Source organism: Halomonas daqiaonensis (assembly GCF_900109725.1).
Taxonomy (GTDB): domain Bacteria; phylum Pseudomonadota; class Gammaproteobacteria; order Pseudomonadales; family Halomonadaceae; genus Halomonas; species Halomonas daqiaonensis.
Genome location: NZ_FOBC01000007.1, coordinates 1 through 115,343 on the forward strand (window position 1 = coordinate 1; position 115,343 = coordinate 115,343).

Consider the following 115,343-nt stretch of genomic DNA (forward strand, 5'->3'; position numbering starts at 1 on the left):
GTCGGTGTCCACCACCGTGATGTCGTTCTCCTCCCGGGCCAGGTGCTCGGCCAAGGTGCCGCCGACCTGGCCGGCGCCGAGAATGATGATCTTCACGGAAGGTTCTCCTTCTTTTCAGCAGGATCGTCGGCGTTTTCAGGCTCGATCATCAAGCGGTAACCGATCCCGGCCTCGGTCTGCAGCAGTGATTGAGCACCGGAATCGTCACCGAGCTTCTGGCGCAACTTGCTGATCACGATGCGCAGGTAGTGGGTATCCTCAGCGTGGCTCGGGCCCCACACTTCGCGCAATAACTGTGTCTGGGTGACGACCCGGCCGCTGTGGCGGCACAAGCGCTCGAGCACGGCGTACTCCTTGGGTGTCAGGTGAACGGGCATGCCGTCACGACAGACCCGTCGTTCACTGGGGTCGATCACCAGCCCATTGTTGCGGTAGCGCTGGTCTTCCGGGGAGCCTTGGGGAGCCTCGCGAAGTCGCAGCAGAGCCCGGATGCGCGCCAGAAGCTCCCGGATGCCGAAAGGCTTGGTCATGTAATCATTGGCACCATGGTCCAGCGCCCTGACCTTTTCAGCCTCCTGGCCGCGCACCGAGACCACGACGATGGGTACCTGGCTGCGTGCGCGCAGACGGTCGAGCACCGACTGGCCGTCCATGTCGGGTAGGCCCAGGTCCAACAGGACGAGACTGGGTATCTCCTTCAGGGCCAGCTCCAGCCCCTCGTGGCCACTCGCCGCCTCGTAGACCACGAAGCCCTGAGAAACCAGGCTGATGCGCAGGAAGCGACGAATCTGCGGTTCGTCGTCGATGACCAGGATACGCTGGGGTTCAGTCGACATGACGACGAGAATCCTCGGTGGCGTCGGGCAGCGGCAGGCGCATCACGATGCGCGTGCCGATTCCATCCTGGCCAGGCTCGGCAACGATGGTGCCGGCATGGGCGCCGAGCATGCCGCGACAGATGGCCAGACCCAGTCCACTGCCATGGCGGCCACGATCGCCTTCGCCGCCGGTATAGAACATGTCGAAGACCCGCTCGCGCATATGAGGCTCGATGCCTGGGCCTCGGTCGATCACTGCGAGCCATAGCTGGCCCGACTCGACTCCGGCCTCGAGGCGCAGCAACCCGCCTGACGATGAGAAGCGCGCCGCATTCTCGATGACGTTGACCAGTGCCTGCTCGATAAGCGCTGGATGAACGTGCAACAGCGGCAGGTCCTCCGGCCAATCGCGCTGTACGCAGAGCCCCTGCAGGACGGGCCCCAGGCGCCGGAGGGCGCTGGCCACCAGATCCTCCAGCGAAATCCAGTCGCGCTCCAGCTTGAGGCCGCCCTGTCCGAGTCGCGTCATATCCAGCAAGTTCTGGATGTAACGGTCCAGGCGCTCACTTTCACTCAAGATGCCGTCGAGCAGCTCGGTCCGGTCAGCTTCGTTTAGCTGATCGGCCAGGTCGCGCAGGGTGCTGGCAGAACCGATGATCGAGGCCAGGGGGGTTCTCAGATCGTGGGAGACCGATGACAGCAGCGCCGAACGCAGACGCTCGTTCTCCTCGGAAAGCCGCGATGTCTCCAGGTCGGCGACCAGTCGGGTACGCTCCAGCGCCACCGTCAGCATGCGCAGCATGGCATCGATGCGACCCTCCTCGTCCGGCGAGGGTGGGTGCTCCCGTTTGCCCAAGGCAAGACATATCAGCGCCACCAGTCGTTCTTGTTCGACCAGTGGAATGACCTGCCAGTCGGTATCCAATGGCTGTCCGGTTCCCTTGCCGCTGGGGCGGCGGTGAAGGCGGGTCCACGTCACGGCGGTCCTGGCCTCGGCGTCGAGGCGTTGTTCCGCCGGCGCGCTATGCAGCAGTGCCACATCCCCCTTCTCATCGGTGGCATCCAGCATCACCACTGGACAGCCGAGCCAGCGCATCAGTGTTGCCACGCCCACTTCACCGACCCGTTCCCGGTCCGTCGCCACCGCCAGTTCACGGGAGAAGGTGAGCAGCTGGTAGGTCTGTTCGCGGCTCGCACGTAGGGCGAGCAGGCGCTTCCGGGCACTTCCTGCCAGTTGCCCTACCACCACGGCGACCAGCAGGTAGACCACCACGGTGACCAGTTGATCGTCTTCCACCATGACCAGCGAGTAGCGCGGCTCGGTCAGGAAAAAATTGAAACTGACGAACCCCAGCACGGCGGCCAGCATGGCGGCTCGAGTTCCCGCCAGGGCGGCACTGACCAGAACTGCGCCGAGAAACAGCAGGGATAGATTGCCCAGCGCCAGCCAGGACTTCAGGCCTGCCGAAAGAGCCAGCGCCGCCAGGGTCGCGCTCACGGCTATCCCCGTATCACGCCAATGCCAGAGACGTTGACGCGGGCGAGGACGAAAGCGCGGCCGCTGGCGTGCTTCGGCAGCCACCACGAGGTCGAAGGGTCCTCCCAGGCGGGCCAGCCGCTCCGCCAGGGGACGGCGCCAGACTCGCCAACCCGATGGGCGCCCATGGCCGACCAACAGCGTGGCGACCTTTAGTTCACCAGCCAGCGCCAAAAGCTCCCGGGCACGATCCTGTCCCGAAACCACTCGAACATCCCCACCCAGGCGTTGCACCTGGGCAAAATCGCGCTCCAGCATCAGCCGTCTCTGTGGGTCTTCTCTGTCGCTCTCGACATAGGCCGCACACCAGTGTTCACCGTGACCAGACGCCAGGCGATGGGCGGCACGCACCAGAGCGGCATCTTCTGCTCCACCGCTCAGCGCTACCAGCAGCCGAATGGGTGCGGAATGGCTCGATTGACTGGCCGTGTGCGCTTCATGATCCTGCATGGTTTCTTCAAGAGCCTTTTGCATTGTCGCCTATTGCCGCCAGAACATTGGGGTCATGAGAATCAGCACCGTCAGGATCTCCAACCGCCCCATCAGCATGCCGATACACAGCAGCCACTTGGCGGCATCGGGCAGCGCGAAGAAATTGCCGGCGGGGCCGATAGTATCCCCAAGCCCCGGACCGACGTTGGCTACGGCCGTGGCCGCGCCGGAGAGAGCCGTGATGAAGTCTACCCCCATCAAGGCAAGAGCCAGTGCCAGGCCCGCGATGGTCAGGAAAAAGAAGAACGAGAAGGCCACAACCCCTCGAGTAATGTCCTCGGTGAGCGGCTGGTTGTTGTAGCGCGAGGTAAAGATGCCGCTCGTATGAATCAGGAAGCGCAACTGGTTGCGCAGAAGGGTCGCTGCCACCTGGAAGCGGAAAATCTTCATGCCACCGCTCGTAGAACCACTGCAGCCGCCGACGAAGGTCAGGTAGAAAAAGGCCACAAAAGCCAGTGAGCCCCAGGTGCTGTAGTCGTCGGAGGCATAGCCGGTGGTGGTGACGACCGAGATGACGTTGAAGGCGACATGGGTCAGGGCTTCGAAGGGTGGGGTGTCTTGCCAGATCCGCCATGCGGTCAGGACCAGGATTACCACCGCCAGCAGAAGCAGCAACCCTTGCACCTGTTGGTCCCGCCACATAGCCATACGCGTTCCCCGTAACACGCGGATATAGAGCACGAAGGGCAGGGCGCCGCAGAGCATGAAGAGACTGGCCAGCCACAGGATACGAGGAGAGTCGGCATAAGCTCCGAAGGAGGCATCGGAGTTGGCGAAGCCTCCCGTGGCGACTGACGTCATGGCATGCACCACAGCATCGAGCGGGGCCATACCACCTAGCCAATAGGCAAACATCGCCGTGAACGTAAAGCCGCAGTAGATACCGAGCGTTGCCTTGGCAATGCCGCCGGTCCGAGGCATGACCTTGTCGGACCAGTCGGAAGATTCGGTATGGAACAGCCGCATACCGCCGACCTTCAGGAACGGCAGGATGGCGATGCCCATGACGATGATGCCGATGCCGCCAAGCCACTGCATGATGCCTCGCCAGAGCTTGAGGCCGTCGGAGAGTTGGTCGATACCACTCAGCACGGTGGATCCGGTCGTGGTGATGGCCGATACCGACTCGAATACCGCATTGGTGAAGGACAACTGGGGTGCGCCGAGTACCAGCGGCAGGCTGGCGAAGCCGCTGATGGAGACCCAGCTCAGGGTAGTAAGCACGAACATCTGCCGTGTCTTGAGCTCAAGGGGAGTTTGGTGGGTGAGTAGCCAGATCAGCGCCACTGTGCTCAGGACTATGAGAATCGAAAGGCCGAATGCCATGGCATCGGGCTCGTTCTCGATGATCAGGACCAACCAGGGGATGGCCATGAAGATGGCCAGGATCAGCCATAGCACCGACATGACCTTCAGGACCGGTGCCCAGCGGAGCGCATGGACAGTGAGGCGGCGAGTCACGACATGGGGCTTCGACACGGCCCTGATTCTCCCTGGCTGATGTCATCGGGGGTGATGAAACCATGGGAGATAATAAAAAGTCCGTAAAAACTCTCCCCCAGCGGTGAGGTGTTCCCGCCAATCCCGGGGGCGTTCTGTTGCCCTATCCTTACTCCTGCCCTTCTTTGTCTGTCTCCGCAAGTTTGGGGTCCGGATGGGTTTCATCCAGCCAGGTGCCGCAGATGAGACAGTACTTGGCATTCTTCTCATGACGGTCGTGGCCGCAGCCGGGGCAGGCTTCATCCGAGTAGCGCTCCTCGCGGATAGCACGGATCACCTGGGCGGAGAAGACACCGGTGGGCACGGCGATGATCGAGTAACCGGTCAGCATCAGCATGACCGTGATGGCCTGGCCGAGCGGGGTCACCGGCACGATGTCGCCGTAGCCCACGGTGGTCAGGCTGACAATGGCCCAGTAGATTGCCATGGGGATACTGGTGAAGCCGGCCTCGGCGGGCTCGATGAGATACATCACCGAGGCGAAAATGGTCACCAGGATAAAGATGCCGAAGAAGAACAGGAATATCTGATGGAGGCTGCGCTGTAGGGCATCGAGCAGCAGGCGCGATTCGCCGACAAACTGCATCAGACGCAGCACCCGGAAGATGCGCAGGGTGCGCAGCAGGCGAATCACGACCAGCGACTGGCCTCCGGGGATCACCAGAGTGAGCCAGGTGGGCAGGATGGCGACCACGTCGACGATACCGTAGAAGCTGCGCAGGTAGAGCCATGGCTTCTCGAGGCAGTAGAGGCGCACGAACAGTTCGATGGTGAAGGCGATGGTGAAGCCCCATTCTATCCAGTAGAAAAGGCTGCCGTATTCAGCATGGTAGGCGGGCACGCTGTCGAGCATGATCACCAGCACACTGCCCAGGATGGCGACGATCAGGGCAATATCGAAGCCCTTGGCCAGCGGCGTATCGGACTCGAAGATGATCTGGAAGAGCCGGGTGCGCAGGCCCTTGCCGGCGGGCTTGTGGGTGTGGTTCACGGGGGTTCGTCCTTGTGGTGGCCGAGGCCTGTCAGGCCAGATCGACGCCTCCGGGTAGCCGGCGGGCCAGTCGCAGCATTCGGCGGCCGAAGGCCGGAGTCAGCCAGGTCTCGGTGCCCAGGGCCTCGGCGAGGGCCCGGGCGTCGTCGTGCAGTGCCTTGTCATCGAGGGCATCATCGCCCGTTTCGGCCAGGTGCTGGAAGGCCCGGCGCGCTTCACCGCGCCAGGTCTCCTTGCCGGTATCGGCCAGGGCATCCAGTGCCACAGTGGCACGATGCAGCCAGGCCGCGGGGCCGTTGCCCCCAGGCAGTGTCCAGCCACTGCCGAGCAGTGCCCCGCCGCGGGCCGCCTTGCTGGTGTCCGAGGGTCGCAAGGCGATCGTCTCGGCCAGGTCGTCGGCGAGGGCCCAGAGGCGGGCCGGCTCGCCCGCCTTGAGCTCCAGCTCCAACTCGCGGACCGCCACTGCCTGCCCGCCTGCGCGAATCTCGCCCAGGTCCAGGGCCAGCTCGAGGGTCACACCATCCTCCTCCAGCCACCAGGCCTCACGCACGAAATCGGTGGCGAAGCGCGGTACCAGTCTCTCGAGCAGACTCGGGTCATGATCGGTCATGGGGGGCAGGGCGGCCAGCCCCGCGAGGTCGAGCCCCGGGCCCGGTACCTCCCACTCCCACTCGCCGCGGGTCGAAAGGCCGCCACCGCCCTGGCCGCGGGTCTTGAGAGTCTGCAGCAGGCGGTCGCCGGCCCGGCGCAGGCGCAGCGCCATTCTCGCCCCCTCCAGGTCGCCCTCGGGGGTGTCATAGTAGGTATTGCCCAGGCGTGTGAGCGTCGGGGCCAGGCTGGCCAGGCGAGGATGGTGGCGCAGCGCCTCGGGCGCCTCGGCTCCCAGGGCCAGTTTGAGCTCGATCTCGTCTGCCATCGGCGCGCCACCTCGTTTTGATGAACAATGGATGATTTTTTCATGACGGTGACGGTGTCAGTCACTATACTGACGCCGCCATTTTCCAGGTTCACAGATGCTCTATGGTGACATCCAATCCCTTCTCCGCGATGTTCGGTCGCTCGCCATTCCATCCGCTGCTGGCCCATATCGTCAAGGCCAACGAGTGCGCCGACGAGCTGCTGCCCTTCTTCGAGGCCTCCCTCGTCGGTGACTGGGACACCGCCGCCCAGCATCGCGAGACCATCACACGCCTCGAGCACGAGGCCGACGAGCTCAAGACCGACCTGCGTCTCAATCTGCCCAATACCATGTTCCTGCCGGTGTCGCGCTCCGACCTGCTCGACCTGATCAGCGTCCAGGACAAGATTGCCAACAAGGTGCGCGACATCACCGGCATCATGCTCGGTCGCAAGATGCAGATGCCCCAGGAGCTGGCCCAGCCGATGCGCGACTACATGCGCACCTCGGTGGCCTGCGTGGCCCAGGCACGCCATGCCCTGGAGGAGCTCAAGGACCTGCTCGAGTCCGGCTTCGGCCGCAACGTCTCCGACGTCATGCAGAAGCTGATTCGCGAGCTGCATGTACTCGAACAGCAGGCGGACGGCCAGCAGGTGGCCATCCGCCGCCGGCTGTTCGAGCTGGAGGATCGCCTGCCCCCGGTAGACGTGATGTTCCTCTACAAGATCATCGACTGGGTGGGCGAGCTCTCCGACCGCGCCGAGCGCGTCGGCAGCCGCCTGCAGATCATGACGGCCAACTGAACAAAGCGGCCCCGGCGATCCCGGGGCCGCGATTTATTGACCTTCTTCCGACCGCTACAAGGGAACCCTCCCTATGTCGATCATTGCGCAGCACGGTGAGATCTTCATCATCCTCGCCTGTCTCTTCGGCTTCTTCATGGCCTGGGGCGTGGGGGCCAACGACGTGGCCAATGCCATGGGCACCTCGGTGGGCTCACGGGCGATCACCATCAAGCAGGCGATCATCATCGCCGTGATCTTCGAATTCCTCGGTGCCTGGCTGGCCGGTGGCGAGGTCACCAACACCATCCGCAAGGGCATCATCGACCCCGAGTTGCTGCAGGATGACCCTCAATTGCTGGTCTACGGCATGCTCGCGGCGCTGTTGGCGGCGGCGACCTGGCTGCTGATCGCCTCCATGAAGGGATGGCCCGTCTCCACCACCCACTCCATCGTCGGTGCCATCGTCGGCTTCGCAGTGGCGGGCCTTGGCGCGGGCGCCGTGGATTGGCCAAGTGTGGGCACCATCGCCGCCAGTTGGGTGGTCTCGCCGCTACTGGCCGGTACCATCGCCTTCACCCTGTTCAAGTCGGTTCAGCACCTGATATTCGAGGCCCACGACCCCTTCAGCGCGGCCAAGCGCTACGTGCCCATGTACGTCTTCCTGGTCGGCTTTGCGGTGACCATGGTGACCCTCACCAAGGGCCTCAAGCATGTTGGCCTGGATGTCGGTTTCGGTGCCAGCCTGCTGTTATCGATCCTCGCCGGCCTGTTGGTCGCGGGGCTCGGCGTGGCCATGGAGCGTCGCGTCAAGGCCTCGAGCCGACAGTCCGACCAGTTCGGCTTCTCCGGCGTAGAGCGCGTCTTCGGCGTGCTGATGATCTTCACCGCCTGTGCCATGGCCTTTGCCCACGGCTCCAACGACGTGGCCAACGCCGTGGGGCCGCTGGCGGCGGTGATCAGCGTGGTGCAGACCGGTGGCGAGATCGAGGGAGCGGCCCTGGTGCCCTGGTGGGTGCTGGTACTGGGCGGCGGCGGTATCGTCGTCGGCCTGGTTACCTACGGCCACAAGGTGATTGCCACCGTGGGCACCGGCATCACCGAGCTCACCCCGAGCCGTGGTTTCGCCGCCACCCTGGCCGCTGCGGTGACCGTGGTGCTGGCCTCGGGCACCGGCCTGCCGATCTCCACCACGCATACGCTCGTCGGGGCGGTATTGGGCGTCGGCCTGGCCCGCGGCATGGCAGCGCTCAACCTGCGAGTCATCGGCACCATCGCCATGTCGTGGCTGATCACCCTGCCGGCTGGCGCCGCTCTCGCGATCCTGTTCTTCTTCACGTTCAAGGGCATGTTCGGCTAAACGTCAGCGACGAGCAGGGCAGGGGTAACTTCCTGCCCGACGTCCGAAACGGCGGTGCCACGGCAGTGGTGCCGCCGTTTTCGTCGCTCTGATATAGTGACGCTCGACTCCCCTTCGTTCACCTGCTGCCGGAGTGCGGCCTTGGATACTCGTTTCCCCTTCGTGGACTGGTTCCGCAATTCCTCGCCCTATATCAATGCCCACCGCGGGCGCACCTTCGTGATCCTGATCGAGGGCGAGGCCATGGCCAGCGGGCGAGGGGAGCAACTGATCCAGGACCTGGCGCTGCTGCATACCCTGGGCGTGCGGCTGGTGGTGGTGTTCGGCATTCGCCCCCAGGTGCAGCAGGCCCTGGACGAGGCGGGCATCGTGCCTCGTTATCATCAGGGGCGCTGGGTGGCCGACGAGGCGATCATGACCCGGGTCGAGCGTATCGCTGCCGAGCAGCGGCTGTGGTTGGAAGCGCGGCTCTCGCCGGGGCTGCCCAACACGCCGCTGCACGGCATCGAGATGACCGTGGTCTCCGGCAACCTGGTGATGGCCAAGCCGCTGGGCGTGCGTGAAGGCATCGACTTCGACCACAGCGGCGAGGTGCGTCGGGTGCGGGCAGAGGCTATCGAAGGCTTGCTCGACCGCGGTTCGCTGGTGGCGTTGCCGCCGCTGGGCTTCTCGAGTACCGGCGAAGTCTTCGACCTGGACGCCGCCGAGGTGGCCCGTCATGCCGCTACGGCGCTCGGTGCCGACAAGCTGATCCTGCTCGGCGAGGCCAGCGGGTTGTTCGACCGCAGCGGCCAGCTGCAGCGACAGCTGACCCCGGGCGAGGCCGAGCCGCTGCTTCAGCAGGCCGACCCCTACAGCGAGCTGGCCCGGCACCTCGGCGCGGCCTGTGTCGCCGCACGGCATGGCGTGGCCCGCACCCATCTGCTTTCCTGGCACGACCACGACGCCCTGCTCGGCGAACTGTTCACCCGCGACGGCGTGGGTACCATGATCACCGAGCATCGCTATGAGCAGCTGAGAGCGGCGGAGCTCGGCGACATCGGCGGCCTGCTCGAGCTGCTCGAGCCGCTGGAGCAGCGAGGCATGCTGGTGCCGCGCTCCCGGGAGCGGCTGGAGTACGAGATCGACGACTACCTGGTGATCGAGCGTGACGGCATGATCATCGGCTGCGCTGCCCTGCATACCTTCGGCGAAGCCACGATGGGAGAGCTGGCCTGCGTCGCGGTCCATGACGACTATCGTGGAGGGGCACGCGGGGAACTGCTGCTCGCCGAGATCGAGCGCCGGGCCCGCCGGCTGGAACTCTCGGCGTTGTTCGCCCTGACCACCCACACCACCCACTGGTTCTTCGAGCACGGCTTCCGCCTGGCCGACATCGAGACCCTGCCGCCGCTGCGTCGCGACACCTACAGCCACGCGCGCAAGTCCAAGATCCTGGTTAAGACCCTCGCCTAAAAGGCGCGCTGTCGCCTGGAGGCGTCGCCGGGTTTTCTGGCGTCGTCATCCGGAGACTGTGTAATGGGTTGAAAATAAAGTAATCCTTCCAGGATTTCCGAATGGCGTCGCCACGTGGCGACGAAATATCGCCCTGATTCTCTCCCTCAGCGTCTTTTCGCGGGCTTATTCCGGTCCATGTCGCCTTATTGATTCTATAAGAATATGATCTATATGGTGTAATGCGATTTTTGGCACGTCATTGGCAGTAGTCAGAGCGAGCACGTATTTGCTCCAAGCGATGTGTGATTTTCAGGCTGCGATGAGACGGTACCGCCGTCAGGCAAGGATCGGTATCGAGAGGGCAAGGATGCCCTGGCATGGATGCCTCTCCCCCACCAGGGGATCGAATCGTGCAGCATCGCCGTCGGCCTCGGTCGAGGCGGTGGTGCCAGGAACGGAGCAGGGCGGCGCACCACGCGATGGCTCGCCACCCGCATGAGGATGACCAGCCCCTGGTGGCAGATGGCGCCTCATGGCTTCGGGGCCTTCCGGCCCATGGACATTCGGGAGATGGACGGACCAGGCCGTCGATTGAGCGATTGTCCAGACCCTTCAGTTCCCTGCGTATTGGGCCGGCTCTGCCGGCCTTTTTTTTACTTGCGGACCTTATGCTGGGTGCCGATTGGCCACGGGGCGTTCGGCAGAACTCTGGTATCCTTGGAAATGGACGATGGTGGTTACCGTTACCCTTCTGCAAAGAACGCTATCCATGACCTCTGCCGTTACGCGTCGCTGGCGGCCGCGCTCGCTGTTGCAGCTGGTGCTGCTGGCCTTCCTGGTGGTGATGCTGCCGCTGGCCGTGCTGATGATCCAGGCCGGCCAGGCCATCTCCGAGCTGTCACGCCTGGCCGATGACAGTGCCCGCCAGGCCGTGGAAGAGACCCGGCGTGCCCGTTCGCTGGGTGCCCTGGCGCTGGAGATGGAGCGCGCTGCTCGCCAGTATGCCGTGGTCGAGCAGGAGAGCCTGCTGGAGATCTTCGACCAGCGCCTCGAGGAGTTTGGTGATCTGCTGGCCCAGCAGCGCCAGCTTTTGCCCGATGATCCTGACGTGGCGGCGCTGGAGGCGCAGCTCGACCGCCTCGCCGAGTTGCCCGAGCTGCCGATGGAGGCGTTCACCGCCCGGCTCGTCGAATTCCTGACCTTTGCCCAGCACACCGAGGCGATGCGCCGCGCCACCAACCGGCGCATCGACGAGCGCATCGAGGGTATCCGTGCCCGAGCCGAAGCCGTGCAGGTCCGCCTGTGGTGGCAGACCGCGGCATTGGTCTCGGCGAGCCTGGTGCTGATGCTGTTGTTCACTCGCCTGATCATTCACCCGATTCGCCAGCTCGAACGGCGCATCCTGGGGATCGGCAGCGCGGGCGGCGACACGCGACAGACGTCGCGCTCCTTCAAGGGCCCGGCGGAGCTGGTCGCCCTGGACGAGCGGCTGGACTGGCTGGCCTCGCGGCTCGACGAGCTGGAGGCCCAGAAACAGCAGTTCCTGCGCCACATGTCCCACGAGCTCAAGACACCGCTGGCCAGCGTGCGCGAGGGCTCGTCGCTGCTCGCCGACGGCGTGGCCGGCGAGGTCACGCCACGCCAGCGCGAGATCCTCGAGCTGATCGATACCAGCGGTCGCGAACTGCAGCAACTGATCGAGCAGCTGCTCGACTACAACCTGCTCCAGCACAACCGCCAGTTGGACATCGAGCGGCAGGATGTCGCCACCGTGGCCAAGGAGGTGCTGGCCAAGCACCGCCTGGCCCTGGACAGCAAGCAGATGCGGGTCAGCTGCTTCGATGGCCCTCTGGCCTGGGAGCTAGACCGCACCGCCACGGTACGAATTCTTGACAACCTGATCTCCAATGCCGTCGCTTATGGTGAGGACGGCGGCGTGCTGGAGATTCGTGCTCGTCCGCTGCACGACCGGCTGGTCATCGAGGTGGCCAATAGCGGTGAGCCGATCGCCGAGGAGGACAGCGCCCGGCTCTTCGAGGCCTTCTTCCAGGGCCGTGGACGCCGCAAGGGGCCGCTCAAGGGCTCTGGCATCGGCCTCTCGGTGGCCGCCGACTGTGCCCGGCTTCAGCACGGCAGTCTGGAACTCGTCGACGACGCCCGGCTGGCGGTGTGCTTTCGCCTGACCCTGCCGCGGCGGGCGCCGGCACCCGAGCAAGACCTTGATCACGAGCACGACCACCCGACGCTCGCCACGGCGGGCGATCACTCGAGGAATGACACCCCATGACCGCGCGCCCTTGGCTCATGTGCCTTGCCACGGCCTTGCTGGCCGGCTGTCAGTATCTGCCCGAGCAGCTGCAGTTGCCCTCTGGCCCGTCCTCCCAGCAGAGCCCTTCCAATGGCTCGTCGCTGTGCCAAGCCGAGCTGCCCGATTTCGACAACGAGTCTTGCCTGCTCCACGACTGGGTGGCCTTCGGCCTCGCCTCCCAGCGTGGCGATCAAGCTTGGCGGGAGGCCACCCTCACGCGCCTCGAAGGCGAGAGTAACGAACGTCGCCTGGCGCGGGCCGTGTTGCTCGCCTGGGGAAACCGGCTGCAGTGGAACCTTGCCTCGGAGCTCTACAAGGCCGATCTGCATGCGGCACCTGCCGACCTGCAGCCGCTGGTGCGCTATTGGCTCAACGAACTGGAGGGGCGTCGCCGCCGGGCCGGCCAGCTGGCCGAGAGCCGCATCGAGCGTGAGGCCGCCGTGGAGGAGAACGCGGCCCTCACCGAGGAGCTCGAGGCCCTGGCCGAGAAGCTCGAGCAGCTCACCGCCATCGAACAGAGCATCAACCTGCGACAGCAGAATGAATGAACCGGGAGAGACGACATGAAGCAGACCGGACGCCTGCCCAACGCCGGTGAACACGGCGCACACATCCTGCTCGTGGATGACGACGTCAGCCTGTTGAAACTGCTGGGCATGCGGCTCGAGAGCCGCGGTTATCGTGTCACCACCGCGGAGAGCGGCCGCGAGGCGCTCAAGCGGCTGGAAGCCGCACACCCCGACCTGGTGCTGTCGGACCTGCGTATGGACGAGATGGACGGCCTGGCGCTGTTCCAGGAACTCCAGCGCCGGATGCCGGGCCTGCCGGTGATCCTCCTCACCGCCCACGGCTCGATCCCCGATGCCGTTAGCGCCACCCGACAGGGGGTGTTCGGCTTCCTCACCAAGCCGGTGGATCGCGACGAGCTCTTCTCCGCCATCGATGACGCCCTGGCCCAGACCTCCGGCGCCGGCACCCAGGGCGATGACCACTGGCGCGAGGCGATCATTACCCGCAGCCCGGAGATGGAGCGTATCCTCGAGCAGGCCCGCATGGTGGCCGCCGCGGATGTCAGTGTGCTGATTACCGGCGCCTCGGGGTCGGGCAAGGAACTGCTGGCCAGCGCCATCCACCAGGCCAGCCCGCGGGCCGACAAGCCCTTCGTGGCGATCAACTGCGGTGCGCTGCCCGAGCAGTTGCTGGAGAGCGAGCTGTTCGGCCACGCCCGGGGTGCCTTCACCGGGGCGGTGAACGAGCACCGCGGCCTCTTCCAGGCGGCCGACGGCGGCACCCTGTTCCTCGACGAGATCGGCGACATGCCGCTGACGCTGCAGGTCAAGCTGCTGCGCGCCCTGCAGGAGCGCCAGATCCGTCCGCTCGGCTCCACCACCTCTATCCCCATCGACGTGCGTATCATCTCGGCCACTCATCGCGATCTGGACCGTGCCATGCACGAGGGCGAGTTCCGCGAGGACCTCTACTACCGCCTCAACGTGGTGAACCTCAAGCTGCCACCGCTCAAGGATCGCGCCGAGGACGTGCCACTGCTGGCCAAGCACCTGGTCGCCCAGGCCGCCGCCCGGCACAAGCCCTTCGTTAAGGGCTTCTCGCCGGAGGCGCTCAACCTGCTGGCCACCTCGGCCTGGCCCGGCAACGTGCGCCAGCTGGTCAACGTGGTGGAGCAGTGCGTGGCCCTGACCACCTCGCCGATGATCCCGGAGGGGCTAGTGGCCCAGGCCCTGGCCGCCGAGGACAACGCCCTGCCCACCTTCAACGACGCCCGGGCCGCCTTCGAGCGCCGTTATCTGGTCAAGGTGCTCAAGATCACCGAGGGCAACGTCACCCAGGCGGCGCGCATCGCCGGTCGCAACCGCACCGATTTCTACAAGCTGCTGGCCCGCCATGAGTTGGAGCCCAGCGCCTTCAAGCCGGCCACGCGCCAGGCCGAGCACCACTAGTCTCCGGCACGCATTCTCCGGCACACAACGCGAGACCCCCTGCCGAGGCAGGGGGTCGTCAGTGCGTAACGCGAACCTTACGCCTTATTTGGGCAGCTTGGTCCGGCGCAGGTAGGGGAAGACGGTCTCATATTCGCCGAACTTTGCCTTGGCATCCTCGTTGGAGACCGTCGGCGGGATGATCACGTCCTCACCGACGTTCCAGTCGGCCGGCGTGGCCACGCCCTTGCCGTTGGCGGTTTGCAGGGCATCCAGGGCGCGCAGCACCTCGGCGAAGTTGCGGCCCACGTTCATCGGGTAGGTCATGGAGAGCTTGAGCTTCTTGTCCGGGCCGATGATGAACACCGTCCGCACGGTGGCGCTGTCGGCCGGGGTGCGACCGTCCGGCAGATAAGCCTCGGCCGGCAGCATGTCGAACAGCTTGGCGACCTTGAGGTCCTCGTCGGCGATGATCGGGAAACCGACCTCGCAGCTGGCATAGCTGGAGATGTCGTTGATCCACTTCTTATGGTCCTCGACGCCGTCCACCGAAACGCCGATCACCTTGGTGTCGCGCTTCTTCCACGCCTCGTTGAGCTTGGCCACGGCGCTGAACTCGGTGGTGCAGACCGGGGTGAAGTCCTTGGGGTGGGAAAACAGGATCGTCCAGCTGTCGCCGATCCACTCGTGGAAGCGGATCGGGCCCTGGCTGGTATCGGCCTCGAAGTCGGGTACGACGTCATTGATGCGCAGTGACATGGTGCAACTCCCATTCTTTCGGGTGGACGAACCTGCCGGCACGCGTTCCGCCATGCAGGCAGTGAAATTTGAAGATGCCTCCATTGTCGGGCCTGCCGGTTCTCCCGACAACGGCCTGGCACCGTCTTCTTATTTCTTAAAACCGTAAGTTATATGTTGAGGCAGCAATGCTCAGGGAGGGTTAGTCCGGGGGCAGGCCGTCGCACCTGCGCCTGGTTCATTCCTCCCTGCGGTCCAGCACTCGCAGGGCGAGCCGTCCCTCGCCCAGCCGTGCCTCGAGCGCTTGGCCGGGGGCGGTATCTGCCGCCCGGCGCACGACCTGGCCATGCTCGTCCTCGAGAATCGCATAGCCGCGTCCTAGTACCGCCAGCGGGCTAACGGCCTGCAGCTCACGAACCAGTCCGCCCAGCCGCTCGCGATGGCGGGCCAGCTCTCGCGGCATGGCCTGATGGAGCCGTCCGCGGGCTCGCGTGAGCCGCTGTTCGGCCTGCTCCACCAGCCGGCCCGGCGAGCGCAGCGCAAGGCGCTGGCGCAGGTGTTGCTCTCGGCGCCGTTCACCGGCGAGCCTGGCCTGCATGGCCCGCCGCAGGCGTCCCTCCAACTCGGTCAGTTGCTGACGGCGCGCGTCCAGCACCTCGCCTGGATGACGCAGCCGGGCTCGTAGGTGGTCCAGGCGTTGGGCCTCGGTCTCCAGGCGGGCGCGCTGGGCACGGGTGAGCCGCTCGGCCAATCTCTCGAGGCGGTGGAGCCGCTCGCGGCGATCGGGTACCAACTGCTCGGCGGCGGCCGAAGGGGTGGGGGCGCGCAGGTCGGCGGCGAAGTCGGCCAGGGTGACGTCTACCTCATGGCCAACCGCCGACATCACCGGCAGCCGCGAGTGGAAGATCGCTCGAACCAGGTGCTCGTCGTTGAAGGCCCAGAGATCCTCCAGGCTGCCGCCACCCCGGGTGATCAGGATGGCGTCGCGGGCCGGGTCCAGCGCCTGCTGGCGGTTGAGCAGGCCAAGCGCCGAGATCAGCGCTGGGGCGGCCTCGCGCCCCTGCACCGGCACCGGGATCAGCGTCACCTGCACCAGCGGCCAGCGCGCTGCGAGCACCGCCAGCACGTCGCGGATCGCTGCGCCGGTGGGCGAGGTGAGCACCAGCAGGTGGCGCGGTGGATAGGGCAGGGGACGTGCGTTGGCGAAGACGCCCTCGTCGGCGAGCCGGGCCTTGAGGCGCTCGAAGGCCGCCAGCAGTTCGCCTTCGCCTGCCGCCTGCACCGCCTCGACGAGCAACTGATAGTCGCCGCGTGGCTCGAACAGCGACACCTGGCCACGCACCTTGACCCGGTCGCCGTCGTGCAGGGGGGTAGCCACGAAGCGCGCCCGGGTGCGGAACAGGGCGCAGCGCAGCTGAGCCCGGTCGTCCTTGAGGGTGAAGTAGATGTGCCCCGAGCTCGGCCGCGACACGCCGGAGAGCTCGCCCTCCACCCACACCTCGCCGACATCCTGCTCCAGCGCCTGGCGAGCGCGACGGTTGAGCTCGCTGACGGAGAGGGCAGGGGGGGCGACGGTGGTGCCGCTGGCGTTGGGGGGCATGGTGGCAAGGTCTCCGGCCGGTACGCCGCCCAGCCTAGCATGGAACCGGCCCTGCCTGGTTCCTGGTGCCGGTCGCGTCAGGCGCTCAGGCGCCGGCAAGCGCCCAGCAGCACCGGCATCAGCAGGATCAGCACCGTGATGCGAAGCAGGTGGTGCGCGGTGACGAAGGCCGGGTCGATGCCCAGTGAGAGCGCGACCAGGCTCAGCTCGGGCGCCCCGCCCGGCATGTAGGCGAGCAGCGCCGCCGGCAATGACACCCCCGCCCCAGCGTGGATACCCCAAGCGGCGAGGATGGCGATCGCCAGCAGGCCCAGCGCCTGCAGCGCGGCCATCACCAGGGTATGGCCCACCTGGGCCAGCGAGGTCCCCGTGAAGCGCACACCCACCGAGACGCCGATGATCACCTGGGCAAGGGCCAGCAACGTCGGCGGCACCGCGGCGTGGGTGACGCCGGTGAGGTGCAGTGCCGCCGAGGCCAGCGCCGGGCCGAACAACATCGCATTGGGCAGGCGCACGAGGTGTCCCAGCCAGGCGCCCAGCACGCCGGCACCGGCCAGCCAGGCGGCATCTGCCGGGCCAGGCAGCCACAGCCACTGGGCCGGGTCCGTCATGGCGCTGCCCAGGTCGACGTGGCCGATGGCCTGCAGCACCGGCGGAATGGCCACCAGCAGCACCAGGATTCGCACCGCATGGGTCATGCCCACCACCCGCAGGTCGGCGTTCGAGTCCAGCGCCATGCCGGTGACCGCCGAGACGCCCCCGGGCACCCCGGCATAGAGGGCGGTGTCCAGTGAGTGGCCGGCGATCCGCCGCGAGAACCACACCGAGAAAGCCATCATCACCGCGGTGGCCAGCAGCATCATGCTCAGGCTGGCGCCCCACAGCGTGAGGCCGCCGGTCATCTCCGGGGTGAAGGCCGCGCCGAGCATCACGCCGATCACCACCAGCACGCCCTGGCGGCCCCGTCCCGGCGAGCGCAGCCGGGCGCCGGCGAGGCTCGCCACGGTGGTCGCCAGCATGGCACCCAGCAGCCAGGGCAGGGGCAAGTGCAGCGCATAGGCGAGGCCTCCGCCTCCGAGTCCCAGCGCCAGGGTGGGCAGGAAGCGGCCCAGGCCCACCAAGGAGCGTTCCATCGCATCGCGCAAGTCGTGATTCCTCCGATCAAACGCCCCGGTCCCACCTTGGGGGCCGGGGCCAGGGGAGAGAGGGTCGAAAGTTGGCTCAGCTGTCCTCCACGTCCTCCCGAGGCGCGTTGCCGGCCAGTAGCTTCGGTACCAGCCATGGCAGCACCAGCAGTAAGGCAGCGGCTATCCACAGCCCCAGTGAAATACCCGACTGCCAGAGGATGCCGACATCGCCCCCGCTGATCGACAGCGCGCGGCGCAGGTTTTGCTCCATCAAACCACCCAGCACGTAGCCAAGAATCACGGGGGCCAGGGAGAACCCCAGCTTGCGCAGCAGGTAACCGAACACGCCGATGACCAGCATCAGGTAGATGGCAAACAGGTCGGAGTGCAACTGATAGACACCAACGAAGGCCAGGATGGCAATGGCGGGCACCAGGACCCAGCGCGGAATGGTCAGCACGCGAGCAAATACGCCAGCCAGCGGCAGGTTGAGCGCCAGCAGTACAACGTTACCGATGTACAGCGAGGCGATCAGGCCACCGGCCACTTCCGGGCGCTCGGTGAACATCATCGGCCCTGGGGTGATGTTGTAGAGCATCAGCGCGCCGAGTAGGACGGCCGTGGTGCCAGAACCGGGAATGCCTAGCGTCAGCATGGGCACGAAGGAGCCAACTGCAGCCGCGTTATTGGCCGACTCTGGCGCTGCCAAACCGCGCATATCGCCCTTGCCAAAGGTGCCTTCCTTGTCGGAAAGGCGCTTCTCGGTGGTGTAGGAGACCGCGCCGGCCACCGACGCACCGGTGCCGGGCAGCACGCCAATGATAAAACCTAGCAACCCCGAACGGCCGATAGCACCTTTACATGCAAGTACTTCCTTGAGGGTGACGAAGACCCGGCCCAGCGGCGGGAGCTTGCCGTCGTCCTCCGAGCGGTGGGCATGCTCGAGCATCAGCAGAATTTCACTGATGGCAAACAGCCCAATGATCATCACCACGAAGTCGATGCCGTCGTAGAGCTCGGGCAAACCGAAGGTATAGCGCAACACGCCGCTGCCGGAGTCGATGCCTACGGTGGCAATCAGCACGCCGAGCACCGCGCCAATGGCGGTCTTGATCGGGTCCTTGCCCATCATCACCGACATGGAGGAGAACGCGAATATCATGAGCGCAAAAAATTCTGCTGGGCCGAACATCACCGCGACTTCTGCCAGCAGCGGCGCAAAGAGTGTCAGGCCAATAATGGCAATGGTCGCGCCAATGAATGAACTGACGGCCGAAAGGCCTAGAGCGGGGCCTGCGAGCCCTTTCTGTGCCAGCGGGTAGCCATCCAGGGTGGTCATGACAGCGCCGGCATCACCAGGCACGTTGAGCAGGATGCTCGACATGCGCCCGCCGTATTCGGCGCCAGTGTAGACGGCGGCCAGCAGGATCAGCGATGACTCCGCCGGCAAGCCAAGGGTGTAGGCCAACGGCATCAGGATGGCTATGCCGTTGATCGGCCCGATGCCCGGCAGTGCCCCGAAGAGCGTGCCGAGCAGCGCGCCAAGGAAGGCCAGGCCCAGGTTGAGAGGCGTCAGCGCGACGCCGAAGCCGTCGATCAGGAAATCGAACATCTCAGCGATCCTTTAGATGAAGCTGGCGAACAAGTAGCCAGAAGGCAGACTGATGCCGAGGGCGGCGGTAAACAGAAAATAGCCGACAATCGACATGACAACGCCGGTGATCAGTGCCTTACCCCAGGTCGCATCAAACAGTCGCGCTAGAGCGGTTACCACCAGCAGCGATGAGACGATGAACCCCAACTGTCTGAACAAGACGGCATAGACCAACAGCAACACCAGCACCAGTAACAACCGGAGCGCCAGCGCCTTGTGCGGCCAGCTGCCGTTGTCGCCGGGCCTGAGGATCATGGCCAGCGATAGTAAGGTCAGCAGAATCGACAGCCCCAAAGGGAATGCCTTGGGGCCGACGGGCTCATAGCTGAAAGGTATTTCCAGCTGAAGGGCCTGGACGGCGATAAACGCCGCCAGACCGATCAGGGCAATACCCAGTACTCGGTCGGCGGCGATTCTCATTGCGTTAGACCCACTTCTTCGGCCAGCCCTTTGAATTCGCCAACCTGTTCTTTGACGTAGCTGTCGAAGTCGTCACCGAAGCGTGACATCGGGAAGAGACCGCGCGCTTCACGCAGTTCGGCAAAGACAGGGTCTTCTGCCAGTTCCTGCATGCGCTCGATCCAGGCCTGGTAGGCTTCGTCGCTGACGTCCGGACCCATGTAATAGCCGCGCCAGATCGGCCACTGGACGTCGTAGCCCTGCTCGGCCGCGGTGGGGATTTCAGCGTAGGGGCCGTCCATGCGCTCTTCGGAGAGGGCCGCCAGTACGCGGATCTTGCCGCTCCCAAGCTGTGACTTGAGCTCGGAGAGATCGCCGGTGAAGACCTGGATATGGTCGCCGAGCAATGCTGCCAGGGCCTCGCCGCCACCCTCGAAGGCCACGTAACGAAGGTCTCTTGGCGACATGTCCCCGGACTTGGCGATCAATGCCGCCTTCATCCAGTCCTGGCTACCAACCGTTCCACCAGCGCCGAAGGCGATCTCGCCCGGGTTGTCCTTGAGGTCGGCCATCAGCTCATCGAGGTTTTCCCAAGGCGCATCGGCACTGACGACGATAGCGCCATAGTCGACGCCGAGCGCGCCCAACCAGCGAACCTCATCAGCGTCGTACTGGCCAAACTTGCCCAGCGCCAGGTTGACGGCGGCACCGGTGCTGGCGGCAACGATCAGGCCAGGGTCATCGGTGCGTACACCGTTGACATGGTTATAAGCTACCGCGCCAATGCCACCGGGCATGTAGCTGACCATCATTGGCTTGCTGATCAGGCCGGTATCCTGCAGGCCATTGGCAGCCAGTCGGCACGTCAGGTCGTAGCCACCGCCGGGCTTGGCTGGCGCGATGCACTCGGTGGATTCCGGGATTGTCTGAGCGTGAGCCTGACCAATAAACAATGCACTGCCGATGACGGCAAGGCCAGAGGCGCGGCGAAGGGTTGGGTTGATCTTCATGACGAACTCCTGTTCTCTTGTAATGAAGGGCGAGCAAGGGCCTCGCCCGCCATCTCGTGATGGCCAGGGCGATGCTAGGCCCGTCACCTTTCATCAACCTGTCACCTTGCCTGTCACTCCCTGAGACATTGGTCGTATGCGCCTGCTGGTCATCGAGGACGATGTACTGATCGCCCGCTCGCTGGAGCAGGCACTGTCTCCCTTGGGCAATACCGTCGAGGTGTTCACCACCCATGGCGAGGGCGCGGCCGCCCTGCGCCACGACCGCTTCGACCTGGTGCTGCTCGATCTCGGCCTGCCCGACGGGAACGGCCTGAGTCTGTTGTCGGCGCTGCGCGACCGCGGCGACACCACCCCGGTGCTGATCCTCACTGCCCGGGACGCCGTCGACGATCGCGTCAGCGGCCTCGACCACGGCGCCGACGACTACCTCGCCAAGCCGTTCTCGCTCGCCGAGCTGGAGGCCCGGGTGCGGGCCCTGTTGCGGCGTAGCCAGCAGCGCAGTGACAACCGGCTGCGTTACGGGACGCTCGTCTTCGATCCGGCCACCGGCGCGGCGACCCTCGACGACGCTCCGCTGGCGCTGCCGCGCCGCGAGCTGCGCCTGCTCGAGGGGCTGCTGCTGCACGCCGGCAGCATCGCCCCTCGCGAAGCCCTGGAGCGGCGCCTGTTCGGCTTCGACGAGGTGGGCTCCAACGCCCTGGAGGTCTACGTCAGCCGGCTGCGCAAGCGGCTCGTCGGCTCCGGGTTTCAGATTCGCACCTTCCGCGGGCTGGGCTACCGGCTGGAGGACGATGCCGGGTGATCGAGGTCACGGGCTCGCTCAAGCGCCGCCTGGCGGTGTGGCTGCTGGTCACCGTCACCGGCCTCGGCGCACTGCTGATGGTCGAGGCCTGGATGAGCACCCACCGGGCCGCCGAGCGGGCCTACGACAGCCAGCTCGAGGCCGCCGCCCTGACGATCGCCGAGGCCGTGCAGTGGCAACAGGGCGAGCCGCTGGTGGAGGTGCCGGCAGCGGCCCTGCAGATACTGGCCACCCGGCACCAGGAGCGGGTCTTCTACGCCGTGCTCGACGCCGACGGCGAGGCGGTGTCCACTAACCTGCCCTTCGCCATCGAGCCGGCCTGGCGCGAACAGGTGACCAGCGCGCCGATGGCGCTCACCACCCGCCTCGACGGCGCCGCCTGGCGGCTCTACGGCCGCGAGTATGACTCGGCAGGCTGGGTCTCCCAGGAGCCGGTGCAGATCTGGGTAGGGCATACCCGCGGCGGGCGGGTGGCGCTGGCCGATGAGCTCTTCGAGCGCACCCTGACCCGCTTCGTGGCCATGGTGCTGCTGGCCGGCGTGCTGATGGCCCTGGCCCTGCGGGTGGCGCTCGGCCCGATGCGCCGGCTGCGTCGTCAGCTGCGCCACCGAGACGCCGACGACATGCGCCCGCTCGATGCCCGGGTGCCCGAGGAGATGCGTGAGCTGGCCCAGACCCTTGACCACCTGTTCGCCCGCCAGCGCCAGAGTCGCGAGGAGCTGCTGCGCTTCACCGCCGACGCCAGCCACCAGCTCAAGACACCGCTGGCCGGGCTGCAGAGCACCAGCGAGTTGGCGCTGCAGAGCGAGGACCCGGCCGACTGGCAGGCCGCCCTGACGGCGGTGCACGAGGGGGCCGGGCGCACCAGCCGCCTGGCCGGCCAGTTGCTGAGCCTCGCCCGCCTGCGCCACCTAGGCGAGGCCGACGCGGTGGCGCCTTTGGACCTCGCCGCTGTGCTGCGCGAGACCGTGCTGGAGTGGGCCGGGCGCGAGGTGGCGCGCCACCATGACCTTGGGCTGGCTGAGCTGCCCGACGGCCCGCTGTGGGTGTGCGCCGAGGGCTGGGCGATCCGCGAGCTGCTCGGCAACCTGATCGACAACGCCCTGCGCTACACCCCGCCGGGCAGCGTGATCACCCTCGGCGTGGCGGTCCACGGCGACGAGGCGGTGCTCTTCGTCGAGGACGACGGCCCGGGCGTGCCGGCTGATACCCGCGAGCGGCTGCTGCAGCCCTTCGAGCGGGGCGGGCGCCAAGATACCGACGGCTCCGGGCTGGGTCTGGCGATCGTCGACTCTATCGCCCGGGGGCTCGGCGGTCGGCTGACGCTGGGGACTTGCAAGCCTCACGGCCTGGTGGTGAGACTTCACCTGCCCCTGTGCGATCCCAAGGAGACTCCATGACGCGATGGCGAGTCGGTCTGCATCTGGTCCTGCTGGCGATGCTGCTGGCAGGGGCCGCCCCGCTGCACGCGGCGTCGACGCCGCTGGTGGTTGAGGCGGCGCTTGACCGCGAGGTGGTCGCACCGCTGCTCGACGCCTTCCGCGCCGCCCATCCCGACATCGCCCTGGACTTCCGCGACCGCTCGACCCTGGAGGTTGATGCGCGGATCGGCGAGGCCGACCCGGCGCCGGACGTGGTGATCAGCTCGGCGATGCCCTGGCAGATGGCGCGGGTCAACCAAGGCTACGCGCGGCGGCTGGATTCGCCGGCGGCGCGGCGCTGGCCAGCCTGGGCCAAGTGGCGCGACGAGGTGTTCGGCTTCACCTTCGAACCCATCGTCATGGCCTACCGGCTCGATCTCTCGCGCCACATGGCGCCGCCCCAGACCCACGCTGACCTGTACACCCTGCTGACCACCGAGCCGGGCAAGCTCGAGGGCAAGGTCACTGGCTACTCGCCGTTCAAGAGCGGGGTGGGCTACACGCTCTACCAGCAGGACGCCCGCTACACGCCGCGCTTCTGGGACCTGGTGGCCGGCATGGGGCGGGTGAACGCCCAACTCGAGGGCAGTACCCGGGCGATGCTCGAGGGGCTGAGTGAGGGGCGCTACTGGCTCGGCTACAACCTGCTCGGTTCCTACGCTATGCTCTGGGCCCAGCAGCACCCCGAGGTGATCGTGCAGGTACCTCGGGACTACGCGCTGGTAATGATGCGCATGGCCTTCATCCATCGCGACGCGCCGCATCCGGTGGCCGCCGAGGCCTTCGTCAACTTCCTGCTCGGCCGCGAGGGGCAGCGGGTGCTGGCCGGCCAGACCACGCTGTTCAGCGTGCGCCCGGACATCGTCGGGCCCTACACGGCGGCGCGGCTGCGCGATCAGGTGGGCGAGCGGCTCTTCCCGATTCCCCTCAGCGCCTCGCTACTGGCCTTCGTCGATCCCCAGCGCCGCGCCGCCTTCCTGGCGCGCTGGCGCCGCGAGTTCCGCCGCGCTGAGTGACGGGGGCCGGCCACGACTCGCATTGCCGGCCCCCGGTCGTGGTCGCTATAATGGGGGATTAACTTTCCTCCCTCCCACCAGTTCACTGGGTGTCGCCGCAATGCTACGTATGGCCCAAGAAGCGCTTACGTTCGATGACGTATTACTCGTACCCGGGTATTCCGATGTCCTGCCCAACGACGTCAGCCTCAGGACCCGCCTGACCCGCGACCTCTTCCTGAACATCCCGCTCGTCTCCGCCGCCATGGACACCGTCACCGAAGCCCGACTGGCCATCGCTATGGCCCAGGAAGGCGGCATCGGCATCATCCACAAGAGCATGACCATCGCCCACCAGGCCGCCGAGGTGCGCAAGGTCAAGAAGCACGAGAGCGTGATCGTCAAGGACCCCGTCACCGTGGGGCCCGATGCCAAGCTGGCGGACCTGCTGGCGATGGCCTCCGAGCACGGCTTCTCCGGCTTCCCGGTGGTGGAGGGCGAGACCCTGGTGGGCCTGGTGACCCAACGCGACATGCGTTTCCAGCCCAACCATGGCGACAGCGTGGCCGACATCATGACCCCCGGCGAGAAGCTCGTCACCGTGGCGGTGGGCACCGGGCTCGACGTCATCAAGGGCAAGATGCAGGAGCACCGTGTCGAGAAGATGCTGGTGGTGGATGATGACTTCCGCCTGCGCGGCCTGGTCACCTTCCAGGATATCGAGAAGGCCCGCACCTTCCCCTATGCCGCCAAGGATGCCGACGGCCGCCTGCTGGTCGGCGCCGCCGTGGGCACCGGCCCCGAGACACCGGATCGGATCGCCGCGCTGGCCGAGGCCGGCGTGGACGTGGTGGTGGTCGACACCGCTCACGGCCACTCCCGGGGCGTGATCGAGCGGGTGCGCTGGGTGAAGGAGCACTTCCCGCAGGTCCAGGTGGTAGGCGGCAATATCGCCACCGCCGAGGCCGCCCAGGCGCTGGCCGAGGCCGGCGCCGACGCCGTCAAGGTAGGCATCGGCCCCGGCTCCATCTGCACCACCCGCATCGTCGCCGGGGTGGGCGTGCCGCAGATCACCGCCGTCTCCAACGTGGCCGCGGCGCTGGTGCCCTACGACATTCCGCTGATCGCCGATGGCGGTGTGCGCTTCTCCGGCGACCTGGCCAAGGCCGTGGCCGCCGGTGCCAGCACGGTTATGGTCGGCGGACTGCTGGCCGGTACCGAGGAGGCCCCGGGCGAGATCGAGCTCTATCAGGGCCGCACCTACAAGGCCTATCGCGGCATGGGTTCCATGGGCGCCATGTCCCAGACTCAGGGCAGCGCCGACCGCTATTTCCAGGACAAGAGCGAGGGCGCCGAGAAGCTGGTGCCGGAAGGCATCGAGGGTCGCGTGCCCTACAAGGGCATGATGAGCGGCATCGTCCACCAGCTGATGGGCGGCCTGCGTGCCTCCATGGGCTACACCGGCTGCCGCGACATCCAGGAGATGCGCACCAAGCCGCAGTTCGTGCAGATCACCGGGGCCGGTTTCGCCGAGTCACACGTGCACGACGTGCAGATCACCAAGGAAGCCCCCAACTACCGCGCGGGCTAACGCTAGCTTGAAGCCGGAAGCTTGAAGCTGGAAGTGGCCGCGCCGCTTCCAGCTTTCGTGTTTCCGGGCCGTTCGCCTCTCAAAGGAAAGGCCTGATGACAGACATTCACGCCCACAAGATCCTGATCCTCGACTTCGGCTCCCAGTACACCCAGCTCATCGCCCGCCGGGTGCGCGAGATCGGCGTCTACTCCGAGGTTCGCGCCTTCGATATCACCGAGGCCGAGATCCGCGAGTACGCGCCCAACGGCATCATCCTCGCCGGCGGCCCGGAGTCGGTCACCCAGCTGGACTCGCCTCGCGCACCGCAGTGCGTGTTCGAGATGGATCTGCCGGTGCTGGGCATCTGCTACGGCATGCAGACCATGGCCGAACAGCTCGGTGGTGCCGTCGAGGGCTCCCACGTTCACGAGTTCGGCTACGCCCAGATCCGCATCGATGAAGAGACCGCGCTGTTCCGCAATATCTCGGACCACATCGACCACGAGACCGGCAGGAACCTGCTCGACGTCTGGATGAGCCACGGCGACAAGGTTGCCCGGATACCGAGCGAGTTCACCGTTACCGCCTCCACGCCGAGCTGCCCCATCGCCGCCATGGCCTGGGAGGAGAAGCGCTTCTATGGCGTGCAGTTCCACCCCGAGGTGACCCACACCCTGCAGGGCCTGCGTATCCTCGAGCACTTCGTGCTGGAGATCTGTGGCGCCGAGCGCCTCTGGACCCCGGCCCAGATCATCGAGGATCAGATCGCTCGCGTTCGCGAGCAGGTGGGCGACCGACACGTGCTGCTCGGCCTCTCCGGCGGCGTGGACTCCTCGGTGGTGGCGGCCCTGCTGCACAAGGCCATCGGCGACCAGCTGGCCTGCGTGTTCGTCGACAACGGCCTGCTGCGCAAGGCCGAAGGCGAGCAGGTGATGGAGACCTTCGCCCGCCACATGGGCGTGAAGGTGATCCGCGTCAACGCCGAGCCGCTGTTCCTCTCCAAGCTCGAGGGCGAGGCCGACCCCGAGGCCAAGCGCAAGATCATCGGCAACACCTTCATCGAGGTGTTCGACGAGGAAGCCAGCAAGATCGAGGGCGTCGACTTCCTGGCCCAGGGCACCATCTACCCCGACGTGATCGAGTCCGCCGCCGCCAAGACCGGTAAGGCCCACGTGATCAAGTCACACCACAACGTCGGCGGCCTGCCCGAGACCATGAAGCTCACGCTGGTCGAGCCGCTACGTGAATTGTTCAAGGACGAGGTGCGCAAGCTCGGCGTCGAGCTCGGCCTTCCCTACGACATGGTCTACCGCCACCCCTTCCCGGGGCCGGGCCTGGGCGTGCGCATCCTTGGCGAGGTGAAAAAGGAGTACGCCGATATCCTGCGCGAGGCCGATGCCATCTTCATCGAAGAGCTGCACAAGGCCGACTGGTACCACAAGACCAGCCAGGCCTTCGCCGTTTTCCTGCCGGTGCGCTCCGTCGGCGTGGTCGGCGACGCCCGCCGCTACGAGTGGGTGATCGCCCTGCGTGCCGTGGAGACCATCGACTTCATGACCGCCCGCTGGGCGCACCTGCCCTATGAATTGCTGGAGACCGTCTCCAACCGCATCATCAACGAGATCACCGGCGTCTCTCGCGTCACCTACGACGTCAGCAGCAAGCCGCCCGCGACGATCGAGTGGGAGTGATCATTCCGCCGTGCTAGTCTTCAGGAAACCCGCCCGCGTGGCGGGTTTCCTGTCTCCGAGATAAGGAGGGGAATCGCATGGATGCCAGCGAACTGATTCTTTACCAGACCGATGATGGTCGCACCGCCATCCACCTGCGCACCGAAAGCGGCACCGTCTGGCTGACCCAGGCGGAGATTGCCGAGCTATTTGCGACCACCAAGCAGAATGTCAGTACTCATTCTCGTAACATATTGAATGAAAGCGAGTTATCAGAGGCTTCAGTTGTAAAGGAATCCTTTATAACTGCCTCTGATGGAAAGCGCTACCGTGTCAAGTGGTACAGCCTGCCGATGATTCTGGCGATCGGCTATCGCTTGCGCTCGCCTTGCGGCACTCAGTTCCGCCAGTGGGCCACGGCCAACCTCAGCGAATACCTCGTCAAGGGCTTCGTCATGGACGACGAGCGTCTGAAAGAGCCCGGCGGTTGGGACTATTTCGATGAGCTGCTGGCACGCATCCGTGACATACGCGCGTCGGAGAAGCGCTTCTATCAGAAGATACGGGACCTCTTCACTCTGAGCAGTGACTACCGAGCCGATGACCGGGATGCACCGATTTTCTTTGCCGAGGTGCAGAACAAGCTCCTGTATGCCGTTACCGAGCAGACTGCCGCCGAGATCGTCGTCAATCGGGCCGATGCCGGGGCGCCCAACATGGCGCTTACCACCTGGCAGGGGGCGCGGGTGCGCAAGCAGGACGTCACGGTGGCCAAGAATTACCTGACAGCTGACGAGATCGATACCCTGAACCGGTTGGTGGTGATCTTCCTCGAACAGGCGGAGCTGCGTGCCAAGCAACGCAAGGATCTGACACTGGATTACTGGCGTCAGAATGTGGACCGCCTGCTGGAATTCAACGACAGTCCCATTCTCGAGGGAGCAAGGAGTATCAGCGCGGAACAGGCGAGAAGTGTTGCTCATGAACGTTACGAACTGTTCGATACCCAGCGCCGACAGAGTGACGCTGTCGAAGCCGATCTTGAGGACTTGCGGTCGCTGGAAGCCTTGGAACAGCAGGTCAAGCGGGATAAGAAGTGATGAACGGTAGCACCAATCGGCCATCACTGGTCGAGGAAACCTTGCTGACCTGGTTTCATCGTCTAATCGAGGCGTGGCAGTGGGGGACATAGCCTCATTCCCTCTTCAATTGATGTCAGGTTTTAGCCATGGCCCACTGCCCAACGCGCTGGCATCTTTGTGCAGTTGCTCAGCAGTCGTCGTTGCAACCCCTCCAGCAGTGTCAGTTCGGTGCCTTGATGGGCTTCTGCTCCCAAGGTGGTGAAGGTTTTGTCGATGGCCGCCGGCATCCTTTCGGCGACTTCGAGCCCCTGGTACAGGAAGTAGCGTGGCTGGAACCGCATCGAGCGGGCCAGCGTTTCCAGGTGGGAACGCTCGATGCTGCCGGGGCGATCCTCATCGGCGATGCGAAACGCAAAGCGACGCGAGAGGCCGCTGTAAAGCGTCGTGCTCATCAGGTCGTGGAACGGCGCTAACCGTGGCCCGTCGTCGATATAGAGGATGGCGAGGTTCTTGGCTTGGCTGGGCACAGGCTTGACGTACGGAGCCCAAGCCACGCAGCAAGAAGCGAGGAAAGTCCCTCATTTCTCTGATGCCCCATCCTTTGACCAGCGCGGAAAAGACTGCATACGCTTTGGGTATGATCAGCATGCACTGCACACTTCCAGATTGAAGGATATCGTCTATGCGTTTGATTCCCACTATCGCAGGTGCGGCACTCCTTGCCTTTGCGCTTCCGACATTTGCCCAGACGTCAGATGAAAACATTCGTTCTGACCAGAGCCAGGGCGCGATGGATACGGAAGGCCTGCAGCCTGGCACCTACGCCGAAGGCCAGGGAGCGATGGATTCGGAAGATCTTCAGCCTGGTACCTTCTCGGAGGATCGGAGCGCCATGGATTCGGAAGGCCTGCAGCCCGGCACCTACTCGCAGGATCAGGGCGCCATGGATTCGGAAGGCCTGCAGCCTGGTACCTTCTCGGAGAATCAGGGCGCCATTGTGCCGGAGGTTCTGCCGTCTGGCTCGGACGATCTCGGCGACAACCCGGACGGTACGACGTCCCCCGGTGACGGCTCGAGCGCAATGCCCGATCGGAACGGGCGGGAACGCAACGAGTGAAGCGGCATCGGCGGTCAGGCCCTCGGCAAGGCCTCGCCCAACTCGGCCGCCCTCCTGGAGAACTTGCCACATTCTGGAGGCAGTTTTACATGTCGCCAGACAAGGGCTATCGGTGACCTGATGTAACCTGCTGCCCATCGTTGCCGAAGTGAAGGCTCACTCTCATGACACATCCCGACCGCAAGACCTGCCCCTGTGGCAGCGAGTGCAAGTTCAAGGCTTGCTGCGGCCCGGTCTGAGAGCCGGGATTACGTCGACCGGCGGCGGAGAGGGTCGGCAGCATCGGCCGGCGGACTCGCGGATGAAGGCTTGAGGGGTTATCGTCGGAGACATCGATTCTTTCGCTTGCTGCGCGCCGGCGCAGGATGATCATCCCTTCATCCGCCATTCAGGAGGTTTCATGAGCCAGGATAACGAGTACGTTCCGCCGAGAGTGTGGACCTGGGAGAAGGCCAGCGGTGGCACCTTCTCCAGCATCAACCGCCCGATCGCCGGGCCCACCCATGACAAGGAATTGCCGGTTGGCAAGCATCCCTTCCAGCTCTACTCCATGGGTACGCCCAACGGTGTGAAGGCCACGATGATGTTCGAGGAACTGCTGGCACGAGGCCACGAGGGCGCTGAGTACGATGCCTGGCTGATCCGCATCGGCGAGGGCGACCAGTTCGGGAGTGGCTTCGTCGAGATCAATCCCAACTCCAAGATTCCGGCGATGGTCGATCGCAGCACGCCCGAGGCAATCCGGGTGTTCGAGTCGGGCGCGATCCTGCTCTACCTGGCGGAGAAGTTCGGTGAGTTCCTGCCTGATGACCCGGTTGGGCGCACCGAGACACTGAACTGGCTGTTTTGGCAGATGGGCAGCGCGCCCTTCGTCGGTGGCGGCTTCGGTCACTTCTACGCCTACGCACCGGAGAAGCTGGAGTATCCCATCGACCGCTATGCCATGGAGACCAAGCGCCAGCTCGACGTGCTCGATCGCCGCCTGGCCGAGACGCGCTACCTGGCGGGCGATACCTACACCATCGCCGACATCGCCAGCTGGCCCTGGTACGGCCAGCTCGCCCTGGACCGGCTCTACGACGCTGGCGAGTTCCTTCAGGTGGAGAAGTACCAGAACGTGCAGCGCTGGGCCCGCGAGATCGATGCCCGCGAGGCGGTGCAGCGTGGGCGCATGGTCAACCGCACCTTCGGCGAGCCGGAAATGCAGCTCCACGAGCGCCACGACGCCAGCGACTTCGAGCTGCGCACCGAGGACAAGCTGGCGGGCGAGTAAGGGCCACGACTGATAGGCTGCTGCCTGCGAGCCGAAACGCCCGGCCGGTGCCGCGTCGGGGACACGACCCCTCGTTGCGATACGGCCGGATCGATCATTCGACCAACGACAATCGAGGAGAGATTCCGCTATGGGCCATCACGGCAAGTCTGAGGAAGAGCTTCAGAGAGAACGTGAGGTGCGCCATGAGGGGCACCTCGAGACCACCTACAAGACATTCATCAACGAACTGTGCCTACCCGGCGACCTGCGTCAGGACGAGGCCGAGTGCGCCGCCGTGGCAGTGCTGTGTACTCTGGAGAGTCGCATCGAGCCCGAGGAATCGCAGGACATGGAAGCCCAGCTTCCCCAGAAGCTTCGGGAGCTGCTGGCGCATTGCCGACATGGCAAGGAGGAGGCACCGCAGCGGTTCGGAAAGAAGACCTTCCTCGAGCGGATCGCGGCGGATCTCGATGTCTCCGCTGAGGAGGCGGAATCGCTGACGCGCCGGGTCTTCACCACGCTGCGCGACCAGATCAGTGACGGTGAGATCCAGGATGTCGAGGGCCAGCTTCCCCCGGATATTGCCGACCTGTGGCGCGCCCCGCCGGTGTGAGATGGGATAGACCCTCGTTAACCTCCCTTGTATGCCCTGTAAGGTGGCCAGTTCCCTGGCGTTGAGCGAATACGACGATAAGCAGGATCTGGACCTGATGGCGCTTCTCTGCCGGGAAAACACCTGGCGATACAGGAGCTGGAACAGGAACCGGTGCTGGGGCACTCAGCGCCGGTTTCGAACCAAGAATTCCATGGCGGGCCTGGCCAAAGCTCGCCTATGATGCATGCAGGTCCCCTTCCGGAATACGATCATGATCCAGGGCATCGTTATCTGCTTTGCCTTTCTCTTCGCCCAATTGGCTGTACTGCACTATATCGACCTTCGCCTCGCCCCACCGGCAGATTCCGCCACGTCTGCGACGTCCAGCAGTGACCCCGAATCCGATAGTCCTGGGTGATAGTTCTAAGCGATAGTTCTGAGTGTTAGTCCTGGGAGATTCTCCCGAGTGATCGTGGCAGAACAGTGGGCTCAGACGACCCTGCCAGAGCGGCGCTTCAGCTCTTGCAGGCTGAGAATCGCCAGCGTCAGGAGCGTGAGAGGGAGCACGAAGTACAGCATGACCCCGGTGAACCCGGCTAGCGCATCATGTTGGGTTGTCGCCAGGATCAGGTAGAGGGTGTAGGCGATGTAGTAACCCAGCAGCAAGGCCCCCTCCCAACGCTGGATGACGCCACCGGTGAAACAGATCGGCAGGCAGGCCACTGCGACGGCCAGCATCACGGGAATGTCGAAGCTGATCATGGCGGGAGGCACCGTGATGCCGGACGAGGCGATCAGGCTGCTCACCCCCAGCACGCCGAGAATGTTGAACACATTGCTGCCCACCACGTTGCCCACGGCGATATCCCGCTCGCCACGCAGGGCAGCGATCAGCGAGGTCATGACCTCGGGCAGCGAGGTGCCCGCCGCAATGATGGTCAAGCCGATCACCTGCTCGCTGACGCCCAGATAACTGGCGAAGGTTACCGCTCCCTCGACAAGCCAGCGGGAGCCAAGCACCAGCAGGGCCAGGCCTGCCACCACTAGCACCAGGTTGACCACCCAGGCGTTGCTGGCCGGAGGCGTGCTGTCGCTCTCGGCCGTTGTGTCCAGGCGGGAACGGGCATTCTGGTAAAGCAGAAAGGCAATATAGGCGACCAGCCCCGCCGCCAACAGCAAGCCATCCAGGCGGCTGAGCTGTCCGTCCAGCACGAGCAGCAACAGTGCCGCCGAGAGGGCGACCATCAAGGGGATATCGAAACGGATCAGCTGCTGAGCGACCACCAGAGGCGTCACCATGGCCGAAAGCCCCAGGATAAACAGCACGTTGAAGATGTTGCTGCCCACAACGTTACCCATGGCGATACCCGCCTGGTCCGCCAGGGAGGCCTTGATGCTGACCGCCAGCTCTGGCGAGCTGGTGCCGAAGGCCACGACCGTCAGGCCGATGACAAGCGGAGAGATACCGAGGCGGGCCGCCAGCCGTGAAGCGCCGCGAACCAACATTTCAGCGCCTACCAGCAGGAAACAGAGCCCCGCCAGGAACGTGATATAGATCATGCCTTCTTCCCCAGTGGTTTAGTCCCACCGCCTATTATGTGATGGGACTGAAAGCTAGCGTCACCCTGTGTGCCTGATGGCTTCGGAACTCATGGGATTGCCGAGACAACAACCCGCGGCCGTTTCCTCGAGGATCCGACAGGGATACCGCGCTGTGCGGTCAGCCGACCCGCGCCGCCCCCTTACTGCCAAGCCAGGTTTCGAAGGTGTCGGGCAGGAGGGGTTTGGCGAACAGATAGCCCTGCACCTCGTTGCAGCCCAGTTGGCCCAGGTAGGCGAGGGCGGCCTCGCTCTCCACCCCTTCGGCGACGACGCTGTAACCCAGGTCATGGGCCATGCCGATCATCGACGCCACCAGGGTCCGGGTACGTGCATCCTCACCCAGGTGGGTGATGAAGCCCCGGTCGATCTTGACGATATTGGCCGGAAGCTCATGAAGGTAGGAGAGGCTGCTGTAGCCGGTGCCGAAGTCGTCGATGGCGATCAGGATACCCGCTTCGGTCAGGATGTCGAGCTGGGAAACCGCTGCCTGACCCTTGCCGATCAGGGCGCTCTCGGTCACTTCCAGTTCGATGGCGTCGGTGGGTAAGTTAGCTTCGCGGAGCTCAGCGAGCACCCGCTGGGCGAAATCGGCTTCCTCGAGGTTGGTCGCCGACACATTGATCGAGATTCGCAGTTTTCTGCCCTGTCGGTGCCAGAGGGCCGCCTGGCGGATTGCCCGGTGGACCACCCAGGCCGTCAGCGAACGGGCCATGGGAGTGTTCTCGATCAGCGGGATGAATTCCGCAGGAGAAACCTCGCCCAGGACGGGATGTCGCCAGCGCAGCAAGGCCTCGGCGCCTTGGCAGACTCCTGTCTTCACGGAAACGCGTGGCTGGAAGACCAGGTAGAATTCGTCGTCACTCTCCAGGGCCCGGCTCACATCGGAGAGCAGCATGATGCGACGCTGGAAAGAGTCGTCCAGTTCCGTCGAGAAGAGGCCGGCCCCCTCGCCCATATGGCGAGCGTCCAGGCTGGCGGCATGGGCGCTGCGCAGGATATCGGAGACCGTCATCTCGCCTAGCCGGAAGGTGGCGATGCCTACGACCGGCCGCACCAGCACCGGCACCTCCCGAGCCGACTCGAGCGCCATCAGGTCCTCGCGCAAGCGCAGGGCATGCTCGATCAGGCGCTCGTCGCTGTCCGCCGACACGAGATGGACGAACTGGCCGCTGCCAAGATGATAGAGCTTCGATTCGCTGCCGATGGCTTCCTGAAGGCACTGGGCGGATACCCGGGCCAACTCGTCCAGGAATGCAGGCCCCATGGTGCGGTGCAGTATGCTCAGTTCGCTCGCTTCGACCACTTCGGTGAAGAGGGCGACCCTTTGCTCGCCGGGGGCATCGAGGGTCAGGTCCTGGAGGCCCTCGTCGAACTGGCCACGATTCGCCAGGCCCGTCAGGGAGTCGACCCTGCCGAAGGCATGCTGGAGTTCGATCTGCGACATGACCATGGCGGCGAGGTCGACCAGTGTCACCTTCTCCTGCTCGGTGACCTCACGCGGCTCGGTACCCAGGACACACATGGCCCCCAGGGTATAGCCCTCCCGGGTCGTCAGTGGCGCGCCGGCATAGAAGCGGATGCCCGAGTTGGCCAGATGGCTCTCCCGGTAGCAGCTCGAGGCCAGCATATCGTTGATGATCACGACCTGGGAGGAAGTAGACACGTCAGCACAGGGCGCCTTCTCGCGGGGGATCTCGCAGTGATCGACCCCAACCCTCGACTTGAACCACTGGCGATCGGCATCCGTCAGCGACACGGCAGAGATCGGCAAGCCGAACAGCTGGCTGGCCATGCGGGTGATGCGATCGAAGCTCTCGCTGGGGGAAGTATCGAGGATATTGAGTTGCTGAAGCGCGAAAAGGCGTGCCTGCTCAGGATTTTTCATCGACGTAGAGTGGCCTCGTGGAGGGAGAGGCAGGCAAGATACCTTCGAGAAAGTCAGGTATCCAATGAATCCGGGCTATGGATATCATCAATCCAGACGGGCCTGCCCGGGCGCCGTTACCAGCGAACTGCCACACGGTTTCTGCCCTCGTGCTTGGCCTGGTACATGGCGGCATCGGCCCGCTGAGTGACGGTCTCGATGTTCGCATCGGTCGGCTTGAAGCCGGTAACGCCGATGCTCACCGTGAAGTGGAAGGGCAACTCCTCGGCCTCGATGGTGGCCTCGGCAATCTGACGAAGCAGGCGCCAGGCGATGGTCTGGGCTTCCTCTTGGGTCATGCCGGGCATGATTACCATGAATTCCTCCCCGCCATTGCGACACGGCAGGTCGCTATTGCGCAGGTTGACTCGCAGGGTATCCGCCAGTAGCCGCAGGCCCTTGTCACCTTCGGCATGACCCAGGGTATCGTTGATGGTCTTGAAGCGATCGATGTCGATCATCAGCAGGGCCGCCTGGAGTTCCTCTTCCTTTACCGCTCTGGCGACTCTCCTGGCGGATTCCTCGAAGGAGCGCCGATTGGCCAGCCCGGTCAAGGGGTCGGTGCTGGCCTTGCGGACCCAGTCGGCCTCCTGCCGCCTCTGCCGGGTGATGTCGCGATACACCCAGAGGTGACCATGGTACTGGTTGGCGACGAACAGGGGCGTATATGAGCGCTCCAGGAAGCGGCCATCCGCCATGGTCAGCAGGTCGCGAGCCTGCTTGCTCCGTTCCATGATGAGTTCCTCGATGCGCGCCATGAAGCCTTCCGGTTCGGTGAAAAATCCCTTCGAGGACTGGGCGGCCTCCCGGCAGTCCATGCCCACCAGGGCTTCTGGCGGCGCCTCGATGGCGAAGAGGTCGCAGAAGGCTTGGTTGACCATGACAACCCGGCGATTCTCGTCCTCGAGGAGCAGGCCCACGTCGAGGCCCTCGATGACTACTTCCAACTGATGCTTGGAGACGCGTTGAGCGGTCTCGAGTGTCTTGCGCTCCGTGATGTCGAATTCGCCCATCACGATCATCGGCAGGCCCGTCTTGGGGTCGGTGGCGAGGCAAAGATCGACATGATGCCAGCGCTCGCTATCGCGGAGTTGCATGATCGTATCCAGTGAGCATCTCTGCTCGTCCTTCAACTGCTCCAGGATCTGCCCGGCGAAGTCGTGATCCGTGAAGCAAGCCTTGAAGGAGGTCAGGCCTCGGCGGGCTTCGAAGGCGGCCGGGTTGCGCATCAGCAGGCGCCCATGCCCGTCGAACACCGAGACCATCATGGGCGTGTGCCTCACGGCCTCCAGGGCGCGCAAGCTGGAGGCATCCAGAGATATCTCGCTTTCGAGCCCCTCGATGAGCATGCCGGTTCGTCCGTCACCCATGACGATACCGCTGCAGCGACAGTGCATCGAGACAGCCTGACCGCCGGGGTAGAAGCTCCAGTGCTCGTCGATGACCTCGCCCTCTGCCAGGCGAGGGAGATAATCCGCCAGGCGTCGCCGTGTCGCCTCGCTCATCGTTGAGGAGAAGTCACGGGCATAGAGTTCATATGGCGTTTCCGCCCCCCAGAGTTTCAAGGCGGCGGTATTGGCGTAGTCCCGCCTAATTCACCGGGCTGACGTAGAAATGAAGATGGCGAGTGGATTACCTTGTAGAATCAGGATGTTCCAGCCAGAACACGATTCAAGAGGACCACTCGCCATGGGTGAAAGCTTATCCACCTGGACTCCCTCCTGCAACGGGTCCATCCGCGTCGAGATGAGCGGTCAGCGCACCAGCAGCGATAGCGGTGCTCTGCTGCTGCGCGAAGCGCTCGACAACAGCGGTGTCATTGACGCGCTGGAGGACCATCTGGCCGATCGCCGCGACCCCCAACGCGTCCGCCATTCACTGGCCAGCTAAGTTCGTACCGTGGTGCTGCAACGGGCCATGGGCTGGATCGATCTCAGCGATACCGACACGCTGCGACGGGATCCGGTCTGGCAACTGGCGTGCAGCGATGCGCGGGGGACAACGCCATTGGCGCAGGACCGACCGTCTCAAGCCACGCTGTCGCGCTTGCTGACGTGCCTTGGACACAACGACAACATCGATATCGTGCACGAAGGCCTGCTGCGGCTGGCCATCTGGCGCTTGACCTCGCTGAATGGCGGCGAGCGCCCCACGCAGCTGACGCTGGACATCGACGGCCTGCCGATCGAGGTCCACGGCCATCAGGGCGGCTCGGCCTACCATGGTCATGTCGGCGCACGGATCTATTCGCCACTAATTGCCTCGCTGGCCGAGACCGGCGACATGGTCGGTGGCTTGCTGCGCGAGGGCAACGCCGGCCCGGCCGAGAACGCCGACACCTGGATTCCGCACCTGGTGCGTCGGCTCAACGAGAGCACCGGCGCCAGTGTTCGGGTGCGCATTGATGCGGGCTTCACCAACAACGACACGCTGGAAGCCCTGGAAGAGCGCGGCATCGAATACCTGGGACGGCTGCGCAGTCACTCAGGCCTCCAGAAGCTGGCGGCGCCGTACCTGAAACGGCCTCGAGGCCGCCCGCCCGAGCAACCTCGGGAGTGGTGCCACGATCTTGAGTATCAAGCCGGTTCCTGGCCAACGCCACGCCGCGTGGTGCTGGTGGTGCAGGAACGCCCCGATGATCTACTGCTGCATGCCTTCTTCCTGGTCACCAACCTCGGCAAGTTCGACTGGCCACCGCAGAAGGTCCTGGCGCTCTACCGCAAGCGCGGTAGCGCCGAGGCCCACATGGGTGAGGTGAAGTCGGCGCTCGACGTGCACCTCTCCTCGACGGATCGTGGCGCCTCCACCGTCCAGGACGTGATGGCCCGCAACGAGGTGAGTCTGCTGCTGAGCCTCTGCGCCTACCAAGTGCTGCATGGCCTGCGTTGCCTGCTGGTCAGGCAAACCCGACAGGGGTGGAGCCTGATGCGGATGCGCGAGCAGGTGCTCAAGGTCGCGGCGACGTTATCGCTGCACGCTCGGCGCATCACGGTTCACCTCGGCGATGCCGCTGACAAATGGTGGCCCACCTTGCTGAAGGGACTGCCGAGGCTGACGGCTCTGGCCTGACACCCGGCAACACCACAACGCACGCATCAGGAAAGGCGACCACCACGAAGGTCGACGGACACGGCTGCGCCGACGCTCGACATTGATGCTTATAAGCTATGGATAACTGCTTTTAAATCCAAGTAGGGAATAAATCATCCAGCGATCAAGCGGCTCGATGACGTTGAAGCGGATCGGGGCCGGCAACACCTCGGTTCAACCCCCGCATTCGGCACCCTGATGAATGAGGGGGGGGTAGTGCATCCGCTCTTGCTCGATATCGAAGATCCAGACCGGGGTCTGGAGCCGATCGAGAAGGGGGTCGTGGCCGCGGATAGCCGACTGGGAAGCGTTATGAAAGGAGGTCATGAGAGGCAGGATCTTGGTGGTTGCCGCAGTATCCGCCATCTCTGGTCAATCAGCGCGGATTCCCGTTGTTACAGAGTTGTAACTTTACCATCCAACGGCCAGTACATCAGCCACCTTGTGCCGCAGACTTTGGTACCCCGACGTTGGTCGTCATCTTGTCCAGCGCGTCATGGGTGCTGTCGGAGGGTTGATGGCGCGCGAGGGCGACTCGTCGCCTGCTGTGTCACCATGACCGGCAGGATGTGTGCCAGGAGAGTCGAGGGCCTTGCGCCTCAGGGTGTCGAAAGCAGGCACCTGACACACCATCGCGCCGGGTTGCCCGTGTCGCCGGCGCCAAACCGACCAGGAGTGAGTCCTCATGAGCAATCCCATTATCGCCGACAACAAGCCCGCCAAGGTGACCCTGACCAAAGGCAAGGAGTACGCGTTCTGCCGCTGCGGGCGTTCCGCCGACCAGCCGTTCTGCGACGGTTCCCACGCCGGCACCGGCTTCACGCCCAAGAGCTTCGTGGCGAAGAAGGATGGCGAGGCCGTGCTCTGCCAGTGCAAGCACACCGCCGATGCGCCCTTCTGCGACGGGACTCACAAGAAGTTCGATGACGACCAGGTGGGCAAGGAGGCGCCCGACGAGGCGAAAGACGCCGCTGACGAGGGCCCGGAGGCGAAAGATGCCTCCGACAAGGCCCCGGAGGCAGAGGCCACCCGGGAAGAGCCTACGGTGGCATTCATCCACGAGTTGGCCCGGGAAGGCTTGAAGAAGATGGGCCCCCACGGCCCGACCACCGCCATGGGGGTGCCGCGACACACCCTGCCGCACTGGGACGACCTGCAGATCATGGCCGCCCAACTGGCGACCCAGCCGCTGATGGAGGATGCCGAGGTCGCCACCGAGCTGGTCATCGGCCCGGAGGCAAGGAAACCGCTGACCCTGAGCATGCCGCTGTTCGTCTCGGACATGAGCTTCGGCGCCCTCTCCGAGGAGGCCAAGATTGCCCTGGCCCGCGGCGCCGAGCTGGCCGGTACCGGGATCTGTTCCGGAGAAGGTGGCATGCTGCCGGAGGAGCAGCAGGAGAATTCCCGCTACTTCTATGAGCTGGCCAGCGCCCAGTTCGGCTACCGGGAGGAGTTGCTGGAAAAGGTCCAGGCCTTCCATTTCAAGGGCGGGCAGGGGGCCAAGACCGGCATTGGCGGCCACCTGCCGGGTAACAAGAACACCGGCAAGATCTCCCAGGTGCGCGGCATCCCGGAAGGTGAACCCGCGACCTCGCCTCCCACCTTCCAGGACCTGCACTCGGTGCAGGATTTCCGGCACTTCGCCGACCGGGTGCGGGAGGTAACCGGTGGCATTCCGGTGGGCTTCAAGCTCAGCGCTAACCACATCGAGCGGGATGTCCAGTTCGCTCTCGATGCGGGTGCCGACTATCTCATCCTCGATGGCCGCGGCGGGGCCACCGGGGCGGCGCCGGAGCTCTTCCGCGACCATATCAGCGTGCCCACCATTCCGGCCCTGGCGCGCGCCCGTCGCCATCTGGACGAGCAGGGCGCCAGTGGCCGGGTCACCCTGATCGTCACCGGCGGGTTGCGGGTGCCGAGCGACTTCGTCAAGGCCATGGCCCTGGGAGCGGACGGCATCGCCATCGCCAACAGCGCCATCCAATCGATCGGCTGCGTGGCCGCCCGGATCTGCAACACCAACAACTGTCCGGCCGGCGTCGCCACCCAGCGGGAGGACCTGCGCCAGCGGCTGAATGTCGACAAGTCCGCGCACCAGCTACAGAATTTCCTCGAGGCCTCCGTCTCGCTGATGCAGGTCATGGCGCGGGCCTGTGGCCACGATAGCCTCTCCAAGTTAAATCGCGAAGACCTGGCCACCTGGCATCGCGAGATGGCCCTGCTGAGCGGGGTTCGGTATGCGGGCGTGCTAGACCCGCGCGGCTGAGGGCGGAAACCCCGATCTGCATGCTGATGGCGTGAGGAGGTGTCAGCCCAGGGGACCCTTGCATCACGAAGGTTCTGTCATCCGCGGCGGGAGGTCCGGAGGGTAGCCGACGGGCACCCTGCCGCATGGTGGACCCTGGGCATGTCGACTATCGTCAAGGGAGGGAGCAGGGTTCTGAGAGGTCGCATCATGGAGCGCATCCGGCATATCCATGCCATCACCAAGCGCCTGATCGTCATGACGACGGTGGCGGTTGCCGTGCTGGGAGGGGTCTTCGCGCTGACCTTCTTCTTCAATCAACGGTTTCTGGTGACCTGGGCGGTGCCCCTGTGCGGCATCATCGGGGGGTTCGTCAGTATCCAGCAACGTCTGAACAAGGTTGCGGACGAAGAGCTCGCCTTGCTGAATGCCTCCTGGTTCCAGATCCTGCTGGTGCCCATCTTCGGCGGGGTGTTCGCCCTGGTGCTCTATCTGGTGTTCCTCTCCGGCATCGTATCGGGCGATCTCTTTCCCGCGTTCTCGTTCCCGAATCAGGACGATATCGAAGAGGGCGAGGATTTCATGCTGCACATCTTCCAGAAGACCTACCCGAGCTCCGGGCCGGATCTGGCCAAGCTGCTGTTCTGGTCGTTCGTGGCGGGCTTTTCGGAACGCTTCGTGCCCCAACTGATCAGTACGGTCACCTCGTCGGTGTCCGAGGTATCCGGGGTGAGCGAGAGAGACGAGCGGGATGACTCGGCAGAGCGCTGATGGGCTTCTCGCCCATCAGCCAGGGGTCGTTCAGAGCCGTACCAGCATCTTGCCGGTGTTGGCGCCCTCGAACAGCGCCAGGAAGGCGCCCGGAGTGCGCTCGAGTCCCTCCTCGACGGTCTCCTCGTAGTCGATCTCGCCCTTGGCGACCCGCGGGCCAACTTCTTTCAGGAAGCTTGGATAGTCGTCCCAGTGATCGAAGATGATGAAGCCCTGCATGCGCAGGCGCTGGATCAGCACCATGGCCAGGTTGCTCGGCCCCGGCTCCGGCTTCTCGGCGTTGTAGCGGGCGATCATTCCGCATACGGCGATGCGACCGCCGATCCGCAGGGTGTTGAGGGCCGCTTCGAGGCAGACACCGCCGACGTTCTCATAGTAGACATCGAAGCCCTCCGGGCAGGCCGATTTGAGCGCCTCGGTCAGCTGCTGGGTGTCCCTGTCGCGGTAGCTGACCGCCTTGATGCCGTGGGATTCCAGCCACTCGAGCTTCTCGGGCGCCCCGGCGATGCCGACCACGGTGCCGCCCTTGGCCTTGGCCAGCTGCACGGCCAGTGAACCCACCGCACCGCTGGCGGCGCTGACCAGCACGTTGTCGCCGTCGCGCATCTCGGCGATCCGGTTCAGGCCCGTCCAGGCGGTCATGCCCGGCATGCCGAGCACGCCGAGGTAGGCCTGCTCCGGGACCTCGATGCTCGGCAGCGACTCGACCTGGTCGCCCGGCAACTGGGCGATGTCCCGCCAGCCGGCCATGTGCCGGACCTTGTCGCCCACGGCCAGGCGGGAGTCCCGCGACTCGATCACTTCACCCACTGCGGCGCCTTCCAGCGGCTCACCGATGACGAAGGGGTCGATGTAGGTCTTCACGCCGCTCATCCGCCCGCGCATGTAGGGGTCCACCGACAGCCAGGTGTTGCGGATTCGCACCTCGCCCTCGGCCAGGTCGGATAGCTCGGCTTCGTGCAGCTCGAACAGCTCGCGCCCCGGCGTGCCCTGGGGGAAGTCGTTGATGGTGAAGTAGCGTGATTGCATGCTGTCCTTCCTTGATGTCGCGGAAAATCCGACCAGTCTAGGGTAGATGGCGGGTCGCAGGCCAATTGCTGCTGCCGTGGCTGGACTAGGCTGGTGGATGAGCCGCGGATCGCGAGGATGCCGATGAGTGATTTCCATCCCCTGTTGCGCCTGTTCCTCTGGCTGCTGCTGGCCTACGCCATGCTGGTGATGGTGGCCTGCGCCTTCCAGGGCCGGTTGCTCTATCAGCCGCATGCGGGCGGGCGTGAATATCTTGCCACTCCGCAAGATCGCGGGCTGGAATATGAGCCGGTCACCCTACGAACCGACGATGGTCTGCGCCTGGCTGCCTGGTGGGTGCCGGCTCGGACGGCACGGGGCAACCTGCTGTTCCTGCATGGCAATGCCGGCAATATCTCCCACCGCCTGGACTCGATCGAACAGTTCCATCGCCTGGGACTTTCGGTGCTGATCCTCGATTACCGCGGCTACGGGCAAAGCGAGGGTAGCCCCTCGGAGGCGGGCACGGCCCTCGATGCTCGGGCCGGTTGGCGCTGGTTGCGCGAGACGGCCGACCTGGCACCCGATGAGATCGTGGTGTTCGGTCGTTCGCTGGGGGCCGCCGTTGCCGCAGGGCTGACTGCGGAGCTGCAGGACGACTCGCGGCCGGTGGCCCTGATACTCGAATCGCCGTTCCGTTCGGTTCCAGAGCTGGCCCAGCGGCTCTATCCCATCCTGCCGGCCCGTTGGCTGTCGCGGTTCGACTATGACACCGTCTCCCGTGTGGCGAAGGTCCAGGCCCCGTTACTGGTGATCCACAGCCGGGAGGATGACATCATCCCCTTTGCCGAGGGCGAAGCCGTCCACGCGGCGGCGTCGGAACCCAAGCGAATGCTGGAGATCAGCGGGGGGCACAATACCGGCTACCTGGAGAGCGAGCCACGCTATCTGCAAGGAATCGATGCCTTCCTGACCGAGGAGGCGGGGCTGCCCCGGGAGTGAAAGTGTGCACAGCCATCCAGCTTTGTATACCGTGTTGAGGCCTCCGCTGCTGCACAGCACCGGAATGTTCGATCCTCTTCATCTGTTCCGTTTTGTCGGGCCTCGCCAAGGTATCATAGCGCTATCCGGAAGCTCGACCACGCCCTCACTATCGAATGGCAGGGTGGCTGAAGCGGAAAATCAGACCCTATAGCGGGTCGAAACGATGAGTCGAAAGTCAAGGAACCATGGCGTCATGAATACCCATAACCCCGCCGACGATATCCATCCCCTGGCCGAGCAGTTCGATGCGGCACTGACGCGTTTCGAGTTGGCCCGTCAGCAGGAGCCCAAGCCGCCCAGGGCCGAGGTGCTCGAGGCGGCCAGGATGCTGATGGCTACCCCCGGAGGGCTGGATGCCCTCTATGGCCGGGTGGCCGCGATCGAGGCCGCTGGGGTCTTCGTCCACAGCGACTGGGGACAACCCGCCATCCTTCAGCCTGCCCTGGCCGTGCGAACGCTGCGACAGGGGGATCCGGGCTATACGGTCATCGAGGCCTTGAGCGAGATCCGCTTGCTTGCCGTGGTAATGGGCGATTACTTCCACCCCGGTATCTCCGCCGAGCAGGCACTGAATTTCCTCACCCAGGTGATGGCGCTGAACCTGGACCTGCTGTCCGGGCAGATGACCGAAGCCGACCGCGAGCGTCCCAAGGAGCTGGGCGTCATCGTCCACTCCCTCTACGAATACCAACTGGATCGACTGGGCTACGAGAGCATCCTCGAGAGCCTGGTGGGCGAGGTCCAGCGGCTGCTGGCCCAGCGCCCGGTCCAGACGGACAGCATCAAGGAGATGATCAGCCAGATCGCCCTCTGCCTGTTCGATCCCGAGATCGACACCGACGGCATGCACAGCGCCGCTCGCCTCGTCAGTGCCCTCTTCGGCCCGACCAAAGGATGTCGCGAGGATCCGGGGCTGGCGGTCTATGCTCGGCGCCTGGGGACCATGGACGACGCGACCCTGGCCGAGGAGGCGGCGGATTTCGCCCGGGCGATGCACGAGACCGGCCTGGTGTCGCCCTATCACCCTCTCTTCCTCCGCCATCTGCGCCATCAGCGCGATGACCTCATCCCCGCAGCCCTGGGGTTGAGCATGACCGGCATCGATGTGCTGCAGTGCTACAGCCAGCTGGTGCATGCCCTGATTGACGAGGCGGTGTTTCCGGAAACCAGCCAGGCGGTCTATGGCCTGGCCATGTTGCTCGAGCGAGGTGCGCTCTTCTCGCATCCCGTCGCTTCGGGGCTGTGGCGCCAGATCACCCTGAAACTCTCCGTCGAGACCTCGGACAAGCTGGCCACCGTCTTCGGCGAGGCGCAGCCTCCCCGAGTCTTCCTGCTCGCCGGGGTACTCAGCCTGCTGGGTCAGCCACTGGGGGTGGGGCAGGGCAACAATCCCACCTGCCAGTCGGTGATCGGGATTTCCATGTGGGCCGACAATGACGCCGATTACTTGCTGCAACTCGTCGCCTGGGCCGCGCGCGACGATGAGATCCTCCAGCGCTTCGAAGGCGAGCGGGTCTCCTCCCGGGGGCTGGAGGCGGGGCTCGCCAAGGAACCGCCGCTGGACGTGGATCCCGTGTCACTGCTATTGGTGCCGCATCTCGATCGCATCTACATCGAGATGGGCCGCTTGTGCGGTGAGCGTGACGATGACCTGCACCGCTGGATCAATCCCGAATTCTACGGCTGGTGGGTGGGTTACGGCTTTCGTGTCGTGGTCGATGTGCAGACCGGCCAAATCGAGGATTATGCGGCCTTTCTTCGTGACTTCTACGCCTGCTATCACCCCTACTACAACGGCAACCTGCCGGTGATTCATCCCCAGCCCGCGGGGATCGCCGTCACCGATAGTGCCGCACGCCTGGTCGGTCGGCATGCGATCACCATCTTGCGGGTGGCGCTGGATTCGGACGGCGAGATGCGTGTCTACTTCTACAATCCCAACAACGACAGCGGCCAGGACTGGGGCCAGGGAATCCATTGTGCGACCCAGGGTAACGGCGAACGCTACGGAGAGGCCTCCCTGCCTTTCGCCGAATTCGCCTCGCGAGCCTATGTGTTCCATTTCGATCCGCTGGAACTCGGTGACACAGAAGCGGTTCCGGAAGGGGAGGTGGCGCGCGTCATCGAACTCGGGCTCACCAGCTGGGCGGCGGATCTGTAAATCGGCGTAACGAAAACACCCCATTCGACCTGAGGCCGAATGGGGTGTGGTGACTGCACTTGCAGGTACGGTCACGGCCTCAACGCTGAGGCGCTTCCTCGAACAGCTCTGCCTTGGCATCACGCATGACGTCTTCGCAGGCGGCCTGATGGGCGAGTTGGGTGAGCAGGCTCTGGGTCAGGGCGAAGCCCTTCTCCAGGCAGGTGTCGACATCCTCACGGCTCACTTCGGGGGTGACGTTGCAGTCAATCTTGATCGTTCTTCCACCACCATCCAGCTTGTCGGCGAATTCCCGAAAGCGCCAGGCGATTCGCGCCTTCCAGCTGGCTGATTCTTCCACGCCCTCGTTTACGCTAAACGTGCACTGCCATTCCGGTTTGTAGACCTTCATGAGAACCTCCCGTGCTGGCTTGAAAGAATGATCGATCGTGTTTTCTGCTCCGTATCTGAAGATGTTGCACAATCATCATACAGCCTTTCTGCGTTCGGGATAGTGCTCCAGGCACGTCAGTGAGACTCGTCAGTCAAGGTAGGCGGCGAAGGCCTCGAAGGCGGCCCGCTGAAAGTGGGCCCGGTCGGCCCAGCACTGCAGCACGTAGTGGTCGAACGATTGGAATTGCGCTTTTGGGGTAGTCATTGCGATTGCCCTCCTCAGGGGATTGCACTACCACCATAGGCGCTTTTGTTGCAATGCAGCAAGGCGTTTTTTGTGTTTCCCCGAGCGTGCCTTCTCATGGATCACAAACGATGGCCGTTGCGCTCATCCCCCCTCAGTCGATGACGTTTCCACCGCAGCGCTGATCACGTCCTGGTAGTTGCGAATCCGCTGGACGTAGTGCACCGGTTCGTAGCCCCGTGCATAGCCGTAGCGGGTCTGCGGGTAGTAGCGCTTGTCGGCCTTGAGTGGGAGCACTTCTTCCATGTCTTCCCAGGAGTCGGGATTCTTGCCGAGCTCCCGGGCCAGTTCCCGGGCATCGAGCACATGACCGCGACCGATGTTGTAGCTGGCCAGGGCCAGGTAGGTGCGGTCTGGCTCGGGGATATCGTCGGGCAGCCGTTCATGACGGTCGGCGAGATATCGTGCCCCGCCGTCGATGGCGGCGGCAGGATCCAGGCGATTGTCGACCCCGAGGGACTTTGCGGTGTTCTGGGTGAGCATCATGATGCCACGCACCCCGGTGGGCGAGACGGCCTGCGGGTCCCAGTGTGACTCCTGGTAGGAGAGTGCCGCGAGCAGGTCGGCGGGCATGCCGGTCTGCTCCTCGGCCTCCAGGAAGAGGTCGAGGTAATCGGGCAGGCGCTCATCAATCCGGTCATTGAGGGCCCGCAGATCGACGAAATCGAAGTCGTCGATATAGTCGTAGTAGCGGTGTTCTACCGTAGCGAGGGTCTCCTCACCCTCGGCGCTCTCCATCCATTCATTAGCACGCGCGGCGAGGTCGTCCTGTCCCTCGGCCAGGTACCAGCCCAGCCGCGCGTTGCCGGTCAAGTTCATGGCGATTTCCAGGTGGGGAAAGTGCCGGCGCACCACCTGAACGATATTGGAATCGGCCACGGTACACTCCAGTGTCTTTTCGGCCACCCTGGCGAGGAGAATCTCGGTGGTGCGCGGATCTTCCTGAAAGCGGATGCCGGTATACTCGTTGACCAGTGACTGGAGCCTCTCCGAATAGCTTGATCCTTCAGTGACCCGGATCTCGACGTCCGCCATCTCGTCGAGCTGATGCGGCAAGGGACGCATGTCGCGGTGGCAGACCAGTTGCTCGACGATATCGGTATGGGCAGGTCCCTGACTGAACCTGGCATCGCGAGAGGGGAGGTGAGTCAGGCCCGCGGCGGCGAGATGGGACTCGCCCTGGGCCAGGGCTTCGAGGACAGCAGCGGTGGAGTCATGCAGTGTCCATTCCACCTCCCAGCCATTGGCCTCGGCGAAGCCCTCGACCAGGTCGTGCTCTGGCCCGGCCGGGATTTCTTCCCGGTCGAGGTAGTAGGTGGTGGCCGCGTTGCGGGTGGCCACCTTGAGGACGCCAGTCTCTTCCGGGAGTGCCAGGCTTGATGTGGGTTCCGGATTTTCGGTCTGGTCACAGCCGGCAAGCACAAGAAAACCGGTGGCCAGCAGCAGGGTGACGATAAACAGACGGGACCGGGACATGAGATAGGTATCCTGATCGGATGAGTGAATCGTGCGCTGTGGTGTTCAGCTTATCAGGCTCTCGCCACGCACCAGCGTAGTGAGTCAACGCAGGGCTTGGCGTGATGGCCACAACCTGGCCGTCAGGGCCACGGCGACAGCCAGCAGAGGCAGCCAGGCGCTTCGCTCGCCGAGTGTGTCGAGGGTCAGCCAACTCTGTAGACACCAGAATACGGGAATGATCACCAGCGGCCAGGCGCGTCTCGCCGGTTCGGCCATGGCCCCCACGGCCAGGGTGGCCATGGCGAGAGGGTCGGGAGTGAGTCCGATGACCTCGGCGCCCGACAGGCCTCGTCCCGTCGCCACGGCAATCAGCGGATGCAGGGCCAGGGCATAAGCGAACAGCCCGATGCCGATGCCGCGCCGTACGCTCCAGTGACACGGCAGGCGCAGTCCGCCGCGCAGGCTGCCCAGCGCGACCAGCAGCAACGCCTGGAAGCCGAACAACGGGGCGATATAGGCGATGCCCCAGTGGATGGGGGCGTAGCGTTGCCACAGGAAGGCCCAGGCCACGAAGCCCCATGCCACTGCCAGCAACATCAGGACCAGGCGAGTGCCGCGCGGGCCGGGGCGCAGCAGGACGGCTAGCGCCATGCCGCCCAGCACCAGGGCCAGCAACTGGGCGGGCCACAGGGCTTGGTTGTGTAGTTCGAACAGCCGCTCATAGACGCGCGGCGAGAACATCAGCAAATCTTCGGGACGATAGGTCCACCACGCGCTGCCCATGGCTTAGAGGTTCCGTACGTAGTCGGCCATACGGTTGCGCATGGCATCGTCGGGCAGGGGCTCGCGGGCGGCGGCAAGATTCTCGCGGACATGCACAACCTGGGTGGTCGCGGGGATGGCGCAGGTGACCGCCGGGTGGGAGATGATGAACTTGAGGATGAACTGCGCCCACGTCTCGGCGGCGATCTCGGCGGCCCACGGTGGCAGCGGCTTGTCTTCCAGGCGCCGTATCAGGCGCTTCTGCTGGAAGGGGCGGTTGGCAATCACGCCGATGCCGCGCTCCCGGGCGAGCGGCAGCAGGCGCTGTTCGGCTTCGCGATCGACGATGTTGTAGGTGAGCTGGACGCTATCCAGCGGTACGCGCTGCATGATGCGCTCGACCTCGCCGTGGCGTCGCCCGTGCGAGGTGGTAATCCCCAGATGGCGCACCTCGCCGGCCTCCTTCATCGCCATCAGGGTCTCGAGGTTGCCTTCCCAGCCCAGCAGGTTGTGGACCTGCAACATGTCGAAACGCGGTATGCCCCAGGCTTGCCGGGAGGCCTCGATCTGCTCAGGCCCTTCGGAAGGGCTTGAGGTCCAGACCTTGTCGGCGGCATAGACGCGATCGACGGCCCCGAGGCGTTTCAGGGCGTGGCCGATCGTCGCCTGTGACGAGCCGTACATCGGCGAGGAGTCGATCAGCCGTCCTCCTTCAGCGAAGAAGGCCGCCATGACCTCGGTACACTCCTCCAGCAGTACCGGATCATCGCCGACGTTGAAGGTGATCCAGCTGCCCAGGCCGACCCGGGGCAGGGCTGCGCCGGTACCGGGCAACTCGCGGGTCAGCGGCTCGGCCGCCCGCGCCGGGGCGATGAGAGAGGGCAGCGCCGTTACGGCTGTAGCGGCGAGCAGGCCACCGAGCAGCTTGCGGCGTGACGGGTCAGGGCGGGGATTCGTCATGATGTGCTCCTGTGGATGCTGAGCAAAGTGTAGCTGTCGGGTGAGGGTGGACGCCGCGACCGGAGTCGCATGAACCGGTGGCCATCTTGTAGCAGGGTGCCCAGGGCAGGCGTCGAGGCGAGCGGTCCGGGCGGCGTGCTCGTCAACTTTCTGCTACACTACTGGCCCTAAAATTTCCCACTCTCTGGCCCATGCCGCTCGGCTTTCGCCGCCGCCCGTTCGACTTCGGCTCGCTTGCTGTTCCCGGCTGCCCTCTTGTCTGCAGGATGATTCCTTGTCTGATCCCCTCTCCGACGCTTCCTTCGCCACGCTGTCGCTGGCGCCGGAACTGCTGGCCAACCTCGATTCGCTCGGCTATCTGGCCATGACGCCGGTCCAGGCCGAGAGCCTGCCGCCCATGCTGGCAGGCCGCGACGTGATCGCCCGGGCGAAGACCGGTTCGGGCAAGACCGCCGCCTTCGGCCTGGCGCTGCTGTCACGGTTATCGGTGGCCGACTTTCGGGTGCAGGGGCTGGTGCTTTGTCCGACCCGCGAGCTGGCTGACCAGGTGGCCGACGAGATCCGTCGCCTGGCGCGGGGCCTGCCCAACGTCAAGGTGCTGACCCTATGTGGCGGCGCTCCACTGGGGCCTCAACTGGCATCGCTGGAGCATGGCGCGCACATCGTCGTCGGCACGCCGGGGCGGGTGGAGGAGCACCTGCGCAAGGGCTCGCTGGCGTTGGGGGCGCTCGAGACCCTGGTGCTGGACGAAGCAGATCGCATGCTCGACATGGGCTTCCAGGCGGCCATAGAGGCGATCATCGCCGCGACCCCGGCGAGCCGCCAGATGCTGCTCTTCAGCGCCACCTATGCCGAAGGCATCCGGCCCATCGCCGAGCGGTTGATGCGCGAGCCGGTCACCGTGGAGGTGGCCGAGCCCCACGACGCCACCACGATCCGCCAGCACTTCTATCGGGTGGCGGACGAGTCGGCTCGCTTCGAGGCGCTGCGTCGCCTGCTGCTGCACTTTCAGCCGACATCCAGCGTGGTGTTCTGCAATACCAAACGCGAGACCGACGAGGTTGCCGAAGCCCTGAATGACGCGGGCTTCAGCGCCCTGGCGCTGCATGGTGATCTCGAGCAGCGCGACCGCGATCGCCTGCTGGTGCTGTTCGCCAACGGCAGCGCCTCGATCCTGGTGGCCACCGACGTGGCCGCGCGCGGGCTGGACATCGATGCCCTGGATGCGGTGTTCAACTACCGTATTGCCCGTGAGCTCGAGGTGCATGTCCATCGTGTCGGGCGCACCGGTCGGGCCGGCGGCTCCGGGGTGGCCTGTACCCTGCTCAGCGAGCAGGAGGACTACCGTCTGGCGAAGCTCGCCGACCTCCTCGGCGAAACCCTGGAGGCCGAGCCGCTGCCCTCCCGTGCGGTGCTGGAGCGCCAGCCTCTTCGCCCGGCCATGGCGACACTGCAGCTCGGCGGCGGCAAGAAGCAGAAGCTGCGTCCCGGCGACATCCTTGGCGCCCTGACGGGCGAAGGCGGGATCGCCGGGGATCAGGTAGGCAAGATCAAGGTGCTTGCCAACAGCGCCTATGTGGCCGTGCGACGCGATGTCGCCGATGCGGCCCTCGACCAGCTGGGCAGCGGCAAGCTCAAGGGGCGCAACTTTCGTGCCCGCCGCATCAGCCGCTGACCGGAATACAACGTGATACGCCCGCGGGATACCCAGCCGACGGGTTCTATGCCAACGTGGTGATATGAAGATACCCAAGAGATTGCAACCGCTGGTCGACGACGGTCTGATCGAAGCGGTCGAGAGCCAACTGATGAGCGGCAAGGAAGCCCAGGTGTACGTGGTGCGCTCCCATGGCGAGCGGTGCTGTGCCAAGGTCTTCAAGGAGGCCAAGCAGCGCAGCTTCAAGCAGGCCGTGCAGTACCAGGAAGGACGCAAGGAGCGCAACAGCCGCCGCTCACGCGCGATGGCCAAGAAGACGCGCTACGGCCAGAAGGAGCAGGAGCAGGCCTGGCTCAACGCCGAGGTCGATGCCCTCTATCGGCTGGCGGCGGCGGACGTGCGGGTGCCCAAGCCCCATGGCTTCGTCGACGGCGTGCTGCTGATGGAGATGATCACCGATGCCGAGGGCCTGACCGCCCCCCGACTGGATGACGTGTCACTGACGGCCGACGAGGCTCGGGCCCATTACGCCAAGGTGCTCGGGGACGTGGTGCGCATGCTGTGTGCCGGCCTGATCCATGGCGACCTGTCCGAGTTCAACGTGCTGCTCGCAGCCGACGGCCCGGTGATCATCGATCTTCCCCAGGCGGTGGATGCCGCCGGCAACAACAGCGCCGAGATGATGTTCGAGCGCGATGTCGACAACATGCGCCGCTACTTCGGCCGCTTCGCCCCGGAGCTTTTGACCACCGATTACGGCAAGGAGATCTGGGCGCTCTACGAGGCGGGCGACCTGCACCCGGACAGCCAGCTGACCGGGTGCTTCGAGCACGATACCAGTACCGTGGACGTGGACGAGCTGATGACGGTGATCGACGACGTGCGCGAAGAGGAGGCCGAGCGCCGTGCCGCGCTGTCTCGCGACGATGAGCCCGGCGTGGAGGAGGCCGCAGAGGCCTGGCGGGAGTCCCACGGCGAGCGCTGAGGCCTGCCGCTGGCCTTGAAATCTCTGATGGGGGGCGGCATGTTGGTCGACCTGCCATCATCGCCGAGTTCCCCATGCCCCGACACGATAACGACGCCTCATCCGACCAGCAACACAACAAACCCAAGCGGTCGCCTCTCTGGTATCCGGAAGAGACGCAGCCTTCCCGTCGGCAGTGGTTGTCCTTCCTCTGGATCGCCCTGGCCATCGTGCTGCTGTTCCACTATCTCGATTCGTCGCAGCGTCAACAGCAGGTCGAGTTCACCTATTCCGAATTTCTGACGGCCGTAGAGCAGGGACACGTCGACTCGGTCACGCTGCGCGGCCAGTCGGTGGAAGGCACCTTCAGCGACGCAGGCATCGAAGCGCGGGATCTCGACCAGGCCGATGGCTTCGAGTCCACGCGTCCGAACGTCGAGAGCGAGCGCTTGCTGGAGCGTCTCGAGGCGAATGGCGTGCAAATCGACGCCGAGCCCATCGATCCGCCCTGGTGGCAGCGCGTTCTGGTCGGGGCCCTGCCCTGGATCCTGATCCTGGGGCTGATGTTCTGGTTCTGGAATCGGATGCAGCAGCGTGCCATGTCGGGCGGCGGGCTGTTCAACATGGGCAAGTCCAAGGCGCGCCAGGTGAGCAGTGAAGAGAGCCATGTACGCCTGGACGATGTCGCTGGTTCGGAGAACGCGAAACAGGAAGTCCTGGAGGTCGTCGAGTTTCTCAGGGAGCCGGAACGTTTTCAGGCACTGGGTGCCAAGATTCCTCGCGGTATCCTGATGATGGGCCCCCCTGGCACGGGCAAGACACTGATGGCCAAGGCGGTAGCCGGCGAGGCCGACGTGCCGTTCTTCAGCATCAGCGGCTCGGAGTTCATCGAGATGTTCGTCGGCGTGGGGGCGTCGCGCGTCCGTGATCTCTTCAAGCAGGCCAAGGAGCAGTCGCCGGCGGTCATCTTCATCGATGAACTGGATTCCATCGGCCGCTCCCGAGGCGCCGGCATGGGTGGCGGTCACGATGAGCGAGAGCAGACGCTCAACCAGATTCTCTCCGAGATGGATGGGTTCCAGGCCGATGAGCCTGTTGTCGTCCTGGCCGCCACCAATCGTCCCGACGTGCTCGACTCGGCACTGTTACGTCCGGGTCGCTTCGATCGCAAGGTGACCCTTGAGAATCCGCATCGCGAGGCGCGCCGGGATATCCTGCGCGTCCATACGCGCGACATGCCGGTGGCCGATGACGTCGATTTCGAGAAGCTGGCCGAGATTACCATCGGCTTCTCGGGGGCAGACCTGGCCAACCTCGCCAACGAAGCCGCCCTCCAGGCGGGTCGCAATGACCAGAAGGAGGTGGATTGGGCCTGTTTCTCCGCGGCTCGCGATCGCCTGCTGCTTGGTGAGGCCAAGGATGTCGGCCTTTCCGATAGCGAGCGCCACATCGTGGCGTATCACGAGTCGGGCCACGCGCTGCTCGCATACCTCCTGCCCAAGGCCGATCCTCTCGAAAAAGTCACGGTGCTGCCACGCGGCCGTGCCCTCGGCGTGACCGCACAGGTGCCCGATGAAGAGCGCTATAACCATGGCGAAGCCTATCTGCGGGACCGCATCACCGTGATGTTCGGCGGTCGCCTGGCGGAATCCATCGTCTTCGGGGAAGTGTCGAGCGGCGCCGAAAATGACCTGGAACAGGCCACGCAGTTGGCGCGGCGCATGGTGGCTCGCTGGGGGATGAGCGAGCGTATCGGACCGGTCATGTTTGCTCAGAGCCAGGAGCATGTCTTCCTGGGCAAGGAGATGGCTCAGTCCCGCGAACACAGCGAAGCCATGGCGGGGCTCGTGGATGAGGAGATACAGCGGCTGTTGACCGAGCTTGAAACGCGCGGCCGAGAGCTACTCGAGTCACATCGGGAAGATCTGGACACCCTGGCCTCGGCCCTGGAGGAGCAGGAAACCCTGGAGGCCGAGGCGATCCGTGACCTCCTGGGTAAGGCATCCGCCAAGTCGTGACGCCCGATGCCTGGCTCGACTACGCTGTAGTCGAGTGTCGCCCACCGCGGGCGACGCCGGTCATCGATGAGGAGACGTCAATGAACAACTGGATGACAGGCCTGGCCCTGGCGGGCAGCATGTTAGTGGCCGCCCCGGCCTTGGCCCAGATGGAACGCACCTCGGCCCCGGAGGGTAGCGAGGTCTACTTCATCTCGCCCGAGGACGGGGCCACCGTCGAGAGCCCATTTACCGTGCGCATGGGGCTCAAGGGCATGGGCGTGGCGCCCGCCGGCACCCAGGCCGAGGGCACCGGCCACCATCATCTGCTGGTGGACACGCCGCTGGACGAAGTGGATCTCGACCAGCCCCTGCCGGCCAATGACGCGATGCGCCACTTCGGCGGCGGCCAGACCGAGACCTCCCTGGAGCTCGAATCCGGCGAGCATAGCCTGCAGCTGCTGTTCATGGATGCCAACCACGTCAGCTTCGACCCGCCGGTCACTTCTGACGCCATCACCATCACGGTGGAGTGACGCGCTCGACGCGGGCGCTCTCGCGGCGCCTCACGTTTCGTTTTCGATCTCGGCGTTGTGGAAGACGTTCTGCACGTCGTCCAGTTCGTTGAGGGTGTCGAGCAGTTTCTCGAACATCGCCACGTCGTCACCCTCGACGGGAGTCACGGTCTGGGGCACGAACTGGATTTCGTCGATCTCGAACTCGAGTTCGCCGAAGGCGTCGAGCAGTGCCTGCTTGGCCTTGGCATACTCGGTATGGGGAGCGAAGATGGTGATGTGGCCGTCTTCGCTCTCGATGTCCGTGACATCGACCTCGGCCTCCATCAGTGCCTCGAGCGTGGCTTCCTCGTCATCGCCCGGGAAGGCGAGGATGGCGCAGTGATCGAACATGTGGCTGACGCTGCCCGGGGTGCCGAGCTTGCTCTTGGCCTTGTTGAAGCAGGCGCGCACGTCGCCGAAGGTGCGGTTCGGGTTGTCGGTCAGGCACTCGACGATGACCATGCAGTTGCCCGGCCCGAAGCCTTCGTAGCGGGCCGGGGAGAAGTCCTCGCCGCCCACCCCTGACGCCTTGTCGAGGGCCTTGTCGATCACGTGGCTGGGTACCTGGTCCTTCTTGGCGCGCTCGATCAGACCGCGCAGGGCCAGGTTGCCGGTCGGGTCGGTGCCGCCCTGCTTGGCGCAGACGTAGATTTCGCGGCCATACTTGCTGTACACCTTGGTCTTGGCGGCGGCCGTCTTGGCCATGGATTCCTTGCGGTTCTGGAAGGCCCTGCCCATTGCATTGTCCTGTGGCGTTGAAACACGAGGCTGGATTCTACGAAACCGGGGCGGAGGCGAACAGGGATATTTTGCCGCGATTCCCGGGGACGTGACGCCCGTCATGACTACACTGCCAGGGAATCTCGTTCACCCAGGAGCGCCATCCGATGGATCACCACGCCTACCGCCACACCCTGGTCGACTGCCTCGCCGAGAGTGAATTGCCCTTTGCCCTCGAGGAGTTTGCGGCGCGTCGGCGCCGGGTGCGACAGGCCATGCAGGCCGCCGGGCTCGACGCATTGCTGCTGACCGACCCCGCCGATATCTTCTACCTGACCGGCTATCACACCTTCGAGGTCTCGGTGTACACCTGCTTGGTCGTCTCGGCCGACCGACTGGTTCTGCAGGTACCCTCCATCGAGACCGGCCCGGCCGTGGTCACCGCCACGGTGGACGAGATTCTGGGCTATCGCTGGGAAGGCATCGAGGAGGTGATCGCGCCGCTGGCCGAGATCCTCGCCCCCTTCCCTGCCATCGGCCTGGATGTCTTCGGGTCCGGCCTGCGTCACGGCGTCATCCGCGAGCTGCAGGCCCGCCTTGGCAGCGGGCGCTTCAGCGACGACGGCGGTGAGCTGCTAGACCGCATCCGCATCGTCAAGACACCGGCGGAACTCGACTGCCTGCGCGAGAGTGCGCAGATCACCGCCGCCGGCCTGCGGGCGGCTATCGAGATCATTGCGCCCGGGGTCACCGACAACGAGGTCGCGGCAGAAGGCAGCCGGGCGCTGCTGGCGGCCGGCAGCGAGTTCATGAGCCTGCAGCCCATCGTCACCACCGGTCGGCGCATCAGCGTCATCCACGTCAACCACAAGCGCCATGTGATCGCCGCGGATGACCCGGTGTTTCTGGAGTTCGGCTCGGCCTTTCACCGCTACACCGCGCCAATGATGCGCACTGCCGTGGCCGGCCGGGCCAGCAGCGAGATGCAGGTGCTGCGCGATGTGTGTCGCGAGATGTTCGAGGCGCTGATCGCCGCGATGCGTCCCGGCCGCACCTTCGACGATGCCGCCCGTGCCGCCGAGGCAGTGCTGGCGCCCCATGCCGAGCGCGTGTTCTTCTCGGGGGTGTTCGGCTATGCGGTGGGGGCGCAGTTCCCTCCCAGCTGGGTCGAGGGCACCGGTTACATCGCCCGCGGCCAGCATCGCGAGTTCGCCGCCGACATGGTCTTCCATCTGCCGCTCTGCCTGCGACTGCCGGGGCAGTGGGGCATCGGGCTCAGCGACACCATGCGGGTCACCCCCGAGGGCGGCCAGCCGCTCACCGACAACGACTGGCAGCTGAGGGAAATGGCCTGATCCTTGCTGCCTGGGCAATCACCGGTCGCCGAATCGGCAACCCCCGCCCTGATCCACGACAAGCCCTGCGTGGAAAGGGTGGCTGGTTGCAGGAGAGCGAATATAACTACACTAAAGGTATGGCGAGGGGATGCCCCTCTCGTCTTATCCCGGTGCTTCCGGCGCCGGTCAGTCCATACCCCTGTTATGGAGGGTTTCATGACACAGACCGTTACGGCTGCCTATGGCAGCAACGACAAGGCCGTCAATGCCTTCGACGAGCTGGTCTCCGAGGGCTTTCCCCGGGAGAAGCTGTACCTCGACAAGGAGACCAACGAGGTCAAGGTGATCGTCCCGGACAACACCCAACCTGAAGCCGAGACCATCCTGCGGCGCCACGAACCGGACGATGTCTCGTCGCAGCCCTTCGAGGACTCGTAGCGACTCCGGCCCGACAGGGTCTAGGAGATCTAGGAGAGGAGATGCCACGGTCGTGGAAGACACACCCATAGGGTACTGTCGACCCGGCCGTCCTCATTCTTAGCGGGAGCCTGCCCTACCCACGTCTACCAGACCAGCGCCAGGCCCGTTGCCATCGAGGCGACCATGGGCAAGCCCTCCCGGCACCGTCGGATGGTCGGTGAACTCTTTCATGGTGGCTCTAGGCGGCGTCTGCTTCAATGGCTGATACAGGAAAGTGCCGGGTCATCGGCCCGCACACATTCCTGGGGTCGAGTCGATACCCTCTAACTCTGGATTCAACGCAAGGGTTTCCCGTGACATGAATGGCGAGTCGCTTGCCCCCGAGGCGTTGTCCGAGAGCGGTCATCGGGATACACGTCGTCGCGCCATCGCCCTCTACGTGCTGGCTCTGCTGGCTCTGCTGCTTCTGTTCGCCGTTATCCTGCTGGACCAGCATCGGCGTGACCTTGAGATGGGCCGGGAGCATGCCAGCGCTCGGGCCGACCTGGTGGCCGAATGGGTGGCCACTACCTTCGCCTTGAGCGAGCATGCACTGGGAGGACTGTCGCAGTTGCTCGATACGCCTCCGGATCGGGGTGCGACGAGACTGGCGCTCACCCCGAGTGATTTCGAGACCCTATTGGCCGGTCAGCGTGACCGGCTTGCCTTCATCGATGAGCTGAGCCTGGTGGATGCGGCAGGGCGTGTCATTGCCTCCTCTGCGCCCCATTGGCCGCCTGACTACAACGTCAGCACCCGATCCTTCTATCTCGCCTTCCGTGAAGATTCCAGTCTCGAATCCCTGGTGACGCCGCTCTATTGGTCGCCATTCAGGCAGACCTACCATCTCGTCCATGCCCTTCGCCTGCAGGGGCCAGATGGCAAGTTCCGGGGGCTGGCCGTGGTGCGGCTCAATCCAGCGATCTTCGGCGAGGCCCTCGAGCGATTAGACATGACACGAGGCGAGAGCATCGCCATCGCCGATACCGAGATGCGACTGATCACTCGCCGGCCGGCCTTCGATGAGGGGGGCGCCATGGACGTGCTCGGCACCCCGGTCAGCGAGCCGCTGACCCGAGCCTTCCTCGACAGTGGCGAGGTATCGACGACCCTGCTTACGGCCTCACCGCTGGATGGCAGTGAGCGATTCTATGCCATGCAGCGCGTGGCGGACCTGCCCTTGCTGGTGGTAGTCGGCGAGGAGGTCGAGGTGCTGCTGGCCGGCTGGTGGCAGCGGCTCTGGCTGCAGGGCGGCATCTTTCTGGTGGTGGCGGCGCTGGGCTGGTGGCTGCTGCGCCATTACCTGGGCCGGCTGCGGCTGGAAGGGGAGCTCCGCCGGCGCTTGGTGGAGCGTGAGCAGGCCCGTCGGGCGGTGCAGGACCGAGAGGCGCGAATGCAGGCCCTGGTCGGTTCGATCCAGGACATGATCCTCGTATTCGATGCCCATGGGCGTTTCGTCTATGTCCATGCCGTGGACCGGGACCAGCTGCTCGAGGACCCCGAAACGCTGCTGCAGCGCCATTATCGCGGGGTTCTGCCCGATGCGGTGTCGCGGCAGTTCGATCAGGCCCTGGCCGAGCTGAAGGCCACCGGTGAACCGGTGGAGACCGAGTATCGCGTCATCCTGGCCGGCGTGCCCCGCGACTTCCAGGCCATCCTCAGTCCGCTGGCCGAGGAGGGCGACGGCTCCAGCGGCGTGCTGGCCGTCGTGCGCGAGGTGACCCAGTCCCGTGCCACCGAGGCCCAGTTGCGCATCGCCGCCACCGCCTTCGAGACGCACATGGGCATGGTCATCACCGATGCCCAGGCCAGGATCCTCAAGGTCAACGATACCTTCACTCGCATCACCGGCTACTCCGAGGCGGAGGTGTTGGGCCGCAATCCCAGCCTGCTCAGTTCCGGACGCCACGACGAGGCCTTCTACCAGCACCTCTGGGCATGCGTGCGGGAGAACGGCAGTTGGCAGGGCGAGATCTGGAATCGGCGCAGGAACGGCGAGGTGTACCCCGAGTGGCTGACCATCAGCGCGGTACACGACGAGGCCGGCGAGCTAACGCACTATGTGGCCACCTTCAGCGATATTTCTCAACGCAAGGCCGCCGAGGCGGAGATACACCAGCTCGCCTTCTATGACCCCCTGACCGGGGTACCCAACCGCCGGCTGCTGCTTGACCACCTCGAGGACGCGCTCAAGGAAAGCTATCGCAGCGAGCAGTTCGGCGCGCTGCTCTACCTCGACCTGGATAACTTCAAGCAGGTCAACGACACCTTGGGATACCACGCCGGCGACCAGTTGCTGCAGCAGGTCGCAGGCCGACTGACGGGGGTGTTGCGCGCGAGTGATACGCTGGCTCGGTTGGACGGCGACGAGTTTGCCGTGCTGCTCCGCGACCTGGGCCGCGACCCTCAGCGCGTGGCGGTTCTCGTCGAACGCGTCGCTTACAAGCTGCTCGGGGTGCTCCAGGCGTCGGTCACTGTGGTCGGGAGCTCGGTGACGATGACCGGCAGCATCGGTATCACGCTCTACCGTGATCACGGCACGACCCTCGATGAGATCCTCCAGCAGGCCGACATGGCCCTCTTCCAGGCCAAGCAGGCCGGGCGCGACACTTTGCGCTTCTTCGATCCGGCCATGCAGGCAAGGCTTCATGCCCGTGCGCGACTCGAGGCGGATCTACGCCAGGCGTTGGCCCGGAACGAGTTCCTGCTCTACTACCAGCCTCAGGTAAATGCCGACCGGCGTATGGTCGGGGTCGAGGCACTGCTGCGCTGGCAGCATCCGGAGCGCGGCCTGGTCTCCCCGGGCGAGTTCATTCCGTTGGCCGAGGAGAACCGGCTGATCGTGCCCCTTGGCGACTGGGTGCTGGAGACCGCCTGCCGGCAGTTGGCGGCTTGGGCCGAGGATCCCGCCACGGCCGGCCTCACGGTCTCGGTGAACGTCAGTGCCCAGCAGTTCCGCGAGACGGATTTCGTCGCGCGGGTGCTGGCCACCCTGGAGCGCACCGGCGCCCGTCCTGAGCGGCTCAAGCTCGAGGTGACCGAGAGCCTGTTCGTCGATAATCGCGACGAGGCCCGCGAGACCATGCGGCTCCTCAGGGAGCACGGCGTGAGCTTCTCACTGGACGACTTCGGCACTGGCTACTCCTCGCTCTCTTACCTCAGGCGTCTGCCGATGGATCAGCTCAAGATCGATCAGTCCTTCGTGCTTGACCTGCTGGCGGACGAGGCCTGTGCGGCCATCGTCGTCAGCATCATCACCCTCTCCCAGAGCCTGCACTTGGAGGTGATCGCCGAGGGGGTCGAGACCGAGGCCCAGCAGGGCTGGCTGGCGGCGCATGGTTGTCACGCCTTCCAGGGCTACCTCTTCGGACGGCCGGTGCCGGTAGAGGCATTGGCCCTCGATACCTGATCCGCGGTCTCAGTCCTCGCTGTCGCCCAGGTGGGCCCGGGCCTCCTCGGCGCTCTCGTAGATATGCGGCGAGACGGCGCGTGCCTCCAGGGCGTGGCCGAGCTTGCGGCGCATGAAGCCGCTGGTGGTGTAGCGGGTCACCCGGGTGTAGAAGCGCTGCTCGAGGCCGCGCACCATCTCGGTGTAGGGGGCGAGCAGGCTGTCGTCGATGCGGCAGTGGTCGTAGTTGACGATGGCCTGGACCCGGCGGCCCAGCGGAGCGAGACGACGCTCGACCTCCTGTTCGATGGCCTCGATGTCCGCCCGGGAGGTGACGCGCAGGTGCTCGAAGTTGATGAAGAGAATGCCTGCCTCCTCGTCGAGGCTGAAGCGCTGCGCCAGCGGCTGGTCGAGCAGTTCCTCGGCGAGCCCCATGGGCGCCTCGCGGAAGATCCGCGCGTCCATCAGCCGGGGTGGCTCGGGCATCCGCGGCGTGAAGTCCATCAGCGCCAGGACGTCGCGCTCCAGATCGACTCCCGGGGCAATCTCGGTGAGGGTGAGGCCCTCCGGGGTGAGCTCGAACACCGCCCGCTCGGTGACATAGCAGACCGGCTTGCCGTCCGCGGCGGCGAGCGTCCCGCTGAAGGTGCGATGCTCCACCTCGGCGACGAACTTGCTCTGGCCGCCGGGGGGCGCCTCGAGGCGCCCGTCGACGATGGCTAGGGCCTCCCTGGTGGCCACGAAGGTGCCCATGAACACCACCTTGCGGGCATTCTGGCTGATGTTGATGAAGCCGCCGGCGCCGGCCAGTCGGGGGCCGAAGCGCGAGACATTGACGTGGCCCGCGCCGTCCACCTGGGCCATGCCCAGGAAGGCGATGTCGAGCCCACCGCCGTCGTAGAAGTCGAACTGGGCCGGCTGGTCGATGATCGCCTGGGTGTTCAGTGCCGCGCCGAAGTCGAGCCCGCCGGCCGGCAGCCCGCCGATCACCCCGGGCTCGGCGGTCAGGGTCAGGTGCTCGAGCAGGCGCTCCTCGCTCGCCACCGCGCCGACGCCCTCGGGCATGCCGATCCCCAGATTGACCACGCTGTTGGGCCTGAGCTCGAAGGCCGCGCGCCGGGCGATGATCTTGCGGGCCGAGAGCGGCAGCGGCTCTGGCGTTGCCATGGGGGCGCGGATCTCGCCGGAGAAGGCCGGGTTGTAGGCGGTGCGGAAGGTCTGCCAGTGGTGGGCGGGATCCTCGCAGACCACCACGCAGTCGACCAGGATGCCGGGGATCTTCACGTCCTTGGGGTGCAGGGTGCCGTGCTCGGCGAGGCGCTCCACCTGCACGATCACCACGCCCCCGGCGTTGCGCACCGCCGTGGCGATGGCCAGCGCCTCCAGGGTCAGGGCCTCGCGCTCCATGCTGACGTTGCCCAGGGTGTCGGCGGTGGTGCCGCGCAGCAGCGCCACCTGCAGCGGCAGGGCCCGGTAGAAGAGGTACTCCTCGCCGTCGATGGGCAGCAGCGAGACGCGCTCCTCGGTGGTGACGTCGTTGATCCTGCCGCCGCCCAGGCGCGGGTCGACGAAGGTGCCCAGGCCCACCCGGGTGAGGGTGCCGGGCTTGCCGGCGGCGATGTCGCGGAAGAGGTGCGAGATCACCCCCTGAGGGAGGTTCCAGGCCTGGATGTGCCCCTCGAGGGCGAGCTTCTGCAGGGCGGGCACCAGCCCCCAGTGGCCGCCGATCACCCTCGCCACCAGCCCCTCGTGACCCAGGTGGTTGAGCCCGCGCTCCTTGCCGTCGCCCTGGCCGGCGGCATACATCAGGGTCAGGTCGCGGGGCTCGCCGGTCTCCAGGAAGCGTCCCTCCAGGGCCACGGCGAGCCCCTCGGCGAAGCCGATACCGACAAAGCCGCCGGTCGCTACGGCGTCGCCGTCGCGGATCAGATTCACGGCCTCGCGGGCGGAGACGACTTTGCCTTTCGCGGTGAAGGGCTGGCGGGAGAGCAGCGGATGGGGCATGGCGGGCGTCCTGGTGATCGTTTCTTGTAATGGTTCTTTGTGTTCGCTCCTTCACGGTAGCACGCGCCCCCGGGTGCTGGCAGGGCTTGCCAGGCAGGGAAAAAATGTCGAATACTATACATATAAACAGTATTTGGCGGAGAGGCCTCTGATGTCGTCGATATCCACCACCGCCCGGATGATCGGCCGCGCCGTGCTGCTCCCCGGCGAGTCGGCCCAGCCGCTGATGGGCTGCCGGGTTCGGGCGGGCTTTCCCAGCCCCGCCGACGACCACCTGGATGTGGAGATCGACCTGCACGCCCATGTGGTGAAGCGCCCGGCCGCCACCTACTTCGTGCGCGCCGAGGGCGACTCCATGCTGGGTGACGGTATCCACGACGGCGATCTGCTGGTGGTGGACCGCAGCCTGGAGCCGCTGCCCGGGCGGGTGGTGGTGATCGCCGTGGATGGCGAGCCCACCGTGAAGCGCCTGGAACGCCGTGGCGAGCAGACCTTCCTGATGGCCAGCAACCCGCGCTTCGCGCCGATTCCGCTGGCGGGCCGCGAATGTGAGGTGTGGGGCGTGGTCACCCATGTGCTCCATGCATTGCCGGGGGGCGAGCCGTGATCGCCCTGGTCGACTGCAACAACTTTTACGTCAGCTGCGAGCGTGTCTTCGACCCGCGCCTGGAGGGGCGGCCGGTCGGCGTGCTCTCCAACAACGACGGCTGTGTGGTGGCGCGCTCCAACGAACTCAAGGCACTGGGCGTGGCGATGGGGGCGCCGATGCATCTGCTGCCGCCGGCCATTCGCCGCCAGGCGGTACTGCTCTCCAGCAACTATGCGCTCTACGGTGACATGAGCCGGCGGGTCAATCTGATCCTGGCCGAGTTCTCGCCGGACGTGGAGGTCTACTCCATCGACGAGAGCTTCGTGGGCTTTTCCGGGTTCGCCTCGGCCGGCCTGGAGGCCCATGCCCAGCGGCTGCGCGAGACCGTACGCCGCGATACCGGCATTCCGGTCTGCGTGGGGTTGGCACCGACCCGGGTGCTGGCCAAGGTGGCCAACCGGGCAGCCAAGAAGCTTCCTGCCTATGAGGGCGTCTGCCTGCTCGAGGCCGACGGCCCCGCCACTCGGGCGCTGCTCGAGGGGCTGCCGGTGACCGAGCTGTGGGGCGTGGCGCGACGCACCGCCGAACGCTTGGCGCTGATGGAGATCCACACCGCCTGGCAGCTGCGCCAGGCCGATCCCAAGCAGATCCGGCGCCATTTCTCGGTGGTGCTGGAGCGCATCGTCTGGGAGCTGCGCGGTCGCCCGGCCATCCTGCTCGATGACATCAATGCGCCGCGCCAGCGCATCATGGTCTCGCGCTCCTTCGGGCGGTTGACCGGTGCCTTGCCCGATCTGCAGGAGGCCGTGCGCCAGCACGTCGCCCGCGGGGCCGAGAAGCTGCGTGGCCAGGGCAGCCAGGCCCGGGCGCTGATGGTCTTTGTGCGCACCAACCAGCACCTGGCCGGCGAGCGCCAGTACCGCAACAGCGTGGTGGTGCCGTTGCCGGCCCCCAGCGACGACAGCCGCGAGCTGCTCGAGGCCGCTGCTCGGGGGCTCGCGGCGATCTTCCTCGAGGGTGTGCGTTACCAGAAATGCGGAGTGATGCTGCTCGACCTGGTGGAGGCCGACTGCCACCAGCTCTCGCTGCTGGCTCCGCGCAGCGAGGGGGCGCGCGGGCGCAGCCAGCGGCTGATGGCGACGGTGGACCGGCTCAATCGTGAGATGGGCCGTGATACCGTGCGCTTCGGCCTGCCACGCCAAGGCACCGCCTGGGCGCTGCGCTGCGAGCGGCGTACCTCGCGCTACACCACGCGCTGGAACGAGTTGATGCGGGTCAAGACACGCTGAGAAAGTGCCGGAAGCTGCAGTGGTGCGGGGTTTTCGCGGTCGGGTGCTTGCTACACTGGGGGGGCACAAAGGCGTGGTCGTTCGTCGCGCCGGAAGGTCATCGACAGGAGAAGACCCATGCGCATGAAGGGCAAGAACGTCATCGTCACCGGCGGTGCCAGCGGTATCGGCCTGGCCAGCGTGGAGCGCTGCCTGCAGGAGGGCGCCAGCGTGGTCATCGCCGACCTCGAGGGCAGCGACGGCCAGGCAAGGGCCGCCGAACTCGATGACCGCTACGACGGAGGCTGCCTGTTCAAGGCATGCGACGTCACCGATACCGCCCAGGTGGATCGCCTGTTCGAGGAGACCGTTGCGGAGCTGGGCAGTGTGGAGGCGGTGTTCAACAATGCCGGCATCGGCGGCATCTGCCCCACCGACGAGCTCGAGGACGATGACTACCTGAAGGTCATCGATATCAACCTCAACGGGGTCTTCCGGGTGGCCCGTGCGGCGCTCAAGGTGATGTATCGCCAGGGCGGCGGCAGCATCGTCAACTGCGCCTCCATCCTCGGGGTCTTCGGCCAGTCCCAGACCGCCGCCTATACCGCTGCCAAGGGCGGGGTGGTCAACATGACCCGCACCCTTGGCATCGAAGCGGCGCCGAAGGGCGTGCGGGTCAACGCCATCGGGCCCGGTTATATCGACACCCCGCTGCTCGAGGCCCTGGATGACGACATGATCGAGGGGCTGATCAGCCTGCATCCGATGGGACGGCTGGGGCGCGCCGAGGAGGTGGCCAACGCCTTCCTGTTTCTGGCCAGCGACGAGGCCAGCTTCGTTACCGGCACCACCCTGATGGTCGACGGTGGCTTCACTGCCGGCAAGTCCTGAGCCTTGCCCTGGCCGGTCGTGAGTGTCCGGCCAGGGTGATGGCGTCAGATTCGGTTGAGCAGGCCTGTCCGTATCAGAGCACGGACAGGAAGTCCTTCAGCCTGTGTTCATCGGAGAGGTCCCCATAGAGCACTCGGCGGTTCCCCGAGGCGTCGATGTGCATCAGGGCGGGGGTGGCGAAGATGCCGAAGTGGATGGCCTGTTGCGGCTCATGCAACAGGTCTATCTCGCGGGCCGGAGCGTCGCTGATGCCGCTGGCGTCGAGGGCGGCCGCCAGGTTGCGTTGGGCCCGGTGGGAACGCGGCGCCTCGCCGGTCACGAAGAGGATGAGCGAGCTGTCGTGCTGGTGTTGGCCATCGTCGGCAAGCGGGCGGTTCACGGGTCGACTCCTCCCTGGTCGGCATCCCGGCGGCGCAGGATGCTGTGCTCGTGACGTTCCACCTGATCATCGGCTTCCGTCTGGTCGTGATGTTCGGCGGTCAGTGCCTCCTGCAGGCGTTCAAGCTCCTCCTGCCCCTGCTGGATAAAGCCACGGGTCTTGTCGATGTCCCGTTCCAATCGCTGTCGCTGGCGAAGGCGTTCCTTGAGCTGGCGTTGCCGCAGGGCGGCTTCCTCGCTTTCCTTCTGGACGCGCGCCGTACCCATCAGGACCTCGCTGCCATAGGGATAGACATCGGCGAGGTCGATACCCTGGTGGGAGAGCGTCATCTCGCGGACCTGGTTGGAGTGGGCCGTTCCCCGAGACTTGACCACCGTCAGTGAGCGATTACGCTCGCCGCCGATGACCTGGTAGCGCAGCACGATCCAGGTATCCGCCAGGGTCGAGGCATGGCTCAGGGTGGATTCGTCGAAGGGATCATCAGCCTCGGACAGCGAGGTGAGCAGCGTGGTAATGCCACGGATGCGTGTGATGGCCAGTAGACGCTCCAGGGCGAGGAAGGCACTCTCGGCACCGGACGACTTGAGCAGGGCCGAGGCCGGGTCGATGACCAGGCAGTCGGGTTGGAAGTCATCGAGCAGTTCCAGCATGGCCATGTAGTGCTCTTCGACCAATGCATCCCAACTCGCTCGTGTGACGACTTTAAGATGGCCGCTGTCGATGGGCGTCTGCAGGTCGATGCCCAGGGTGGCGACGTTGCGCACGACCTGGCGGGCGAACTCGTCGAAGCTGACCAGTAGCGCGCGCTCGCCCCGCCTGGCGGCAGCCGCAACGAAGGCTGCCCCCAGGGTAGTCTTGGAGGTCCCGGGCTGGCCGGAAACCAGCACGATAGAGCCGCGATAGACGCCGCCATCGAGTATCTTGTCGAGTCGCTTGATGCCGGTACCGAGACGTTCGCCGGCGGCCGGTACCGATTCGGCGACGAAGGGGTCGGCATAGGGGAGATGGATGCCGGCGTCATCGATCAGCATGGCGAGCTCGTCGGGGTTGTGGCGGGTGCCCCGGTACTTGGCAATGCGAAAGCGTCGGTTGAGGCGCTTTTCCACCAGCGTGCTGGACAGCACCAGGATAGTGGACAGCATGAACTCGATGCCGCTGAGGTAATCCGGTTGGGGGCGGTTGTCACCCATGTGCTTGCCGGTCAACAACATCGAATAGCCTTGCTCGATGCACCAGTCATTGAGCTGAGCGATCTGGTCGATGGCCGTCTGGCTGTCCGGTTGGCGACGCAGCAGTTGATCGATGCCATCGAGTACGATCCAGCTGCCATCCACGCGTTTGGCACATAGGTCCAGCACGGCGAGGAGCCCTTCGATATCGAAGGCCCCGGAAAATTCGGCACGCCTCATCGATTGGCCGTCGATGATCTCGCAGCGTGGTGACTCCCTCAGTTGCGGCCCCCAGCGGAAGGCATCGGCATTGCGCAGGAGCTGCTCGCGCGACTCCTCGAAGCTCATGAAAACGCCGCCTTCCCCACGTTCCAGGGCGCTGGCGAGGATCTGCAGGCCGATGATGGTCTTGCCGCAGCCGGGTTCGCCGATTACCAGGGTGGCGCCGCCAGCGGGCAGCCCGCCATGGGTGACCGTGTCCAGGTCGTGAATGCCGGTGGGTCGTTTGACGAGTCCGTGTTCCGCTATCGCGTCGGTATCGTTCATCGTATCTCCTGCTCGAAAGGTTCCTCCGACATAAAAGTTCCTCCGTCATCCTGCGTGCGTCATGTCATCCCCGGAGTTATGGAGCCATCAGAGGGGAGTGTCAGTGGGCGTGGGCGGTGCCAGGGGCAGACGGGAATGCTTCTCCAGCAACCAGCGGAAGTCCTCCACTTCCAGCGGCATGCTGTAATAGTAGCCTTGGCCGATTCGGCACCCCAGCTCGAGCAGGGCATCGCGCACGGCGGTATTCTCAACGCCCTCGGCTACGGTATCGGCCCCCAATACCTCGCTGATGCCCAGGATCATGGACACGAGGTTGCGGTTGAGGGGCTCGTCGAGGATTCGCCGAACGAAGCCCATGTCGATCTTGATCTCGTCGAAGGTGTATCGCTGGAGGTAGAGCAAGGACGAATAGCCGGTACCGAAGTCATCCAGGGAGAGCCGCACCCCCAGTGCATGCAGGTCATTGAGTTGCCGGCGCAGCGTCTCGGATTCCTCGCTGAACACACTTTCGGTGATCTCCAGGGTCAGGGCGGCGGGATCGATGGTGTAGGTCTCGAGCGCCTCTCTTACCTTGTGGGTGAAGTCACCCAGGCGGAACTGGTCCACTGAGACGTTCACTGAGACCCGGACCAGGTCGAGCCCCGCCTCCTGCCATTCACGCAGATGACGACAGGCCTCGAAGAGTACCCATTCGCCGATCGGGCCGATCAGCTGGCTCTGCTCGGCGACAGGGATGAACTGGCCAGGCATCTGCATGCCGCGCTCCGGGTGCGCCCAGCGGATCAGCGCCTCGCAGCCGATCATTGTGCCGGTCGCCAGGTCCACCTTGGGCTGGAAGTGCAACTCGAACTGGTCATTCTCCAGGGCGACTCGAAGCTCTCGCGTCAGGTCGATGCGCTGCTGCGCGCGCCGATCCATCTCCCGGTCGTAGCTATGGAACTGGCTGTTATCTCGCCGGCGAGTCTCATGCAGGGCGATCTCCACCTCGTGGAGCAGGGCCTCGGCGCTGCGCTCGTCCTCTCCCAGCATGGTATAGCCGCCACGGGCCTCGATCTCGATGATCAGTTCTGAAAGATGTATCGGCTGATGGAAGATGTTAGCCAGCTGATCAAGACGCTCGTAGGGTCGCGAGGCATCGTCACCGGGCAGCAAGACGATGAACTGGTCACCGCTGATACGGCCGAGCAGCGTGTTATCCGAGAGGTGTTCCCCGAGGCGACGTGCCATCTCGATCAACAACTGGTCGCCCACATGGTAACCATGGGCATCGTTGATGCTGCGCATCTCCCGGATATCCAGCAGGGCGACGATGTCCTGAGGGTTCCAGCCGTGTCGATCGAGATGGCGCGAGAAGGCTTCGATGAAACCCAGCCGATTGGCAATGCCTGTCAGCGGATCCTCATAGGCCTGTCGCTTCAGCTCCTGTTCCGCCAACTTGCGTTCGGTGATATCCACGTGCATTACCACGGCGCCCAGGAAGCCTTGCGCCTCTTGGGCCGGTATAAGCCGAGTCGCCATCATGCGGAACCAGCGAGGCTGGTCAGGGGAATGGCAGGGATATTCGAGAGCGAAGGCGTCCCTGTCACCCGCCAGTACGGCCTGCAAGCCATCGGCTGCTTCGAGTGCCTCCTCGGCGCAGTCGCCATCGGCGGCACGGCACACCGCCAGGTAGTTGCTGCCGACCCCGAAGGTGGCGTCCCGCTGGTCATTGTCGGTGCCGAAGTGTCGCCACTGGTTGTTGACGTCGAGAATCTTGCCCGTCTCATTCAGCAGGGCGATATGGGCGGGAAGCGAGTCGATCAGTGCCCTGCGAGTGGCCAGGGCACCGGAGAGGGTCTCGACCATGGATTCCTGCTGGTCGAGCATCCGGTTGAAGGTGCGTGAGAGGTCGGCGAATTCGTCCGAGCCCGACACCGGAACGTGAACGCCATGCTCGCCGGCTTCGACCCTTTGTACAGCTTGTGAAAGCGTCCGAAGGGGGCCATTGATTCGCTTGAAGAGGAGCCCGAAGGCGGCGACGCAGAAGAGGCCGAACATGACCGCCGCACCGGCAAAGCTGGCAGCGATCCAGTTGGCATCGCGGGCGATCTGTGCCTGACGCTGGATCGTTACCTCTCGAAGCGCGGTATCCAGTTCGATACCGTAGTCGGCCACCTGATTCATGATGGCCTGGCTGTGCAGGGACAGAAGCAGCGGGCTGTCGGCCTGGCGTTGGGCATCGCTTCCCTCCTGGAGCCTGGCGGATTGCGAATAGACAGCCGAGAGGGTGCCGACCAGGAAGTCGATGTGGTGGATGGCGCGGCGAGCGCCGGGATGATCATCCGACAGCGTTGACAAGGTCTGCTTGAGGGAGACTGCCTCGTCACGATAGCTCGCCAATCGCGACGGGGGGACACGATTGGTCAGCAGCGCGTCGCTGGCCACGGAGAACTCCCCGATGCGGTGGTGGAGATCCATCAGGGCCTTGATCTCTGCCTGTTTTTCATGCATCTCGCCCATGCTGTGCAGACCCACCAGAACCAGGGCGATAAGGCCCATTACGCAAGCGGTAATGCTGATCACGGACAGGCGCACGAGCTTCATGGTCGGGTTTTCCGGCCATCGAACTTTTCGTTAATAGTTTCCTCAGCGGTCTCGCGGGTCAACTGGCTGGTTTGCATCAGCACTGTCAGCAGCGACGGACTCAGGCTCAAGTCGAATAGCGACAGATCGCCGAGGGTATCGACACGCAGAAGGCGTATGGGGATATGGGTGTTCGCAATGATACGTTTTCTTATCCAATGCCATCCTAGACAGCAGGATTGTCGAATCCGCATGCTCGCCAGCGTCCATGTTGAGGAGAGTCAGTAACGATCTCCTGCCAGTATGTTCACAGGCTCTCGAGATTATCAATCAGGGTGTAGGCATTATGGCCAGGGAAATCGGAAGGCCGAGGGTGGTCAGCGCGACCAGCATGATCGGGGACCCACGTCGTGGTATCCCCAGGTCACGCCATTGGCGCGTGGAGCGTCGATGACTTCCGGTGCCAGTCTCAGCCAGTCGGTCAGGATCCGTTCGGTATGCTCACTGAAATGTCTGGTGCCGCAAAGAGGAGTCGAACCTCCGACCTACGCATTACGAATGCGTTGCTCTACCAACTGAGCTATTGCGGCAGCAGTGGCATGGTAGCGCCGCTTCAGGCCCGATGCCAGACATCAGCGGCGTAGCCGGGTCAGCCCCTCCTGGGCGCTGGAGGCGACCAGCCGACCTTGGCGGTCGTAGATACTGCCGCGGGCGAAGCCCCTTGCCCCGCCAGCCCAGGGGCTGTCCATGTCGTAGAGCAGCCAGTCGTTGACCCTGACGTCATGGTGGAACCAGAGGGCATGGTCGAGGCTGGCGATCTGCAACTGAGGGTCGCGGAAGTCAATGCCGTGAGGCACCAGGGCGGTGGTCAACAGGTTGAAGTCGGAAATGTAGGCGAGTAGGTAGCGGTGTAACGTCTGATCGTCGGACAGGTCGCCGACCAGCCGGAACCAGAGGCGCTTGCGGGCCGGTCGACCAGCCTCGGCCTCATCGCCAAGGTGCAGGAACTCGATGGGGTGCCCGGGAAAGCGCTCCAAGCGGGCATCGCTCTCCACAAGCGTCTCGGGTAGGGCGACGTCGGGCATGGCAGGCTGGTGGGTGATGTTCTCCTCCTCACCGTGGAAGGAGGCGCTGCAGAAGAAGATCGGCCGACCCTTCTGGATGGCCGTGACCCGGCGGGTGGTGAAGTTCGCTCCGTCGCGGATCGCATCGACCTGATAGACCACCGGGCGATGGGGATCCCCGGGGCGAAGGAAGTAGCCGTGGAGAGAGTGCGCGTCGCGCGCCGAATCGACGGTCTGACTGGCCGCCGAAAGCGCCTGGCCCAGCACCTGGCCACCGAATAGCTGGGGCAGGCCGAGGTCCTGGCTGCGGCCGCGGAACAGGTGTTCCTCCAGTGGCTCCAGGGCGAGCAGGTCTACCAGGGCGTTCAGGGCGTCGTGCTTCATCGTTCTCCTCCGGGGTGATGGCATGGCGGCCATCGCTATCATACGATCGTCTGAATGCCACCCAGTCTACGGGAGTTCATGACAGTGCGCAGCGACGACTTCTACATGCACCGGGCGTTGGATCAAGCCCGGCAGGGGCTTGCCGCCGGCGAGGTCCCGGTGGGCGCCGTGGTGGTGGACGCCGCGGGCGAGATCCTCGGCGCGGGCTTCAACGCCCCGGTGGGGGAGCACGATCCCAGCTCTCACGCCGAGATCCGCGCCCTGCGTGATGCCGGCGCGCGGCTTGGCAACTACCGGCTGGATGGCTGCACCCTCTACGTGACCGTGGAACCCTGCCTGATGTGTACCGGGGCGATCATCCATGCTCGCCTGGCGCGGCTGGTCTACGGCGCGGCTGAGCCACGCAGTGGCATGGTGGAATCGAAGGCCAACCTCTTCGCCCAGCCCTGGTTCAACCATCGGGTCGAGGTGCAGGGCGGTGTTCTGGCCTCCAGGGCCTCCCGACTGCTCAGGGACTTCTTCGCGACGCGCCGTGAAGGGCCGTCATCAGGGTGACGATCCTGCTGGCGCTGAGGGTGGGGGAGCGATGATCACCCTGTTGCGTCCCTCGGCCTTGGCCGCATAGAGCGCTTCATCGGCGGCCTGCAGGAGGGCATCGATCTGGAGTTCGCCATCCATCTGGGTGGTGACGCCGATACTGATGGTGAGAGGGCGTCCATCGGCCTGGCGCAGGTCGAGATGCTGTATGGCTTCCCGCAGGTGTTCGGCGATGTCTCTTGCCATGACGGCGTCATGGCTCGGCAGGCAGGCAATGAATTCCTCACCCCCATAACGAGCGAAGACCCCGCCGGCCGACTCGATGATTTCCCTTCCCAGCTCACCGATACGCTTGAGGTAGTGGTCGCCCTGGAGGTGGCCGAAGGTGTCGTTGATCTGCTTGAAATGGTCGATGTCACAAATCAGCAGACTCAGCGGACGCGTTTGGTGATGGCGTTCCAGGACCTGCATGAAATGTCGGCGGTTGGGCAGCTTGGTCAGGTCATCGTGGCTGGCGAGCCACTCGACCTCCTCCTGTAATCGTGTGCGATTGCGCACCTCGTGGCGCAACTCCCGGTTGGAGCGAACCATCAGGCGCTGCTGTGAGGCCATGTGGTGGTGGGCGAAGAGCACCATGTAGAGCAGATAGGCGAGCAACAGGCCGGTAGTCAGGCTGACCACCGGCTGGCGAGACAGTCGGCTCAGTAGCAGGCTCAGGGTCGGCCTCGAGACCAGGGTCAGCGAAAGGCCATCCAGATCGATGGACGAGCGGTGCTGCCAGGCGGCCACGCGAGCTATGGCCTCGCGCTCGGCCAGCGTCTGGTCGAGTGTCATCAGAGAGAGGCCGAAGTGGTTGGCATTCGTCTGGCGGAAGAGAGTGTCTGCCAGCACCGGTAGGCTGACCACCATGCCGACGGCCCCCCGTGGCCCTTGCGAGTCATCGTCGAGAATCGGCAGGTAGTGGATGATCCCGGGTTCGCCCTGCAGGAGCTCGATGATGCCGGTGCGTCCTATCCGGCCGCTGAAGAGGGCTTCTCCCTGGGCAGAGCGCCCCTCGGGTTGTGCATCGAAGAGTCGCCTGCCCAATAGGCGCTGATTGGTCGCGCTGGCGGGATAGACACGTCGAATGCGGCTATCGGTATCGATGAAGGCGATGTTAAGGAAATACTGGAAATCCCGATGGTAGGGAGCGGCCTGACGTGCCCATTGGGCCTCGGCGGGCAGACTGTCCTGCAATTCCCAGCTGTTGGCAAACCGCTGCATTGCCTGGAGATGATCGTGGATTTCCCGTGACAGATTTTCCGCGAGACGTTGGCTCTGGACCTGCGTATCCGCGCGGAGGTTGCTCTCTACCAGTGTCTTTTGCTGGTGCCAGAAGAGCAGCGTCAGGCAGGTCAGCAGAACACCGGCGGAGAGGGCACGCTTCAGGCCGGGAAAATGATCCCGCCAGTTGGCCGCAACCCCGCTGAGCTGGGCGGCCAGCAGGCTCCAGAGGGCAGCCTGCTCCAGGGCTGAGCCGGCCAGCGAGAGCAGGTGGGGGGCATGCCAGGTCTCGATCCCCTGCATGATCAGAAGGAGCGCGGTCATGGCCTGCAGCTGGGGCGATCCCAGGTTGGCGCGGGTCCTTACCAGCAGGCTTGCGATCAGCATGATCAGGCAGAGGATGACCAGCAAGGGAGGCCGCCAGTCGACGATCAGGCTGCCGGCTATCAGCCGCTCGGCAAGCCGATTCCAGGCGGCATGGGCAATCCAGTGTTCCGGTATCAGGAAGCTGGCCAGGGCGAAGATCAGCACCATCAGTATCGCCAGCCCTGTCCAGCGTGCCAGTGCCTGGTGGTGGTGATGCCAGGCGAGCTGGCAGAGGGTCGTTGCGAGAATCGGCAGCGAGCCCGTCAGGGAAAGAGCCTGCCCGGGCGGCACCCAGTCTAGCAGCGAGGCGAGCACAGCCAGGAGCAGCGCCAATAGCGTCAGGTTGAGGGAAGGTCGCGTTACCACGGTCCAGCTCGTCGATCAGGTGTTGGGGGGGACGAGCTGGAAAACATCGCTGTCGTCTCCATCCGGCAGGCGAGCATTGAGTTCATGAAACTGCTCCTGGCTGCGGTCAAGGTAGGCCAGGATCTCGTAGTAGCGGCGGATATTGCGGACATAGATCACTGGCTCGCCGCCGCGAGCGTAGCCGTGGCGGGTCTGGCTGTGCCACTTGCGTTCCTGGAGCAGTGGCAGGGACTCGCGCACATCGCGCCACTGGTCTGGGTCGCCGCCGCGCTGCTCGGTGATCCTGCGGGCATCGTAGAGATGGCCGAGGCCGACATTGTAGGCGGCCATGGCCATGTAGAGCCGGTCTTCATCGGTTATCGACTCGGGCAGTCGATTCTTTAATTCTCGCAAGTAACGGGCGCCGCCGTGAATGCTCTGAGCGGGGTCGAGGCGATTGTCGACGCCGAGATCGCCGGATGTGGCGTTGGTCAGCATCATCAGCCCGCGCACGCCGGTAGGCGAGGTGGCCTTGGGGTCCCAATGGGACTCCTGGTAGCCCACGGCGGCCAGCAGCTTCCAGTCGAAGCGGGTATTGCGGGCGGCCTCACGAAACAGCTCGGCGTAATGCGGCAGGCGCTCGCGGGCTTGTTGAATAAAGATGCGGGCGCCCACGTATTCGAGATAATCGTCATGGCCGAAGTAGCTGGCTACCAGGGCATCGAGTTCGCCGTCGCGGCGCAGGTCATCGAGGAAGCGGTTGGCGGCATTGACCAGCCCCAGGCCGCGTCCTGCGGGGAAGGCCCAGGCCAGGGAAAGTGGCTTGCCGAGGGTGAAGCCATCCTCGACCTCGGGAAAGAACAACCGATTGAGGCGGAACTGGTGCTCGAAGACCACTGCCGCATCCAGGTTGCCGCGTGCCACCTGGCCAAGTAGATCGGCCACTTCCAGGGCGACTGATTCCTTCCAGCTCAGCTCGGGATGCTCGGTCTGCAGTTCGCGCAGCACACGGTCGGCCCCGGATCCGCGCAGGGTGCCGATCTCCAGCCCATCGAGTTCGGCAATCGTCTCCGGCGGGTGCAGATCGCGGCGATAGACCAACAACGGCTGCAGCAGCATGATCGGCCGGCTGAAAAGCAGGCCCTCCAGCGTCGGATCCAGGGGCAGGGCGGCCGCACCGAGGTCGCCTTCCTCGCGTACGGCATCCAGAACGCCCTGGATGTGGTGGTCGGCATCCAGGGTCAGGCTGACTCCCAGGTGGTTGGCGAAGCGCCGCACCAGCTCGTATTCGAACCCGGTGGGCCCCTGGCGCCCTTCGTAGTAGGTGGTGGGGGTGTTGCGGGTGTGCACGCTGAGGAAGTCCCGGGCCAGTACCTCCTCCAGATGCGGCCCCTCCGGGGTGCCGGAACGCACGGGCAGCAGCGCCAACAGAAGGGCGCTGGTCAGGAGAACGGTCCCGCGCCACTGGCGTCGGGCAGGGTCGGTCGGGAATGCAGGCATGTAGGCGATGTGCGGCGATTAGATCCTAAACCTTACCCAGCCCGCGGGCGGCTGTCATCTGCGCCGATTTCTCGCGCCCGGCGCTTTCCCGTATCATGTGCGCTCGTTGCCGCCGGTCGCGGCCCCGAACTCTCCCTGTTTCAGAGGCTCCAGGATATGCTCGAACTGCGAGGCGCGCCCGCCCTATCTGCTTTCCGTCATGCCAAGCTGCTGGACGCCCTGCGCGCATCCGTTCCCGAGGTCGAGTCCCTGCACGCTGAACATGTCCACTTCGTCGACCATGACGGCGACCTGGGGGACGACGAGCGTCGCCTGCTGGAGCAACTGCTCGACTATGGTCCAGCGCAACAGCGCGAGGGCCCAGAACTGCAAGGTGAGCGCCGTGCCGAGGGTCAGCTGTTTCTGGTGGTGCCGCGTATCGGCACGCAGTCGCCCTGGTCCTCGAAGGCCACCGACATCGCCCACAACTGCGGTCTGGCCAGGGTGCGGCGCATCGAGCGTGGCGTTGCCTACCGGGTGAAGCTCGAAGGCACCCTCACCGAAGTTGCCTTCGAGCAGATCAAGGCGGCCCTGCACGACCGCATGACCGAAAGCGTGCTCGCCGATGCCTCCGACGCGGCCAAACTCTTCGAGCACCACGAGCCGGCGCCGCTGGGCAGCGTCGTCGTGCTCGAAGGGGGCCGCGAGGCGCTGGCCACCGCCAACGCCGAGCTGGGGCTGGCGCTGGCCGAGGACGAGATCGACTACCTGGTCGATGCCTTCCGTGACCTTGGCCGTAACCCCACGGACATCGAACTGATGATGTTCGCCCAGGCCAACTCCGAGCACTGCCGCCACAAGATCTTCAACGCCGACTGGGTAGTCGATGGCGAGCCACAGAGTCACTCCCTGTTCGGGATGATCAAGCACACCCATGAGTGCTTCCCCGATGACATCCTCTCCGCCTACAGCGACAACGCCGCGGTAATCAAGGGCTCGGAGGCACCGCGCTTCTTCCCAGCGCCTCTCACCGGCAAGGAGGGCGAGCGGGCCGTCTATGGCAGCACCCGCGAGCCGATCCAGATCCTGATGAAGGTGGAGACCCACAACCACCCGACGGCCATCGCGCCGCACCCCGGGGCGGCCACCGGCGCCGGTGGCGAGATCCGCGACGAGGGCGCTACCGGCATCGGCGGCAAGCCCAAGGCGGGGCTGACCGGCTTCAGCGTCTCCAATCTGCGCATCCCCGAGTTCGTGCAGCCCTGGGAAGCCTTCGACTACGGCAAGCCGGAGCGCATCCAGTCGGCGCTCGAGATCATGCTCGAGGGCCCCATCGGCGCTGCCGCCTTCAACAACGAGTTCGGCCGCCCGAATCTCGCTGGAGTCTTCCGCACCTACGAGCAGGACACCCTGGGCCACGACGGCATAGAGCGCCGTGGCTACCACAAGCCGATCATGCTCGCCGGCGGCTATGGCAATATCCGCGACGGCCACGTCGAGAAGGGCGAGATCCCGGTCGGTGGCAAATTGATCGTGATGGGCGGCCCGGCGATGCTCATCGGCCTGGGCGGCGGCGCGGCCTCCTCCATGGCGTCGGGGACCTCCAGCGCCGACCTGGATTTCGCCTCGGTTCAGCGCGGCAATCCCGAGATGGAGCGCCGCGCCCAGGAGGTCATCGACCGCTGCTGGGCACTGGATGAGGGCAATCCCATCCGTTTCATTCATGACGTGGGTGCCGGCGGCCTTTCCAACGCCCTGCCGGAGCTGGTCAAGGATGGCAAGCGCGGCGGGCTGTTCGAGCTGCGCGCCGTGCCCAACGCCGAGCCGGGAATGAGCCCACTGGAGATCTGGTGCAACGAGGCCCAGGAGCGCTACGTGCTGGCGGTGGCCGCGGAGGACCTCGACACCTTCGAGGCGCTGTGCCGTCGTGAGCGTTGCCCCTATGCCGTGGTGGGCGAAGCCACTGAGGCCCACCACCTGGCGGTGACCGATGGCCACTTCGAGAGCCAGCCGGTCGACCTGCCGATGAGCGTGCTGTTCGGCAAGCCGCCGAAGATGACCCGCGAGTTCCAGCGTCGGGCCAATACACTCTCTGCGGTGATGCTCGACAACCTCGACCTGCGCGAGGCCATGGATCGCGTGTTGCGCCTGCCCGCCGTGGCTTCCAAGAGTTTCCTGATCACCATCGGCGACCGCTCCATCACTGGTCAGGTGGCCCGCGACCAGATGGTCGGCCCCTGGCAGGTGCCGGTGGCCGACGTCGCCGTGACCACGGCGAGCTTCGACACCCATGCCGGCGAGGCCATGGCCATGGGTGAGCGCCCGCCGGTGGCGCTGATCGATCCGGCCGCCAGCGCCCGCCTGGCGGTGGCCGAGGCCATCACCAACCTGGCCGCCGCACCCATCGACAAGCTCTCCGACATCAAGCTTTCCGCCAACTGGATGAGCGCCGCCGATCACCCGGGCGAGAACCAGGCGCTGTATGACGCCGTTCATGCCGTAGGCATGGAGCTCTGCCCGGCGCTGGGTATCGCCATTCCGGTGGGCAAGGACTCGATGGCCATGCGTACCGCCTGGCAGGAAGAGGACGGCGCTGATAAAGGACAGGGCGAGACAGGGCAGAGCGAGATGGAAGAGAAAAGCGTTACCTCGCCGCTGTCGCTGTCGATTACCGGCTTCGCCCCGGTCACCGATGCCATGAAGACCCTGACCCCGCAGATCAACCTGGAGCAGGACGAATCCGACCTTCTGCTGATCGACCTGGGCGGTGGCCAGAACCGTCTGGGCGGCTCGGCCCTGGCCCAGGTCTACGGCCAGGTGGGCGACGAGTGCCCGGATCTGGACGACCCCGAAGACCTCAAGGCGTTCTTCGCGGTAATCCAGGGTCTCAACGCCGAGGGCAAGCTGCTGGCCTATCATGACCGCAGCGACGGTGGCCTGCTGGTGACCCTGCTGGAGATGGCCTTCGCCGCCCATACGGGCCTCGAGATCAAGCTCGACTGGCTTAGCGACGAGCCCGTCGACGCCTTCAATGCCCTCTTCGCAGAGGAGCTCGGAGCGGTGATCCAGGTGAACCGCAAGGATACCGAGGCGGTGCTGGCCCAGTTCGCCGCCGCCGGCATCGAGACCTGCGGCGTCATCGCTCGGCCGCGCTACGACGACCAGGTGCGGGTGACCCTCTTCGAGGCGCCGTTGCTGGAGACCACCCGGCTGCTGGCTGAGCGGACCTGGGCCGAGACCAGCTTCCGCCTGCAGGCGTTGCGTGACAACGCCGACTGCGCCAAGAGCGAGTTCGATGGCCTGCTCGATGGCCGCGACCCCGGGCTCTCCGCCCAGCCAACCTTCGATGTCGACGAGGATATTGTCGCGCCCTACTTGAACAAGGCCCGCCCTGCAGTGGCGGTGCTGCGCGAGCAAGGCGTCAACGGCCAGTCGGAGATGGCCTGGGCCTTCGACCGGGCCGGCTTCGAGGCAGTGGACGTGCACATGAGTGATATCCTCGAGGGGCGTATCTCCCTGGAGCAGTTCAATGGCCTGGTGGCCTGCGGCGGCTTTTCCTATGGCGATGTGCTGGGGGCCGGTGGCGGCTGGGCCAAGTCGGTGCTGTTCAACCCCCGTGCGCGGGAGCAGTTCGCGGCCTTCTTCGAGCGCGACGACAGCTTCTCGCTGGGGGTGTGCAACGGCTGCCAGATGCTCGCCCAGCTCAAGGAGCTGATTCCCGGCACCGAGGCCTGGCCGCGCTTCGTGCGCAACGAGTCCGAGCAGTTCGAGGCGAGGGTCTCCATGGTGCAGGTGGAGGAGAGCCCGTCGATCCTGCTGGCCGGCATGGAGGGCTCGCGTCTGCCGATTGCCGTGGCCCACGGCGAAGGCCGTGCCGAGTTCCGTGACAGCGCCCACCTGCGCAATATCCAAGGCAGCGGCCAGGTCGCCCTACGCTTCCTGGACAACCATGGCCAGGTAACCACCCGCTACCCGGCCAACCCTAATGGCTCGCCTTCCGGCATCACCGGCCTGACCACCCCGGACGGTCGGGTCACCATCATGATGCCGCACCCGGAGCGGGTGGTGCGCGCGGTGACCAACTCCTGGCGTCCCGCTGACTGGACCCAGGACGGTGCCTGGATGCGCCTGTTCCGCAATGCGCGGGTCTGGTTGGGCTGATGTCCGCTGGTCAGCATGATGGGAAGGTGGCACTGGTGCCGCCTTCCGCGTCTTCGGGCCCCACATCTCCCTCCCTGCGCCCCTACCAGCAGGCGGCGGTAAGCCGTGTTGTCGCGCACTTCCGCGGCACCAGCGATCCGGCGGTGGTGGTGCTGCCCACCGGCAGTGGCAAATCGCTGGTGATCGCCGAGCTGGCGAGCCTGGCTCGAGGTCGGGTCCTGGTGCTGGCCCACGTGCGCGAGCTGGTGGAACAGAATCACGCCAAGTACCAGGCGTACGGCCTCGAGGCCGACATCTTCAGTGCCGGCTTGGGTCGCAAGGAGGCCGGACGCCAGGTGGTATTCGGCTCGGTGCAGTCGGTTGTGCGTGGGCTGGAGCGCTTCGGCGATCGGGATTTCACCCTGCTGGTGATCGACGAGTGCCATCGGGTATCGCCGGCGGAGGATTCCAGCTACCGCCAGGTGATTGACCACCTGCGTGCGGCCAACCCACGCCTCAAGATTCTGGGCCTCACGGCGACCCCTTATCGCTTGGGCCAGGGCTTCATCTACCACCGTCATCATCACGGCATGGTACGCGGCGACGAAAACGCCTTTTTTCGCGACTGTGTTTTCGAGCAGCCGTTGCGGCTGATGGTCAAGCAGGGCTATCTGGCGCAACCGGTGCGGGTCGACGCCGCCGTCGAACGCTACGATTTCTCGGCACTATTCTCCACGTCAGGCCCGGCGGCGGGTAGCCTCTTCCGAGAGGAGGAGCTTAATCGGGTGGTCGCAGGAAACCGTGCTACTCCGGGGGTCATCGCCGAGGTGGTCGAGCGCGCCCGGGATCGCCAGGGTGTGATGCTCTTCGCGGCCAGTGTGGCCCACGCCGAGGAAATCGTCGGCTACCTGCCGACGGGCGAGGCGGCGCTGATCACCGGCGAGACGCCCTCCGCTGAACGCGAACGGCTCATCAGCGCCTTCAAGGCCTGTGAGCTCAAGTACCTGGTCAACGTGGCGGTGCTCACCACCGGTTTCGATGCGCCCCACGTGGACTTGATCGCCATCCTGCGCCCCACCGAGTCGGTGAGCCTCTACCAGCAGATCGTCGGCCGCGGCCTGCGCCTCTCGCCGGGCAAGCGCGACTGCCTGGTCCTCGATTACGCCGGCAACCCTTGGGACCTCTATGCGCCGGAGGTGGGGGCGCCAAAGCCGGCCGGCGATACCGAGCCGGTGCAGGTCGAGTGCCCGGCCTGCGGCCATGCCAACCTTTTCTGGGGGCGTCGCGACGGCGACCTGGTCATCGAGCACTTCGGTCGCCGCTGCCAGGGGCTGGTGGACGCTGAGAACGGCGAGCCGGCCCTGCCCGGCGCGGCCCCGGGCGCCAGTAAAGAGCCTAGAAAGGGAACAGCAACCAGGCAGTGCGACTTTCGTTTCCGCTTCAAGGTATGTAGCGACTGCGGCGCCGAGAATGATATCGCCGCCCGCCGTTGCCACGGCTGCAAGCGGCTGCTGGTTGACGCCGACGACAAGCTCAAGGAGGCGCTACGCCTGCGCGATGCCCGGGTGCTGCGCGTCGCCGGCATGCAGCTCGAAGCCACCGTCAACGGCCGTGGGCTTCCACGTTTGAAAGTGACCTATCACGATGAGGACGGTACCACGCTCACCGAATGGTTCGCCCTCGAGACTCCGGCCCAGCGCGCCGCTTTCGCCGCAGCCTTCCTGCGCGATCATCTGCGTGCCCCCGGCTGCCGCTGGTCGCCACACACGCCGGATGAGGTGATCGCCGAACAGCGCCGGCTGCGCCACCCCGACTTCGTGGTGGGCCGCAAGGTGGGACGCCACTGGCAGGTGCGCGAGAAGCTCTTCGACTATACCGGGCGCTATCGTCGCGCGGAGGCGGCGGAGTAGGCCTGTCGCCGGTAAAGCCCCGCTCTCTCCGGATAGCCTGGTTAACAGAGTGCCAGTGCTGTCTCCAGCGCTGCGCTCTTGCTAGACTGCCCCGTTGATCCTGCGTCCCCGAAGAGGCACGCCGCGTGAGCGCCACCCCCGATACCGCCAGCCCCCAGCAGACCGAGGCCGCAGCCGGCCACGCCGAGGTGCTCGGAAGACTGTTCGACGAGCCGATCACCCAGCTGCCGGAGGATCTCTATATCCCGCCGGAGGCGCTGCGCGTGTTCCTCGAAGCCTTCGAGGGGCCGCTGGACCTGCTGCTCTACCTGATTCGCCGCCAGAACCTGGATATCCTGGCCATCGACGTGGCCGCCATCACCCGCCAGTACATCGAGTACGTTGAGCTGATGAAGGCCATGGAGATCGAACTGGCCGGGGAGTACCTGTTGATGGCGGCCATGCTGGCCGAGATCAAGTCGCGTACCCTGTTGCCGCGCCCGCCCAAGGAGGGAGGCGACGACGAGGAAGAGGACCCGCGGGCCGAACTGATCCGCCGGCTGCAGGAGTACGAGCGACTCAAGAATGCCGCCGAGTCGCTGGCCGAGCTGCCGCGGTTGGGGCGTGACTGGTTCCCGGCTCGGGCGGCGCTCCCGGCCCTGGAGGCACGAGTGATCCACCCCGAGGTGGGGCTCGACGAGCTGCTCGGAGCTCTGGCCGGCATTCTGCGGCGCGCCGAGCTCAACCGGACGCACCAGATCAGCCGTGAAGGGCTCTCGACCCGGGAGCGCATGCTGGCGATCATGGAGCGCCTGGACGCCGAGCACTACACCGCCTTCGAGGCTTTGTTCAGCCTCGAGGAAGGGCGGGCCGGGGTGATTGTCACTTTCATGGCGATCCTCGAGCTTGCCAAGGAAGCGATGATCGAGATCGTGCAGAATGCCCCGCTCTCGCCCATCCATGTGCGGGCCAGGACCGGCCGGGACGAGGGGCCCGAGGAAGCGTTCCTCGAGATGGAGGGCGGCGAGAGCGCCTTCGATGACCGCCCCCTGGATGACCCGGAGGGAAGCGAGCCGGTATGACCGCCATGGAATATCCCGATGCCCTGGACGATATCCTCGAGGCAGCGCTTCTGGCGGCCGGAGAGCCGCTGGGACTGGACCGTCTGGAGGGGCTTTTCGATGACCACGAACGCCCGGCACGACGCGACCTGCGTGAGGCCCTGGAGCGCCTGGGCCTCCGGCACCAGCGTGGGGCCATGGAGCTGATCGAGACTGCCTCGGGCTACCAGCTGCGGATTCGGCCGCGCCTCTCGCCCTGGGTGTCGCGATTGTGGGATGAGCGGCCCCAGCGCTACTCCCGGGCGCTGCTGGAGACTGTGGCGTTGATCGCCTATCGCCAACCGGTGACCCGGGGCGACATCGAGGAGGTACGGGGTGTCACGGTCAGCGGCTCGATCATGCGCACCCTGCTCGATCGTGGCTGGATCCGCGTGGTGGGCCACCGCGACGTGCCGGGGCGTCCGGCGGTCTTCGCCACCACGCGAAGCTTCCTCGATGATTTCGGCCTCAAGACCCTCGACGAGCTGCCGCCGATGCACGAGCTAAAGCACTTCGAGGAGCCGGTCCTGGAGGAGGAGCAGGCGCCACCTCCCCAGAGCGATTTGCTGGCCCAGGCGGACGAGAAGGTAGAGGACTCGCCCGAGGCGAGCGATACGCAAGATGAGATGTCGCCCGAGGCGGGCGACGAGGTGGCCCCGCGGGCTACCGACACGACGGCCGGGAGGGCCGACGATGAGCACGCCGGGACGGCGTCCGAGCGGACAGGGCTGAGCTTCTCCGATCTGGAGGCTCGCCTGACCGAACGTGCCCGGGGCCGCGTCGCCGATGACGCTGCCCCGGGGACGGAATCCACATCCAGTGAGAATGACGATTGATGAGCACTACCACCGAGAAACTGCAGAAGGTCCTGGCGCGTGCCGGGCTGGGCTCGCGTCGCGAGATGGAAACGGCCATCGCCGACGGCCGGGTCAAGGTCAACGGCAAGGTGGCGACCCTGGGCGACCGCATCGAGATGCGCGACCGGGTAGCCTTCGATGATCGCCCGGTGACCCTGCGTGGTGCCGAGGAGGTGCCGCGCCGGGTGATCATGTACAACAAGCCCGAGGGCGAGTTGTGCACCCGCAAGGACCCGGAAGGGCGACGCACCGTCTTCGATCGACTGCCGCGCCTCAAGGGCGAGCGCTGGATCGCCATCGGCCGTCTCGACATCAACACCAGCGGCCTGCTGCTGTTCACCACCGATGGGGAGTTGGCCAACAAGCTGATGCACCCTTCCACCGAGGTGGAGCGCGAATATGCCGTTCGTGTGATGGGCGAGGTGAAGAAAGAGCAGATAGTGGCCATGGTCGAAGGCGTGATGCTCGATGATGGCCCGGCGCGCTTCACCGACGTCCAGGAGTTCGGCGGCGAAGGGATCAACACCTGGTTTCACGTGGTGATCATGGAGGGCCGCAACCGCGAAGTGCGCCGGCTGTGGGAGTCCCAGGGGCTTACCGTCAGCCGCCTCAAGCGGGTGCGCTACGGCAACATCTTCCTCGACAAGCGGACCAAGGCCGGCGAGTGGGTGGAACTCTCCCAGGATGAGATCGATGATCTGGCGGCGACGGCCGGGCTGGAGGCGCGCAAGGTGCCTGAGCTGACCCCGGACGAGAAGAATCGCTGGAGCCGCGACAAGCACAAGCGCCGGCCGGTACAGGCCATGCGCAAGCCCAAGAGCCAGCGCGAGCGTTGACCCTAGGCCGGCTCTGCGACCAAAGGCAAAAAGCGCTTGCCATGACGGGGACAGATCAGTAATATCTGCCCCCGTTCGGAAGGGTCGTTAGCTCAGTTGGTAGAGCAGTTGGCTTTTAACCAATTGGTCGTAGGTTCGAATCCTACACGACCCACCAGTTATCAACAAAGCGCCCTTGCTTCCTGGAAGCAAGGGCGCTTTGTATGTATAGCATCCACCTGAGATTGGTCGATCATGCCCGGTCTACAGGCGATTATTTCGCCCTTCGGTGATGGTCGTGGGAAGCGTCTTCAGTGAGCGAGGAGCATCTTCGGCCTGCAGCCTCAGGGCCTCTCCCGCGTCTTGCCAATCGACTCATACCTCGCTTTTCTTAGCGAAGGCCGAGGACGGAAAGAACCACTAGCACGATAACGACGGCGCCGACAATATAGACGATGTTGTTCATGAAAACTTACCTCTGCGATGCATCACCCTGCTTCAGGATGATACGAAATGGCTCGTGAGATGATGACGTCGCAATCCGTGCGACGCATGGTGAAACTCCCTGTATTGGCTGTTCCCCTATTCCCTCTTTTCCCTTGCCTCACCTGCCATGAGGATATGTCATTGATGGTGTCCTATCTGTGCGCTGGCACACATTGAGTCGCATTTTTTCACCTGCATCCCACACTCATGGTCATTTCGCTGTTCTTCTCTCCCTCAGTGTCAGGATGGCAGATCCTTGCGCAATGACTGGTCAAACTCCTTGGTTGCCGTGATGTCGAGAAGGGTTATCCCTACACCATCGATCACATTGTCGAGTCGGCGGCAGGGCATGGTCCATACCGTGAACCAGCGGCCGTCGGTAGCGGGTATTTCTTTCTCAGAAAATGTCAGGGTACTCAAGGTATTAAGAGCATCGTCGTTGAGTTCCGGATACTGATGATCTTTGATGCCCGGTCGGTGTGGCGACGGAGATTCAGGTCGAGAAATAGAATGGCGATCTCGATGCTGTTGAGCAGGTTGTTCATATCGCTCTGGGCAAGCGCGAAATCGTCGAGCTTGGTCTGCATTTCCGCGTTGATGGTCTGCAGCTCCTCGTCCCTACACAAAGCCTCAAGGTCGAGGCCATCCATGGCGAGCGATTCGAGATGTGGGACGCCATGCGGCGACAGGTGTTCGAGTACATCGAGTTGGACTACAACCGGTAACGCCGGCACAGTGCAATCGGGAGGGTCAGCCCATAGACCTTTGAGGCCGAATGATCGCTTAGATCGGTGTCCACTAATGCTGGGTAAGATCAGCATTGGATTCGTTAGCGGTTGTGGACATGTCAGGCTCCAAGTTTGATATCCGAGTATGGTTATAATGGTAGCGCATCTGGTTATAAAAGAGTATGAAAATTGGTCGTCAGCAACCCGACAACCTTAAGCTTTAAAAGGCATGAATCTGATATGTTTCGTTATGAAAACTATTGAAACTGAAGCTTGCGCTGTAGAACGTTGAATTATAAACGGCTTTTAGCTGTGTATTTAAAGAAACACATAAACTATGTGTGCTGGCGCACAGAAAGCTCCTTACTTACCTCATATGCTCGACTTATGATGAGTGGCAAGGGATCTGTCTGAACAAGAATGTTGCACCGCGCGACGTAGTGACTGCGTCGTCCTCCTCATAGAGATGCATGGCAACAATTTTCAGGTAATTTCATGAGTAAATAATTTGCCAGCGCGCCTTGATTTCGGAAAGTATGCAGGCGTTTTATTGTCTGGATGTAGAAAGATAAAATAAATGAATAAAAAGGAGAATGGCATGAAAAGAGCAGCAATTTTCATCGCCGTTGGTGCGTTTAGCATCGGCCTAGCCCAAGGGATGCTCGCTCAGGAAACGAAGAATCTAGGAGCTGAGATTTGCGTCGAACGAAAAGAATCTGACATTAATGTCGAGCAGGGGCGTGCAGAGATTCATTTTGAGCTGGAGTCTCCACGAGATCGCAGGATTTACCGTCTATAGTCAGGAAGACGGTGATAGAGTCAGCGTCGAGCGTTTCGATCCAGATACGCATCCATCAGCTTGGTATTGCGCAGATTGGCCTTGAACGCGAAATCGAACAGGTCCCCGAGCACCGGAATCGCGCCGACCACGGCATCCAGCATGATGTTCAGCACCATGCGTGCGAGCCCCCTGGCGGGCACACCGGCATGCGCCGCCTGCACCACGATATAGAACGACACCCCGGCCGCCGCGAGATCACCGACACCCGGTACCAGCCCCATGAGCCCGTCGACCCCGATGCGGAAACCGCCGGGCAGCCGGACCGAACTGTCCATCAGCCTAGCGATTCGGTGCACACGCTTGCGCGCATCGTCGGACTGGCGCTGCGACTTGTCAACTGGCGGCATCTCCGTTTTCATCGCCTGGCGATAATCCATACGGCGTGAATGATGCCGGGAATATAACCGAGCAGGGTGAGCAGAATATTGATCCAGAAATGCTTGCCGATGCCTTCTTGCAGGAAGACGCCGAGTGGTGGCAAGAGGATCGCGACGATGATGCGAATTAGGTCCATGGGCTACACTCCTGGCTGCGATGGGGTGCCGTTCGAGGTCCAGTGCGCTGCCGTACGCGAACGGGTCTAAAGATACTGCATCTTGACATGTCAAATACGAAGGTTTCGTGTGTCACCGTACATTAGGCCGATGCTGCTGCCATATTAGACGTTACCTGCGGAAATTGTCATGCTGATTTCAACAGTGTCGACGCGCTGATCGGTGGGTTTCTGTTTAGATTTCCTTGGCAATGGCTTCGCATCAGATGGGCAACGCACAGACAAGACCTCATGCTTCAGCTATCTTGGTATCTACACTCTGCCTCATCATGAGTTCATGACAAGAGGCGGGCCAAAAATTAAGTCGTCATCTGAGGATTGGTTTATGAACAAGACTCGCGTAAAAGGTCATGCCATGGAGGCGAAGGGCAAGGTCAAGGAGGTTGTCGGCAAGGTGACTGGCAACAAGGCCATGGAGTACAAGGGTAAAGCCGAAAAGCAGGGCGGCAAGGCTGAAGCTAAATACGGAAATATCAAGAGCGATATTAAGAAGACAACGAAATGACCGATACGATGACGTAATCGAAGATCTAAGATGATCGGCTTGGTAGCATCCAAGCCAGGGTTATCATTGTAGAATTCGGCTGGTGCGCCCTGACAGGACCTCGCCAGCCGCGATATCACGAACGTATGTCGTGGATGATCTCGTTGATATTCTGGCTCAGCAGGCCATTCTCCGTTTCGCCTTCGCCGGATTGCCTGGCGGGCATGTCGGGTTTCTGCTGATGATGCCGTGAAGCATCGGCAGCACGATTCCGACGTCACAGCAGGTTGACGTTGGAGCTCCAACACAACATCGACCGATATTGCCTCACGTTTCGAGTGCCCTTGATCCTGATGGGTGGCGCCCGCATATCAGTATCGAGACGCTTTTCTGGTCCTGACTGGTCAATACCTCACCATTCTGGTCTAGAATAGACATGTGGGTTGGTCATCGCGAGAGACGCAACGGCTGACCCTCTGGCGTGTTGTCCCATGCGGAGTGCATGAGCGGCGACACCTGCTGCAACGCAGGGGGAGCCCCTGCCTGTCACGGTGGTAGACACGATGACAATCATGACTTCCCGTGCCGATCTGCGCGAGCAGCTGGCACGCACCTATTGCCCCACCCGCATTCCAGCCGAGGACGAGGCGCGCATCGAGGAGATCAAGGGTCTGCTCAAAGCCAACAAAGCCGTGCTGGTGGCGCATTACTATACCGACGATGCCATCCAGCAACTGGCCGAGGAGACCGGCGGCTGCGTGGCCGACTCCCTGGAGATGGCCCGCTTCGGCGCCCGGCACCAGGCCGACACCCTGGTAGTGGCTGGCGTGCGCTTCATGGGTGAGACCGCCAAGATACTCTCCCCGGAGAAGCGCGTGCTGATGCCCACCCTGGAGGCGACCTGCTCGCTGGACGTGGGCTGCCCGGCCGACGAGTTCAGCGCCTTCTGCGACGCCCATCCCGATCGTACCGTGGTGGTCTATGCCAATACCTCGGCAGCAGTGAAGGCGCGTGCCGACTGGGTGGTGACCTCATCCATTGCCGTGGACGTGATTGAGCACCTGCAGGCGCGCGGCGAGAAGATCCTCTGGGCGCCCGACAAGCATCTGGGTGGTTACATCCAGAAGCAGACCGGCGCCGACATGCTGCTGTGGGACGGTGCCTGTATCGTCCACGAGGAGTTCAAGGCCAAGGGCATCGAGGATCTCAAGGGGCTCTATCCCGAGGCTGCAGTGCTGGTGCATCCCGAGTCGCCGGCCTCGGTGGTCGAGCTGGCCGATGTGGCGGGATCGACCTCCCAACTGATCAAGGCGGCCAAGGAGCTTCCGAATGACAAGCTGATCGTGGCCACAGATCGCGGCATCTTCTTCAAGATGCAGCAGGCGGTTCCCGAAAAGACCCTCTTCGAGGCGCCCACCGCCGGCAACGGCGCGACCTGCAAGAGCTGCGCCCACTGTCCCTGGATGGCGATGAACGCACTGGGCAACCTGGCGGGCACCCTGCGGGATGGTTCCGGGGAGATCTTCGTCGATGATGCGCTGCGTCTGGCAGCCCTTAAGCCCCTCGATCGAATGCTCAACTTCCAGAAATAACAGCGCCTATTGAAACTCCTCCAGCGTCTCACGATAGCCGATGAAGGCCTCACGACGCTGCTCGATGTGGCTGGCGGCAGTGGTGTCGCCCTCGCGTACGGCCACGTCCTTCGCTACCTCGAGTTGGCGGATGGCGCGGTCGATGTGACCGGTAAGCTGTAGCTGTTCGGCACGGGCCAGGTGGCCCCAGGCCTCACGGCCACTGCGGCCGGCGGCTTCGGCGAGCAGCGTGAACGCCTGCGGGTCCTCGGGGCGTGAATCGACCAGGTCGCGCAGCACGCGATAGGCCTCGTCTGGATCGCGCTGCAGCAGCGCTTCGCCCAGTAGCCGGCTCGCCGGGGCGTAATCCGGCATCAACCGCAGCTGGCGACGGCTGCGGTTGATGGCCTCATCGATGCGATCGGCCTCGAAGGCGACCTGGGCCGCCGAGGCCGGCAGCATCGCCAGATCGGGCTGTGATCGGGTCAGGGCATCGAGCTCCTTCAGCGCTCGGTCGGTTTGCCCGGCCCGGGCATTGATCAGCGCGTCCAGGTAGCGTCGGGCCGTTTCCGGCACCTGGTCCTGCGTCAGGCGGGTGCTGGCCTGCTGCGGATCGCGGTCATGGATCGTCAGCAGTGCCCGGGCCCTCACCAACTGATATTGAAGGTCCCCTTCGCGCGGGGCCGCGACGGTGATCTGCTCGGCGCGAGCCTGTGTATCGCTGATGCGTGATTCGGTCACCGGGTGGGTGAGCAGGAACTCCGGGGGATTGCCCCCCTGCAGGCTCACCATGCGCTGCATGGCACGGAACATCGTTACCATGGCGCTGGGCTGATAGCCGGCATCAGCCATGGCCTGCAGGCCCACGCGGTCGGCCTCCTGCTCGAAGCGCCGGGAGTAGCTCAACTGGTCCTGGATGACCGCCGCCTGCGAGCCCATGGCGGCGGCGATACCGGCGTCGCCGCCGCCTCCGGCGGCAATCAGCATGCCGGCGAGCATGGCCGCCATGGCCGGGATCTGGGTCTGCTCGGCGCGGGCCTGGCCGCGGGCATAGTGGCGCTGGGCGAGGTGGCCGAGTTCGTGGGCGACCACCGAGGCCAACTCGGCCTCGCGTTCGGCGAAAGCGAGCAGTCCGGCATTGACGCCGATTATGCCCCCAGGCACGGCGAAGGCGTTGAGTAAGCGGCTTTCCACTAGGACAACGGCGGTGCGGGCATTGCCCAGGCCGCTATGAGGCAGCAGCCGGGCGACCAGCGACTCCACGTAATCCTGGGCGATGGCATCCTGCCATTGTGGGGCACGGGCGCGAAACTGGCGCAGCCAGGCGCGGCCCAGTCGGTATTCCTCGCCGCTGATGGCCTGGCTGTCACTGCCGGTCAGACTGGGCAGCCCGTAGTCGCCTCCGCTCGTGATCGCGGGGCTTCGGGTCAAGCCGGGTGCCTCATAGCGGTCGGGGGCCTGGGCCTGGGCCGGCAGGGCAAGCGCCAGGCCAAGGGCGCAGATGGTGAGGCAGTATCCGGTTCGACGCAGCATGGCCGTCCTCGTCAAAGGGGCAAAAGTGGTGGCAGGTTCCTGCTCCGACATTGATTCGGCCTGTAAAGTGCCTTTAAATCGCAGGGACTTGCGTGCGGCCCCGCGGGGCGGCATGACCTGATGCATTTTCCCGGGAGATACCATGGCGCTGCAACCCGATGATCTACTTGATGCCCGCGGTCTTCCCTGCCCACTGCCGTTGCTCAAGGCCAAGCAGTCACTGACACGCCTCGCGTCCGGCCAACTGCTGGAGGTGATGGCCACCGATGCGGGCTCCTGGGGCGACTTCGAGACCTTCGTGGCCCAGAGTGTGCACGAGATGCCGGCCAGGGAAGAGCGTGGTGATGTCTATCACTTCTGGATCCGCAAGGGCGGGGAGCCGGCTTCATGACCCTGAGGTCGGTCTTCAAGAGCTGGATCGATCACTATTTCTCTGACGAGGAGGCGGTGATCCTGCTGGTGGTGCTGGTGCTCGGTTTTGCCGCTGTGATCCTGTTTGGACGCATGCTGGCGCCCTTTCTCACTGCCCTGGTACTTGCCTTCCTGCTGCAGGGGCCGGTGAGCTGGCTGGAGCGACGCAGGATGCCGCGCCTGCTGACGGTGTTTGTGGTGTTTCTCGCCTTCATCGGTGTGCTGTTGGCGCTGGCCTTCATTCTGATGCCGCTGATCTGGAACCAGTTGGTAGGGCTGGTTCAGGAAGCGCCACGCATGTTTGCCAGCGGCCAGCGGTTGCTGGATGACCTTCAGGAGCGATACCCCAATCTGATCACTCCCGACCAGATGCAGAACTGGATCGACGTGGCTGGCCGCGAAGTGACGCAGCTCGGCCAGCGCGCCCTGACTCTTTCGCTGGCCTCGTTGGGCAACGTCCTGACGTTGATCGTCTACTTGATTCTGGTGCCAATCCTGGTGTTCTTCATGCTCAAGGACCGTGATCGCCTGGTGGGCTTCACCACATCGCTGCTGCCCCAGCGGCGCGAGCTGATGACCCGTGTATGGGAAGAGATGGACGATCAGATCGCCAACTACGTGCGCGGCAAGGTCATCGAGATCATCATCGTGGGAACCGTGGCCTTCTTCACCTTCGCCTACTTCGGGCTCCCCTACACGGCGCTGCTGGCGGTGGTGGTGGGCCTGTCGGTGCTGGTGCCCTACATCGGGGCGGCGGTGACCACCCTGCCCGTGGCAGCAGTGGCCGGCTTCCATTTCGGCCTGACGGACGAGTTTGTCTATGTACTGATCGCCTATGGCGTGCTGCAGGCGCTGGATGGCAACGTCCTATCGCCGATCCTGTTCTCCGAGGCGGTGAATATCCACCCGGTGTCGATCATCCTGGCGATCCTCTTCTTCGGCGGGATCTGGGGCTTCTGGGGGGTCTTTTTCGCCATTCCCCTTGCGACCCTGCTCAAGGCGCTGGTCTATGCCTGGCCGCGTGGCATCAAACAGCGCCACTTGCAGGAGGCGGCCGAGGCCTCCGTCGAGCGGTGAGCGCGGCGCGGAAGGTCATCCACGCGGAGCAACAGGGGGAAACGGTCAGCCGGCGTGCAGGGTCTGGGCGGCTTCCAGCACCTCCTGCGCATGGCCCTTGACCTTGACGCCGCGCCATTCCCGGGCAAGCTTGCCGTCGGCATCGATCAGGAAGGTGCTGCGCTCGATTCCCAGATGCTCCTTGCCATAGAGCTTCTTCAGCTTGATGACGTCGAACAGCCGGCAGAGGGTTTCGTCCTTGTCGGATATCAGCGGGAAGTTGAAGCCCTGCTTGGCCGTGAAGTTCTCCTGGGCACGGATACCGTCCCGGGAGACGCCGAGGATCACGGTGTTGGTGGCATCGAAGGCCTCCTTGCGGTCGCGGAAGTCGCCGCCTTCGGTGGTGCATCCGGGTGTGCTGGCCTTGGGATAGAAGTAGACCACCACCTGCTTTCCCTTCAGCTCGGAGAGAGTGACGGTGGTTTCGCCGGTGGCCGTGGCGGTGAAGTCCGGAACGGGCTCGCCGAGGCTGACGCTCATGGTCATGCTCCTGTCGTGGATGAGAGAATGAGCACTGATTACACGCAACTCGCGGCGAACTGTAAAGTCGCGGCTGTACAGGCTCCCGAGGCCTGAGTACCATTTGTTCCCTGATACCGGTGGCAGCTTCCGGGGTGTTGCCCGAGGCCCCAGTGGCCGCGAATGCAGGCGAATCGAGAGGAATCGAGAGGATGATCACTGGCAGTATCGTCGCGCTGGCGACGCCGATGAAGGTCAACGGCGATATCGACTGGGAGGCCCTGCGCCGCCTGGTGCACTTTCATCTCGACAACGGCACCGATGCAATCGTGGCGGCCGGCACCACCGGTGAGCCGACCACCATGTCGTTCGCCGAGCATTTCGATGTCATCCGTACCGTCGTGGAAGAGGTAAACGGGCGAATTCCGGTCATCGCCGGTACCGGCTCCAACAATACGACCGAGGCAGTGGAGCTGGCCCGTTATGCCAGCGAGGTCGGTGCGGACTGTTGCCTGACCGTGGCGCCCTATTACAACAAGCCCACCCAGGAAGGGCTCTACCGACACTTCAAGGCCATCGCCGAGAGCAGCGACCTGCCGGTGATCCTCTACAACGTGCCGGGGCGTACCTGCTCTGACATCTACAACGAGACCGTGTTGCGCCTGGCCGACGTCGACAAGATCATCGGGCTCAAGGACGCTACCGGTAACCTGGAGCGTGCCGAGGACCTGATCGCGCGCCTGGAAGGTAGTGGCTTCATGCTCTATTCCGGAGATGATGCTACCGCCTGCGACTTCATGCTGATGGGTGGCCATGGCGACATCTCGGTGACCGCCAACGTGGCGCCGCGGGCCATGCACGACCTCTGCAGCGCTGCCGTGGCCAGGAATGCCGACAAGGCCCACCAGATCAACACTCGCCTGATGCCGCTGCACACCAATCTGGGGATCGAGTCCAACCCGATTCCGGTCAAGTGGGCGTTGTATCGCATGGGCCATATCGAGCCCGGTATCCGGCTGCCGCTGACCTGGCTCTCCGAGAAGTATCACTCCACCGTCAGCGAGGCCCTGCAGCTGGCGGGTCTGATCGATGACTGAGCGGTGCCCTATACCGCACTCCGCACAACACTAGGCAAGGTGGATGCATGAATTATGTGCTGAAAGGGATGCCGCTGGTGGCGTTCATCGTCCTGGCCACGGCAGGCTGTGCCCGTGATGGCTTCTATCATGACCGCAACCTCGACTATGACGAGGCCGGGAAGAATGCCCCCCTGGTGCTGCCGGACGCCCGCAACGTCGAACGCTACCGAGATGCCATGCCGGTTCCCGAGGTCAGCGGCACACGGTCCGCCGAGCAGGGCGTTGTGGAGGCACCGCTCCCCCAGTCCCTATCGCCCGGGCGCATCATGGAGCGAGGCTATGTCGAGCGTCGCGAGATCGGCGATGACAGCTGGCTGGTGGTGGGTGCTGAACCGGCAACAGTCTGGCCGGAACTAGAGCGTTTCGCTCGCAGTCGCGACCTGACTATCACCGCTAGTGACTCTCGCCGCGGTATCCTGGACACCCACCAGGCCAGGCTCAGCGTCCGCCCGGCACTGCGTAGCGGCGACAGCGAGATACGCTGTGAGCAGGGCGGGATCCCTCAGGCGGCCTGCTTGACGGCGTTGGAGCGCCACTTCGAAGCACGCAGCATGTCGTCAAGCGCCGCCTCGCTGGCCGCCCAGCGGGCTGACACCCAGGACCGGGCAAGGTTCGAGCGACGTGGCGACGAGTGGCAGGTCACCTTGCCCTTCGAGGTGGACCGTCTCTGGTCCGAGCTCAGCCACCAGTTGGAGCTTGATTTCGCGGTCGAAGGCCGTCGCGAGTTGCTTGAGCGTAATCCGACGTCGCACAGTTTCCTGGTACGTTACCTGACTCGCAGTGAGCGGCAGCGAGGCCTTCTTCGCTCGCTGGCGACCCTGAATCTGGGTGAGTCGACACATCAGATCCGTCTGATGCTGGAAGCCCGTGGGCCTGAGGAGACAGTGCTCAAGGCGCAGAGTGTTGATGAGGAAGCGCTTTCCACCGAGGACCAGCGAGAGCTGCTCGAGCGGGTGGCGGGTCTGCTGCGCTGATGAGCGGCATGGTGCGGGGCGCCCTAGGGCGCCTCTCCTTTGCCTCCCTGGGCAGCGGCAGCAAGGGCAATGCCACCCTGGTCAGCGACGGCGAGACGCACCTGCTGGTCGACTGTGGTTTCACCCTTCGTGAGACCGAGCGCCGCCTGGCTCGACTGGGACTGCATCCTCGGCAGCTCGATGCCCTGCTGGTGACCCATGAACATGGCGACCATGTGCGGGGCATCGGCCCTTTGGCCCGGCGTTATGGGGTACCGGTCTATCTGACACCGGGCACCTGGCTGTCGGGTCGGCTCGGCGAGCTGCCGCATCGCCACTGGATCACCCCTCAGGCCCGCTTCGCGGTCAAGGGTTTGACCATCGACCCCGTCACCGTGCCCCACGATGCTCGGGAGCCGGTGCAGTTTCGCATCGCCTCCGGTGAACGTTGTCTCGGGATGCTCACCGACCTGGGGCACCCCAGCGCGCATGTAGTCGAGGCCTTCGCCGGCTGTGACGGACTGGTGTTGGAGTGCAACCACGACCCGCGCATGCTCGCCGAGGGGCCATATCCCGCGAGCCTCAAGCGACGGGTCGGCGGCGACTGGGGACATCTGGCCAACGGTCAGGCGGCCTGGTTGCTTCAACGACTGGGGCTCGATCGCTTGCAGCGTATCGTCTGCTCCCACCTCTCTGACCACAACAACCGCCCCGAGCTGGCTCTGGAAGCCTTGGTGCCGTTGCTCGACGGCGATGAATCTCGGCTTCGGGTCGCCGCCCAGGACGCTGGCCTGGCGTGGCAGATCCTCGACTGACCGACCACCCTGACTCTTATCCGCGCCTCTGGAGACTCCCCATGGAAAAGCGCCAAGAACTCTATGCCGGCAAGGCCAAGTCGGTCCATGCCACCGATGACCCCGATCGCCTGGTCCTGACCTTCCGCGACGACACCAGCGCCTTCGACGGCGAGCGCATGGAGTCGCTGGCCCGCAAAGGGATGGTCAACAACCGCTTCAATGCCTTCATCATGGAGACGCTGCAGGCGGCGGGGATCCCCACGCATTTCGACCGACGTCTCTCCGACACCGAGAGCCTGGTCAAGAAGCTCGAGATGATCCCGGTGGAGTGTGTGGTACGCAACATCGCCGCCGGTGGCCTGGTAAAGCGTCTCGGCGCGGAGGAGGGCCAGGCGCTTGACCCGCCCACCTTCGAACTGTTCCTCAAGAACGATGCCTTGCACGACCCCATGATCAACGAGTCGCTGGCCGAGACCTTCGGCTGGGCGACCCCGGAACAGCTGGCCGAGATGAAGGCGCTCACCTTCCGGGTCAACGGGGTGCTGAAGGAGCTCTTCGCCGAGGGTGGCCTTCTGCTGGTGGACTACAAGCTGGAGTTCGGCTTGTTCCAGGGCAAGATCGTGCTGGGCGACGAGTTCTCCCCGGACGGCTGTCGCCTGTGGGACGCCAGGACTCGCGAGAAACTCGACAAGGATCGCTTTCGCCAGGGGCTGGGCGGCGTGATCGAGGCCTACGAGGAAGTTGGGCGGCGCATCGGTATCAGCTTCGACTGACGCCGTCGACGCGATGCGAGAAGGGCCCCGCGGGGCCCTTCGTCATCTCTGGCCCTGGGCCGGGACGATCTCGACCACCCTGAGGAGCGTGGGGCCGGTTCGCTCCTGCAGGGCCTGAAAGCGCACGTCCAGGTCGCGCAGCCTGACGCCGTAGATTCGCTCCTCTGCTCCCCTGCGGTAGGCGGGGCGCGGGTCCTGGGCCAGCACCTGGTGGATCAGTTCGCGCAGAGAATCACCGTCGCGCCGCAGGGCAAGAACGGCCTCGGCCTCGGGCGAGAGCACGACCTGCAGCTGTGGCGGTGAGTCGGGAGCAAAGCCGGCGAGGGCATCGGGGCGGGACTCTACCCAGGGCAGGTAGGGTTTGATGTCGAGGACCGGGGTGCCATCGGCCAGGTCGGCGCCACGGAGCCACAGGCGTACGCCGCGGGAGGTGTCGATGTCGACCAGTTCCACCAGCGAGAGTCCCAGGCGGTTAGGGCGGTGGGTGCTGCGGCTGGCGAAGACTCCTACCCGGGTGTTGCCGCCGAGGCGAGGCGGGCGCACCAGGGGGTTCCAGTCCGCCGGACCGCTCTGTCCGGGACTGAGATGGAAGACGAAGGTCAGCCAGAGGTGGCTAAAGGCCTCCAGGCCACGCACCGCGAGCGGGTCATCGTAGGGTGGGAGTAACACCAGGGACGCCTTGGCCGCCGTGGCCAGCCCCGGTTGGCGCGGGATACCGAACTTGTCCGGGAAGTCGCTTTCGATCATGCCGATGGACGTCAGGTGGAAGGCGTCGGACGGGTCGTTCATGGCATATCCTGACAGTGTCCAGCCGCAGGGCTTGGCCCCACGGTGTGGCTTGGGTAGTCTGCTGGGCCGGTCATCATTTCAGGAAGGTTTCGCATGCGTCATGCCGACAGCGACCAAGGTTCCGAGCCGAGCGTACAGCCGCCGCCCGGGCATCGTCGAGGTCCGCGAATCGTCTATCGCACGGCCCATCCCCGTGATGGTGCCGACCAGGCCGAGGTCTTCCATCATGCCGTGCTGCAGGGCGCAGCAGGGCACTATTCGCTGGCCGAGCGCCAGGCCTGGGCAATGGTGCTGCCTCGGGACGGCTGTGCCTGGGCGGCACGACAGGCGCTCTACACCTCTCTCGTTGCCGACTGCGAAGGCCGCTGTGTGGGGTTCCTGGAACTGGACATCCCCCGCGGGCGGATCGAAACCCTCTATGTCTGGCCATCGCTTGGCCGGCGCGGGATCGGCGCCACCCTGCTGGTGCATGCCGAACGCTTGCTGCTGGAAGCAGGCGTGACCCGTGCCACTATCGAGGCCAGCGCCATGCTGGTTGATGGCCTGGTGCATCGCGGCTGGCAACGGCTGGGTGACGACTGGGTCGAGCGCGGTGGCGAGCGACTCTACCGCCAGCGGCTCGAGAAGCGGCTCGTCGCTGTCGAGACCTGAGAGTGCCGTTCAGGTTTCCTGCTCGATGATACGCATCGACAGGTCGATGGCCTCGATATCCTTGGTAAGGGCACCGCTGGAGATGCAGTCCACGCCGGTCTTGGCGATGTCGAGCAGGGCGCTCTCCTCGACGTTGCCCGAGGCCTCCAGGGTGGCACGCCCGGCGCTACGATGTACCGCCTCGCGCATGTCGTCGAGGCTGAAGTTGTCGAGCATGATCACGTCGGCCCCGGCGGCGAGTGCCAGGTCCAGCTCTTCGAAGGTTTCCACTTCCACCTCCACCGGCAGGTCGCTGGCGATGTTGCGCGCCTCGCGCACTGCCGCCGCGATGCCGCCGCAGGCAGCAATATGATTCTCCTTGATCAGGAAAGCATCATAGAGGCCGATGCGGTGATTGTGGCCGCCTCCGCAGGTCACCGCGTACTTCTGGGCGAGCCTCAGCCCGGGCAGTGTCTTGCGAGTGTCCAGCATACGTACCCCGGTGCCCTCGAGCAGGTCCACATAGTGGCGGGTGCGGGTCGCCGTGGCGGAGAGGGTCTGCAGCAGGTTGAGCGCGGCCCGCTCCCCGGTAACCAGACTGCGCGCGGGACCTTCCAGTTCGAGGAAAGCCTGGCCAGGCGCGAGGCGATCGCCATCGGCGGCCTGCCAGTGCAGCGCGACCCGAGCATCGAGGCGTCGAAAGAGTTCGTCGACCCAGGCCACACCGCACAGTACCGCCGCCTCACGAGTGATTACCCGGGCCCGGGCCATCTGCTTGTCGGCAATCAGCTGGGCGGTGATATCGCCGGGGCCGACATCCTCGGCCAGCAGCCGGGCGGCACTGTCACGGATCTCTTCGACAAGGGCGTTCTGGTAATGCATGGCGGGTCCATCTCTGTGCTGAGGAGCTTGAGAAGGTCATTATAGGGAAACCCATGCATCGACGTCAGGAAAAACCATGCGCATCAACGAGGGCTGGCTGAGTGGAGCCCGGCGGGTTCCCTCGCCCAACCAGGACGAACGCCCCAGCGGGGAGGTCTCGCTTTTGCTGCTGCACTCCATCAGCCTGCCGCCCGGGGCTTTCGGGGGTGAGCATATCGAACGGCTGTTCACCAACCGGCTTGATCCCGAGGCACACCCCTTCTTCGCTTCCATCGCCGACCTGCGTGTCTCGGCCCACCTGCTGATCCGGCGCAACGCCGAGTGTGTGCAGTTCGTGCCCTTCGGGGCGCGGGCCTGGCATGCCGGCCGCTCGCGCTGGAAGGACGGCGGGCGCGAGCGCCGAGCATTGAACGATTTCGCCCTGGGCATCGAGCTGGAGGGCGACGAGGTCAGCCCCTACGCAGGGGCACAGTACCGGGTGCTCGCGGCCATCACCCACGCGTTGCTGGAGGTCTATCCGGCCCTCGACGAGACACGCATTACCAGCCACGCCCGGGTGGCACCGCTACGCAAGAACGACCCGGGGCCCGCTTTCGACTGGGCGTACTTTCGCCAGGAAATGGAAAGAATACGTTCCTGAGGATGCCAGAAAGGCGTAATTGATCGACTCGGAATGGCACGCTTGCTTCATACGGTAGTTTAACTACAACTTCCTGAGAGAGGCTGGTTTCGACTCGGAAGGAGCACGTAATCCCCTGTGTTGCGGTGCAATATCTTTTATGTGGAAAACAATTCCATTCTATCTCGAATTGGCAGGGGTTGGCGTTTACGGTATCTTCGCGCCAACGGCAGCGGCATAACATACGCCTTCGTAAAACAACGACAGGGCTGATGTATTCGGCCTTCACGAACGAACATGAGCGCCACTCGCCCCTCTGCGGGGCTGTCGTTCCCACCGTCATTCGGAGAGACGTCTATGAGTCTGGAAACAAGAGAAGATCTCGATCCGGTCGAAACCACGGAATGGCTGGATTCCCTGGAGTCGGTCCTGGATCGCGAGGGCGAGGATCGTGCCCGGTACCTGATGACGCGACTGGTCGATCGCGTGCGTCGCGATGGCATGCAGGTGCCCTTCTCGGTGACCACCCCGCACCGCAATTCCATTCCGGTGCACCGTGAGGCGCCGCTGCCGGGGGATATCTTCATGGAGCGGCGGATTCGTTCGCTGGTCCGTTACAATGCGATCGCTCAGGTGATTCGCAACAATCGCGCGAACCCGGGGCTGGGTGGTCACATCGCCAGCTTCATGTCTGCAGCGACTCTCTACGATGTAGGCTTCAATCATTTCTTCCGTGCCCCGAACGGCGATTTCGAGGGCGACCTGGTCTACATTCAGGGCCATGTGGCGCCGGGCGTTTACGCTCGTTCCTACCTGCTGGGTCGCCTCACCGAAGACCAGATGGACAAGTTCCGCCAGGAGGTCGATGGCGATGGCCTGTCATCCTATCCCCACCCCTGGCTGATGCCGGACTTCTGGCAGTTCCCCACGGTATCTATGGGCCTCGGGCCGATTCAGGCTATTTACCAGGCCCACGTCATGAAGTACCTGGACGCCCGTGAACTCAAGGACATGCACGATCGCAAGATCTGGTGCTTCATGGGCGATGGCGAATGCGACGAGCCGGAATCGCTGGGCGCCATCCACCTGGCCAGCCGCGAGAAGCTCGACAACCTGATCTTCGTCATCAACTGCAACCTGCAGCGCTTGGACGGCCCGGTTCGCGGCAATGGCCGCATCATGGACGAGCTCGAGGGGGTCTTCCGGGGTGCCGGCTGGAACGTGCTCAAGGTCGTTTGGGGCCGCCTCTGGGATCCGCTCTTCGAGAAGGACAAGAAGGGCATCCTGCAGAAGCGCATGGACGAGGCGGTCGATGGCGAGTACCAGAACTACAAGGCCAACGGCGGCGCCTATACCCGGGAGCATTTCTTCGGCAAGTACCCCGAAACCGAGGAGATGGTCAAGGACCTGTCGGATGAGGATATCTGGAAGCTCAACCGCGGCGGCCATGATCCCTTCAAGGTGTATGCGGCCTACCATGAGGCGACGCAGAACGCCAATGGCCGTCCCACCGTGATCCTGGCGCATACCGTCAAGGGTTATGGCATGGGTAGCGGCGACGGTGAGGCGGCCAACGAGGCCCACCAGGTCAAGACCATGGAGTATGAGGCGCTCAAGACGTTCCGTGACCGTTTCGGCATTCCATTGAATGACGAGCAGCTCAAGGAAGTGCCGTACTACAAGCCCGAGGACGATTCCCCGGAGCTCAAGTACATGCATCTCCAGCGCGAGCGACTGGGTGGCTACGTGCCGAGTCGGCGGAGCGACTTCGAAGCGCTGGAGATTCCATCCCTGGATGACAAGATATTCGCCTCTCAGACAGGCGGCTCGAAGGGGCGTGAAGTGTCCACCACTATGGCCTTCGTGCGCGTGTTGAACGGCCTGGTCAAGCACAAGCAACTCGGTCCACGGGTGGTGCCGATCATTCCCGATGAAGCACGTACCTTCGGCATGGAGGGCATGTTCCGACAGCTGGGGATCTATACCTCGGAAGGCCAGAAGTACGAGCCGGTCGACAAGGGCCAGATCATGTTCTATCGCGAGGATCAGAAGGGCCAGATCCTCGAGGAAGGCATCACCGAGGCCGGCGCGATGTCGGCGTGGATCGCCGCGGCGACGTCTTACTCCAACAACAACATCACACTGCTGCCGTTCTACGTGTATTACTCGATGTTCGGCTTCCAGCGTATCGGCGATCTGGCCTGGTCGGCCGGCGATATGCAGGCGCGAGGTTTCCTGGTCGGGGGTACCGCCGGGCGGACCACGCTCAATGGCGAAGGTCTCCAGCACCAGGATGGTCACTCGCATATCCTGGCCTCGACCATCCCCAACTGCCGCAGCTACGATCCTACCTATGGGCATGAGGTGGCGGTGATCGTCCAGGACGGCCTGAAGCGCATGTTCACCGACAAGGAGAACTGCTTCTACTACCTGACGGTGATGAACGAGAACTACGAGCACCCGGCCCTCGACGAGGTGCCTGCCGACGACATCATCAAGGGCATGTATCGGCTACGCGAGACCCAGGGCGACAAGGGCCGCGTTCAGTTGCTGGGCTCCGGCACCATCCTGCGCGAGGTCGAGGCCGCTGCCGAGATGCTCGTCGAGGAGTGGGGCGTGGGCGCGGATATCTGGAGCGTCACCAGCTTCAACGAACTGCGCCGTGAGGCCCTGGAGATCGATCGCCAGGCCTTCATCAACCCCGACGCCGAGCCGGGCAAGCCCCACGTAACCGCCTGCCTGGAAGGCCAGAAGGGCCCGGCAATCGCTGCCACCGACTACATGAAGTTGTTCGCCGACCAGGTCCGTGCCTGGGTGCCGACCGACTACCATGTATTGGGGACCGACGGCTTCGGTCGTTCCGATACCCGCGAGAAGCTGCGCGCCTTCTTCGAGGTCGACCGCCGCTTCGTGACCGTGGCCGCGCTCAAGGCGCTGGCCGACCGTGGCGAGCTGGATCGTAAGGTCGTCGGCGAGGCGCTCAAGAAATACGGCATCGACCCGGCCAAGCCCAACCCGCTTGAGGTGTGAGGCGCCGACCGAGTGAACCGGTGGCATGGCGGGCCCGCGAGGCCCGCCCCCGTCAAGAGTTTGAAGGAGCGCGACCTTGAGTAGCGAAATCATCAAAGTTCCGGACATCGGTGGCGATACCGATGTGGAAATCATCGACATCGCGGTGGCCGAGGGCGATGTCATCGCCCCCGAGGACACTCTGATCACGCTGGAGTCTGACAAGGCCTCCATGGACGTGCCGGCGCCCAAGGGCGGCAAGGTGCTGAAGGTGCTGGTCAAGGAGGGCGACACCGTCTCCGAGGGCGACGACATCGTCGAGATTGAGGCCGAGGGCGGCGGCGAGGATGAGGCCGACGACACCGAGGAAAAGAGCGAGGCGCCCGAGGCACAGAAGGAATCCGAATCGGCTTCCGAACCCGCCGCTGAGAAGCCCGCCACCAAGAGTGGGGGCGGTGGTGGTGGCAAGCGCACCGTGGAGATCAAGGTCCCCGACCTGGGCGGCGCCGAGGAGGTGGAGATCATCGAGGTGGCGGTGTCCGAGGGCGATGAAGTGGCCGCCGAGGACCCGCTGATCACCCTGGAGTCTGATAAGGCCTCCATGGATGTGCCGAGCCCCCATGCTGGAAAGCTGGTCTCGCTCACCGTGAAGGAGGGCGACACCGTCTCCGAGGGCGACGTGATCGGTACCATGGAGGTCGCGGACGTGGGGTCCGGCGAGGGGGACGACGAGGTCGAGCCCGCCGCCGAAAGTTCGTCGGCGCCGGAGGACAGTGATACCCAGGACGAGGCGCCGGCAGAGGAACAAGCAGCCGGTAGTGGCGAGCCCGAGCGCAAGGAGGTTCGCGTCCCGGACCTCTCCGGCTCCTCCGACGTGCCGATCATCGAGATCGCCGTCAGTGCCGGTGATGAGGTCGACGAGGAGGACCCACTGATCACCCTGGAGTCTGACAAGGCCTCCATGGATGTGCCCAGCCCCTACAAGGGCAAGCTGGTCGAGCTGACCGTTAAGGAGGGCGATACCGTCTCCGAGGGCGACCTTATCGGCTATATCGAGGTGGCGGGAGCCAAGGCAGCCCCCAAGAAGGCCAGTGAAAAGCCGAGCGAGAAGAAGGCAGAGCCCTCGGCGCCCAAGGAGTCCGAGAAAGCATCGGAGACACCTGCCGGTTCGCCGAGCCCCGAGGCCCAGATGGCCGCCCACAAGCCGCGCGAAGGCAAGCTGGTCCACGCCGGCCCGGCGGTGCGCATGCTGGCGCGCGAACTGGGCGTCGACCTGGCACTGGTCAAGCCGAGCGGCCCGAAGGATCGTGTCCTCAAGGAGGACGTCCACGCCTACGTCAAGCAGGTGATGCAAGGCAAGGCCCAGACGCCTGCCGCCGCGGCACCGCCGGCTGCCGTCGGGGGCGGCATCCCGCCGATTCCGGATCAGGACTTCAGCCAGTTCGGCGAGGTGGAAGAGAAGCCCATGGGCCGCCTGATGAAGATGGGCGCCACCAACCTGCATCGCAGCTGGGTCAACCTGCCCCACGTCACCCAGTTCGATGAGGCGGATATCACCGAACTGGAGGCCTTCCGCAAGTCGATGAAGGCCGAAGCCGAGGAACAGGGCGCCAAGCTCACGCCGCTGCCCTTCCTGATCAAGGCCTGCGCCTTTGCGCTGCGCAAGTTCCCGCAGTTCAACGTCAGCCTGAAGAGCGACGGTGAAACGGTCGTGCACAAGAAGTACGTGCACATCGGGCTCGCCGTAGACACCCCTGACGGCCTGATGGTGCCGGTGATTCGCGATGCCGATCGGAAGTCGCTGATCGAGCTTGCCAAGGAGTCCGTGGAACTGGCCAAGAAGGCCCAGTCCAAGAAGCTCAAGCGTGAGGAGATGACCGGTGGTTGCTTTACCATCTCCAGTCTGGGCTCCATCGGTGGCACCGCCTTCACGCCTATCGTCAACGCCCCGGAGGTGGCTATCCTCGGTATCTCCAAGGCGCAGATGAAACCGGTGTGGGATGGTCAGGATTTCCAGCCGCGGCTGATGATGCCACTGTGCCTATCCTATGATCACCGGGCGGTCAACGGCGCCGATGCCGCGCGCTTCACCGCCTTTCTGGGTCAGGTGCTGACGGATATCCGCCGTCTGCTGCTCTAGCACGGCTTCCTGCCTGGCACAACGGCGCCGCAAGGCGCCGTTGTCATTCTTGGCGGGAACCATCGCACAGGGCAGACCAAAGTGCTATTCGCTGCCAGTAGGTTGATATGCGGTAGCTTTTTCCGGTTCTGGGGGCGTGTTGATGCCCCCGTCGCTTGTCTGGATCTGACGGCACGGTTATCGTTCGGTTCGTCCCTTTCTTCGTCATGAACGTCACACCTCAAGGAGCAGTCAGATGCGTTTGATCCTGTTGGGCGCCCCCGGTGCCGGCAAGGGCACCCAGGCCCAGTTTATCTGCGAGCGGTACGATATCCCGCAGATCTCTACCGGCGACATGTTGCGCGCCGCGGTCAAAGAGGGCAGCGAGTTGGGGCTCAAGGCCAAGGAGATCATGAACAGCGGCGGCCTGGTGTCCGACGATATCATCATTGCTCTGGTCAAGGAGCGCATCAGCCAGCCCGACTGCGCCAATGGCTTCCTGTTCGACGGATTTCCCCGCACCATCCCCCAGGCTCAGGCCATGAAGGATGCCGAGGTAAAGATCGACCATGTGCTGGAGATCGCCGTGGACGACGAGGAGATCGTCAAGCGCCTGGCCGGTCGACGTGTACACCCGGGATCCGGTCGGGTCTATCACCTCGAGTACCAGCCGCCGAAGGAAGAGGGCAAGGACGACGTCACCGGCGAGGCGCTGATCCAGCGCGACGACGACCGTGAGTCTACCGTACGCAATCGCCTGGCGGTCTACCACGAGCAGACCGCGCCGTTGGTCGACTACTACCGGCAGTGGGCCAAGGAGGATCCCGAAGCGGCCCCGGAATACCATCGCGTCGAAGGTGTGGGCAGCATCGACGACATTACTGCCCAGGTGAAAGAGGCGCTGGAGGGCTGAGCTCCATCGCTTTACCCCTTGCCGAAGGCCCGCCATGCGCGGGCCTTCGTCGTTGGCGGTGGCGCACGTATAATGCCCCCACATTTCTCGCCGTGACCGCTTGCCCATGCCGATCCTGCTGGCCCTGGATGCCTCCTCGAGTGCCTGTTCCGCCGCCCTGCTGCACCGCCGAGAGGGCCTCGATGACGAACTGATCTCACGCTTCGCGCTGACCCCGCGGGAGCACACGCAGCGGCTACTGCCGATGGTTGATGAAGTGCTCGGCGAGGCCGGTCTGTCGGCTTCGGCCCTTGATGCCGTAGCCTATGGCCGAGGGCCGGGCTCCTTCACCGGCCTGCGCATCGCCGCCGGAGTCGCCCAGGGGCTCGCTTTCGGCCTCGACCGGCCGCTGGTCGGCGTCTCGACCCTCGAGGCGCTGGCGTTGGGTGCCCATCGCCGCTACCACTACCGCTGGTTGATCACTGCCCTGGATGCCCGCATGGGCGAGATCTACGTGGCGGCCTGGCAGTGCCGTGATGGCACGCCCATAGCGCTGACCGAGGAAGCGGTGATGTCACCGGCGCGGCTGCGCCTGCCCGCCGGCCAAGACGACCACGACTGGGTCGGCATCGGCTCCGGCTGGACCCTGTCGCACCAGATGCCCACCGAGGTGCAGGCCGGCATGGGGCTCTGCTTGACCGAGCCCGAGGCCGATGCTGCCGATATGGCCCTGCTGGCCATGGATGAGTGGGAGGCCGGAGGAGGCCAGCCCGCCCATCTTGCCCAGCCGGTCTACCTGCGCGACCGGGTCGCTTGGCAGAAGAGTCGATGAGCCCTGCCATGCCGGTGGGGGTGCAGGACCCGGCTCTGGCGGCGCGCCTCGGCCTGCCCCGGGCCAGGGAGGGCGAGGCCGAGCTGCTGCTGGTCCGCCACGACGACCGTCTGGTGCTGGCCGGCGATCCGAAGCGCTATGGCCATCCACTGGCGGTGGATTTCGTCGCCGGGCGGGCCGCCCATCGGCGTCGCTTCGGCGGCGGCCGTGGCCAGCTGGTCGCCCGTGCCTGCGGCCTGGCCAAGGGCATTAGCCCCTCGGTGGTGGATGCCACGGCGGGGCTCGGGCGCGACGCCTTCGTGCTGGCGAGCCTGGGAGCCGAGGTACTGATGGTCGAGCGGGTCGCGTCGATCTTCGCGCTACTGGAGGATGGCCTGGCGCGGGCGAGGCTCGACCCGGAGATCCGCGACATTGCCGCCCGCATGGCACTCGTCCACGGCGATGCGACCCATGGGCTGGAGGCGCTGGTGGCGAGCCGGGCGGTGGCGCCCCAGGTGGTCCACCTAGACCCCATGTTCCCTCACCGTGACAAGTCTGCGCTGGTCAAGAAGGAGATGCGGCTCTTTCGCACCCTGGCCGGGGAAGACCCGGATGCCCCACGGCTGCTAGAGGCGGCACTGGACGTGGCTTCCCATCGGGTAGTGGTCAAGCGGCCTCGCAAGGCCCCGCCCATTGAGGGACCGCCACCTCGCCACGTCATCGAGGACAGGACCAGCCGCTATGACCTCTACGTCCACCGCCGCCTGGATGTCTGACCTCAGCCCTCGTCCGGGCGACTGACCAGCTGCAGCCGATGGCGCAGTGCCGGATCGAACAGCGCCCGACTCCGCTGGGCTGCCTCACGCAGGCGGTCGTCGAACATCAGTCGACCGTCATCGGTGCGTACCCACCCCTGCACCTCCAGGCTCTCCACTAGTCCGGAAAACAGCCGGGTATCGAAGAATTCCGGGGCGTCCAGCCCCGAGAGCAGTGCCAGCCGCTCGGCGAACTCGCGGCTTCGTTCAGTCAACTCGTCGGCGGTGAAGTGTCCGGCGGGCTCGCTCAACAGCACCGACAGCAGCAGGTAGCCGCGCTCCAGGGACGGCTGCATCAGGCCTCCGAGCATGCGCAGCTGCTCCCCCGCTTCCAGCGATTCCCGGGGCCGTCGCCAGCCCTCTCCGTCAGGTTCCAGAAGCTCCGCCTCGACCAGGGCGTCGAGCATGATGGCCAGGTCCTCTCCCAGTGAGGCCGGCGGCGAGATCATCAGTTCCCGGGTGAGGATCGGCCAGCCAGGGGAGAGCAGGGTTTCCAGGCCATCCAGGTCATGGAATGCCTGATGGCGGAAGGCGAAGGCGGTGAGCCCGGCGAGTGCGAAGAGGTGCAGCACGTTGTTGCGGTACCAGCCCAGCAGGCCGGCCTGGCGGTCGTCGGCGACGATGATGTCGCCCAGTGAGTGAGGTCGGCGTTGGACCATTCCCAGGCTGAGTACTCGCTCGAGCCAGACGTCGGGCGTGCCGTCTGGAAGGCTGGCATGGCGGCCGCCCGGGAAGCGTTTCTGCAGGGTCACCAGCAACGCGAGCTGGCGCTTGAGCAGGCTGGCCTCGATGGCATGATGCGGGGTCGCCAGCAGGACCAAGGCCACCAGGTTGACCGGGTTGAGAGCGGCGGCCGCATTGATGCGCCGCGAGAGCGTCTCGCCCAGGCGGGGCACGACCCGGGTGAGCCAGGCCGGGCGCGGGTCATCGAGTTGTCGTTGCCAGCCGGGTACTTCCCCGTCGAGGAAGGTTCGCAGTGACAGCGGCTCGCCGATGTTCACGGTTACCTGACCGAAGGGCCGGCGCAACTGGCCGAGCACCCGCAGCAGTCCCCACTGGCTCTCCTTGCGCTTCCTGCCGCCATGCAGCTCACGCTGGTAGCTGCCACTCTCGAGGATGCGCTCGTAGCCGATGTAGACAGGGACGAACACCAGGGGTTGGCCACCGCCATTTGCGCTGCGCAGGTAGGAGCGCAGGGTCATCGAGAGCATGCCCGGCCGGGCAGGTAGCATGCGGCCGCTGCGCGAACGTCCCCCCTCGATGAAGTACTCCAGCGGGTGGCCGCGGGAGATAAGACGGTGCAGGTACTCGTTGAACACCGTGGCATAGAGGCGGTCGTCGCGGAAGCTGCGGCGCATGAAGAAAGCCCCTCCGCGACGCAGCAGCGGGCCGATCAGCGGCATGTCGAGGTTTCGTCCGGCGGCGATGTGCGGGGGCATCAGGCCGTCGCGATAGAGCACGTAGGAGAGCAGCAGATAGTCGATGTGGCTGCGATGGCAGGGAACGTAGACCAGGGTGTGGTCGCCGGCGATGGCCTTGACCCGCTCCATGCCATGCACGGCCACGCCGTCGTAGAGGTGGTTCCAGAGACGCCGCAGCAGACCGGCCATGAAGCGCAGGACCGGGTAGGTCATGTTCGAGGCAATCTCACGGCCATAGCGGCGGGCCCGACTCTCGAGGCGTGCCGCCGAGCGCTGCTCCGCGGCCGCCACCTCGCGAATGACGCGGCGCACCTCCGGGCTCGCCGCGACTCCCTCGATCAGGGTTCGCCTATGGGAAAGATCCGGCCCCAGTACCCGGGTGCGCAGGCGGCGAAAGTGCACCCGCAGCAGCCTGGCGATCTTGCGGTCGGTGAGACTGGCCTCACGCTCGTCCAAGAGGTCACTGAGCCTGAGCGGGGTACCGAGATGGACCTCCACGTCCTTGCCGTTGATCACGACCGACAGAAGACGGCGAAGCCGCCCCGTGAGCTGCCAGCTGTCCGCGGCAAGCAGTTGCCAGAAACCGAAGCGTTTGCCCGGGGCACGCCCCCAGAAGATGCTCACCGGCACCAGTTGGACGTCATGGGCCGGATCCCGGCGGCACTGCTCGATCAACGACAGGAAGGGAGCTTCCGGGTGCTGTCTGCCGCGCCACAGTCGGCGGCTTCGGGCGGGCAACGGCAGGCTGGCGGGCAGGGAGATAGCGCCGATGGTCAGCTGGCCGCCGGCCGTCGGCAGCCCATGAGTTCGCGTCAGCGATTCCAGCAGCAGGGTGTCGGAGAGCGCGGGATGTGGCAGCACATAGAGAGTCGGGAGCGTTGGCTCGAGGGGGAGCGCATCAGGGTCGGGCTCGATCAGTCGGATCTGGGCCCAGCGGGCCATCAGTCGCTTGAGCGGCGCGCGCAGCGCGCCGGCCAGCATGTGTGCACGGCCCATCCTGTCGCCTTTGCCGGTTGTGAGACGTCAGTATAGCGGCCCGACTGCCGACGGTCAGGGGGCCGGGCTTTTCCTGGGCCGGCAAACATGCGTCAATGCTGTAACGGTATGTGACAGGGACAATGCCATGCACGGCATGTGGCGAGACGCCAATCACTTCGAACTGCTTCCCGAGGCAGCCCTCTTCCTGCCCACGATGTTCAAGGCGGTCGACCAGGCACGCCATTCCGTGTTGATCGAGCTCTACCTGATGGAGTCGGGCCGGCTGGCCACCGCGCTGATCGAGACACTGGTACGCGCTGCCGAACGTGGCGTGTCGGTGTTGTTGCTGCTCGACGGTTACGGGGCCATGGGGCTGGCCAGTGCCGACTGCCAGCGTCTCGAGGATGGGGGAGTGGCGCTACGCTTCTTCAATCCGCTGGGCGTGCAGTCGCTTGTGCGTAACCTGACCCGGGACCACCGCAAGCTGGTGGTGGTCGACGGTGCCGAGGCCTTCACCGGGGGATTCGGCGCCGTGGACGAGTTCCTGGATGCCTGGTACGAGGTGGCGATGCGCATCGAGGGGCCCGTGGTAGCGGACTGGGTACGGCTGTTCAGCCGGCTCTGGGACTCTCCCCTGAGTCGCGGGCCGGGCAGGGCTTCGCTGGTGCGGGGGCTCGAACTCGCGACACGGCACCGTGAGGGCTATCACGGCATGCGTGGCCGCGTGGTCTGGGGGCAGGGTTACCGTTACCAGGCGATCCGCCACTCGCTGCATCATCGGGTTTCGACGGCGTCGCGGCGGCTGTGGCTCTGTACGCCCTACTTCGTGCCCACCTTCACTTTGCGCAGGCGCCTGGCTCGGGCGGCCCGGCGCGGTGTTGACGTGCGCCTGCTGCTGCCGGGCGAGCTCCACGACCATCCCGGCGTGCGCTATGCCGGCCAGCGCTTCTATGGCCGTCTGCTGCGGGCAGGCGTGCGCATTTTCGAATTCCAGCCCACCTTCATCCATGCCAAGTTTTCGTTGGTCGATGACTGGGTCAGCCTCGGTTCATGCAACTTCGACCACTGGAGCCTGCAGTGGAACCTGGAGGCCAATCAAGAGGTGGATGACCGCCGCTTCGCTACCGAGGTTGCCGGGCTGTTCGAGCGCAATTTTGCCTCGAGCCAGGAAGTCGAGCTGGAGGCCTGGTCGCGGCGGCCACGTCTGCAGCGCTTGCGCGAGTGGCTCTACGGGACCTTGGACGGGATGCTGACGCGGCTACGCTAGCGCCGAGCGCCGAGCTACAAGAAAACCCCGAGACCATTGCCTCGGATATGCTTTTGCTCGTGAGCATCACACACTGACTGGCCGCTTGGCCGCTTGGCCGCTTGGCCGCTTGGCCGCTTGGCCGCTTGGCCGCTTGGCCGCTTGGCCGCTTGGCCGCTTGGCCGCTTGGCCGCTTGGCCGCTTGGCCGCTTGGCCGCTTGGCCGCTTACCGCCGGCCCTTGCTGCGCCCGGCGGGCTGCTTGCGGCGTGGCTTGGGCTTGGGCGTTTCCGGGGGAACGCGATAGTGCAGATAGAGGTCCAGCACCAGCTCCGGCAGTTGGGTGACGAGATCTTCGAGGCGTGTCGTATCGTCGGCCAGCTCCGCCATGTCGGGTTCGTCATCGAACAGTCCGGAAAGCAGCATGAAGGGCAACAGCAGGGTAGCGGCAGCCTCCTCGTCATCGCTGAACCAGGCGGCTTCGTCGAGGAAGACTCCCTCCATGAAGCCGGCGCACCAGTCGCCGATTGGTGTCTCCTCAGGGGCGTTGTCACCCAACTCGAGCTCGAAGGGCAACTCGGGGAGGCCGCCCGCCTCCAGTACCTCGATGGCGTTGCGCCGGAGGCGCTCGAGAAGCCCCAGGATCGCCTCGCGCTCGGCGTCGTCCGTGAAGGCCGGCTCACCATGGAAGAGTTCGGCAACCCAGGCCGCCGGGGGGATGTCACTTGGGGCCACGGCCAGGGCTACCAGAAAGCCGTGGGCGCCGATGACGTCCAGGGCGTCGGCATCCACCCGGTCAGAGTCGAAAAAGTCGTCGAGCAGATCGAGCTCCTCGTCCTCAAGCAGCGGCTGGGGGAGGGGCGCTTCGGCATCGGACATGGCGGCTCTCGCAGGGAAAACGTGGGCATGAGGGGAGGCTTTACGCCTCGACACGAAGACGCCATTCTATCATCCCATGACGATACCCGCGCTTCCCGCCCCCGACCCCTCCCGACTCGACGCCCTCGACCGAGTCGCCCTCCACCGTACCCTCCTCGAGCGGGTCGAGGCGTCTTATGGGCTGTGTCGCGAGCTGCACCCCGGGTTGCCGCGCCCGGCGGTATGGCTGGACCTGCAGGGCAAGTGTGCCGGTCAGGCGCACTTCGGACGCGGCGGGCTGCGTTTCAATCCGGTGCTGCTGGAGGAGAATCGCCTCGCCTTCCTGGTCGAGGTGGTGCCCCACGAGATGGCCCACTGGCTGGTGCATCACCTGGAGGACGGTCATCGGGCGCGGCCTCACGGCCGCGAGTGGCAGACCGTGATGCGTCGCCTCTTCGGTGTGGAACCCCGGACCACCCACCGCTTCGATACCGACCGTGCGAGTCCGGCGCCTTACCGCTACCGCTGCAATTGTCGCGAACATGGCTTTTCCGCCCGGCGGCATGCCCTGGCGCGCCGGGGACGGGGATACCGGTGCCGACACTGCGCTCAGACCTTGGTCTATCTCGGTCGTTCCGCTTCCTGATTGTCTCGTAAGTCATTGTGATCCATAGGAAAAATCTTGCTACCAATGTCTAAAGGGAAGGCCGCGTCCTGGCGTATATGCTGTTAGCAGCTTTTATGGGGCCGGCTGGTCCAATCGCAATGCGGCCGGCAACATCCACCTGGAGGGTCTCCACCCCCTGGACAGAGGCATATCCATGACCGAACACCAGAAAGTCCATCCCGTAAGCGAAGAGTTTGCCGCCAAGGCCCATGCCGACAAGGCTACCTACGAGGCCATGTACCAGCAGTCGGTCGATGACCCCAAGGGGTTCTGGTCTGAGCAGGCCAAGCGCCTCGACTGGACCAAGGCGCCGACCAAGATCAAGCACACCTCCTTCGATTCGAACAACGTGGATATCCGCTGGTTCGAGGACGGCACTCTCAACGCCAGTGTCAACTGCCTCGATCGTCATCTCGAGACCCGCGGCGACCAGCCGGCGATCATCTGGGAGGGCGACGACCCCAAGGATGACAAGACGCTCACCTACCGCGAGCTCTACGAGAAGACATGCCAACTGGCCAATGGCCTCAAGGAACTGGGTGTCAGAAAAGGTGATGTGGTCACGCTCTACATGCCGATGATTCCCGAGGCCGCCATGGCGATGCTGGCCTGCGCGCGCATCGGTGCCGTGCACTCGGTGGTATTCGGCGGCTTCTCCCCGGACGCCGTGGCCCAGCGAGTGATCGGGGCCAAGTCCAAACTGATCATCACCGCCGACGAGTCCGTGCGCGGTGGCAAGCGTGTGCCGCTCAAGGACAACGTCGATGCTGCCCTTACCCGCGACGGTACCGAGGTCTGCGAGAAGGTGTTGGTGGTCAAGCGCACCGGTGGTGAGGTCGACTGGAAGGAGGGGCTCGACGTCTGGTATGACGATGTCGTCTCTAAGCAGCCCACCGACTGCCCGGCCGAGGAGATGGGGGCCGAGGACCCGCTGTTCATCCTCTACACCTCCGGCTCCACCGGGGCGCCCAAGGGGCTGAAGCACACCACGGGGGGCTATCTGCTGCATGCCGCCATGACTCACCAGTATGTCTTCGACTATCAGGATGGCGAGGTCTACTGGTGCACCGCCGATGTGGGCTGGGTCACCGGTCACAGCTACATCGTCTATGGCCCGCTGGCCAATGGCGGCACCACCCTGATGTTCGAGGGCGTGCCCAGCTACCCGACCCATGGCCGCATGGGCGAGATCGTCGACAAGCACAACGTCAGCATCCTCTACACTGCCCCCACCGCGGTCCGGGCCTTGATGGCCCATGGCGACGACGTCATGGATTCCAGCAAGCGTGACAGCCTGCGACTGCTCGGTTCGGTGGGCGAACCCATCAATCCCGAGGCCTGGGAGTGGTTCCATCGAGTGATCGGCAATGGGAAGTGCCCCATCGTCGATACCTGGTGGCAGACGGAGACCGGCGGCATCATGATCGCGCCGCTGCCCGGCGCGATCGATCTCAAGCCGGGCTCTGCTACCCTGCCGTTCTTCGGCGTGATGCCCGCGCTGGTCGACAACGAGGGCAACGAGCTCAAGGGTGCCGCCGAGGGTAACCTGGTGATTCTGGACTCCTGGCCGGGCCAGGCACGTTCGATCTGGGGTGATCATGATCGCTTCGTGCAGACCTACTTCTCCGCTTACAAGGGTGTGTATTTCACCGGTGACGGCTGCCGTCGCGACGAGGATGGCTATTACTGGATCACCGGCCGCGTCGACGACGTGCTCAACGTCTCAGGTCACCGCATGGGTACCGCCGAGATCGAATCCTCTCTGGTGGCCCACGAAGCCGTAGCCGAGGCGGCGGTGGTCGGCTTCCCCCACGACATCAAGGGGCAGGGCATCTATATCTATGTGACCCTGGCCGATGGCTTCGAGGAGAGCGATGAGCTCAAGAAGGAGCTCACCAAGTGGGTGCGCAAGGATATCGGCCCGATCGCCTCTCCTGACGTCATCCAGTGGGCGCCGGGCCTGCCCAAGACCCGCTCGGGCAAGATCATGCGTCGCATCCTGCGCAAGATCGCCGCAAACGAGGTCGATGGTCTGGGCGATACCAGTACCCTGGCGGATCCGTCGGTGGTCGACGAGCTGATCGAGCATCGCGTCAACCGCTGAGGGCACTGCCCACCCTGGGGCATGCAGTGATTGCCTGTCGCCTAATGGCACGTCAAGCCGGCCCCTCGGGGCCGGCTTTTTCATGGGTGGCCGGTACAGTGTCGACCATGTCCGAGAGCCCTTGGGAATCGCCGTGGCCATGGGGTAACATGCACTTAATACATGTAGAGCCCAGCGTGGCGGCCGTCGGTCAGCTGCTCGAGGAACCGGAGGAAGATCCATGGCCTTTGCCCAGAAATTCATCGTTGCCGATGACCATCCGCTGTTCCGCGCGGCCTTGACTCAGGCCCTGCGCCAGTTGGCACCACAGGCCGAGATCGTCGAATCCGATACCATGGAGGCCACCACCGAGGTGGTCACCCGTCATCCCGATGCCGACCTGATTCTGCTGGACCTTCACATGCCGGGCGCCCACGGCTTCTCTGGCCTTATCCAGTTGCGTGGCCAGACACCCGACATTCCGGTGGCGGTGGTCTCCGGTAGTGACGAGGTCCATGTGGTGCGCCGCGCCATCGACTACGGGGCCTCGGGATTCATTCCCAAGTCCTCGTCACTGGCGCTGATCGCCGAGGCGGTGGGCGAGATCCTAGATGGCGAGGTCTGGCTGCCGGCCGAGATGGCCGAGGCCCTGGGTGAGTCCAATGAGGAGGAGACCAAGTTTGCCGAGGCGATCGCCTCGTTGACGCCTCAGCAGTTCCGGGTACTCAACATGCTCACCGAGGGGCTGCTCAACAAGCAGATCGCCTATGAGCTGAGCGTCTCCGAGGCCACCATCAAGGCCCACGTCACCGCCATCCTTCGCAAGCTCGGCGTACACTCCCGCACCCAGGCAGTAATCGCCGCCCAGAAGCTCGAGGTCGAGCCGCCGAAGGTGGTTTCGTAGCGCCGAGCCCCAAGCACCAAGGAAACGCAGAAAACCCACCGCCCGGTGGGTTTTCTGCGTCACAGGTATAGGCTTTTCTGGCTCGGCCGCTGCTACTGCGCTGCTCGGCTGGCCTGCAGGGTGCGGGTGAGCAGAGCGCGCAGGGCAGCAGGGCGTACCGGCTTGAGCAGCAGCTGGTAGCCGGCGCGCCTGATCTCCTCGGCTACCTCTTCGGTCCGGTCGGCGGTGATCACGATGCCGGGCACCGCGCCCTCCAGTCGTTCGCCGAGCGCCTCCAGGGCCATCAGCCCGGTGACCTCGTTGTCCAGATGGTAGTCCGCCAGTATCGCGTCCGGGTCGCCGTCCAGGTGACGCATTACCGACTTGGCACCGCCGATGGTGGTGGCCGTGAATACCTCGCAGCCCCAGCCCGATAGCATTGCCTTCATGCCTTCGAGGATCAGCGATTCGTTGTCGATGCAGAGGATCCGGGTGCCGGCGAGCTTGTTGCCGGCGCGTTTCGGGGTGGCGTCCTCGGCCTGCTGTGTCGCAGTGCGGGGCGCGACCACCGGCACGCTGACCGAGAACATGGTGCCGAAGCCTTCCTTCGAACGCACGCGGATGGGGTGATCGAGCACCCTGGCCATGCGGTCGGCGATGGACAGCCCAAGACCCAGGCCCTTCTCGCTTTCCTTGTGTCGCGTGGCCTGGTCGAGGCGCCGGAACTCCTGGAAGATCTCGAGCTGCTTGGCCTCGGGTATCCCCGGGCCGCTATCCCATACCTCTATGGTGATGCGCTTGCCATGGCGGCGGCAGCCCAGTAACACCCGGCCTGCCTGAGTGTAGCGGATGGCATTGGAGAGGAAGTTCTGGATGATCCGGCGCAGCATCTGTGGATCACTGTCGACCCACTGGCGGGTCGGCACCACGACGAGATCCAGGCCGCGTTCCTCGGCCATTACCTCGAACTCGGCGCGCAACGGCTGGATGATGTCGGCCAGGGCGAAGTGGCTGCGGCGCGGGGTAAGGGCACCGGCATCCAGCTTGGAGATGTCGAGCAGCGTGCCCAGCAGCTCTTCGGCGGCCTGCAGCGAGTTGTCGATATGGCCGATGGTGCGCTTCATGTCGTCGGCTTCCATCTCCTGGGCGAGGGCCGAGGTGAACAGCCGCGCGGCATTGAGCGGTTGCAGCAGGTCGTGGCTGGCGGCGGCCAGGAAGCGCGTCTTGGAGGCATTGGCATCCTCGGCCAGCTGCTTGGCCTGGCGCAGGGC

At 64.7% G+C, this 115,343-nt stretch carries 96 protein-coding genes, 2 tRNA genes and 2 pseudogenes (1 of these 100 running past the window's edge); 59 read left to right on the top strand and 41 right to left on the bottom strand.

What is annotated here, in order from left to right; all coding sequences use genetic code 11:
• The 6 genes from BMY30_RS06940 to BMY30_RS06965 form a co-directional block, all read right to left on the bottom strand.
• Positions 1-96: NAD-binding protein (locus BMY30_RS06940; RefSeq protein ID WP_139195489.1), on the bottom strand; the 96-nt coding region annotated here is incomplete at its 3' end.
• Complete coding sequence (locus BMY30_RS06945; RefSeq protein WP_089711974.1) at positions 93-836, bottom strand: response regulator transcription factor; 744 nt, start codon at positions 834-836, stop codon at positions 93-95. The genes BMY30_RS06940 and BMY30_RS06945, both read right to left, overlap by 4 nt.
• Positions 826-2,805 carry a DUF4118 domain-containing protein gene (locus tag BMY30_RS06950; protein ID WP_170840093.1) on the bottom strand — a complete coding sequence of 660 codons (1,980 nt, stop codon included), beginning with the start codon at positions 2,803-2,805 and terminating at the stop codon, positions 826-828. The genes BMY30_RS06945 and BMY30_RS06950 overlap by 11 nt, the downstream gene beginning before the upstream one ends.
• A gap of 30 nt (positions 2,806-2,835) precedes the next feature.
• Positions 2,836-4,254, bottom strand: coding sequence for a Trk system potassium transporter TrkI (trkI, locus tag BMY30_RS06955; RefSeq protein WP_089712296.1), 1,419 nt, complete (start codon positions 4,252-4,254; stop codon positions 2,836-2,838).
• Positions 4,255-4,456: 202 nt separating this feature from the next.
• The gene (locus BMY30_RS06960) at positions 4,457-5,338 is read right to left on the bottom strand and encodes an ion transporter (protein ID WP_089711978.1); all 882 of its coding nucleotides are present in this window, start codon (positions 5,336-5,338) and stop codon (positions 4,457-4,459) included.
• Positions 5,339-5,369: 31 nt separating this feature from the next.
• Positions 5,370-6,254, bottom strand: coding sequence for a CYTH domain-containing protein (locus BMY30_RS06965; protein ID WP_089711980.1), 885 nt, complete (start codon positions 6,252-6,254; stop codon positions 5,370-5,372).
• Positions 6,255-6,358: 104 nt separating this feature from the next.
• On the opposite strand from BMY30_RS06965, the gene BMY30_RS06970 reads away from it, so the two are divergent.
• From BMY30_RS06970 to glrR, 6 genes are all read left to right on the top strand, one after another.
• Entirely contained in the window at positions 6,359-7,039 is a 681-nt protein-coding gene (locus BMY30_RS06970) for a TIGR00153 family protein (RefSeq protein ID WP_089711982.1), read from the top strand.
• 73 nt (positions 7,040-7,112) lie between these two features.
• Positions 7,113-8,378, top strand: a complete 1,266-nt coding sequence (locus tag BMY30_RS06975; protein WP_089711985.1) for an inorganic phosphate transporter — start codon at positions 7,113-7,115, stop codon at positions 8,376-8,378.
• A 141-nt stretch (positions 8,379-8,519) separates the two neighbouring features.
• Positions 8,520-9,833, top strand: coding sequence for an amino-acid N-acetyltransferase (gene argA, locus BMY30_RS06980; protein ID WP_089711987.1), 1,314 nt, complete (start codon positions 8,520-8,522; stop codon positions 9,831-9,833).
• A 751-nt stretch (positions 9,834-10,584) separates the two neighbouring features.
• Positions 10,585-12,102: a sensor histidine kinase gene (locus tag BMY30_RS06985; RefSeq protein ID WP_089711988.1), complete on the top strand. Its 1,518-nt coding sequence runs from the start codon at positions 10,585-10,587 to the stop codon at positions 12,100-12,102.
• Positions 12,099-12,671 (top strand): hypothetical protein, encoded by a 573-nt coding sequence (locus BMY30_RS06990; protein ID WP_089711990.1) that lies wholly within the window; start codon positions 12,099-12,101, stop codon positions 12,669-12,671. The genes BMY30_RS06985 and BMY30_RS06990 overlap by 4 nt, the downstream gene beginning before the upstream one ends.
• Positions 12,672-12,686: 15 nt before the next feature.
• Entirely contained in the window at positions 12,687-14,081 is a 1,395-nt protein-coding gene (glrR, locus tag BMY30_RS06995) for a two-component system response regulator GlrR (RefSeq protein ID WP_089711992.1), read from the top strand.
• A gap of 84 nt (positions 14,082-14,165) precedes the next feature.
• Here the strand turns inward: glrR and BMY30_RS07000 are convergent, their stop codons facing one another.
• The 6 genes from BMY30_RS07000 to BMY30_RS07025 all read right to left on the bottom strand — a co-directional run bounded on the left by BMY30_RS07000 (position 14,166) and on the right by BMY30_RS07025 (position 20,588).
• On the bottom strand, positions 14,166-14,819 hold the full coding sequence (locus BMY30_RS07000; RefSeq protein WP_089711995.1) for a peroxiredoxin: 654 nt from the start codon (positions 14,817-14,819) through the stop codon (positions 14,166-14,168).
• A gap of 217 nt (positions 14,820-15,036) precedes the next feature.
• Positions 15,037-16,398, bottom strand: coding sequence for an exodeoxyribonuclease VII large subunit (xseA, locus tag BMY30_RS07005; RefSeq protein WP_089711997.1), 1,362 nt, complete (start codon positions 16,396-16,398; stop codon positions 15,037-15,039).
• Positions 16,399-16,475: 77 nt separating this feature from the next.
• Positions 16,476-17,543: an AbrB family transcriptional regulator gene (locus BMY30_RS07010; RefSeq protein ID WP_244516143.1), complete on the bottom strand. Its 1,068-nt coding sequence runs from the start codon at positions 17,541-17,543 to the stop codon at positions 16,476-16,478.
• Positions 17,544-17,619: 76 nt separating this feature from the next.
• Positions 17,620-19,137 (bottom strand): tripartite tricarboxylate transporter permease, encoded by a 1,518-nt coding sequence (locus BMY30_RS07015; RefSeq protein WP_089711999.1) that lies wholly within the window; start codon positions 19,135-19,137, stop codon positions 17,620-17,622.
• Between the two features lie 12 nt (positions 19,138-19,149).
• Positions 19,150-19,599: a tripartite tricarboxylate transporter TctB family protein gene (locus tag BMY30_RS07020; protein WP_089712001.1), complete on the bottom strand. Its 450-nt coding sequence runs from the start codon at positions 19,597-19,599 to the stop codon at positions 19,150-19,152.
• Complete coding sequence (locus BMY30_RS07025) at positions 19,596-20,588, bottom strand: Bug family tripartite tricarboxylate transporter substrate binding protein (protein ID WP_089712002.1); 993 nt, start codon at positions 20,586-20,588, stop codon at positions 19,596-19,598. The genes BMY30_RS07020 and BMY30_RS07025 overlap by 4 nt, the downstream gene beginning before the upstream one ends.
• Before the next feature lie 136 nt (positions 20,589-20,724).
• Here BMY30_RS07025 and BMY30_RS07030 point away from each other — a divergent pair, with 136 nt between their 5' ends.
• The 6 genes from BMY30_RS07030 (at position 20,725) to BMY30_RS07055 (ending at position 28,152) form a co-directional block, all read left to right on the top strand.
• Positions 20,725-21,393, top strand: a complete 669-nt coding sequence (locus BMY30_RS07030; protein WP_089712004.1) for a response regulator — start codon at positions 20,725-20,727, stop codon at positions 21,391-21,393.
• Complete coding sequence (locus BMY30_RS07035; RefSeq protein WP_089712006.1) at positions 21,390-22,793, top strand: sensor histidine kinase; 1,404 nt, start codon at positions 21,390-21,392, stop codon at positions 22,791-22,793. Before BMY30_RS07030 ends, BMY30_RS07035 begins: the two co-directional genes overlap by 4 nt.
• Positions 22,790-23,830: an ABC transporter substrate-binding protein gene (locus tag BMY30_RS07040; RefSeq protein WP_211607273.1), complete on the top strand. Its 1,041-nt coding sequence runs from the start codon at positions 22,790-22,792 to the stop codon at positions 23,828-23,830. Before BMY30_RS07035 ends, BMY30_RS07040 begins: the two co-directional genes overlap by 4 nt.
• 100 nt (positions 23,831-23,930) lie before the next feature.
• Complete coding sequence (guaB, locus tag BMY30_RS07045) at positions 23,931-25,400, top strand: IMP dehydrogenase (RefSeq protein ID WP_089712007.1); 1,470 nt, start codon at positions 23,931-23,933, stop codon at positions 25,398-25,400.
• Between the two features lie 95 nt (positions 25,401-25,495).
• A complete protein-coding gene (guaA, locus tag BMY30_RS07050) occupies positions 25,496-27,073 on the top strand; it encodes a glutamine-hydrolyzing GMP synthase (RefSeq protein ID WP_089712009.1) in 1,578 nt (525 codons plus the stop codon).
• Positions 27,074-27,150: 77 nt separating this feature from the next.
• Positions 27,151-28,152: a virulence RhuM family protein gene (locus BMY30_RS07055; protein WP_089712011.1), complete on the top strand. Its 1,002-nt coding sequence runs from the start codon at positions 27,151-27,153 to the stop codon at positions 28,150-28,152.
• Between the two features lie 122 nt (positions 28,153-28,274).
• Here the strand turns inward: BMY30_RS07055 and BMY30_RS07060 are convergent, their stop codons facing one another.
• Positions 28,275-28,661 (bottom strand): HipA domain-containing protein, encoded by a 387-nt coding sequence (locus BMY30_RS07060; protein ID WP_211607275.1) that lies wholly within the window; start codon positions 28,659-28,661, stop codon positions 28,275-28,277.
• A gap of 155 nt (positions 28,662-28,816) precedes the next feature.
• Between BMY30_RS07060 and BMY30_RS07065 the strand changes: the two genes are divergently transcribed.
• The 4 genes from BMY30_RS07065 to BMY30_RS07075 all read left to right on the top strand — a co-directional run bounded on the left by BMY30_RS07065 (position 28,817) and on the right by BMY30_RS07075 (position 31,119).
• Positions 28,817-29,251, top strand: a complete 435-nt coding sequence (locus BMY30_RS07065) for a hypothetical protein (RefSeq protein ID WP_089712013.1) — start codon at positions 28,817-28,819, stop codon at positions 29,249-29,251.
• Positions 29,252-29,415: 164 nt separating this feature from the next.
• Positions 29,416-29,490, top strand: a complete 75-nt coding sequence (locus BMY30_RS18460; RefSeq protein WP_425283426.1) for an SEC-C metal-binding domain-containing protein — start codon at positions 29,416-29,418, stop codon at positions 29,488-29,490.
• 161 nt (positions 29,491-29,651) lie between these two features.
• Complete coding sequence (gene yghU, locus BMY30_RS07070; protein ID WP_089712015.1) at positions 29,652-30,524, top strand: glutathione-dependent disulfide-bond oxidoreductase; 873 nt, start codon at positions 29,652-29,654, stop codon at positions 30,522-30,524.
• 130 nt (positions 30,525-30,654) lie between these two features.
• Positions 30,655-31,119, top strand: coding sequence for a DUF2267 domain-containing protein (locus BMY30_RS07075; RefSeq protein ID WP_089712017.1), 465 nt, complete (start codon positions 30,655-30,657; stop codon positions 31,117-31,119).
• Positions 31,120-31,590: 471 nt separating this feature from the next.
• On the opposite strand, the gene BMY30_RS07080 is transcribed toward BMY30_RS07075, so the two are convergent.
• The 3 genes from BMY30_RS07080 to BMY30_RS07090 form a co-directional block, all read right to left on the bottom strand.
• Complete coding sequence (locus tag BMY30_RS07080; protein WP_089712019.1) at positions 31,591-32,661, bottom strand: calcium/sodium antiporter; 1,071 nt, start codon at positions 32,659-32,661, stop codon at positions 31,591-31,593.
• Positions 32,662-32,821: 160 nt separating this feature from the next.
• On the bottom strand, positions 32,822-34,588 hold the full coding sequence (locus tag BMY30_RS07085; protein WP_089712021.1) for a sensor domain-containing phosphodiesterase: 1,767 nt from the start codon (positions 34,586-34,588) through the stop codon (positions 32,822-32,824).
• 116 nt (positions 34,589-34,704) lie between these two features.
• Positions 34,705-36,132 carry a sensor domain-containing diguanylate cyclase gene (locus BMY30_RS07090; protein WP_089712023.1) on the bottom strand — a complete coding sequence of 476 codons (1,428 nt, stop codon included), beginning with the start codon at positions 36,130-36,132 and terminating at the stop codon, positions 34,705-34,707.
• A 145-nt stretch (positions 36,133-36,277) separates the two neighbouring features.
• Between BMY30_RS07090 and BMY30_RS07095 the strand changes: the two are divergent.
• The 3 genes and pseudogenes from BMY30_RS07095 to BMY30_RS07110 all read left to right on the top strand — a co-directional run bounded on the left by BMY30_RS07095 (position 36,278) and on the right by BMY30_RS07110 (position 40,733).
• Positions 36,278-37,696 (top strand): annotated as a pseudogene (locus BMY30_RS07095) (IS1380 family transposase).
• A gap of 706 nt (positions 37,697-38,402) precedes the next feature.
• The gene (locus tag BMY30_RS07105) at positions 38,403-39,983 is read left to right on the top strand and encodes a glutamate synthase-related protein (RefSeq protein ID WP_089712027.1); all 1,581 of its coding nucleotides are present in this window, start codon (positions 38,403-38,405) and stop codon (positions 39,981-39,983) included.
• Between the two features lie 189 nt (positions 39,984-40,172).
• Complete coding sequence (locus tag BMY30_RS07110; RefSeq protein WP_089712029.1) at positions 40,173-40,733, top strand: hypothetical protein; 561 nt, start codon at positions 40,173-40,175, stop codon at positions 40,731-40,733.
• Positions 40,734-40,763: 30 nt separating this feature from the next.
• Here BMY30_RS07110 and BMY30_RS07115 read toward each other — a convergent pair whose 3' ends face one another.
• Positions 40,764-41,762 carry an NADP-dependent oxidoreductase gene (locus BMY30_RS07115; protein ID WP_089712031.1) on the bottom strand — a complete coding sequence of 333 codons (999 nt, stop codon included), beginning with the start codon at positions 41,760-41,762 and terminating at the stop codon, positions 40,764-40,766.
• Between the two features lie 123 nt (positions 41,763-41,885).
• Here BMY30_RS07115 and BMY30_RS07120 point away from each other — a divergent pair, with 123 nt between their 5' ends.
• Both BMY30_RS07120 and BMY30_RS07125 read left to right on the top strand, forming a co-directional pair.
• On the top strand, positions 41,886-42,743 hold the full coding sequence (locus BMY30_RS07120; protein ID WP_089712032.1) for an alpha/beta hydrolase: 858 nt from the start codon (positions 41,886-41,888) through the stop codon (positions 42,741-42,743).
• 235 nt (positions 42,744-42,978) lie between these two features.
• Entirely contained in the window at positions 42,979-44,946 is a 1,968-nt protein-coding gene (locus BMY30_RS07125; protein ID WP_089712034.1) for a hypothetical protein, read from the top strand.
• 79 nt (positions 44,947-45,025) lie between these two features.
• On the opposite strand, the gene BMY30_RS07130 is transcribed toward BMY30_RS07125, so the two are convergent.
• The 4 genes from BMY30_RS07130 to BMY30_RS07145 all read right to left on the bottom strand — a co-directional run bounded on the left by BMY30_RS07130 (position 45,026) and on the right by BMY30_RS07145 (position 48,802).
• Positions 45,026-45,337 (bottom strand): hypothetical protein, encoded by a 312-nt coding sequence (locus BMY30_RS07130; RefSeq protein WP_089712037.1) that lies wholly within the window; start codon positions 45,335-45,337, stop codon positions 45,026-45,028.
• 369 nt (positions 45,338-45,706) lie between these two features.
• A complete protein-coding gene (gene mltF, locus BMY30_RS07135) occupies positions 45,707-47,098 on the bottom strand; it encodes a membrane-bound lytic murein transglycosylase MltF (protein ID WP_089712039.1) in 1,392 nt (463 codons plus the stop codon).
• 84 nt (positions 47,099-47,182) lie between these two features.
• Entirely contained in the window at positions 47,183-47,863 is a 681-nt protein-coding gene (locus BMY30_RS07140) for a DUF6064 family protein (RefSeq protein ID WP_089712041.1), read from the bottom strand.
• 3 nt (positions 47,864-47,866) lie between these two features.
• Positions 47,867-48,802 carry an aldo/keto reductase gene (locus BMY30_RS07145; protein WP_089712043.1) on the bottom strand — a complete coding sequence of 312 codons (936 nt, stop codon included), beginning with the start codon at positions 48,800-48,802 and terminating at the stop codon, positions 47,867-47,869.
• A gap of 274 nt (positions 48,803-49,076) precedes the next feature.
• On the opposite strand from BMY30_RS07145, the gene dbpA reads away from it, so the two are divergent.
• The 4 genes from dbpA to BMY30_RS07165 all read left to right on the top strand — a co-directional run bounded on the left by dbpA (position 49,077) and on the right by BMY30_RS07165 (position 53,956).
• Entirely contained in the window at positions 49,077-50,477 is a 1,401-nt protein-coding gene (gene dbpA, locus BMY30_RS07150) for an ATP-dependent RNA helicase DbpA (RefSeq protein ID WP_089712045.1), read from the top strand.
• 64 nt (positions 50,478-50,541) lie between these two features.
• Positions 50,542-51,444, top strand: coding sequence for a PA4780 family RIO1-like protein kinase (locus BMY30_RS07155; protein ID WP_089712047.1), 903 nt, complete (start codon positions 50,542-50,544; stop codon positions 51,442-51,444).
• 74 nt (positions 51,445-51,518) lie between these two features.
• On the top strand, positions 51,519-53,441 hold the full coding sequence (gene ftsH, locus BMY30_RS07160) for an ATP-dependent zinc metalloprotease FtsH (protein ID WP_089712049.1): 1,923 nt from the start codon (positions 51,519-51,521) through the stop codon (positions 53,439-53,441).
• An 80-nt stretch (positions 53,442-53,521) separates the two neighbouring features.
• Complete coding sequence (locus tag BMY30_RS07165) at positions 53,522-53,956, top strand: DUF4399 domain-containing protein (protein ID WP_089712051.1); 435 nt, start codon at positions 53,522-53,524, stop codon at positions 53,954-53,956.
• 30 nt (positions 53,957-53,986) lie between these two features.
• On the opposite strand, the gene BMY30_RS07170 is transcribed toward BMY30_RS07165, so the two are convergent.
• Positions 53,987-54,715 (bottom strand): YebC/PmpR family DNA-binding transcriptional regulator, encoded by a 729-nt coding sequence (locus BMY30_RS07170; protein WP_089712054.1) that lies wholly within the window; start codon positions 54,713-54,715, stop codon positions 53,987-53,989.
• A gap of 149 nt (positions 54,716-54,864) precedes the next feature.
• Here BMY30_RS07170 and BMY30_RS07175 point away from each other — a divergent pair, with 149 nt between their 5' ends.
• From BMY30_RS07175 to BMY30_RS07185, 3 genes are all read left to right on the top strand, one after another.
• Complete coding sequence (locus tag BMY30_RS07175; RefSeq protein WP_089712056.1) at positions 54,865-56,052, top strand: M24 family metallopeptidase; 1,188 nt, start codon at positions 54,865-54,867, stop codon at positions 56,050-56,052.
• Positions 56,053-56,250: 198 nt separating this feature from the next.
• Positions 56,251-56,472 carry a hypothetical protein gene (locus tag BMY30_RS07180; protein WP_089712058.1) on the top strand — a complete coding sequence of 74 codons (222 nt, stop codon included), beginning with the start codon at positions 56,251-56,253 and terminating at the stop codon, positions 56,470-56,472.
• Positions 56,473-56,812: 340 nt separating this feature from the next.
• On the top strand, positions 56,813-59,902 hold the full coding sequence (locus tag BMY30_RS07185) for a bifunctional diguanylate cyclase/phosphodiesterase (RefSeq protein ID WP_244516144.1): 3,090 nt from the start codon (positions 56,813-56,815) through the stop codon (positions 59,900-59,902).
• A 9-nt stretch (positions 59,903-59,911) separates the two neighbouring features.
• Here BMY30_RS07185 and BMY30_RS07190 read toward each other — a convergent pair whose 3' ends face one another.
• Entirely contained in the window at positions 59,912-61,885 is a 1,974-nt protein-coding gene (locus BMY30_RS07190; protein ID WP_089712060.1) for an acyl CoA:acetate/3-ketoacid CoA transferase, read from the bottom strand.
• Between the two features lie 151 nt (positions 61,886-62,036).
• On the opposite strand from BMY30_RS07190, the gene BMY30_RS07195 reads away from it, so the two are divergent.
• From BMY30_RS07195 to BMY30_RS07205, 3 genes are all read left to right on the top strand, one after another.
• Positions 62,037-62,492 (top strand): LexA family protein, encoded by a 456-nt coding sequence (locus BMY30_RS07195; RefSeq protein ID WP_170840094.1) that lies wholly within the window; start codon positions 62,037-62,039, stop codon positions 62,490-62,492.
• Positions 62,489-63,763 carry a Y-family DNA polymerase gene (locus BMY30_RS07200; protein WP_089712062.1) on the top strand — a complete coding sequence of 425 codons (1,275 nt, stop codon included), beginning with the start codon at positions 62,489-62,491 and terminating at the stop codon, positions 63,761-63,763. The genes BMY30_RS07195 and BMY30_RS07200 overlap by 4 nt, the downstream gene beginning before the upstream one ends.
• Positions 63,764-63,880: 117 nt before the next feature.
• On the top strand, positions 63,881-64,633 hold the full coding sequence (locus BMY30_RS07205) for an SDR family NAD(P)-dependent oxidoreductase (RefSeq protein ID WP_089712064.1): 753 nt from the start codon (positions 63,881-63,883) through the stop codon (positions 64,631-64,633).
• Between the two features lie 73 nt (positions 64,634-64,706).
• Here BMY30_RS07205 and BMY30_RS07210 read toward each other — a convergent pair whose 3' ends face one another.
• The 5 genes from BMY30_RS07210 to BMY30_RS07230 all read right to left on the bottom strand — a co-directional run bounded on the left by BMY30_RS07210 (position 64,707) and on the right by BMY30_RS07230 (position 70,737).
• On the bottom strand, positions 64,707-65,012 hold the full coding sequence (locus BMY30_RS07210; RefSeq protein ID WP_089712066.1) for a circadian clock KaiB family protein: 306 nt from the start codon (positions 65,010-65,012) through the stop codon (positions 64,707-64,709).
• Entirely contained in the window at positions 65,009-66,727 is a 1,719-nt protein-coding gene (locus tag BMY30_RS07215) for a DUF7125 family protein (RefSeq protein WP_089712068.1), read from the bottom strand. The genes BMY30_RS07210 and BMY30_RS07215 overlap by 4 nt, the downstream gene beginning before the upstream one ends.
• A gap of 87 nt (positions 66,728-66,814) precedes the next feature.
• The gene (locus BMY30_RS07220; RefSeq protein WP_089712070.1) at positions 66,815-69,310 is read right to left on the bottom strand and encodes a putative bifunctional diguanylate cyclase/phosphodiesterase; all 2,496 of its coding nucleotides are present in this window, start codon (positions 69,308-69,310) and stop codon (positions 66,815-66,817) included.
• Positions 69,311-69,803: 493 nt separating this feature from the next.
• A tRNA-Thr gene (locus tag BMY30_RS07225) sits at positions 69,804-69,879 on the bottom strand.
• A gap of 42 nt (positions 69,880-69,921) precedes the next feature.
• Entirely contained in the window at positions 69,922-70,737 is an 816-nt protein-coding gene (locus BMY30_RS07230) for an acyl-CoA thioesterase (RefSeq protein ID WP_089712072.1), read from the bottom strand.
• 84 nt (positions 70,738-70,821) lie between these two features.
• Here BMY30_RS07230 and tadA point away from each other — a divergent pair, with 84 nt between their 5' ends.
• The gene (gene tadA, locus BMY30_RS07235) at positions 70,822-71,292 is read left to right on the top strand and encodes a tRNA adenosine(34) deaminase TadA (protein WP_089712307.1); all 471 of its coding nucleotides are present in this window, start codon (positions 70,822-70,824) and stop codon (positions 71,290-71,292) included.
• Here tadA and BMY30_RS07240 read toward each other — a convergent pair.
• Positions 71,284-73,269 carry a GGDEF domain-containing protein gene (locus tag BMY30_RS07240; protein ID WP_089712074.1) on the bottom strand — a complete coding sequence of 662 codons (1,986 nt, stop codon included), beginning with the start codon at positions 73,267-73,269 and terminating at the stop codon, positions 71,284-71,286. The two genes, tadA and BMY30_RS07240, sit on opposite strands and share 9 nt — an antisense overlap.
• Positions 73,270-73,284: 15 nt before the next feature.
• On the bottom strand, positions 73,285-74,748 hold the full coding sequence (gene mltF / locus BMY30_RS07245; RefSeq protein WP_089712076.1) for a membrane-bound lytic murein transglycosylase MltF: 1,464 nt from the start codon (positions 74,746-74,748) through the stop codon (positions 73,285-73,287).
• Positions 74,749-74,904: 156 nt separating this feature from the next.
• Here mltF (BMY30_RS07245) and purL point away from each other — a divergent pair, with 156 nt between their 5' ends.
• From purL to BMY30_RS07275, 6 genes are all read left to right on the top strand, one after another.
• Entirely contained in the window at positions 74,905-78,888 is a 3,984-nt protein-coding gene (gene purL, locus BMY30_RS07250) for a phosphoribosylformylglycinamidine synthase (RefSeq protein ID WP_089712078.1), read from the top strand.
• Entirely contained in the window at positions 78,888-80,777 is a 1,890-nt protein-coding gene (gene radD, locus BMY30_RS07255; protein ID WP_089712080.1) for a DNA repair helicase RadD, read from the top strand. The genes purL and radD overlap by 1 nt, the downstream gene beginning before the upstream one ends.
• A gap of 125 nt (positions 80,778-80,902) precedes the next feature.
• Entirely contained in the window at positions 80,903-81,838 is a 936-nt protein-coding gene (locus BMY30_RS07260) for a segregation and condensation protein A (RefSeq protein ID WP_089712082.1), read from the top strand.
• Positions 81,835-82,692, top strand: a complete 858-nt coding sequence (gene scpB, locus BMY30_RS07265; protein WP_089712084.1) for an SMC-Scp complex subunit ScpB — start codon at positions 81,835-81,837, stop codon at positions 82,690-82,692. The genes BMY30_RS07260 and scpB overlap by 4 nt, the downstream gene beginning before the upstream one ends.
• On the top strand, positions 82,692-83,549 hold the full coding sequence (gene rluB / locus BMY30_RS07270; protein ID WP_089712086.1) for a 23S rRNA pseudouridine(2605) synthase RluB: 858 nt from the start codon (positions 82,692-82,694) through the stop codon (positions 83,547-83,549). The genes scpB and rluB overlap by 1 nt, the downstream gene beginning before the upstream one ends.
• An 81-nt stretch (positions 83,550-83,630) precedes the next feature.
• Positions 83,631-83,706 (top strand) — tRNA-Lys (locus BMY30_RS07275).
• 548 nt (positions 83,707-84,254) lie between these two features.
• On the opposite strand, the gene BMY30_RS18465 is transcribed toward BMY30_RS07275, so the two are convergent.
• Entirely contained in the window at positions 84,255-84,434 is a 180-nt protein-coding gene (locus tag BMY30_RS18465) for a PAS domain-containing protein (RefSeq protein WP_211607277.1), read from the bottom strand.
• Positions 84,431-84,664, bottom strand: a complete 234-nt coding sequence (locus tag BMY30_RS18120; RefSeq protein WP_244516145.1) for a hypothetical protein — start codon at positions 84,662-84,664, stop codon at positions 84,431-84,433. Before BMY30_RS18120 ends, BMY30_RS18465 begins: the two co-directional genes overlap by 4 nt.
• Between BMY30_RS18120 and BMY30_RS18125 the strand changes: the two are divergent.
• Positions 84,641-84,736: pseudogene (locus BMY30_RS18125) on the top strand (IS3 family transposase); the annotation flags it as partial. The gene BMY30_RS18120 and the pseudogene BMY30_RS18125 sit on opposite strands and share 24 nt — an antisense overlap.
• A 583-nt stretch (positions 84,737-85,319) precedes the next feature.
• Positions 85,320-85,541, top strand: a complete 222-nt coding sequence (locus tag BMY30_RS07285; protein ID WP_139195490.1) for a hypothetical protein — start codon at positions 85,320-85,322, stop codon at positions 85,539-85,541.
• A 20-nt stretch (positions 85,542-85,561) separates the two neighbouring features.
• Here the strand turns inward: BMY30_RS07285 and BMY30_RS07290 are convergent, their stop codons facing one another.
• The gene (locus BMY30_RS07290) at positions 85,562-85,942 is read right to left on the bottom strand and encodes a DUF4112 domain-containing protein (protein WP_211607279.1); all 381 of its coding nucleotides are present in this window, start codon (positions 85,940-85,942) and stop codon (positions 85,562-85,564) included.
• Positions 85,939-86,097 (bottom strand): YqaE/Pmp3 family membrane protein, encoded by a 159-nt coding sequence (locus BMY30_RS07295; protein ID WP_089712089.1) that lies wholly within the window; start codon positions 86,095-86,097, stop codon positions 85,939-85,941. Before BMY30_RS07295 ends, BMY30_RS07290 begins: the two co-directional genes overlap by 4 nt.
• A gap of 364 nt (positions 86,098-86,461) precedes the next feature.
• Between BMY30_RS07295 and BMY30_RS07300 the strand changes: the two genes are divergently transcribed.
• Both BMY30_RS07300 and nadA read left to right on the top strand, forming a co-directional pair.
• Entirely contained in the window at positions 86,462-86,641 is a 180-nt protein-coding gene (locus tag BMY30_RS07300) for a CsbD family protein (RefSeq protein WP_089712091.1), read from the top strand.
• A gap of 542 nt (positions 86,642-87,183) precedes the next feature.
• Positions 87,184-88,212: a quinolinate synthase NadA gene (gene nadA / locus BMY30_RS07305; RefSeq protein ID WP_089712093.1), complete on the top strand. Its 1,029-nt coding sequence runs from the start codon at positions 87,184-87,186 to the stop codon at positions 88,210-88,212.
• A gap of 6 nt (positions 88,213-88,218) precedes the next feature.
• On the opposite strand, the gene BMY30_RS07310 is transcribed toward nadA, so the two are convergent.
• Positions 88,219-89,724 carry a M48 family metalloprotease gene (locus BMY30_RS07310; protein ID WP_244516146.1) on the bottom strand — a complete coding sequence of 502 codons (1,506 nt, stop codon included), beginning with the start codon at positions 89,722-89,724 and terminating at the stop codon, positions 88,219-88,221.
• A 142-nt stretch (positions 89,725-89,866) separates the two neighbouring features.
• On the opposite strand from BMY30_RS07310, the gene BMY30_RS07315 reads away from it, so the two are divergent.
• Positions 89,867-90,115 carry a sulfurtransferase TusA family protein gene (locus tag BMY30_RS07315; RefSeq protein WP_089712097.1) on the top strand — a complete coding sequence of 83 codons (249 nt, stop codon included), beginning with the start codon at positions 89,867-89,869 and terminating at the stop codon, positions 90,113-90,115.
• The gene (locus BMY30_RS07320) at positions 90,112-91,212 is read left to right on the top strand and encodes an AI-2E family transporter (RefSeq protein WP_089712099.1); all 1,101 of its coding nucleotides are present in this window, start codon (positions 90,112-90,114) and stop codon (positions 91,210-91,212) included. Before BMY30_RS07315 ends, BMY30_RS07320 begins: the two co-directional genes overlap by 4 nt.
• A 45-nt stretch (positions 91,213-91,257) precedes the next feature.
• Here BMY30_RS07320 and BMY30_RS07325 read toward each other — a convergent pair whose 3' ends face one another.
• Positions 91,258-91,731 (bottom strand): peroxiredoxin, encoded by a 474-nt coding sequence (locus BMY30_RS07325; protein ID WP_089712102.1) that lies wholly within the window; start codon positions 91,729-91,731, stop codon positions 91,258-91,260.
• 191 nt (positions 91,732-91,922) lie between these two features.
• On the opposite strand from BMY30_RS07325, the gene dapA reads away from it, so the two are divergent.
• Genes dapA through purC form a run of 4 tightly spaced genes read left to right on the top strand, consistent with a single transcriptional unit; the run spans position 91,923 to position 95,372 of the window.
• Positions 91,923-92,807, top strand: a complete 885-nt coding sequence (gene dapA / locus BMY30_RS07330) for a 4-hydroxy-tetrahydrodipicolinate synthase (protein ID WP_089712103.1) — start codon at positions 91,923-91,925, stop codon at positions 92,805-92,807.
• A 47-nt stretch (positions 92,808-92,854) separates the two neighbouring features.
• Positions 92,855-93,823 (top strand): lipoprotein, NlpB, encoded by a 969-nt coding sequence (locus tag BMY30_RS07335; protein ID WP_244516147.1) that lies wholly within the window; start codon positions 92,855-92,857, stop codon positions 93,821-93,823.
• Entirely contained in the window at positions 93,823-94,617 is a 795-nt protein-coding gene (locus BMY30_RS07340) for an MBL fold metallo-hydrolase (RefSeq protein ID WP_244516148.1), read from the top strand. The genes BMY30_RS07335 and BMY30_RS07340 overlap by 1 nt, the downstream gene beginning before the upstream one ends.
• A 41-nt stretch (positions 94,618-94,658) precedes the next feature.
• Positions 94,659-95,372, top strand: coding sequence for a phosphoribosylaminoimidazolesuccinocarboxamide synthase (gene purC / locus BMY30_RS07345; protein WP_089712105.1), 714 nt, complete (start codon positions 94,659-94,661; stop codon positions 95,370-95,372).
• Positions 95,373-95,414: 42 nt separating this feature from the next.
• On the opposite strand, the gene tsaA is transcribed toward purC, so the two are convergent.
• Entirely contained in the window at positions 95,415-96,161 is a 747-nt protein-coding gene (gene tsaA / locus BMY30_RS07350) for a tRNA (N6-threonylcarbamoyladenosine(37)-N6)-methyltransferase TrmO (RefSeq protein WP_089712107.1), read from the bottom strand.
• Positions 96,162-96,254: 93 nt separating this feature from the next.
• Between tsaA and BMY30_RS07355 the strand changes: the two genes are divergently transcribed.
• Positions 96,255-96,812, top strand: coding sequence for a GNAT family N-acetyltransferase (locus BMY30_RS07355; protein ID WP_089712109.1), 558 nt, complete (start codon positions 96,255-96,257; stop codon positions 96,810-96,812).
• 9 nt (positions 96,813-96,821) lie between these two features.
• Here BMY30_RS07355 and nadC read toward each other — a convergent pair whose 3' ends face one another.
• Entirely contained in the window at positions 96,822-97,673 is an 852-nt protein-coding gene (gene nadC / locus BMY30_RS07360; protein WP_089712111.1) for a carboxylating nicotinate-nucleotide diphosphorylase, read from the bottom strand.
• Positions 97,674-97,749: 76 nt separating this feature from the next.
• Between nadC and ampD the strand changes: the two genes are divergently transcribed.
• The 6 genes from ampD (at position 97,750) to BMY30_RS07390 (ending at position 105,899) form a co-directional block, all read left to right on the top strand.
• The gene (ampD, locus tag BMY30_RS07365) at positions 97,750-98,313 is read left to right on the top strand and encodes a 1,6-anhydro-N-acetylmuramyl-L-alanine amidase AmpD (protein WP_089712114.1); all 564 of its coding nucleotides are present in this window, start codon (positions 97,750-97,752) and stop codon (positions 98,311-98,313) included.
• A gap of 336 nt (positions 98,314-98,649) precedes the next feature.
• Positions 98,650-101,322, top strand: coding sequence for a pyruvate dehydrogenase (acetyl-transferring), homodimeric type (aceE, locus tag BMY30_RS07370; protein ID WP_089712116.1), 2,673 nt, complete (start codon positions 98,650-98,652; stop codon positions 101,320-101,322).
• Positions 101,323-101,398: 76 nt separating this feature from the next.
• Entirely contained in the window at positions 101,399-103,441 is a 2,043-nt protein-coding gene (aceF, locus tag BMY30_RS07375; protein ID WP_089712118.1) for a pyruvate dehydrogenase complex dihydrolipoyllysine-residue acetyltransferase, read from the top strand.
• Between the two features lie 235 nt (positions 103,442-103,676).
• A complete protein-coding gene (gene adk, locus BMY30_RS07380; protein WP_089712120.1) occupies positions 103,677-104,333 on the top strand; it encodes an adenylate kinase in 657 nt (218 codons plus the stop codon).
• A gap of 106 nt (positions 104,334-104,439) precedes the next feature.
• Positions 104,440-105,144: a tRNA (adenosine(37)-N6)-threonylcarbamoyltransferase complex dimerization subunit type 1 TsaB gene (gene tsaB, locus BMY30_RS07385; protein WP_089712122.1), complete on the top strand. Its 705-nt coding sequence runs from the start codon at positions 104,440-104,442 to the stop codon at positions 105,142-105,144.
• Entirely contained in the window at positions 105,141-105,899 is a 759-nt protein-coding gene (locus tag BMY30_RS07390; protein WP_089712125.1) for a class I SAM-dependent methyltransferase, read from the top strand. Before tsaB ends, BMY30_RS07390 begins: the two co-directional genes overlap by 4 nt.
• Before the next feature lie 2 nt (positions 105,900-105,901).
• Here BMY30_RS07390 and plsB read toward each other — a convergent pair whose 3' ends face one another.
• Complete coding sequence (gene plsB / locus BMY30_RS07395; RefSeq protein ID WP_244516149.1) at positions 105,902-108,355, bottom strand: glycerol-3-phosphate 1-O-acyltransferase PlsB; 2,454 nt, start codon at positions 108,353-108,355, stop codon at positions 105,902-105,904.
• Positions 108,356-108,482: 127 nt separating this feature from the next.
• Between plsB and BMY30_RS07400 the strand changes: the two genes are divergently transcribed.
• Complete coding sequence (locus BMY30_RS07400) at positions 108,483-109,604, top strand: phospholipase D-like domain-containing protein (RefSeq protein ID WP_089712127.1); 1,122 nt, start codon at positions 108,483-108,485, stop codon at positions 109,602-109,604.
• Between the two features lie 205 nt (positions 109,605-109,809).
• Here BMY30_RS07400 and BMY30_RS07410 read toward each other — a convergent pair whose 3' ends face one another.
• Positions 109,810-110,460 (bottom strand): YecA/YgfB family protein, encoded by a 651-nt coding sequence (locus BMY30_RS07410; protein WP_089712129.1) that lies wholly within the window; start codon positions 110,458-110,460, stop codon positions 109,810-109,812.
• A 76-nt stretch (positions 110,461-110,536) separates the two neighbouring features.
• On the opposite strand from BMY30_RS07410, the gene BMY30_RS07415 reads away from it, so the two are divergent.
• The 3 genes from BMY30_RS07415 to BMY30_RS07425 all read left to right on the top strand — a co-directional run bounded on the left by BMY30_RS07415 (position 110,537) and on the right by BMY30_RS07425 (position 114,093).
• The gene (locus BMY30_RS07415; RefSeq protein WP_089712131.1) at positions 110,537-111,085 is read left to right on the top strand and encodes a SprT family zinc-dependent metalloprotease; all 549 of its coding nucleotides are present in this window, start codon (positions 110,537-110,539) and stop codon (positions 111,083-111,085) included.
• A 175-nt stretch (positions 111,086-111,260) separates the two neighbouring features.
• Complete coding sequence (gene acs / locus BMY30_RS07420) at positions 111,261-113,210, top strand: acetate--CoA ligase (RefSeq protein WP_089712133.1); 1,950 nt, start codon at positions 111,261-111,263, stop codon at positions 113,208-113,210.
• A 220-nt stretch (positions 113,211-113,430) separates the two neighbouring features.
• A complete protein-coding gene (locus tag BMY30_RS07425) occupies positions 113,431-114,093 on the top strand; it encodes a LuxR C-terminal-related transcriptional regulator (protein ID WP_089712136.1) in 663 nt (220 codons plus the stop codon).
• Positions 114,094-114,185: 92 nt separating this feature from the next.
• Here the strand turns inward: BMY30_RS07425 and BMY30_RS07430 are convergent, their stop codons facing one another.
• Positions 114,186-115,343, bottom strand: the end of a protein-coding gene (locus BMY30_RS07430; RefSeq protein ID WP_089712138.1) for a hybrid sensor histidine kinase/response regulator. Its footprint extends 2,784 nt past the window's final position; 1,158 of the gene's 3,942 nt are visible here — the last part of the coding sequence; the start codon falls outside the window, past its right edge; it ends in the stop codon at positions 114,186-114,188.

Coding starts and splice junctions, on each gene's coding strand:
- BMY30_RS07290 (WP_211607279.1), bottom strand. CDS start 85,942: ATGAAAACGGAGATGCCGCCAGTTGACAAGTCGCAGCGCCAGTCCGAC.
- glrR (WP_089711992.1), top strand. CDS start 12,687: ATGAAGCAGACCGGACGCCTGCCCAACGCCGGTGAACACGGCGCACAC.
- BMY30_RS07315 (WP_089712097.1), top strand. CDS start 89,867: ATGGCGCTGCAACCCGATGATCTACTTGATGCCCGCGGTCTTCCCTGC.
- BMY30_RS18120 (WP_244516145.1), bottom strand. CDS start 84,664: ATGGATGGCCTCGACCTTGAGGCTTTGTGTAGGGACGAGGAGCTGCAG.
- BMY30_RS07185 (WP_244516144.1), top strand. CDS start 56,813: ATGAATGGCGAGTCGCTTGCCCCCGAGGCGTTGTCCGAGAGCGGTCAT.
- BMY30_RS07130 (WP_089712037.1), bottom strand. CDS start 45,337: ATGAAGGTCTACAAACCGGAATGGCAGTGCACGTTTAGCGTAAACGAG.
- BMY30_RS07110 (WP_089712029.1), top strand. CDS start 40,173: ATGGAGCGCATCCGGCATATCCATGCCATCACCAAGCGCCTGATCGTC.
- yghU (WP_089712015.1), top strand. CDS start 29,652: ATGAGCCAGGATAACGAGTACGTTCCGCCGAGAGTGTGGACCTGGGAG.
- nadC (WP_089712111.1), bottom strand. CDS start 97,673: ATGCATTACCAGAACGCCCTTGTCGAAGAGATCCGTGACAGTGCCGCC.
- plsB (WP_244516149.1), bottom strand. CDS start 108,355: ATGGGCCGTGCACACATGCTGGCCGGCGCGCTGCGCGCGCCGCTCAAG.
- BMY30_RS07180 (WP_089712058.1), top strand. CDS start 56,251: ATGACACAGACCGTTACGGCTGCCTATGGCAGCAACGACAAGGCCGTC.
- BMY30_RS07105 (WP_089712027.1), top strand. CDS start 38,403: ATGAGCAATCCCATTATCGCCGACAACAAGCCCGCCAAGGTGACCCTG.
- BMY30_RS07310 (WP_244516146.1), bottom strand. CDS start 89,724: ATGCTGCGTCGAACCGGATACTGCCTCACCATCTGCGCCCTTGGCCTG.
- xseA (WP_089711997.1), bottom strand. CDS start 16,398: ATGCCCCCCAACGCCAGCGGCACCACCGTCGCCCCCCCTGCCCTCTCC.
- BMY30_RS07320 (WP_089712099.1), top strand. CDS start 90,112: ATGACCCTGAGGTCGGTCTTCAAGAGCTGGATCGATCACTATTTCTCT.
- acs (WP_089712133.1), top strand. CDS start 111,261: ATGACCGAACACCAGAAAGTCCATCCCGTAAGCGAAGAGTTTGCCGCC.
- BMY30_RS06950 (WP_170840093.1), bottom strand. CDS start 2,805: ATGCAGGATCATGAAGCGCACACGGCCAGTCAATCGAGCCATTCCGCA.
- radD (WP_089712080.1), top strand. CDS start 78,888: ATGTCCGCTGGTCAGCATGATGGGAAGGTGGCACTGGTGCCGCCTTCC.
- BMY30_RS07020 (WP_089712001.1), bottom strand. CDS start 19,599: ATGAGAATCGCCGCCGACCGAGTACTGGGTATTGCCCTGATCGGTCTG.
- BMY30_RS06970 (WP_089711982.1), top strand. CDS start 6,359: ATGGTGACATCCAATCCCTTCTCCGCGATGTTCGGTCGCTCGCCATTC.
- purC (WP_089712105.1), top strand. CDS start 94,659: ATGGAAAAGCGCCAAGAACTCTATGCCGGCAAGGCCAAGTCGGTCCAT.
- aceE (WP_089712116.1), top strand. CDS start 98,650: ATGAGTCTGGAAACAAGAGAAGATCTCGATCCGGTCGAAACCACGGAA.
- guaB (WP_089712007.1), top strand. CDS start 23,931: ATGCTACGTATGGCCCAAGAAGCGCTTACGTTCGATGACGTATTACTC.
- mltF (WP_089712076.1), bottom strand. CDS start 74,748: ATGCCTGCATTCCCGACCGACCCTGCCCGACGCCAGTGGCGCGGGACC.
- nadA (WP_089712093.1), top strand. CDS start 87,184: ATGACAATCATGACTTCCCGTGCCGATCTGCGCGAGCAGCTGGCACGC.
- trkI (WP_089712296.1), bottom strand. CDS start 4,254: ATGTCGGTGCTATGGCTGATCCTGGCCATCTTCATGGCCATCCCCTGG.
- BMY30_RS07025 (WP_089712002.1), bottom strand. CDS start 20,588: ATGAAGATCAACCCAACCCTTCGCCGCGCCTCTGGCCTTGCCGTCATC.
- BMY30_RS07170 (WP_089712054.1), bottom strand. CDS start 54,715: ATGGGCAGGGCCTTCCAGAACCGCAAGGAATCCATGGCCAAGACGGCC.
- BMY30_RS07075 (WP_089712017.1), top strand. CDS start 30,655: ATGGGCCATCACGGCAAGTCTGAGGAAGAGCTTCAGAGAGAACGTGAG.
- BMY30_RS07140 (WP_089712041.1), bottom strand. CDS start 47,863: ATGGGCAGCGCGTGGTGGACCTATCGTCCCGAAGATTTGCTGATGTTC.
- BMY30_RS07055 (WP_089712011.1), top strand. CDS start 27,151: ATGGATGCCAGCGAACTGATTCTTTACCAGACCGATGATGGTCGCACC.
- BMY30_RS07215 (WP_089712068.1), bottom strand. CDS start 66,727: ATGAACGATACCGACGCGATAGCGGAACACGGACTCGTCAAACGACCC.
- BMY30_RS07175 (WP_089712056.1), top strand. CDS start 54,865: ATGGATCACCACGCCTACCGCCACACCCTGGTCGACTGCCTCGCCGAG.
- BMY30_RS07155 (WP_089712047.1), top strand. CDS start 50,542: ATGAAGATACCCAAGAGATTGCAACCGCTGGTCGACGACGGTCTGATC.
- ampD (WP_089712114.1), top strand. CDS start 97,750: ATGCGCATCAACGAGGGCTGGCTGAGTGGAGCCCGGCGGGTTCCCTCG.
- BMY30_RS06945 (WP_089711974.1), bottom strand. CDS start 836: ATGTCGACTGAACCCCAGCGTATCCTGGTCATCGACGACGAACCGCAG.
- BMY30_RS07015 (WP_089711999.1), bottom strand. CDS start 19,137: ATGTTCGATTTCCTGATCGACGGCTTCGGCGTCGCGCTGACGCCTCTC.
- BMY30_RS07120 (WP_089712032.1), top strand. CDS start 41,886: ATGAGTGATTTCCATCCCCTGTTGCGCCTGTTCCTCTGGCTGCTGCTG.
- BMY30_RS07355 (WP_089712109.1), top strand. CDS start 96,255: ATGCGTCATGCCGACAGCGACCAAGGTTCCGAGCCGAGCGTACAGCCG.
- BMY30_RS07410 (WP_089712129.1), bottom strand. CDS start 110,460: ATGTCCGATGCCGAAGCGCCCCTCCCCCAGCCGCTGCTTGAGGACGAG.
- BMY30_RS07080 (WP_089712019.1), bottom strand. CDS start 32,661: ATGATCTATATCACGTTCCTGGCGGGGCTCTGTTTCCTGCTGGTAGGC.
- BMY30_RS07295 (WP_089712089.1), bottom strand. CDS start 86,097: ATGGACCTAATTCGCATCATCGTCGCGATCCTCTTGCCACCACTCGGC.
- BMY30_RS07190 (WP_089712060.1), bottom strand. CDS start 61,885: ATGCCCCATCCGCTGCTCTCCCGCCAGCCCTTCACCGCGAAAGGCAAA.
- BMY30_RS07165 (WP_089712051.1), top strand. CDS start 53,522: ATGAACAACTGGATGACAGGCCTGGCCCTGGCGGGCAGCATGTTAGTG.
- BMY30_RS07300 (WP_089712091.1), top strand. CDS start 86,462: ATGAACAAGACTCGCGTAAAAGGTCATGCCATGGAGGCGAAGGGCAAG.
- BMY30_RS07125 (WP_089712034.1), top strand. CDS start 42,979: ATGAATACCCATAACCCCGCCGACGATATCCATCCCCTGGCCGAGCAG.
- tsaA (WP_089712107.1), bottom strand. CDS start 96,161: ATGAACGACCCGTCCGACGCCTTCCACCTGACGTCCATCGGCATGATC.
- BMY30_RS07400 (WP_089712127.1), top strand. CDS start 108,483: ATGCACGGCATGTGGCGAGACGCCAATCACTTCGAACTGCTTCCCGAG.
- purL (WP_089712078.1), top strand. CDS start 74,905: ATGCTCGAACTGCGAGGCGCGCCCGCCCTATCTGCTTTCCGTCATGCC.
- BMY30_RS07065 (WP_089712013.1), top strand. CDS start 28,817: ATGCGTTTGATTCCCACTATCGCAGGTGCGGCACTCCTTGCCTTTGCG.
- BMY30_RS07195 (WP_170840094.1), top strand. CDS start 62,037: ATGTCGTCGATATCCACCACCGCCCGGATGATCGGCCGCGCCGTGCTG.
- tsaB (WP_089712122.1), top strand. CDS start 104,440: ATGCCGATCCTGCTGGCCCTGGATGCCTCCTCGAGTGCCTGTTCCGCC.
- BMY30_RS06965 (WP_089711980.1), bottom strand. CDS start 6,254: ATGGCAGACGAGATCGAGCTCAAACTGGCCCTGGGAGCCGAGGCGCCC.
- BMY30_RS07085 (WP_089712021.1), bottom strand. CDS start 34,588: ATGAAAAATCCTGAGCAGGCACGCCTTTTCGCGCTTCAGCAACTCAAT.
- guaA (WP_089712009.1), top strand. CDS start 25,496: ATGACAGACATTCACGCCCACAAGATCCTGATCCTCGACTTCGGCTCC.
- BMY30_RS07000 (WP_089711995.1), bottom strand. CDS start 14,819: ATGTCACTGCGCATCAATGACGTCGTACCCGACTTCGAGGCCGATACC.
- BMY30_RS07115 (WP_089712031.1), bottom strand. CDS start 41,762: ATGCAATCACGCTACTTCACCATCAACGACTTCCCCCAGGGCACGCCG.
- ftsH (WP_089712049.1), top strand. CDS start 51,519: ATGCCCCGACACGATAACGACGCCTCATCCGACCAGCAACACAACAAA.
- BMY30_RS07145 (WP_089712043.1), bottom strand. CDS start 48,802: ATGACGAATCCCCGCCCTGACCCGTCACGCCGCAAGCTGCTCGGTGGC.
- adk (WP_089712120.1), top strand. CDS start 103,677: ATGCGTTTGATCCTGTTGGGCGCCCCCGGTGCCGGCAAGGGCACCCAG.
- BMY30_RS07340 (WP_244516148.1), top strand. CDS start 93,823: ATGAGCGGCATGGTGCGGGGCGCCCTAGGGCGCCTCTCCTTTGCCTCC.
- BMY30_RS07285 (WP_139195490.1), top strand. CDS start 85,320: ATGAATAAAAAGGAGAATGGCATGAAAAGAGCAGCAATTTTCATCGCC.
- BMY30_RS07220 (WP_089712070.1), bottom strand. CDS start 69,310: ATGAAGCTCGTGCGCCTGTCCGTGATCAGCATTACCGCTTGCGTAATG.
- BMY30_RS07415 (WP_089712131.1), top strand. CDS start 110,537: ATGACGATACCCGCGCTTCCCGCCCCCGACCCCTCCCGACTCGACGCC.
- scpB (WP_089712084.1), top strand. CDS start 81,835: ATGACCGCCATGGAATATCCCGATGCCCTGGACGATATCCTCGAGGCA.
- mltF (WP_089712039.1), bottom strand. CDS start 47,098: ATGTCCCGGTCCCGTCTGTTTATCGTCACCCTGCTGCTGGCCACCGGT.
- BMY30_RS07325 (WP_089712102.1), bottom strand. CDS start 91,731: ATGAGCGTCAGCCTCGGCGAGCCCGTTCCGGACTTCACCGCCACGGCC.
- BMY30_RS07040 (WP_211607273.1), top strand. CDS start 22,790: ATGACGCGATGGCGAGTCGGTCTGCATCTGGTCCTGCTGGCGATGCTG.
- dapA (WP_089712103.1), top strand. CDS start 91,923: ATGATCACTGGCAGTATCGTCGCGCTGGCGACGCCGATGAAGGTCAAC.
- BMY30_RS07205 (WP_089712064.1), top strand. CDS start 63,881: ATGCGCATGAAGGGCAAGAACGTCATCGTCACCGGCGGTGCCAGCGGT.
- BMY30_RS07030 (WP_089712004.1), top strand. CDS start 20,725: ATGCGCCTGCTGGTCATCGAGGACGATGTACTGATCGCCCGCTCGCTG.
- rluB (WP_089712086.1), top strand. CDS start 82,692: ATGAGCACTACCACCGAGAAACTGCAGAAGGTCCTGGCGCGTGCCGGG.
- BMY30_RS07090 (WP_089712023.1), bottom strand. CDS start 36,132: ATGAGCGAGGCGACACGGCGACGCCTGGCGGATTATCTCCCTCGCCTG.
- BMY30_RS07425 (WP_089712136.1), top strand. CDS start 113,431: ATGGCCTTTGCCCAGAAATTCATCGTTGCCGATGACCATCCGCTGTTC.
- BMY30_RS06990 (WP_089711990.1), top strand. CDS start 12,099: ATGACCGCGCGCCCTTGGCTCATGTGCCTTGCCACGGCCTTGCTGGCC.
- BMY30_RS07390 (WP_089712125.1), top strand. CDS start 105,141: ATGAGCCCTGCCATGCCGGTGGGGGTGCAGGACCCGGCTCTGGCGGCG.
- BMY30_RS06975 (WP_089711985.1), top strand. CDS start 7,113: ATGTCGATCATTGCGCAGCACGGTGAGATCTTCATCATCCTCGCCTGT.
- BMY30_RS07230 (WP_089712072.1), bottom strand. CDS start 70,737: ATGAAGCACGACGCCCTGAACGCCCTGGTAGACCTGCTCGCCCTGGAG.
- BMY30_RS07335 (WP_244516147.1), top strand. CDS start 92,855: ATGAATTATGTGCTGAAAGGGATGCCGCTGGTGGCGTTCATCGTCCTG.
- BMY30_RS06985 (WP_089711988.1), top strand. CDS start 10,585: ATGACCTCTGCCGTTACGCGTCGCTGGCGGCCGCGCTCGCTGTTGCAG.